Source organism: Shewanella sp. SM69 (assembly GCF_025653985.1).
Taxonomy (GTDB): domain Bacteria; phylum Pseudomonadota; class Gammaproteobacteria; order Enterobacterales; family Shewanellaceae; genus Shewanella; species Shewanella oncorhynchi.
This window is the reverse complement of the sequence record NZ_JAKKRV010000003.1, coordinates 1-115,343: the sequence shown is the minus strand read 5'-3', so window position 1 is coordinate 115,343 and position 115,343 is coordinate 1. Positions and strand designations below refer to the sequence as shown.

Annotated in this window: 100 protein-coding genes, 10 tRNA genes and 1 pseudogene (1 of these 111 running past the window's edge); 37 read left to right on the top strand and 74 right to left on the bottom strand. The window is 45.8% G+C overall.

All coding sequences use genetic code 11. The annotated features are described in order from the left end of the window. Positions 1 to 494, bottom strand: the 5' end (the start) of a protein-coding gene (gene radA, locus L5M37_RS06420) for a DNA repair protein RadA (RefSeq protein WP_006082696.1). Its footprint begins 871 nt before the window's first position; 494 of the gene's 1,365 nt are visible here — the first part of the coding sequence; it begins with the start codon at positions 492 to 494; its stop codon lies beyond the left edge, outside the window. A 100-nt stretch (positions 495 to 594) separates the two neighbouring features. On the opposite strand from radA, the gene L5M37_RS06415 reads away from it, so the two are divergent. Next, the gene (locus L5M37_RS06415) at positions 595 to 2,976 is read left to right on the top strand and encodes a PilZ domain-containing protein (RefSeq protein ID WP_263199830.1); all 2,382 of its coding nucleotides are present in this window, start codon (positions 595 to 597) and stop codon (positions 2,974 to 2,976) included. On the opposite strand, the gene L5M37_RS06410 is transcribed toward L5M37_RS06415, so the two are convergent. Beyond that, positions 2,973 to 3,959 carry an alpha/beta fold hydrolase gene (locus L5M37_RS06410; RefSeq protein WP_263199828.1) on the bottom strand — a complete coding sequence of 329 codons (987 nt, stop codon included), beginning with the start codon at positions 3,957 to 3,959 and terminating at the stop codon, positions 2,973 to 2,975. The genes L5M37_RS06415 and L5M37_RS06410 overlap by 4 nt on opposite strands. A 115-nt stretch (positions 3,960 to 4,074) precedes the next feature. Next, positions 4,075 to 5,055, bottom strand: coding sequence for a phosphoserine phosphatase SerB (serB, locus tag L5M37_RS06405; RefSeq protein WP_263199827.1), 981 nt, complete (start codon positions 5,053 to 5,055; stop codon positions 4,075 to 4,077). Positions 5,056 to 5,098: 43 nt separating this feature from the next. Between serB and L5M37_RS06400 the strand changes: the two genes are divergently transcribed. After that, entirely contained in the window at positions 5,099 to 6,169 is a 1,071-nt protein-coding gene (locus L5M37_RS06400; RefSeq protein WP_263199826.1) for a YtjB family periplasmic protein, read from the top strand. Positions 6,170 to 6,352: 183 nt separating this feature from the next. On the opposite strand, the gene deoD is transcribed toward L5M37_RS06400, so the two are convergent. The 11 genes from deoD to pnp all read right to left on the bottom strand — a co-directional run bounded on the left by deoD (position 6,353) and on the right by pnp (position 19,690). Further along, positions 6,353 to 7,063, bottom strand: coding sequence for a purine-nucleoside phosphorylase (gene deoD / locus L5M37_RS06395; RefSeq protein WP_113939310.1), 711 nt, complete (start codon positions 7,061 to 7,063; stop codon positions 6,353 to 6,355). A 91-nt stretch (positions 7,064 to 7,154) separates the two neighbouring features. Continuing rightward, positions 7,155 to 8,369 (bottom strand): phosphopentomutase, encoded by a 1,215-nt coding sequence (locus L5M37_RS06390; protein ID WP_006082702.1) that lies wholly within the window; start codon positions 8,367 to 8,369, stop codon positions 7,155 to 7,157. A 9-nt stretch (positions 8,370 to 8,378) separates the two neighbouring features. Then, positions 8,379 to 9,710: a thymidine phosphorylase gene (gene deoA, locus L5M37_RS06385; protein ID WP_173243376.1), complete on the bottom strand. Its 1,332-nt coding sequence runs from the start codon at positions 9,708 to 9,710 to the stop codon at positions 8,379 to 8,381. Positions 9,711 to 9,894: 184 nt separating this feature from the next. Next, on the bottom strand, positions 9,895 to 10,665 hold the full coding sequence (gene deoC / locus L5M37_RS06380) for a deoxyribose-phosphate aldolase (protein ID WP_173497508.1): 771 nt from the start codon (positions 10,663 to 10,665) through the stop codon (positions 9,895 to 9,897). A gap of 421 nt (positions 10,666 to 11,086) precedes the next feature. Beyond that, a complete protein-coding gene (locus L5M37_RS06375) occupies positions 11,087 to 11,926 on the bottom strand; it encodes an outer membrane protein OmpK (protein ID WP_113939307.1) in 840 nt (279 codons plus the stop codon). A gap of 347 nt (positions 11,927 to 12,273) precedes the next feature. Beyond that, entirely contained in the window at positions 12,274 to 13,569 is a 1,296-nt protein-coding gene (locus L5M37_RS06370; protein WP_105251707.1) for a NupC/NupG family nucleoside CNT transporter, read from the bottom strand. A 176-nt stretch (positions 13,570 to 13,745) separates the two neighbouring features. Next, complete coding sequence (locus tag L5M37_RS06365) at positions 13,746 to 14,510, bottom strand: TatD family hydrolase (protein ID WP_263199824.1); 765 nt, start codon at positions 14,508 to 14,510, stop codon at positions 13,746 to 13,748. Positions 14,511 to 14,520: 10 nt separating this feature from the next. Continuing rightward, positions 14,521 to 14,724 carry a hypothetical protein gene (locus L5M37_RS06360; RefSeq protein WP_173497506.1) on the bottom strand — a complete coding sequence of 68 codons (204 nt, stop codon included), beginning with the start codon at positions 14,722 to 14,724 and terminating at the stop codon, positions 14,521 to 14,523. A gap of 91 nt (positions 14,725 to 14,815) precedes the next feature. Then, positions 14,816 to 16,396, bottom strand: coding sequence for a peptide chain release factor 3 (prfC, locus tag L5M37_RS06355; protein ID WP_219234625.1), 1,581 nt, complete (start codon positions 16,394 to 16,396; stop codon positions 14,816 to 14,818). A 99-nt stretch (positions 16,397 to 16,495) separates the two neighbouring features. Then, the gene (gene nlpI, locus L5M37_RS06350; RefSeq protein ID WP_168822816.1) at positions 16,496 to 17,398 is read right to left on the bottom strand and encodes a lipoprotein NlpI; all 903 of its coding nucleotides are present in this window, start codon (positions 17,396 to 17,398) and stop codon (positions 16,496 to 16,498) included. A gap of 192 nt (positions 17,399 to 17,590) precedes the next feature. Beyond that, a complete protein-coding gene (gene pnp / locus L5M37_RS06345; RefSeq protein ID WP_105251702.1) occupies positions 17,591 to 19,690 on the bottom strand; it encodes a polyribonucleotide nucleotidyltransferase in 2,100 nt (699 codons plus the stop codon). 195 nt (positions 19,691 to 19,885) lie between these two features. On the opposite strand from pnp, the gene L5M37_RS06340 reads away from it, so the two are divergent. Next, entirely contained in the window at positions 19,886 to 21,940 is a 2,055-nt protein-coding gene (locus L5M37_RS06340) for a putative bifunctional diguanylate cyclase/phosphodiesterase (protein WP_263199822.1), read from the top strand. Between the two features lie 188 nt (positions 21,941 to 22,128). On the opposite strand, the gene rpsO is transcribed toward L5M37_RS06340, so the two are convergent. The 14 genes from rpsO to rlmE form a co-directional block, all read right to left on the bottom strand. Further along, the gene (gene rpsO, locus L5M37_RS06335; protein ID WP_028761447.1) at positions 22,129 to 22,398 is read right to left on the bottom strand and encodes a 30S ribosomal protein S15; all 270 of its coding nucleotides are present in this window, start codon (positions 22,396 to 22,398) and stop codon (positions 22,129 to 22,131) included. A gap of 148 nt (positions 22,399 to 22,546) precedes the next feature. Next, the gene (gene truB / locus L5M37_RS06330) at positions 22,547 to 23,512 is read right to left on the bottom strand and encodes a tRNA pseudouridine(55) synthase TruB (protein ID WP_113939302.1); all 966 of its coding nucleotides are present in this window, start codon (positions 23,510 to 23,512) and stop codon (positions 22,547 to 22,549) included. Next, positions 23,512 to 23,970: a 30S ribosome-binding factor RbfA gene (rbfA, locus tag L5M37_RS06325; protein ID WP_105251700.1), complete on the bottom strand. Its 459-nt coding sequence runs from the start codon at positions 23,968 to 23,970 to the stop codon at positions 23,512 to 23,514. The genes truB and rbfA overlap by 1 nt, the downstream gene beginning before the upstream one ends. 57 nt (positions 23,971 to 24,027) lie before the next feature. Beyond that, entirely contained in the window at positions 24,028 to 26,670 is a 2,643-nt protein-coding gene (gene infB / locus L5M37_RS06320; protein WP_105251699.1) for a translation initiation factor IF-2, read from the bottom strand. A 25-nt stretch (positions 26,671 to 26,695) separates the two neighbouring features. Next, the gene (nusA, locus tag L5M37_RS06315; protein ID WP_028761452.1) at positions 26,696 to 28,195 is read right to left on the bottom strand and encodes a transcription termination factor NusA; all 1,500 of its coding nucleotides are present in this window, start codon (positions 28,193 to 28,195) and stop codon (positions 26,696 to 26,698) included. A gap of 29 nt (positions 28,196 to 28,224) precedes the next feature. Beyond that, entirely contained in the window at positions 28,225 to 28,680 is a 456-nt protein-coding gene (rimP, locus tag L5M37_RS06310) for a ribosome maturation factor RimP (protein WP_006082718.1), read from the bottom strand. Between the two features lie 173 nt (positions 28,681 to 28,853). Continuing rightward, positions 28,854 to 28,930 (bottom strand) — tRNA-Met (locus tag L5M37_RS06305). A gap of 82 nt (positions 28,931 to 29,012) precedes the next feature. Next, positions 29,013 to 29,099: transfer RNA gene (locus L5M37_RS06300), tRNA-Leu, on the bottom strand. 11 nt (positions 29,100 to 29,110) lie between these two features. After that, positions 29,111 to 29,446, bottom strand: a complete 336-nt coding sequence (gene secG, locus L5M37_RS06295; protein ID WP_028761453.1) for a preprotein translocase subunit SecG — start codon at positions 29,444 to 29,446, stop codon at positions 29,111 to 29,113. Position 29,447: 1 nt separating this feature from the next. Then, entirely contained in the window at positions 29,448 to 30,230 is a 783-nt protein-coding gene (gene tpiA / locus L5M37_RS06290) for a triose-phosphate isomerase (protein WP_006082720.1), read from the bottom strand. 194 nt (positions 30,231 to 30,424) lie between these two features. Further along, on the bottom strand, positions 30,425 to 31,762 hold the full coding sequence (glmM, locus tag L5M37_RS06285; RefSeq protein WP_263199821.1) for a phosphoglucosamine mutase: 1,338 nt from the start codon (positions 31,760 to 31,762) through the stop codon (positions 30,425 to 30,427). 80 nt (positions 31,763 to 31,842) lie between these two features. Beyond that, positions 31,843 to 32,676, bottom strand: coding sequence for a dihydropteroate synthase (gene folP, locus L5M37_RS06280; protein WP_263199819.1), 834 nt, complete (start codon positions 32,674 to 32,676; stop codon positions 31,843 to 31,845). Positions 32,677 to 32,887: 211 nt separating this feature from the next. Beyond that, the gene (ftsH, locus tag L5M37_RS06275; RefSeq protein ID WP_168822810.1) at positions 32,888 to 34,858 is read right to left on the bottom strand and encodes an ATP-dependent zinc metalloprotease FtsH; all 1,971 of its coding nucleotides are present in this window, start codon (positions 34,856 to 34,858) and stop codon (positions 32,888 to 32,890) included. Between the two features lie 29 nt (positions 34,859 to 34,887). Further along, on the bottom strand, positions 34,888 to 35,517 hold the full coding sequence (rlmE, locus tag L5M37_RS06270; RefSeq protein ID WP_006082724.1) for a 23S rRNA (uridine(2552)-2'-O)-methyltransferase RlmE: 630 nt from the start codon (positions 35,515 to 35,517) through the stop codon (positions 34,888 to 34,890). Positions 35,518 to 35,607: 90 nt separating this feature from the next. On the opposite strand from rlmE, the gene yhbY reads away from it, so the two are divergent. Then, positions 35,608 to 35,907: a ribosome assembly RNA-binding protein YhbY gene (gene yhbY / locus L5M37_RS06265; RefSeq protein WP_006082725.1), complete on the top strand. Its 300-nt coding sequence runs from the start codon at positions 35,608 to 35,610 to the stop codon at positions 35,905 to 35,907. 88 nt (positions 35,908 to 35,995) lie between these two features. Here the strand turns inward: yhbY and secF are convergent, their stop codons facing one another. The 7 genes from secF to L5M37_RS06230 all read right to left on the bottom strand — a co-directional run bounded on the left by secF (position 35,996) and on the right by L5M37_RS06230 (position 42,716). Beyond that, positions 35,996 to 36,898: a protein translocase subunit SecF gene (gene secF, locus L5M37_RS06260; RefSeq protein ID WP_028761458.1), complete on the bottom strand. Its 903-nt coding sequence runs from the start codon at positions 36,896 to 36,898 to the stop codon at positions 35,996 to 35,998. Positions 36,899 to 36,900: 2 nt separating this feature from the next. Then, positions 36,901 to 38,715: a protein translocase subunit SecD gene (gene secD / locus L5M37_RS06255; RefSeq protein WP_263178960.1), complete on the bottom strand. Its 1,815-nt coding sequence runs from the start codon at positions 38,713 to 38,715 to the stop codon at positions 36,901 to 36,903. 226 nt (positions 38,716 to 38,941) lie between these two features. After that, positions 38,942 to 39,541 carry a hypothetical protein gene (locus L5M37_RS06250; protein ID WP_263199956.1) on the bottom strand — a complete coding sequence of 200 codons (600 nt, stop codon included), beginning with the start codon at positions 39,539 to 39,541 and terminating at the stop codon, positions 38,942 to 38,944. Between the two features lie 400 nt (positions 39,542 to 39,941). Next, positions 39,942 to 40,418: a transcription elongation factor GreA gene (gene greA, locus L5M37_RS06245; protein ID WP_028761461.1), complete on the bottom strand. Its 477-nt coding sequence runs from the start codon at positions 40,416 to 40,418 to the stop codon at positions 39,942 to 39,944. A 298-nt stretch (positions 40,419 to 40,716) separates the two neighbouring features. After that, complete coding sequence (locus tag L5M37_RS06240) at positions 40,717 to 41,535, bottom strand: DUF4198 domain-containing protein (protein ID WP_263199817.1); 819 nt, start codon at positions 41,533 to 41,535, stop codon at positions 40,717 to 40,719. 55 nt (positions 41,536 to 41,590) lie between these two features. After that, positions 41,591 to 42,103 (bottom strand): DUF2271 domain-containing protein, encoded by a 513-nt coding sequence (locus tag L5M37_RS06235; RefSeq protein WP_263199815.1) that lies wholly within the window; start codon positions 42,101 to 42,103, stop codon positions 41,591 to 41,593. 16 nt (positions 42,104 to 42,119) lie between these two features. Continuing rightward, positions 42,120 to 42,716 carry a PepSY-associated TM helix domain-containing protein gene (locus tag L5M37_RS06230; RefSeq protein ID WP_263172665.1) on the bottom strand — a complete coding sequence of 199 codons (597 nt, stop codon included), beginning with the start codon at positions 42,714 to 42,716 and terminating at the stop codon, positions 42,120 to 42,122. A gap of 470 nt (positions 42,717 to 43,186) precedes the next feature. Here L5M37_RS06230 and L5M37_RS06225 point away from each other — a divergent pair, with 470 nt between their 5' ends. Further along, positions 43,187 to 43,903 (top strand): hypothetical protein, encoded by a 717-nt coding sequence (locus L5M37_RS06225; protein ID WP_173248574.1) that lies wholly within the window; start codon positions 43,187 to 43,189, stop codon positions 43,901 to 43,903. Between the two features lie 206 nt (positions 43,904 to 44,109). Here L5M37_RS06225 and L5M37_RS06220 read toward each other — a convergent pair. The 10 genes from L5M37_RS06220 to L5M37_RS06175 form a co-directional block, all read right to left on the bottom strand. Beyond that, positions 44,110 to 44,184, bottom strand: a tRNA-Gln gene (locus tag L5M37_RS06220). A gap of 39 nt (positions 44,185 to 44,223) precedes the next feature. Beyond that, positions 44,224 to 44,308, bottom strand: a tRNA-Leu gene (locus L5M37_RS06215). A gap of 75 nt (positions 44,309 to 44,383) precedes the next feature. Beyond that, positions 44,384 to 44,460 (bottom strand) — tRNA-Met (locus L5M37_RS06210). A 2-nt stretch (positions 44,461 to 44,462) separates the two neighbouring features. After that, a tRNA-Gln gene (locus L5M37_RS06205) sits at positions 44,463 to 44,537 on the bottom strand. Between the two features lie 23 nt (positions 44,538 to 44,560). After that, a tRNA-Gln gene (locus L5M37_RS06200) sits at positions 44,561 to 44,635 on the bottom strand. Positions 44,636 to 44,694: 59 nt separating this feature from the next. Next, positions 44,695 to 44,779: transfer RNA gene (locus tag L5M37_RS06195), tRNA-Leu, on the bottom strand. Between the two features lie 94 nt (positions 44,780 to 44,873). Then, positions 44,874 to 44,950, bottom strand: a tRNA-Met gene (locus tag L5M37_RS06190). A 208-nt stretch (positions 44,951 to 45,158) separates the two neighbouring features. Then, on the bottom strand, positions 45,159 to 46,250 hold the full coding sequence (ychF, locus tag L5M37_RS06185; protein ID WP_028761466.1) for a redox-regulated ATPase YchF: 1,092 nt from the start codon (positions 46,248 to 46,250) through the stop codon (positions 45,159 to 45,161). 130 nt (positions 46,251 to 46,380) lie between these two features. Beyond that, positions 46,381 to 46,968 carry an aminoacyl-tRNA hydrolase gene (gene pth, locus L5M37_RS06180; RefSeq protein ID WP_113939293.1) on the bottom strand — a complete coding sequence of 196 codons (588 nt, stop codon included), beginning with the start codon at positions 46,966 to 46,968 and terminating at the stop codon, positions 46,381 to 46,383. 165 nt (positions 46,969 to 47,133) lie between these two features. Then, on the bottom strand, positions 47,134 to 48,396 hold the full coding sequence (locus tag L5M37_RS06175; RefSeq protein WP_263199813.1) for an FAD-dependent monooxygenase: 1,263 nt from the start codon (positions 48,394 to 48,396) through the stop codon (positions 47,134 to 47,136). Positions 48,397 to 48,774: 378 nt separating this feature from the next. On the opposite strand from L5M37_RS06175, the gene miaB reads away from it, so the two are divergent. The 7 genes from miaB (at position 48,775) to L5M37_RS06140 (ending at position 55,766) form a co-directional block, all read left to right on the top strand. Then, a complete protein-coding gene (miaB, locus tag L5M37_RS06170) occupies positions 48,775 to 50,199 on the top strand; it encodes a tRNA (N6-isopentenyl adenosine(37)-C2)-methylthiotransferase MiaB (protein WP_006082739.1) in 1,425 nt (474 codons plus the stop codon). A gap of 207 nt (positions 50,200 to 50,406) precedes the next feature. Then, positions 50,407 to 51,456: a PhoH family protein gene (locus tag L5M37_RS06165; RefSeq protein WP_028761469.1), complete on the top strand. Its 1,050-nt coding sequence runs from the start codon at positions 50,407 to 50,409 to the stop codon at positions 51,454 to 51,456. Then, the gene (gene ybeY, locus L5M37_RS06160) at positions 51,446 to 51,907 is read left to right on the top strand and encodes an rRNA maturation RNase YbeY (RefSeq protein ID WP_105251690.1); all 462 of its coding nucleotides are present in this window, start codon (positions 51,446 to 51,448) and stop codon (positions 51,905 to 51,907) included. Before L5M37_RS06165 ends, ybeY begins: the two co-directional genes overlap by 11 nt. Before the next feature lie 40 nt (positions 51,908 to 51,947). Continuing rightward, a complete protein-coding gene (gene corC / locus L5M37_RS06155) occupies positions 51,948 to 52,823 on the top strand; it encodes a CNNM family magnesium/cobalt transport protein CorC (RefSeq protein WP_006082742.1) in 876 nt (291 codons plus the stop codon). Positions 52,824 to 52,829: 6 nt separating this feature from the next. Further along, positions 52,830 to 54,404: an apolipoprotein N-acyltransferase gene (lnt, locus tag L5M37_RS06150; protein ID WP_263199811.1), complete on the top strand. Its 1,575-nt coding sequence runs from the start codon at positions 52,830 to 52,832 to the stop codon at positions 54,402 to 54,404. Positions 54,405 to 54,414: 10 nt separating this feature from the next. Then, complete coding sequence (locus L5M37_RS06145; protein ID WP_263199810.1) at positions 54,415 to 54,918, top strand: Tfp pilus assembly protein FimT/FimU; 504 nt, start codon at positions 54,415 to 54,417, stop codon at positions 54,916 to 54,918. Between the two features lie 188 nt (positions 54,919 to 55,106). After that, a complete protein-coding gene (locus L5M37_RS06140; protein WP_263199809.1) occupies positions 55,107 to 55,766 on the top strand; it encodes a class I SAM-dependent methyltransferase in 660 nt (219 codons plus the stop codon). Positions 55,767 to 55,870: 104 nt separating this feature from the next. Here L5M37_RS06140 and L5M37_RS06135 read toward each other — a convergent pair whose 3' ends face one another. Next, entirely contained in the window at positions 55,871 to 56,371 is a 501-nt protein-coding gene (locus tag L5M37_RS06135; RefSeq protein ID WP_028761474.1) for a zinc ribbon-containing protein, read from the bottom strand. 121 nt (positions 56,372 to 56,492) lie between these two features. Here L5M37_RS06135 and leuS point away from each other — a divergent pair, with 121 nt between their 5' ends. The 14 genes from leuS (at position 56,493) to lipA (ending at position 70,655) form a co-directional block, all read left to right on the top strand. Continuing rightward, complete coding sequence (gene leuS, locus L5M37_RS06130; protein ID WP_263199808.1) at positions 56,493 to 59,072, top strand: leucine--tRNA ligase; 2,580 nt, start codon at positions 56,493 to 56,495, stop codon at positions 59,070 to 59,072. A 100-nt stretch (positions 59,073 to 59,172) separates the two neighbouring features. After that, entirely contained in the window at positions 59,173 to 59,667 is a 495-nt protein-coding gene (gene lptE, locus L5M37_RS06125; RefSeq protein WP_263199807.1) for an LPS assembly lipoprotein LptE, read from the top strand. A gap of 17 nt (positions 59,668 to 59,684) precedes the next feature. Further along, positions 59,685 to 60,716 carry a DNA polymerase III subunit delta gene (holA, locus tag L5M37_RS06120; protein WP_263199806.1) on the top strand — a complete coding sequence of 344 codons (1,032 nt, stop codon included), beginning with the start codon at positions 59,685 to 59,687 and terminating at the stop codon, positions 60,714 to 60,716. A 24-nt stretch (positions 60,717 to 60,740) separates the two neighbouring features. After that, the gene (nadD, locus tag L5M37_RS06115) at positions 60,741 to 61,391 is read left to right on the top strand and encodes a nicotinate-nucleotide adenylyltransferase (RefSeq protein WP_263199804.1); all 651 of its coding nucleotides are present in this window, start codon (positions 60,741 to 60,743) and stop codon (positions 61,389 to 61,391) included. Positions 61,392 to 61,498: 107 nt separating this feature from the next. Further along, positions 61,499 to 61,828, top strand: a complete 330-nt coding sequence (gene rsfS / locus L5M37_RS06110; protein ID WP_006082751.1) for a ribosome silencing factor — start codon at positions 61,499 to 61,501, stop codon at positions 61,826 to 61,828. Beyond that, positions 61,828 to 62,298: a 23S rRNA (pseudouridine(1915)-N(3))-methyltransferase RlmH gene (gene rlmH, locus L5M37_RS06105; RefSeq protein WP_006082752.1), complete on the top strand. Its 471-nt coding sequence runs from the start codon at positions 61,828 to 61,830 to the stop codon at positions 62,296 to 62,298. Before rsfS ends, rlmH begins: the two co-directional genes overlap by 1 nt. A gap of 61 nt (positions 62,299 to 62,359) precedes the next feature. Beyond that, the gene (mrdA, locus tag L5M37_RS06100; RefSeq protein ID WP_131523225.1) at positions 62,360 to 64,216 is read left to right on the top strand and encodes a penicillin-binding protein 2; all 1,857 of its coding nucleotides are present in this window, start codon (positions 62,360 to 62,362) and stop codon (positions 64,214 to 64,216) included. Then, a complete protein-coding gene (gene rodA / locus L5M37_RS06095; RefSeq protein ID WP_028761480.1) occupies positions 64,213 to 65,319 on the top strand; it encodes a rod shape-determining protein RodA in 1,107 nt (368 codons plus the stop codon). The genes mrdA and rodA overlap by 4 nt, the downstream gene beginning before the upstream one ends. Before the next feature lie 16 nt (positions 65,320 to 65,335). After that, complete coding sequence (gene mltB / locus L5M37_RS06090; protein WP_263199802.1) at positions 65,336 to 66,412, top strand: lytic murein transglycosylase B; 1,077 nt, start codon at positions 65,336 to 65,338, stop codon at positions 66,410 to 66,412. Beyond that, positions 66,396 to 67,241: a septal ring lytic transglycosylase RlpA family protein gene (locus L5M37_RS06085; RefSeq protein ID WP_028761482.1), complete on the top strand. Its 846-nt coding sequence runs from the start codon at positions 66,396 to 66,398 to the stop codon at positions 67,239 to 67,241. Before mltB ends, L5M37_RS06085 begins: the two co-directional genes overlap by 17 nt. 141 nt (positions 67,242 to 67,382) lie before the next feature. After that, the gene (locus L5M37_RS06080; RefSeq protein ID WP_028761483.1) at positions 67,383 to 68,558 is read left to right on the top strand and encodes a serine hydrolase; all 1,176 of its coding nucleotides are present in this window, start codon (positions 67,383 to 67,385) and stop codon (positions 68,556 to 68,558) included. Positions 68,559 to 68,679: 121 nt separating this feature from the next. Continuing rightward, positions 68,680 to 68,946, top strand: coding sequence for a DUF493 family protein YbeD (gene ybeD, locus L5M37_RS06075; protein ID WP_006082758.1), 267 nt, complete (start codon positions 68,680 to 68,682; stop codon positions 68,944 to 68,946). Between the two features lie 93 nt (positions 68,947 to 69,039). Beyond that, positions 69,040 to 69,693: a lipoyl(octanoyl) transferase LipB gene (gene lipB, locus L5M37_RS06070; protein WP_173243224.1), complete on the top strand. Its 654-nt coding sequence runs from the start codon at positions 69,040 to 69,042 to the stop codon at positions 69,691 to 69,693. Continuing rightward, the gene (gene lipA / locus L5M37_RS06065; protein WP_028761485.1) at positions 69,690 to 70,655 is read left to right on the top strand and encodes a lipoyl synthase; all 966 of its coding nucleotides are present in this window, start codon (positions 69,690 to 69,692) and stop codon (positions 70,653 to 70,655) included. Before lipB ends, lipA begins: the two co-directional genes overlap by 4 nt. A 176-nt stretch (positions 70,656 to 70,831) precedes the next feature. Here lipA and L5M37_RS06060 read toward each other — a convergent pair whose 3' ends face one another. Together L5M37_RS06060 and L5M37_RS06055 are read right to left on the bottom strand one after the other, a co-directional pair. Then, positions 70,832 to 71,419: a GNAT family N-acetyltransferase gene (locus L5M37_RS06060; protein WP_411569065.1), complete on the bottom strand. Its 588-nt coding sequence runs from the start codon at positions 71,417 to 71,419 to the stop codon at positions 70,832 to 70,834. 47 nt (positions 71,420 to 71,466) lie between these two features. Then, on the bottom strand, positions 71,467 to 71,832 hold the full coding sequence (locus L5M37_RS06055; protein ID WP_028761487.1) for a hypothetical protein: 366 nt from the start codon (positions 71,830 to 71,832) through the stop codon (positions 71,467 to 71,469). A 243-nt stretch (positions 71,833 to 72,075) separates the two neighbouring features. On the opposite strand from L5M37_RS06055, the gene dpsA reads away from it, so the two are divergent. Next, positions 72,076 to 72,543, top strand: a complete 468-nt coding sequence (gene dpsA, locus L5M37_RS06050) for a DNA starvation/stationary phase protection protein DpsA (protein ID WP_028761488.1) — start codon at positions 72,076 to 72,078, stop codon at positions 72,541 to 72,543. Between the two features lie 94 nt (positions 72,544 to 72,637). Here the strand turns inward: dpsA and L5M37_RS06045 are convergent, their stop codons facing one another. The 9 genes from L5M37_RS06045 to L5M37_RS06005 form a co-directional block, all read right to left on the bottom strand. Then, positions 72,638 to 73,894 carry a DUF1624 domain-containing protein gene (locus tag L5M37_RS06045; protein ID WP_263199800.1) on the bottom strand — a complete coding sequence of 419 codons (1,257 nt, stop codon included), beginning with the start codon at positions 73,892 to 73,894 and terminating at the stop codon, positions 72,638 to 72,640. Then, positions 73,884 to 76,055, bottom strand: a complete 2,172-nt coding sequence (locus L5M37_RS06040) for a TonB-dependent siderophore receptor (protein ID WP_263199798.1) — start codon at positions 76,053 to 76,055, stop codon at positions 73,884 to 73,886. Before L5M37_RS06040 ends, L5M37_RS06045 begins: the two co-directional genes overlap by 11 nt. 85 nt (positions 76,056 to 76,140) lie before the next feature. Next, positions 76,141 to 76,431 (bottom strand): DUF2607 family protein, encoded by a 291-nt coding sequence (locus tag L5M37_RS06035; RefSeq protein WP_028761491.1) that lies wholly within the window; start codon positions 76,429 to 76,431, stop codon positions 76,141 to 76,143. Between the two features lie 154 nt (positions 76,432 to 76,585). After that, on the bottom strand, positions 76,586 to 77,587 hold the full coding sequence (locus L5M37_RS06030) for a siderophore ABC transporter substrate-binding protein (protein ID WP_263199797.1): 1,002 nt from the start codon (positions 77,585 to 77,587) through the stop codon (positions 76,586 to 76,588). Further along, complete coding sequence (locus tag L5M37_RS06025) at positions 77,584 to 78,366, bottom strand: ABC transporter ATP-binding protein (protein ID WP_263199795.1); 783 nt, start codon at positions 78,364 to 78,366, stop codon at positions 77,584 to 77,586. Before L5M37_RS06025 ends, L5M37_RS06030 begins: the two co-directional genes overlap by 4 nt. After that, the gene (locus tag L5M37_RS06020; RefSeq protein ID WP_263199792.1) at positions 78,363 to 79,313 is read right to left on the bottom strand and encodes an iron chelate uptake ABC transporter family permease subunit; all 951 of its coding nucleotides are present in this window, start codon (positions 79,311 to 79,313) and stop codon (positions 78,363 to 78,365) included. Before L5M37_RS06020 ends, L5M37_RS06025 begins: the two co-directional genes overlap by 4 nt. After that, positions 79,310 to 80,251, bottom strand: a complete 942-nt coding sequence (locus L5M37_RS06015) for an ABC transporter permease (RefSeq protein ID WP_115016895.1) — start codon at positions 80,249 to 80,251, stop codon at positions 79,310 to 79,312. The genes L5M37_RS06020 and L5M37_RS06015 overlap by 4 nt, the downstream gene beginning before the upstream one ends. A gap of 72 nt (positions 80,252 to 80,323) precedes the next feature. Then, positions 80,324 to 81,034: a TetR/AcrR family transcriptional regulator gene (locus L5M37_RS06010; protein ID WP_263199791.1), complete on the bottom strand. Its 711-nt coding sequence runs from the start codon at positions 81,032 to 81,034 to the stop codon at positions 80,324 to 80,326. Between the two features lie 92 nt (positions 81,035 to 81,126). Next, positions 81,127 to 83,244: a TonB-dependent receptor gene (locus tag L5M37_RS06005; RefSeq protein ID WP_263199789.1), complete on the bottom strand. Its 2,118-nt coding sequence runs from the start codon at positions 83,242 to 83,244 to the stop codon at positions 81,127 to 81,129. 319 nt (positions 83,245 to 83,563) lie between these two features. On the opposite strand from L5M37_RS06005, the gene L5M37_RS06000 reads away from it, so the two are divergent. Together L5M37_RS06000 and L5M37_RS05995 are read left to right on the top strand one after the other, a co-directional pair. Next, positions 83,564 to 85,165: an ABC transporter ATP-binding protein gene (locus tag L5M37_RS06000; protein ID WP_263199788.1), complete on the top strand. Its 1,602-nt coding sequence runs from the start codon at positions 83,564 to 83,566 to the stop codon at positions 85,163 to 85,165. Beyond that, the gene (locus L5M37_RS05995) at positions 85,162 to 86,739 is read left to right on the top strand and encodes an ATP-binding cassette domain-containing protein (RefSeq protein WP_263199787.1); all 1,578 of its coding nucleotides are present in this window, start codon (positions 85,162 to 85,164) and stop codon (positions 86,737 to 86,739) included. Before L5M37_RS06000 ends, L5M37_RS05995 begins: the two co-directional genes overlap by 4 nt. A 284-nt stretch (positions 86,740 to 87,023) precedes the next feature. On the opposite strand, the gene L5M37_RS05990 is transcribed toward L5M37_RS05995, so the two are convergent. From L5M37_RS05990 to L5M37_RS05980, 3 genes are all read right to left on the bottom strand, one after another. Further along, on the bottom strand, positions 87,024 to 88,433 hold the full coding sequence (locus L5M37_RS05990) for an ammonia-forming cytochrome c nitrite reductase subunit c552 (RefSeq protein WP_198573664.1): 1,410 nt from the start codon (positions 88,431 to 88,433) through the stop codon (positions 87,024 to 87,026). Next, positions 88,417 to 89,628, bottom strand: a complete 1,212-nt coding sequence (locus L5M37_RS05985; protein WP_198573628.1) for an NnrS family protein — start codon at positions 89,626 to 89,628, stop codon at positions 88,417 to 88,419. The genes L5M37_RS05990 and L5M37_RS05985 overlap by 17 nt, the downstream gene beginning before the upstream one ends. A 506-nt stretch (positions 89,629 to 90,134) precedes the next feature. After that, positions 90,135 to 90,211, bottom strand: a tRNA-Trp gene (locus L5M37_RS05980). 381 nt (positions 90,212 to 90,592) lie between these two features. Here L5M37_RS05980 and L5M37_RS05975 point away from each other — a divergent pair. Next, the gene (locus L5M37_RS05975) at positions 90,593 to 90,931 is read left to right on the top strand and encodes a PBPRA1643 family SWIM/SEC-C metal-binding motif protein (RefSeq protein WP_028761503.1); all 339 of its coding nucleotides are present in this window, start codon (positions 90,593 to 90,595) and stop codon (positions 90,929 to 90,931) included. A gap of 106 nt (positions 90,932 to 91,037) precedes the next feature. Here the strand turns inward: L5M37_RS05975 and L5M37_RS05970 are convergent, their stop codons facing one another. Genes L5M37_RS05970 through L5M37_RS05955 form a run of 4 tightly spaced genes read right to left on the bottom strand, consistent with a single transcriptional unit; the run spans position 91,038 to position 94,072 of the window. After that, positions 91,038 to 91,982: a hypothetical protein gene (locus tag L5M37_RS05970; protein ID WP_263199785.1), complete on the bottom strand. Its 945-nt coding sequence runs from the start codon at positions 91,980 to 91,982 to the stop codon at positions 91,038 to 91,040. A 40-nt stretch (positions 91,983 to 92,022) separates the two neighbouring features. After that, positions 92,023 to 92,181, bottom strand: a complete 159-nt coding sequence (locus L5M37_RS05965; RefSeq protein ID WP_263199783.1) for a hypothetical protein — start codon at positions 92,179 to 92,181, stop codon at positions 92,023 to 92,025. Next, a complete protein-coding gene (locus L5M37_RS05960) occupies positions 92,178 to 93,104 on the bottom strand; it encodes a 3'-5' exonuclease (protein ID WP_263199781.1) in 927 nt (308 codons plus the stop codon). The genes L5M37_RS05965 and L5M37_RS05960 overlap by 4 nt, the downstream gene beginning before the upstream one ends. Positions 93,105 to 93,139: 35 nt before the next feature. Next, on the bottom strand, positions 93,140 to 94,072 hold the full coding sequence (locus tag L5M37_RS05955; RefSeq protein ID WP_263199779.1) for a DUF808 domain-containing protein: 933 nt from the start codon (positions 94,070 to 94,072) through the stop codon (positions 93,140 to 93,142). Between the two features lie 251 nt (positions 94,073 to 94,323). On the opposite strand from L5M37_RS05955, the gene rpiA reads away from it, so the two are divergent. Continuing rightward, positions 94,324 to 94,986 carry a ribose-5-phosphate isomerase RpiA gene (gene rpiA / locus L5M37_RS05950; RefSeq protein ID WP_028761507.1) on the top strand — a complete coding sequence of 221 codons (663 nt, stop codon included), beginning with the start codon at positions 94,324 to 94,326 and terminating at the stop codon, positions 94,984 to 94,986. A 194-nt stretch (positions 94,987 to 95,180) separates the two neighbouring features. On the opposite strand, the gene L5M37_RS05945 is transcribed toward rpiA, so the two are convergent. Together L5M37_RS05945 and L5M37_RS05940 are read right to left on the bottom strand one after the other, a co-directional pair. After that, positions 95,181 to 96,371: a class I SAM-dependent rRNA methyltransferase gene (locus tag L5M37_RS05945; RefSeq protein ID WP_263199778.1), complete on the bottom strand. Its 1,191-nt coding sequence runs from the start codon at positions 96,369 to 96,371 to the stop codon at positions 95,181 to 95,183. Between the two features lie 302 nt (positions 96,372 to 96,673). Further along, a complete protein-coding gene (locus tag L5M37_RS05940) occupies positions 96,674 to 97,879 on the bottom strand; it encodes an endonuclease/exonuclease/phosphatase family protein (protein ID WP_263199777.1) in 1,206 nt (401 codons plus the stop codon). Positions 97,880 to 98,654: 775 nt separating this feature from the next. Here L5M37_RS05940 and L5M37_RS05935 point away from each other — a divergent pair. The 4 genes from L5M37_RS05935 to L5M37_RS05920 all read left to right on the top strand — a co-directional run bounded on the left by L5M37_RS05935 (position 98,655) and on the right by L5M37_RS05920 (position 103,091). After that, on the top strand, positions 98,655 to 99,362 hold the full coding sequence (locus L5M37_RS05935) for a hypothetical protein (RefSeq protein ID WP_263199776.1): 708 nt from the start codon (positions 98,655 to 98,657) through the stop codon (positions 99,360 to 99,362). Between the two features lie 19 nt (positions 99,363 to 99,381). Next, on the top strand, positions 99,382 to 100,755 hold the full coding sequence (mgtE, locus tag L5M37_RS05930; protein ID WP_105251666.1) for a magnesium transporter: 1,374 nt from the start codon (positions 99,382 to 99,384) through the stop codon (positions 100,753 to 100,755). A gap of 257 nt (positions 100,756 to 101,012) precedes the next feature. Continuing rightward, on the top strand, positions 101,013 to 102,101 hold the full coding sequence (locus L5M37_RS05925) for a methyl-accepting chemotaxis protein (protein ID WP_198571774.1): 1,089 nt from the start codon (positions 101,013 to 101,015) through the stop codon (positions 102,099 to 102,101). 216 nt (positions 102,102 to 102,317) lie between these two features. Then, the gene (locus L5M37_RS05920; protein ID WP_263182863.1) at positions 102,318 to 103,091 is read left to right on the top strand and encodes a substrate-binding periplasmic protein; all 774 of its coding nucleotides are present in this window, start codon (positions 102,318 to 102,320) and stop codon (positions 103,089 to 103,091) included. Between the two features lie 73 nt (positions 103,092 to 103,164). On the opposite strand, the gene L5M37_RS05915 is transcribed toward L5M37_RS05920, so the two are convergent. The 8 genes from L5M37_RS05915 to L5M37_RS05880 all read right to left on the bottom strand — a co-directional run bounded on the left by L5M37_RS05915 (position 103,165) and on the right by L5M37_RS05880 (position 113,378). Continuing rightward, positions 103,165 to 103,896: an RluA family pseudouridine synthase gene (locus tag L5M37_RS05915; protein ID WP_263199773.1), complete on the bottom strand. Its 732-nt coding sequence runs from the start codon at positions 103,894 to 103,896 to the stop codon at positions 103,165 to 103,167. A gap of 172 nt (positions 103,897 to 104,068) precedes the next feature. Next, positions 104,069 to 107,293 carry a carbamoyl-phosphate synthase large subunit gene (carB, locus tag L5M37_RS05910; RefSeq protein ID WP_105251663.1) on the bottom strand — a complete coding sequence of 1,075 codons (3,225 nt, stop codon included), beginning with the start codon at positions 107,291 to 107,293 and terminating at the stop codon, positions 104,069 to 104,071. Positions 107,294 to 107,320: 27 nt separating this feature from the next. Continuing rightward, complete coding sequence (carA, locus tag L5M37_RS05905) at positions 107,321 to 108,481, bottom strand: glutamine-hydrolyzing carbamoyl-phosphate synthase small subunit (RefSeq protein ID WP_263199771.1); 1,161 nt, start codon at positions 108,479 to 108,481, stop codon at positions 107,321 to 107,323. 168 nt (positions 108,482 to 108,649) lie between these two features. Further along, positions 108,650 to 109,462 (bottom strand): 4-hydroxy-tetrahydrodipicolinate reductase, encoded by an 813-nt coding sequence (dapB, locus tag L5M37_RS05900; RefSeq protein WP_105251661.1) that lies wholly within the window; start codon positions 109,460 to 109,462, stop codon positions 108,650 to 108,652. A 71-nt stretch (positions 109,463 to 109,533) separates the two neighbouring features. Continuing rightward, a complete protein-coding gene (locus L5M37_RS05895; protein ID WP_006083907.1) occupies positions 109,534 to 110,151 on the bottom strand; it encodes an FKBP-type peptidyl-prolyl cis-trans isomerase in 618 nt (205 codons plus the stop codon). Positions 110,152 to 110,368: 217 nt separating this feature from the next. Continuing rightward, positions 110,369 to 111,178 carry a M48 family metallopeptidase gene (locus L5M37_RS05890; protein WP_263199769.1) on the bottom strand — a complete coding sequence of 270 codons (810 nt, stop codon included), beginning with the start codon at positions 111,176 to 111,178 and terminating at the stop codon, positions 110,369 to 110,371. A gap of 149 nt (positions 111,179 to 111,327) precedes the next feature. Next, positions 111,328 to 111,912, bottom strand: a complete 585-nt coding sequence (locus tag L5M37_RS05885) for a GNAT family N-acetyltransferase (protein WP_263199767.1) — start codon at positions 111,910 to 111,912, stop codon at positions 111,328 to 111,330. Positions 111,913 to 112,049: 137 nt separating this feature from the next. Next, complete coding sequence (locus tag L5M37_RS05880) at positions 112,050 to 113,378, bottom strand: DEAD/DEAH box helicase (RefSeq protein WP_263199765.1); 1,329 nt, start codon at positions 113,376 to 113,378, stop codon at positions 112,050 to 112,052. Between the two features lie 544 nt (positions 113,379 to 113,922). Here L5M37_RS05880 and L5M37_RS05875 point away from each other — a divergent pair. Together L5M37_RS05875 and L5M37_RS05870 are read left to right on the top strand one after the other, a co-directional pair. After that, on the top strand, positions 113,923 to 114,201 hold the full coding sequence (locus tag L5M37_RS05875; protein WP_263177280.1) for a DNA polymerase III subunit epsilon: 279 nt from the start codon (positions 113,923 to 113,925) through the stop codon (positions 114,199 to 114,201). A gap of 1,040 nt (positions 114,202 to 115,241) precedes the next feature. Continuing rightward, positions 115,242 to 115,343: pseudogene (locus L5M37_RS05870) on the top strand (IS110 family transposase); the annotation flags it as partial.

Genomic DNA, 115,343 nt, shown 5'->3' with positions numbered 1-115,343 from the left:
TTAAGGGCAACTTCGCAAATTTGCTCGACGCTGGTTTCAGACAACATCCGCAATTTATTGGTTGGTAAACCAAGGCGATGGGCGCGCATCGCTACCTGCTGCAACGATTCTTCACCCGTGACATACAGTGCAGGCATTTGCTCGGCCAAATGACACAGAGTTTGCAATAAAAGCGTACTCTTACCTGCGCCTGGATGTCCGCCAATCAAAATGGCAGAACCAGGTACAATCCCACCACCGAGCACTCGATCTAATTCGCCAAAATGACTCAAGATCCGCGGTAAGGCATTAAGATCGATTTGATCTAATGTCTTCACTTCATTGCTGCTTGCTCCGGCATAACCGACAAACTTAGTGCTGCGCCCAGGCGACGCTGCACCGAGCCTCACCTCAGTGATCGTATTCCATTCCTGACAAGCGCTACACTGCCCTTGCCAACGGGGAAAGTCTTGTCCACACTCATTACATACGTACGCCGTTTTATTCTTTGCCATAACTCATTAAAATCTGTATAAAATCAATTTAAGTAACTGCGAATACTGCCGACATAAGACTAACAGCCCAATACAAAATAAGCATTAAAAAGAACCCTACATGAGTCTAGATAACCATAGTGCACTCATCGAACAGCTCAAGCCATTGCTCATGGAACCTAACTTCCATGAGATTTTCCAGCAGCTGACGATAGATGAAACCAATTCGACCCGTTTTCTAGTGAAAATGGAACTCAGTCGTTTGGCTTCACCATGCACGCGAATTATCGATCTCAGGGATAAATCTGAGCTTCCTTGTGTTGAAGTGATGTTAGGTCAACAGCGACATTTTTTAGATGAACCCGCCAAAAACAGTATACATGAGGCCATGTCACTGTTTCGCAACCAATATACCTTGGGAGTATACGAGTATGTGCTCAATGCTCACCAACAACGTCGGTTAAAGTTGCGCCAAAATATCACGCAAGTGGAAGCCGCTGAGTCAGAGCCTTTTATGGTGCCCGGCGTGGTATTAGGCAGTTATTTCAACCGCACAGAAGAGCGGATGAATTACAGTATTCGCATCGCAGCATCGCAAACCGGCCGCGGTGAAGTACAAGGGATAACTGCAGATTTATCCGTAGGTGGTACCCGTATTCGCCTTGCAGCCAACCATCCCTTCGATCTCGACCATCCCCTAAAAATAAAGTTACTGGAACTCAGTGAAGAGTTTTACTATCCCGATCTCCAGCTCGGTGTTGACTATGAGGTTGTCGATAGCCAAACCAATGGCGAATACATTTGGTTAAGACTCAAGCGCATTGGGGGCAGCGAAGCCTTAAGTGAAATGCTTGGCAATTTAATCCGCGGCTACAAACTGCGTTACAAAGTAGATGTGAATGATGTGATAGTCACAGCAACAGGGCTTGGATTTGAGCGTCATTATTTACCCCATCTGCCGCACTTACCTTTATATTTCAATACTCAAACGCAAGGTTTGAGCCACATGCTACTCAGCCGAGACAACCAGCAGATAGTGCATTATTTTCAAGATGAAAATGATGTGAGCCAGTTACCAGCTATGCTGACGCCAAGCCGTTTATCTGAGCTACTTAATCATCCTGAAAATCCCGACCATGGGCTGTTTTTTAGCTTTACCTATAATGCCCAAGGTTGCTTATATTTTTACTCTGCCACCTTAGCAGAGCTTAAAGCTAAGGGCATGATGCCTTTATTTTTAGGCTTTGCATCGACCAAGCCCAGCTGGCGGATCTTCAAAGTCACCCAAGACAAAATTTATCATGACAAGGGTTATCGACGTGCGACCCTCCCCGGAGATGAAGCAAAATTTAGCCCATTGGTCGAACAACAATTATCGCAATTTAGTCATTTGCTTCAGCTTATCGAAATCAGCAACGAAGATACCAGAGGCCATTACAAAGCTTGGCAAGACGATAGTAATGCCAACGCCCTAAAAACCTTTGGTCAACAACGACTGACCACCAATCAAATTAAGTTAGTTTCCATGCAGTTTAGCGAGCGACGCCAAGAAGCGCGTTTCGCCTTTAAAACCTTAGTCAATGTGACTCAAGACAAGCACAAAGCCACGGGCATTACTTTAGATATTTCAAGCCGAGGCATGCAATTAACCTTGGATAATCCTGCAGATTTTTCATCAAATAAACCACTGCTGTTAAGCTTCCCAAAGCTCCAAACCATTGCAGGCAAAACACAGCTAGATAACCTCCCCTACCGCTTAGTGCGTACCCGCAAGAATGGTGTAACCTTGCATATAACCGCTGTTATGGGTCATACACCCCATGTTGGGGTCGAATTTTTAAATAAACTTATTGCCCATAACAAAGAAAAATTAGAGCAACTCACCGAAAACAATAGTGAAATCAAAGAACTTGCCGATGGTTTAAAAAATATTTTGATGCATGATTTACATTCTGTGCCCTATTTTGTTGAAAAAACGACAAAATCTGCCCAAGTCGCTTGTTTAGGCGTTGGCACACAACAGGATGAAATCAGCGATATTTTTGCCGCGGGCACCTCAGATACTCTGCAATATAATTTAGCGCCACTGCTAAAAGACGGTTTTTTTAAGCGAGATATTCTCGAACCTATCCGTCAAATGAAACCCCAACAGGACATGGATTTTATTGAAGTGTTTATTCAGTTAATTCGCCAATCTCGCGGAAAAATCTTTTTAAAGTGCACTCTTGCAACTGAAATCGGTGATGTCGAAGCACAGATAACCTTTATCAATCAGAGCAAAGCATTAGGTAGATTCCTCGCCCTACGCATTTATCGCGGCGCGACAGAGAAGCCTGACATGAACTACCTACGCCGTGAATTGGAATACATTAATATTCATGCAAACCATAAAGCTAAACAGTTAGAAGAACAGTTATGGCGTGTGATTGGTGTCGGCGAACTGTTAGATATTACCCAAGAAGTCGAATTAAGATACCCAGTACTTCATAAAAAGCAGTCTTAATTGTTCAATACCGCCAGATCAAAACTTAAATACCAATCCCTTATCTTAGGAAAATGATCACTGGTGGCATCTAAATGCGTCAGCATATCTGCATGGCCATAGTCATGCTTAAAGCCATTCTCCTTAGAAAGAAGCGTCGATTTAACCCGTTTAAAACCACACTCTACGACCATATCCGCCACATCTTCAGGGTGCCCCAACACAGTATCGTTTTGCCCTGAGATAAACCAAGCCGGTGGCCAATGAGCGCGCTTTGCCGCTTTCGCATAATCAAATCTATCATCGTGATCGATCCAATCGCCCCGTACCCAATCGATACTTTGAACTAATGAAGCGCGACTTTCATTATCCATACCAATACGCAGCTTATCGGCGGCGAGGTAACCTTGGCCCATCGCTAAACCTGGCGCTAAACGATTCCAAAAAACATCAACCATTAACCACTTTTTGAAGGACTTAACCCGAATTGTTCGTTTGCTACCGAAAGTAAGCAGTGAACGAACGCTTTGCTGCAAATCAGGATATCTGGCCAAACTACTCGCCATCAACACACCGCCCCATGAATGGGCACACCAATGCACCTGCAAAGGCGCCACGGCTTTACGAGTCGTCTGCTCTTGGCAGACTTTTTGATGTAAATCGAGAATCGCCTGCTGCACTAAAGGTAACTGCTCGCGGATCACTTCACCCTGCCCTAAGGTAAAATCACGATCAATTTTAGGCAAGCTGAGCCCTCTTCCTGCAGTATCCAGCACATACACCACAAATCCCGCCTTCGCTAAATAACAACCAAGACCACGGCCACTCTGGCTATAAAACACTCGACCGTTAGACATAGCACCATGAAGCATGAGGATAGGCGTTTTAGAAAAATCAGGCGCAGCCGGTAATAACTGGCGTAGATGCAGTTGACCATCGCGGTACGGTAGGTAGATTGAAGACTGTGAAATGGGTGATGTTGAGCCTTGGGCGAGCTGAGTCAAAATGAGTCACTGGTAGTTTATCAATCTCCCTAAACTACCAGTTCATCGATAAAAGACAAGAGTCATTACTCTAATTCAGTCTATATCCAGACTTATATTTAAATAAATGAATAACCTAGATTTGTAGCAGGTAAGGTAGAACCCGCAGGTCGAGATGGCGAATATTGGCATCCGCCGCCGCTGCCAGCTTAGGTTTGGCATGGAATGCGATACCAAAATCCGCTGCCATCACCATAGGAATATCATTCGCGCCATCGCCGATCGCGACTCTTTGGCCTTTTGGAATTTGCCACTGCTCACTGCAACGCTCAACCACATCTGCTTTAAACTGCGCATCCACAACTTTACCTGTTACTTCACCCGCAAGTTTACCGTCAGTGATCACTAACTCATTAGCAAAGGCCGCATCTAAGTTTAAAAGCTGCCTTAAATGGCCAACAAAAGGAGTAAAGCCGCCAGATGCAACCACTAAACGCCAGCCATGGGATTTAAGCTCTAAAAGCATAAGCTCAAGCCCAGGCATCAAAGGCAAGTTGTCGCACAAGGTCGTTATAATTCTGGCATCGGCGCCCTTAAGCTGTGCAACGCGCTGACGCAGACTCTGCTCAAAATCTAGCTCACCTTGCATAGCACGTTCAGTAATCGCCGCCACGCGCTCGCCCACGCCTGCCATGGCCGCTAATTCATCAATACATTCAATCTGAATCGCAGTGGAATCCATATCCATCACTAATAAGCCGGGATGATTCAAGCGAGGCAAATCAGCATGAATGACATGCAATTCAGCTAAAGACTGAGGGAATGCCGCTAACTGCGCCTGAGAAGGCAAATTTACCAGTGCCAACTCGATACAATGTAAACCAACTTGTCGTTCGATATGGGCGATACCGATAACGTTAGACTGAGGTAATTGCGCTATCCATGCCGATATTGTCGCCTCTACCACGGCATCTTGATAAATAATTCGCACACGTGAAACACCAGCGGGGTTTGCTGACTCTCGATAACGTTCAAACACTTGCCCTTGGCGTTCAAACCTTGGGGAATGGTCAGAGACTAACCACAAAAAAAGCGCATCTTGGTTCAAGCTTTCCATCGGACTTAAATTCTCCAACTATCGGGCTCACTCAGAATCAATTATGATTAGGCAAGCGCTCTACATTTTAAGGGTCAAAGTGTTATATCTTAAAGGGCTAAAGAAAAGCCATAAAATCAGTAGACTGATCCAAATTGCCGCCGCCTTCGCCTTAATATTCGGCTTAGTGCAATTGTGGCAGACAAGCCTACTACAAGGTCAGCTGCTTCTAAAGTCCCAAACTCAAAAGATGGCCAGATTACTGGTACAGCAAACCGCTTATGGTGCAGCGCCCGCGCTACAACTGCAAAATGATGAGCAGTTGCAATGGCTCGCCAGTGCTTTAGTGGAAGATCCTAAGGTGATGTCTGCGGCTATCTTCAGCGACCAAGGCATGCGGTTATCTTTTGCCCAAAGTATCACTAAGGATGTTGTAGACCCTGACTCAGAAGAAATGAATTTGCTGCTAAGCAAATATCCTCCCTATGTAGAGCCTGTGATCCAAGAAGGGAAGAATCTAGGTTATGTCGAAGTCAGGCTCGATACCAAGTTGTTCTTCAACGAAATCAAAGAAGCCCACAACTTAAACATGGAACAACAACAAATTATGCTGCTGGTTGCAGGCTTGATTGGTATGTTGCTTTCGCGCTCTTTGTCTTTCAAACGTGCCGACTTCGACCGCCGCCGCTTTCGGGTTAAGTTGCGTCAAGCGCCGAAAAAACCTAAGAAACGATCCATAGCTGAAGAGCCATCAGAAAGTGTTAATGATGGTTTGGCGCAAGAGCTAACCGAAGATCAAACAGTGTTGACCACTGATCATCCACAAGAAAAAGCGGCTAAACCCACTAAGGCGCCAAAAGCAGTGACAGAGGCAAATACCGATAAGCTCACTCAGACCAGCGTGCAAACTAAGGCCGAAAAAACGTCAGAAAAATCATTGGAATTACAGGATAATACAACAGTTGAAAACGCGGCAAACGATGCGGAACAAGTGGTACCTGTTAAGGTTAAACCTAAAGTCAAAAGTGTCCGTCGGGTAAAACACGCGACTAAAGCAACAGCCGCTGCGGCCGAAACCTCGACGCCAAAAACACCCAGTGAACCAAGTGATCTCGACACAGATTCAACAGGTTAATCTCGATCTCAATAGATAGGAAAATCACTACACCTAGATAGCTAAGCTCTAGATAAGCCATAAACAACCAATTTCTAATAACCAAACCATTAATAACAAAGTCGAATAGAACAGCCGCTAAAAATTAGCATAAAAAAGGGCTCGCAATGCGAACCCTTTTTGCAGTAGCACACTCTTACACAGTTAGAGTGTAATCGCCGCTTCTAATGTCATGATGATCATGTCGTTGAATGTGGTTTGACGTTCTTCTGCAGAAGTCTTTTCACCGGTGCGGATGTGGTCAGATACAGTCACAACGCACAGGGCACGCGCACCAAACTCATGGGCAACACCGTACAAACCAGCCGCTTCCATTTCTACGCCTAATACGCCCATCTTCTCCATCACGTCAAACATTTGTGGATCAGGAGTGTAGAAAAGGTCCGCAGAGAAAATGTTACCTACGCGAACTTTAGTGCCACGAGCTTTCGCAGATTCGATAACCGCATTCATCAGCTCATAGTTAGCGATAGCGGCAAAATCTTGGCCTTTAAAACGTAAACGGTTAACCGCTGAGTCAGTACATGCACCCATACCGATGATCACGTCACGTACTTTAACGTCAGTGCTGATCGCACCACAAGTACCCACACGGATCAGGTTCTTAACGCCGTAATCACGAATTAATTCAGTTGCATAGATAGAGCATGAAGGAATACCCATGCCAGAACCCATTACTGAAATACGCTTACCTTTGTAAGTACCAGTAAAACCTAGCATGTTTCGAACATCAGTCACTTGCTCAACATTTTCTAAGAATGTTTCAGCAATATATTTTGCACGTAATGGATCGCCTGGAAACAGCATTGTCTCAGCGAATGCGCCCTCTACAGCATTAATGTGTGGTGTTGCCATCGAAATAACCCCTGTTTATTTTATTAAGACTTAAGTCTTTGTTTACTGGCGGCAAATGTCAGCCGCCAAATCGAAATAAATGCTAATTTGCCTAAAGGAAAGATTCACCATAGGCCATAGGTTCAAGCTTAAAGTGGCTAGCAATAGATTGACCGATATCGGCAAAGCTCTTACGACGCCCCAAAGAACCTGCTTTCAATCCAGCGCCAAAGGCTAATACTGGCACATATTCACGAGTATGATCCGTACCTTGCCATGTTGGATCGCAACCGTGATCCGCCGTTAAAATCAGCAGATCGTCTTCACCCAATAATGCGAGCATTTCAGGCAAACGGGCATCGAAATATTCCAACCCTTTAGCGTAGCCTGCCACATCACGGCGATGACCATAATGAGAGTCAAAATCCACGAAGTTAGTAAACACTATAGTGTTATCGCCCGCAGATTTCACTTCGGCTAAGGTCGCATCGAAAAGCGCTTCTAAGCCGTTCGCCTTCACTTTTTTAGTGATACCGCAGTAAGCATAAATGTCGGCAATCTTGCCCACACTCACCACTTCACCGCCCGCTTCATTCAGCTTATCTAATACGGTTTTTGCAGGTGGCGCGAGCGAATAATCCTTACGATTGCCAGTACGGGCAAAGTCACTTGGGCCAGTACCATCAAATGGACGGGCAATAACGCGACCTATATTGTAAGGTTCTAACTCTTCACGGGTTATTTCGCAAAGACGATAAAGATTGTCTAAACCGAAGGTTTCTTCATGGCAGGCGATTTGGAATACAGAATCGGCTGAGGTATAGAAAATAGGCATGCCAGAGCGCATATGCTCTTCGCCTAACTCTTCTAAAATAGTTGTGCCAGAAGCATGACAATTACCTAAAAACCCATCCAGACCCGCACGGGCTAAAATCTTATCCGTCAGTTCTTTAGGGAAAGAATTTTGGTGCTCGCTGAAATAACCCCATTCGAATAGTACGGGCACGCCCGCCATTTCCCAGTGACCGCTCGGGGTATCTTTACCCGAACTTAACTCTTGGGCATGACCATAAGCACCAATCAGCTCAACATTGTCACCAAAACCTGGGGCAAAGGCGCCAGTACTTTCCATCGCCGCATGGCCTAAACCTAAGCGCGCTAGGTTAGGTAATTTAAGTGGGCCTTCACGGCCAATATCGGCTTTGCCTTCAGCACATGCTTTAGCAATATGACCAAAGGTATCGGAACCTACATCACCAAAGCTTGCTGCATCAGCAGAAGCACCGACTCCAAAGGAGTCCAACATCATAATAATGGTACGTTTCATAATTCTTCCTTAAAGATCCGATGCACGAATATAGGCATAGATCTCAGGTGTTTTTTCTGGAGCGGTTTCACCAATGTGAATCGCTTTTTTCACCGCAAGTTCCGCTTCCGCGAAGGCGGCTTCAGATTGTGCATGGATAACGGCAATCGGAGTCGATGAATCTACTTTATCGCCTAAAGCACACACTTGAGTTAAGCCAACACTATAGTCTAGTGCATCACCGGGCTTACGGCGGCCGCCACCTAAGGTCACAACCGCTAAACCTAATTCACGGGTATCCATGCTATAGGCATAACCTTGCATATCGGCAAAAACTGGACGAATAATTTGTGATTGCGGTAGGTATTTACTGTAGTTTTCAACAAAATCGACTGGACCACCAAGACCCGACACCATCTTGCCAAAAAGTTCTGCAGCGCGACCATTATCGAGCACACGATTCAGTTTAGCGCGAGCGTCGGCTTCATTGCTTGCAAGACCGCCCAGAAGCAACATCTCAGCGCAAAGACCCATAGTGACTTCATATAAACGCGGGTTACGGTAAGCACCCGTTAAAAAGTCGATGGCTTCTTTCACTTCAACCGCGTTACCGGCACAAGATGCAAGCACTTGATTCATATCGGTAAGCAAAGCTGTCGTTTTAGTGCCCGCGCCATTAGCAACAGCTGCAATACTGCGAGCTAATTCTTCCGATGCTTCATAGGTTGGCATGAAAGCACCACTACCGACTTTCACATCCATCGCTAGTGCATCTAAATTACAGGCTAATTTCTTAGACAGAATCGACGCTGTGATGAGGGAAATGGATTCAACGGTGGCGGTATTATCGCGGATAGAATAGAAACGTTTGTCGGCAGGAACGAGATCGCCTGTTTGGCCAATAATCGCCACACCGACTTCTTTAACCACTTTACGGAACAATTCACTTGATGGCTCAGTTTGATAACCCGGAATGGCATCAAACTTATCGAGCGTGCCGCCCGTATGACCTAGGCCACGCCCAGAAATCATAGGCACATAACCACCACAAGCCGCAGCCATAGGGCCAAGCATAAGGCTAATCACATCACCCACACCGCCAGTGCTGTGTTTGTCGATAACAGGGCCATTGAGTCCCAATGACTGCCAATTAAGTACAGTGCCAGAATCACGCATCGCTGTCGTTAAAGCGATTCTTTCATCCATGTTCATGTCATTAAAGTACACAGCCATGCCTAATGCGGCAATCTGACCTTCGGACACTGCGTTAGTAGTGATACCTTGAACAAAAAACTGTATTTCTGCGGAACTTAGCGCTAAACCATTACGTTTTTTACGAATAATCTCTTGAGCTAGAAACATGATACTGCCTCCAAGATAGGCACTAACAACCTTGTAGCTAGTGCTTATCTTTGCAATGAAACATCAAAACTGTAGCAATATTACAAGTTCATACTATCGAAGTTTTGAGTTTGCCAAATAGATTTAGGTCACACTTAATTAGGCTCGCTATACGCTGATAGTATTAATCAGCGATAGTTTGCAATTAATAGCCTTGAGTCGGCTTAGGCGCATCAGCTAATTCTAGTGTGTGTAACAAGCTGTTTAGTAAACTTGAAGCACCAAATCTAAAGGTACGTGGTGAAACCCAATCAGCACCTAAAATACGCTCAGCAACACCGAGGAATTCAGCCGCTTGTGCAGCATCACGCACACCACCGGCAGGCTTGAAGCCTACTTGGGTATTCTTCTCGCTGATCACAGTTAACATGATTTCAGCTGCTTCAAGTGTGGCGTTTACAGGCACTTTACCAGTAGAGGTTTTAATAAAGTCAGCACCTGCATCGATTGAAAGCTCAGATGCACGACGGATAAGTGCAGGAGCAGCTAACACGCCAGATTCGATGATGACTTTTAACAAGACTTCACCACAGGCTTCTTTACAGGCTTTAACTAATTCAAAACCAATTGTTTCATTGCCTTCCATCAGTGCGCGGTATGGGAATACCACGTCAACTTCGTCAGCACCATAGGCAACAGCGGCGCGAGTTTCTAACACAGCAATGGCAATGTCATCATTGCCATGGGGAAAGTTAGTCACAGTGGCGATTTGGATATCTTCAGCACCGATTTCATCTAACGTCTTGCGTGCAATCGGGATGAAACGTGGGTAAATGCAGATAGCGGCAGTATTGCCCGCAGCCGTTTTCGCTTTGTGGCACAGGTCGATCACTTTTTGATCTGTGTCGTCATCATTCAAAGTCGTTAAGTCCATTAACTCAATGGCGCGTTGTGCTGCTTTTTTTAAATCAGTCATAATAGCTCTCCAAAATAAAAATTAAATGAATAGAAATCAGTCGCATAAAAGCAACGCTTGAGAGGTGGCATTATTTTGATTATTTTTATATGGCCGGGCCTTCAGGCGGTGCCGAGTAATTTGCTTGTACAAACTACCTTGTTGTAGGTATTCAATCTTGCCTAAGTCATAAAGAGCAATAGGCATCCTGACACTTAAAATAACTTATAAGTGACCACGACTTGAATCCTTGAAGACCGGAAGAGAGGATACGAATAAAATCTTGCTCCTACTTTTCCGCGAAAAATCCATTTTAGCGCGAGAAAAACACAAACCTTTATATAAACCCACTTGTTAGCCTAATAGGCTTAGATAAAGACTCATGGTAAAACTAAAGATGGAGCCGCATAATGCGGCTCCAACAAGCAATAATTACAAGAGATTAGAACTTGTAAGTTGCTGACAGGTAGTGTGACCAACCTGTTGATTCTAGAGCTAGAGCACCAGCACCATCTTCTAACAGATAAACGTCTTTGAAGCCTTTCAAGCCATAGCCCAGAGCATAACGATCTGAATGCCAGTATAGGCCGAAGAAGATGTTACCACCGTTTGACGTTTTTGGTACGAAAGCAGCTTGGTCTTCATCTGCACCGAATTGATAATCGATGTAACCTTGGAATGACAGGAAGCTCTTGTTATCAAAGAAGTAGAAAGGTTTGAACCAGTTAGCAGAGAACTGATATCCGTTCCACTCTTTAGCATTCAGGTCGTAGAAACCATATAGGTTCATACCTGTTTTGCCTAACCAAGGCACGTTTACATCAGCACCAACACCCCAGAATGAAGAGTTAACGCCTTCACCATTCAGACCATCCCAGTTGAACAGAGTAGAGAAGTAAACTTCTTGAACTGGGCCAAAAGATAAGTCTTTACCAGTCAAAGCATCGATAGACACACGTGGAGCAAACTTCATGAAAATTTTGCTTGTGCCAGAACCTGGGTTCTTGTCACCGTTGCTGCTTGATTGGTTTGCTAAGTTGAATACGTCAACATAACCGTATAGATCGAATACGCCAGAACGACCGCCGAATTCCATTTCTAAGTAGTTGTGTTGATCGCCTGTTGCTGGGTTATCTGGCTTTTCACCAATAGAGTACATAGCGTTGAACTGCATCCACTTATAATCAGTACCGTGAAGATCAGTACGATCAGCAGCAAATGCGTTGCCAGAGATTGCTGCTACTGCAGTAGCGGCTAAAGCTAAAGTTTTAACGTTTTTCATCATCAACCCCATTTATCTTGTTTGCTACCATCGAGGGTAGCGTTCTTTTTGTGGCGTTCGCATTCTACCTAGATTAAAAAAAATCTCAATAATCTAGCGTAAAATCACAAACACAAAATTCTTAATTGTGAACAAAGTCGCGACTTCTGCATTACGATTAATTAACGTAACCGTAGACTCACGACATTTAAGACAGAATGAGAGCTACACTTCAGTTGCATTCTGTGTTTTTCAATTGGAGAAACTATTCACTACAGGAATCACTACTGGAAAATGGTTGAATTAACTTAGGCCCTGCCCTGCATGGTCAGGACCCAGTTAGTGGGGTTTCCCCCTACTGTTGCTACTTAGATAGCTAAGAACAAACCAGCAAGTGTTGCGCTCATTAAGTTAGCTAAAGAGCCGGCGATAACCGCACGAATACCCATTGTAGCTAAATCATGACGACGGTTAGGAGCCATAGCACCTAAGCCACCAAGCAGAATCGCGATTGAAGACAAGTTAGCGAAACCACACAGAGCAAACGAAATAATCGCTTGTGTTCTATGAGTCATCACAGCTTGAGTTTCAGCAACGCATAACGGCAGGCCTTTAACAACTTCAGCAGCTACTGCTGTACAAGCCGTGGCAGCATCAGAGATATATGGAGCAAAGTTTAAATAAGCAACGAATTCGTTAACAATGATCTTTTGACCGATGAAAGAACCTGCTACTAATGCTTCATTCCAAGGCACACCGATAAGGAATGCTAATGGCATAAACACATAGCCAAGGATCAGTTCAAGTGTTAAACCTTCAACGCCAAACCAACCACCCACACCACCAATAATGCCGTTGACCATAGCGATCAAACCAACGAAGGCTAACAACATAGCGCCTACGTTTAAGGCTAAATGCATACCAGATGAAGCACCTGCAGCAGCGGCGTCTAATACGTTAGCTGGTTTGTCAGGATCTTCTGGTAAATCGCTCATGTCATTTTTAGCTGCTTCAGTTTCAGGGTGCATCAGTTTAGCCATTAATAGACCACCTGGTGCTGCCATGAATGAAGCGGCAACTAAGTATTCGATAGGTACACCCATCTGCGCGTAACCAGCCAATACTGAACCCGCGATTGATGCCAAACCACCCACCATGATCGCAAACAGTTCAGACTGCGTCATAGTTGGAATGAATGGGCGAACCACTAATGGGGCTTCAGTCTGACCAACGAAGATGTTAGCAGTTGCTGACATAGATTCAGTACGGCTTGTGCCCAATGCTTTTTGTAAACCACCACCGATGATACGGATGATCCACTGCATAACGCCTAAGTAATATAGAACCGCAATCAGAGAAGAGAAAAACACAATAACGGGTAACACGTTAACTGCGAAGATAAAGCCAAGTTTGAAGTTAGCTAAATCACCAAACAGGAAACCGATACCGTTTTGTGCGTAACCAATAACGCTAGAAACCGCATCAGACATTCCTTTCAGAATGTCTTTACCAACAGGAATATACAGTACAAAACCACCGAAGGCAGCTTGGATAGCTAACGCGCCGCCCACTGTACGTAAATTAATTGCTTTTTTGTTATTCGATAGGAGGAAACCTATCGCAAGTAGGGTGACCACCCCTACTAAACTCATTAATATATCCATTAACCATCACCCTATTGTTAACACTTTTTAATTATGTTGTTAATCAACCTATTTCCGAGTCAGATTATACCCGAGGCAAAGTCGAAAATCGTCGTTTTGATCATATTTTTGGAGTTTAATTTCAATCGCTTAGTGCAGAATGCTAGTGCGACCTACACCTGTTTATTTAAAAACAGCTAAAGGTCAAACAGTTGCATTGCATTCGACACCAAGTGTTCTGATATTAGAACACTTGATTTTTTTTGCAAATTGGCAATTTTGTCTATAAAAAGAACAAGGTTAGCGGGCTGGTTACGTTTTTCAGTAACATTTATCGGTGTCATTGCTGGAGAGTCAGTCTCAAGTATGAAGTGCTGAAGTGGTAATTCGCTGACAGTTTTAAGCAATTTTTTGGCATTAGGGTTCATAATCAAACCACCAATTCCCAGCTTAAAACCTAATTTGATATATTCCAGTGCAATTTCAGTACTGCCAGAAAAAGCATGTATCACACCGCCTCTAGGCAATTGATACTTTTTCAAACACCCTAAAACCTCTGAATGTGCTTTTACGCTATGAATAATAACTGGCAGATTAACGGACTTAGCTAAAGCTAATTGTGCCTCAAAAAATGCGAGCTGCTGAGACCACGTTGAGGAATAGAGCTTATCTAAGCCACATTCACCAATAGCAACAAAGCGAGGACATTCTAGTAACGCCGAAACTTGAGATGTTAATGCTAAGATCCCAGCATCAACATCCTCTGGACAAAACCAAGGATGAATACCGAGGGCAAAATAAGTTTGGTATTGTTCGGCAACGGCAAGCTGTTTGTGCCAGTGCCGCGGGGACACACCAGGAATAATCAGATTATCTACGCCAACACTGTGCATTCGCAACACCACATAGTCGCGGTCAACATCAAACTCAGCAAAATCCAAATGGGCGTGGGTATCAATCACAGCAAATTCCTCACTCTGCGGTCGATTTACCAATTGAATGAAGTTCGGGTGGCGATACCGTTGTGTCAACCACCAAAGCTTTAACGCATTTTACCGCTAATGGAGGATCTTCAAGGCGCGGCATGCAACAGCGACGATTTTCAGGTGTCAGCCCCATTCGGTCGCACCAATGAATATAAGCCTGCCATGTTTTTGTGATCCAATTCGCCATCATTTACATCCAGAACCGATTTTTAGTTTTCATTAGATACAAAAATGGCGGTGAATTCACCGCCATTTCAACAACTATTCTAAACCGAACCCTATTAGTGTTCGCGGGTTTTCGCAAACTCAATATCAGGATATCTTTCCATCGAAAGATTCAGGTTAACCATAGTTGGTGCTATATAGGTTAGGTTATCGCCACCATCGAGTGCTAAGTTTTGACTACACTTACGGCGGAACTCTTCAAGCTTACGCTCATCCTTACAATAAACCCAGCGAGCGGTAGACACGCTAATACCTTCGTAAATAGCTTCGACGTTATATTCACTCTTCAGACGACCAACAACCACTTCAAACTGCAGTACACCCACAGCGCCAACAATCAAATCGTTAGTATCAATTGGGCGGAATACTTGTACAGCACCTTCTTCAGATAACTGTACTAAGCCTTTTAAGAGTTGCTTCTGTTTAAGCGGATCACGCAGACGAATACGGCGGAACATTTCAGGGGCGAAGTTAGGTACGCCAGTGAAACGGAATTTTTCACCTTGGGTAAACGTATCGCCAATACGGATAGTGCCATGGTTATGTAAACCGATGATATCGCCTGGGTAAGCTTCTTCAGCACGCTCACGATCGCCCGCCATAAAGGTCAATGCATCGCTAACGTTAACATCTTTACCAATACGCACATGGTGCATTTTCATGCCTTGCTCGTAACGGCCAGAACACACACGCATAAAGGCGACACGGTCACGGTGTTTTGGATCCATGTTTGCTTGGATCTTGAACACGAAACCGGTGAATTTTTCTTCATCAGGCATGATAACGCGTGTATCGCTTTCGCGCGGTAATGGCTTAGGTGCCCACTCGACGATGCCGTCAAGAATATGGTCCACACCAAAGTTACCCAAAGCAGTACCAAAAAATACTGGGGTCAACTCGCCTTTCAAGAAAGCTGAATGGTCAAATTCATGCGACGCGCCGCGCACTAATTCCATCTCATTGCGCAAATCAGCGGCATAACTGCCAATCGCTTTCTCAAGATCAGGATTATTAATGCCTTTAATTACGCGACGCTCTTGGATCGTGTGTCCCATACCGCCTTGATACAACACCACTTCATCACGCAGTATGTGGTAAATACCTTTAAATTCTTTACCGCTGCCAATAGGCCAAGTAATAGGTGCACAGGCAATATTCAGCACGCTTTCGACTTCATCCATTAGATCAATAGGATCACGGATATCGCGGTCGAGTTTATTCATAAAGGTCACAATCGGCGTATCACGCAGACGTGTCACTTCCATCAACTTGATAGTACGGTCTTCAACACCCTTAGCAGAGTCGATCACCATCAAACATGAGTCAACGGCCGTCAGAGTACGATAAGTATCTTCAGAGAAGTCTTCGTGACCAGGCGTATCGAGTAAGTTAACAAGGGCGCCACCATAGGGAAATTGCATGACAGACGTAGTAATAGAAATACCACGGTCTTTCTCCATTTCCATCCAGTCAGACTTAGCATGCTGACCCGATTTTTTGCCTTTAACCGTACCCGCTTTCTGCAAAGCGTTTCCGAATAACAGCACTTTTTCGGTAATGGTTGTTTTACCCGCGTCGGGGTGCGATATGATCGCGAAGGTGCGACGTTTATCGACCTCTACTTTATTGCCTGACATGTTAACCTATGCACTTGTATCGCTAAAAAGGCGCAAATTATAGCGCCTCAGTTCGAGCTTGGCTAGGCAAAGCCCGAGATGAACTCGGGCTGAGAGAGGTTATTTTGTGGCTTCGAGCAAACCTTTGACTTTGGCGAGTTCAATACGCGCATATCTATGTTCGACAAAATCATAGATATTGGTTGCCAATGCTAAGCGAAAATAGTTTGCAGCATCTTGATATTGCTTAGTTTCTATCGCCATTTTTGCAAGGTAAAAATAAGCTTCGCATAAACGTTCAGCATATTCTTTCGGATAAGTTAAGCCTACTTTAGCCGCAGAAAACACCTCGTCACGGCTTTTTTTACCTAAATAATAATCGACGATAACGGTCGCCCAAGCATCATTTTCTAAATTCTGACGATGCTGCGCTAACTGTTTTTTAGCTTCAACGGAGTCAGCTTTCAAATCAATCAAATACAACCATAATGCCCGATAACCGTCTTTATTATCGCCTGCATAAAACGCCTGCATATCTTTAGTCGCTAAATCAATACGGTCGCCATAGTACAAAGCAATACCGCGATTCAAATAGGCATAATCATAATTAGGTGCTAACTCTAATACGCCATCGAAGGCTTCATAGGCGCTGTCGTATTCACCTTCTTGGGTGTAATAAATTCCAAGGAAATTATAGGCATCAGCAAGATCAGGCTGAAGTTTTAACGCTTGCATAAAATCAATCCGTGCGAGCAGTCTTAAGCCCACACTGTCGTAAATCACACCACGATCGTAATGAAATCTGGCTCTCTGTTCATTCGTCAGTTCGACCGTAGCCAAAATCTCGTTGAGTTTTGCCAGTGTCACTTCGACTTTATAATCAGGCATAACTGGCGCGACAACCAATTTACCTTCAACATCATTATGGTTATCTAAAGGAGACTGGGTGGTTGCGCATCCGGCTAACAACAGACTGGCACTCGCCAGCACAGCAACGACAGCGGTTCTAATTTTAAGACTCATCCATTTCTACCTTTTTAGATTCCCAACATACGCAGAAGAATCTTCATGATAGCAATCCCACCACAGGACCGCTATTAGGGAATTAAGATTAATACTGACTTTCTTAATGCTAAAACAAAAAAGGAGATCATTTGATCTCCTTTTGATGCAATCACTTAAAAAGTGTGTGCCTATAAATAAGTCAAAGACTCATTATTCAGCAGCAGCTTCTTTCGTTTGTGCTTCTTTAATTGACAGACGTACGCGGCCTTGACGATCCACTTCCATCACCTTAACGGCAACTTCTTGGTTCAGCTCAAGGTGATCAGACACGTTAGCAACACGTTCATCACTGATTTGTGAAATGTGTACTAAACCGTCTTTGCCCGGCAGAATGTTCACGAACGCGCCGAAATCAACGATACGGATAACCTTACCATTGTAGATACGACCCACTTCAACTTCTGAAGTGATTTCTTCGATACGACGGATAGCTTCTTTAGTTGCTTCGCCGTTTGAAGAAGCGATCTTCACAGTACCATCATCTTCCAGTTCAATCGTAGTGCCCGTTTCTTCGGTCAGAGCACGGATAACTGCGCCACCTTTACCGATAACGTCACGGATTTTTTCTGGGTTGATCTTGATAACTGTGATACGTGGAGCGTGATCAGAAATATCATCACGGTGTGAACCAATCGCTTGATCCATCACGTTTAGAATATGTACACGTGCACCATAGGCTTGTTGCAGTGCGATATCCATGATTTCTTTAGTGATACCTTCGATCTTGATATCCATCTGCAGTGCAGTAATACCATCACGCGTACCAGCAACTTTAAAGTCCATGTCACCTAAATGATCTTCATCACCTAAGATGTCAGAAAGAACAACGAAATCATCGCCTTCTTTCACTAGACCCATAGCGATACCCGCTACAGAAGTCTTGATAGGTACACCGGCATCCATCAGCGCGAGAGAAGTACCACATACTGACGCCATAGAGCTTGAACCGTTAGATTCAGTGATTTCAGATACAACGCGTACGCTGTATGGGAATTCAGCCGCTGAAGGCATAACAGCGTTAATACCGCGCCAAGCTAACTTACCATGACCGATTTCGCGGCGCTTAGGTGATCCCACCATGCCTGTTTCACCAACAGAGTATGGAGGGAAGTTATAGTGCAGCATAAAACGGTTAGTGCGCTCGCCCATAATGCTGTCAATCTTCTGTGCATCACGTTCAGTACCTAGAGTACAAGTGACTAACGCTTGAGTTTCGCCACGAGTGAACAATGCGCTACCGTGAGTACGTGGCAATACGCCCGCCAACACACTTAAGGCACGGATCATGTCTGGTTCACGACCATCAATACGTGGCTCGCCACGGATGATGCGACCACGAACCACTTTCTTCTCTAAGCTACCCAGTAAGTTGTCAACTTCACGTAAATCAACGCTTGGGTTGCTCGCTAACAAGGCTTCTTTTGCTGCTGCTTTAACAACAGAAACTTGAGCATAACGATCTTGTTTAACTTGGATTTTATATGCATCACCTAAACCAGCTTCAGCAAGCTCTTTGATTTGGGCAACTAAATCGGCATCTTGCGTTGGTGCAGTCCAATCCCAAGTTGGTTTACCGGCTTCTGCTTTAAATTCAGCAATCGCCTTGATAACCACTTGTTGTTGATCGTGACCGTAAACTACAGAACCTAACATCACTTCTTCTGGTAATGCTTGGGCTTCTGATTCCACCATTAATACTGCACCAGCAGTACCAGCAACCACTAAGTTCAGTTGACTGGTTGCAAGTTGTGCAACACTTGGGTTCAACACGTATTCGCCATCAATGTAACCCACACGTGCAGCACCTAAAGGACCGCTGAATGGAATACCAGAAATAGCCAGTGCCGCAGAAGTACCGATCATGGAGATGATATCTGGCTCGATTTGTGGATCGACAGATACTACGGTAATGATAACTTGAACTTCGTTTTTGAAACCATTAGGGAAAAGAGGGCGAATTGGACGATCGATCAGACGAGCGATTAATGTCTCATCTTCTGAAGGACGGCCTTCACGCTTAAAGAAACCACCAGGAATTTTACCCGCTGCGTAGGTTTTTTCTTGATAGTTAACAGTCAGAGGGAAAAAGTCACGGCCTGCATCTGCATCTTTTTTACCGACAACAGTGACTAACACTGTCGTGTCACCCATACTCGCTAAAACGGCTGCATCAGCTTGACGCGCTATAACACCTGTTTCCAGGGTGACTGTATGTTGACCATACTCAAAACTCTTTACAATAGGATTCACGTGACCCATTCCTTAATTAATGACCTTGAATTACGCGCGTAAGTATACTGCAATTCGGATCAATAGATAAAGAGCAGATAATGATGACAAATACGTAACTTTTCACTAAAGTGGTTAAATCAACAAAGAGTTGCGGTTTATATTGATACGGAAAATCTCGCCGATGGTGAATAATTATCATGAAGGATGCGCCCGATGACAGGCCGTTTTAAGTCACTGACGTGGAAACAAACTAACCTAGTCGTATTTACTGCCCTATTTTTTGCCATTGCCATTTTTATTGTTGAAATCGCTTTAGTCGTAGTATCAACCAAACAACAACTAACGACCACTCAGCAAGAACTCCTTGATTCAGTTGAACAACCTGCAGCAAATGCCGTATGGGCATTAGATGATAATTTAGCCCGTCAAACTTTAGAGGGTGCCATCAAAGTCGAACATGTTGGCTCGGCGGTGATTGAGCTGGACGATGGCTCAATGTTTGTTTCTGTCAGTAATAATAAGCAGAATAACTCACAGACTTTTATCAGTTTAAGCAATAAATTATTTGATGATCTCAAAGAAATTTCTCTCCCTTTGTATAGGCCTTTTTATTTTGAAGGTACCCAACAACAGCAACTCATTGGTACATTAACGGTTTTCTACGATACCCAAGAACTAACAAACACCCTCTTCTCGCAGTTAAGATTTAGTTTTTTTGCTACTCTCGCTCGTGCACTCTTACTCACCTTAGTACTTTCCGTGGTATTCCATCGCTTCCTGACTCAGCCTATCGCACGCATCAGTGAGGCCATCGATAAGATCGAACCCGACTCTCCGGATGAAAATCTCTTACCTATGTCCAACGCACACAAGGATGATGAACTCGGCCTAGTGACCTCGAAATTCAACCAAATTCTTATCCAATTTAGCCAAACCCAATCCAAACTGCGCAAAATGGCGACCCGAGATCCGCTAACAGGCTTACCGAACCGTACATTATTGCTTGAAACCATCGCAGTCACTATCCAACGCTCGCGAGTACACAAACGCAGCTTTGCATTGATGTTTATCGACTTAGACCGTTTTAAGAATATCAACGATTCCCTTGGCCACGCATTAGGCGATCAATTCCTCGCTCGTATCGCCCGTATTCTCGAACGCTTCGTTGGTGATAAAGGCACAGTTTCCCGCTTAGGTGGAGATGAATTCGTTATTCTGGCCGATACAGTTCACACCCCAGACCAAGCGGCAGATTTTGTAGATAAGCTACTGATCCAGCTCAATGTCCCGATTCAATTAAATGAACATGCAATTCATCCTGCGGCATCGATTGGGATTTCTATTTATCCCGAAGACGGTAACAGCGCTGAAGATTTGATCCGTCACGCTGACATTGCCATGTACAGCGCGAAAGCTGCAGGCTCGAATCAATGGGCCTTCTTCAAACAACAGATGACTGAGCGAGCAGCAGTTCGTTTACGCACTGAAGCATCTTTACATGATGCGTTAAAAAACAATGAATTTTTGCTGTATTTCCAACCGAAACTTGATCTGCAAACAGGCAAAGTCATCGCCTGTGAAGCCTTGATCCGTTGGCAAAAAGACGGACGACTCATCAGCCCCATTTCCTTTATTCCCGTCGCGGAAGAGACAGGTATCATCATTCCTATAGGTCGTTGGGTGATAGAGCAAAGCTGTAAAGTCCTTAGGGAATGGCAGAAAAAATATAACTATGCCATCCCAATTGCGATTAATGTTGCCTCACAGCAATTTGCCGATGCTAGTTTAGTTCCCGATATCAAACAGATGGCATTACGCTATCAAATCCAACCCGAGTTGCTGAAAATTGAAATCACTGAAACCTCGTTGATGAACGACATTGAACTCGCTATCGCTAAGCTTGAACAATTGAAATCAGCCGGATTTGGTATTGCAGTCGATGACTTTGGCACAGGGTATTCTTCACTCTGTTACCTGCGCCATTTGCCTATCACTACCATGAAAATCGATCGTTGTTTCGTTTCCGATCTACCAGGGGATAGCGCAATTGCATCGACCATTTTAATGTTGGGAAAGCAGCTTAATTTGACCATTGTGGCCGAAGGCATTGAAAACGAGCAGCAATTGGATTGGTTGAAAGAAAATCAGTGCCAAGTCGGCCAAGGTTTCTATTTTAGTCAACCTCTACCCCAAGCAGAATTTGAAGCGCTGTATATAGCAACACAAACAGCAACAATAAGTAGTCTTGATGGTTTACGTGGGGCTTAGGATACTTACATTGGCACTTAATCAATTCGATGCTTAATCACATTAAGCTAAGCATAACGGACCTAAACGTTAGACTGATTTTGACTGTAACTTCTTTATATTTCTCGTTTACACAATAAATATTCTGTTGAATTTTAGGCAATAAAAAAGGAGGCTAAGCCTCCTTTTTCACGTTAGTCGACGCGAAATTAACGACGTAGACCTAACTTTTGGATCAGAGCAGTGTAACGTGCTAAATCAGTACGTTTCAGGTAAGCAGTTAACTTTCGACGTGAGCTAACCATACGTAACAGACCACGACGTGAGTGGTGATCATGAATGTGCTCTTTGAAGTGATCTTGCAAATGGTTGATTTGCGCAGTTAACAAAGCAACTTGAACTTCAGTTGAACCAGTGTCGTTTTCACAACGGCCAAAATCAGCCAAAATTTTTGCTTTTGCTTCAGGACTTAGTGACATGTATATCTCCAAATAAATAATATGAATCTCTAGCCGATCACTAACTCAGCCAGAGGGCGCGCTATTTTACCCATAAACCCACCCTAGCGCAATAAAAGGCGGGGACTAATGCATCAACTAATTTAATCATTTGTCGATGGATAGCGGGCTAATGCGTTTCTGCAGGTTCGTCATGGATAACAATGAGTCGTTTCGGCGCTAATAAGCCATCTTCGTTCATTGTGCCAATCCCCACAAATCGGCGAATGTCACCTAAAGTGATACGTACCAACTCATCGGTTTTCAAATCTGCATTAACTGGTACTCGAACCGCTTGACCTTGCATTAAGTAAGGAGCTATCGCATCCGGCACATTCACCTCTGGAAAATCGGCCACGGCCGTGTCCATAGGCAATAACAGAGGGTCGAGTAATACGCTCGGATCTATCTGTTGTTCATGTGCTTGAGCAACTAGCGTTTCAAGTTGTTCTAAAGTGACCATTCTGGCATAGGGATACTGTGCAACTTGGGTGCGGCGCAGCATAATCACATGGGCGCCGCAACCGAGCATCTCACCGAGATCATCTATGATAGTGCGAATATAAGTGCCCTTAGAACAATGAATGTCTAAGGTCAGCTCATCGCCTTCAAGACCGATGAAATTTAGCTCAAATACCGTAATAGGGCGAGATTCACGCGGCACTTCTATGCCTTCACGGGCATATTTATACAGAGGCTGACCCTGATATTTCAGCGCGGAATACATAGAAGGAACTTGCTGAGTTTCACCACGGAAGAAATCAAGCGCAGTTAATAGCTGCGCCTCGGTAAAATCAATGGCGCGGGTTTGCACCACTTCACCATCGGAATCACTGGTATCTGTCCGTTCGCCAAGCTTTGCCGTGACTAAGTAGCGTTTATCGGCATCCAATAGATGCTGAGAAAACTTAGTCCCTTCGCCTAAGCATACAGGTAACATACCTGTCGCTAACGGATCAAGTGCACCCGTATGCCCAGCTTTATTCGCATTAAAAAAGCGCTTTACCCTTTGCAATGCAAAGTTAGAACTCATGCCAGTGGATTTATCCAGCAGCACTATCCCATCGATAAAACGACCTTTTGGACGACGAGCCATTAATCTTTACCTTCCGTTTCATCTGCGTCATCAGCAATATCATCACCTAAGACTTCATCTTCAACCGATGCGTCTTCGCTGCCAAATTGCTGTTGCTTCGCTTTGTCTTGGTTGATCACTTGGCTAACTAAGTTAGACATGCGCATACCTTCAACTAGCGAGCTATCGTAGATAAAACGCAGTTCAGGCATGACACGCAGCTTCATACGACCCGCCACTAAAGTGCGGATATAAGGAGCTGCGCTGATCAAAGCGTTTAGCTTTTCTTGAACGACAGCTTTGTCTTCTTCGAAAAAAGTCACAAACACTTTGGCATAGCTGAGATCGCGAGAGACGTCGACGTCATTCACAGTCACAAAGCCAATACGAGGATCTTTCATGTCGCGCTGTAGCACTTGAGCAAGTTCTTGCTGAAGCTGCTGAGCGATTCGACGAGTACGACTGAATTCTTTTGCCATAATATTTCTTACCATAGCTTAAATTGATAAGGGCGGCTAAAGCCGCCCTTAATATCGTTACAGAGTACGAGCAATCTCGACGGTTTCGAATACTTCGATTTGGTCGCCTACGCGAACATCGTTGTAGTTCTTAACGCCAATACCACATTCCATACCATTGCGAACTTCAGCAACGTCGTCTTTAAAGCGACGTAGCGATTCGAGTTCACCTTCGTAGATAACAACGTTATCACGTAGTACGCGAATTGGCGCGCTACGCTTGATGGTACCTTCGGTCACCATACAGCCAGCAATTGCACCCAGCTTAGGTGACTTGAACACATCACGAACTTCAGCCAGACCGATAATTTGTTGTTTGAACACAGGAGACAGCATACCTGTCATCGCTGCACGCACTTCATCAATCAAATTATAGATAACGCTGTAGTAACGTAAATCAACACTTTCACTTTCGATAGTCTTACGGGCTTGTGCATCGGCACGTACGTTAAAGCCAACCATGATAGCGTTAGAGGCTGCCGCTAAGGTTGCATCCGTTTCAGTCAGTGCACCCACACCGCGAGCGATGATGTTCACTTTCACTTCGTCGGTAGACAAACCTGTTAACGAATCAGTAATCGCTTCGAGTGAACCTTGTACGTCTGCTTTAAGAACGATGTTCAGTTCTTTCACTTCGCCGTCTGTCATGTTCGCAAACATGTTTTCTAGCTTAGATTTTTGCTGACGTGCCAGTTTCACATCACGGAACTTACCTTGACGATACAGGGCAACTTCGCGAGCTTTACGTTCGTCACGAACGACTGTTGCTTCATCACCTGCAGACGGAACGCCTGACAGACCTAGAATTTCAACAGGAATAGATGGACCCGCTTCAGTGATTGAACGACCGTTTTCGTCTTTCATTGCACGAATTTTACCGTACTCAAGACCACACAGAACGATATCACCTTGGCGCAGCGTACCTTCTTGAACCAGAATCGTAGCCACAGGGCCGCGACCTTTGTCCAATTGTGATTCAATGACCACACCGGCAGCCATACCATCACGTACCGCTTTCAGTTCGAGAACTTCAGCTTGCAGTAAGATACCTTCTAACAGTTCGTCAACACCTTCACCTGTCTTAGCTGAAACGAAGGCAAACATGTTGTCGCCACCCCAATCTTCAGACATAACACCGTGTTGTGACAATTCGCTCTTAACGCGATCGATATCCGCTTCCGGTTTATCCATCTTGTTCACAGCCACGATTAATGGCACGTTACCAGCTTTAGCATGTTGAATAGCTTCGATTGTTTGCGGCATTACACCGTCATCGGCAGCAACAACTAGCACAACAATATCCGTTGCCTTGGCACCACGGGCACGCATTGCGGTAAACGCGGCGTGACCAGGAGTATCAAGGAAAGTGATCATGCCATTTTCAGTTTCAACATGGTATGCACCGATATGCTGAGTAATACCACCGGCTTCGCCAGCAGCCACTTTAGCGCGGCGAATGTAGTCGAGTAACGAAGTCTTACCGTGGTCAACGTGACCCATGATAGTCACAACTGGTGCACGAGATTCTAGCTTGATGCCATCTTCATCATCACGGTCTTGTAGCACTTGGTGCTCAAGCTCGTTTTCACGGATAAGCACAACTTTGTGACCCATTTCTTCAGCAACTAGCTGGGCAGTCTCTTGATCTAACACTTGGTTGATCGTGACCATAGAACCCATTTTCATCATCTGTTTGATGATTTCAGTCGCTTTCACTGCCATTAAATGCGCAAGTTCAGAAACAGTAACAGTTTCACCGATACGCACATCACGGCTCACTGCTGCCACTGGCTTATTGAAGCCATGCGCCATAGACTCAGGTGCAGTACTGCGGTTACGCATGTGCTTTTCACGGCCGTCACGGGCATCTTTGCCGCCACGTTTTTTCGCGTTGCTCTTGTTACGAGCACGACGTCCGCGTTTTTCTTCATCCAGATCAGAAGTATCTTCAGCAGCACGAGCTACTTTAGATGTCGTGATGTGATGATCACCGTTTTTCTCGGCTTCTAAACGTTGGCGCTCTTCTTCGGCCCAGCGCTTAGAATGTTCTTCAGCGAGTAAGCGAGCAGTTTCTGCCGCTTTAGCCGCTTCTTCGTCTTGCTTACGTTTGGTTGCCGCTTCTTGCGCCGCTTTCAAACGTTCAGCTTCTAGACGAGCCGCTTCTGCTTCTGGTGACATATCTTTAACCACTTTCACTTCGGCTGCTGCTTTAGCTTTCGCCTTAGCTTCTGCTTCCACTTTTGCCTTAGCATCTGCTTCAGCTTTCACTTTTGCTGCCGCAGCAGCTTCTGCTTCGGCCTTTGCTTTTGCCAAAGCTTCTGCTTCGGCTTTCGCTTCTTCTTCAGCCTTCAGAGTAGCCTCATTAGCATCACGCTTAACGAAAGTTCGTGTTTTACGAACTTCAACTTTAACATCTTTAGATTGACCACCATTACCGGCCACACTTAGGGTCGATACGGTTTTACGCTGCAGCGTCATTTTCGTTGGCGCATTTTCGCCACCGTGCTGCTTTTTCAGATAATCCAGTAACTGCTGCTTTTCAGCTTCAGTCACTTTATCAGCTTGGCCTTTCTTAATTCCAGCCTGAGAGAATTGCTCAATCAGACGTTCAACACTTTTACCCACTTCCGTGGCCAATTTCTCTACGGTAGTATCTGCCATCAGTTAAATCCCCCTGTTGATCGACTTATGCTTCTTCGCCAAACCAACAGATATTGCGGGCTGCCATGATGAGCTCACCTGCTTTTTCTTCTGTCAATTCTTCAATTTCGATCAAATCATCAATGCCTTGTTCAGCCAAGTCTTCTAGAGTCACAATACCTTTGCTAGCGAAAACATAGGCTAAGTGTCTTTCAACACCTTCAAGTGCTAGCAACTCTTCACTTGGCTCCACACCATCCAGTGCTTCTTCAGTAGCGAGAGCTCGAGTTGAGATCGCCGCTTTTGCACGTTCACGTAAAGCTTCGACGAGATCTTCGTCAAAACCGTCAATCGCCAATAGTTCAGACACAGGCACATAGGCAACTTCTTCGAGCGACGTAAAGCCCTCATCTGCCAGTACTTGTGCAAAATCTTCATCGACATCCAGTGAGTTAACAAATAAATCAACCACCTTGGCACTTTCTGCCTGATGTTTCTTATTCATATCTTCCACTGTCATAACGTTCAGAACCCAACCAGTCAGTTGTGTTGCTAAACGTACGTTCTGGCCATTACGTCCAATGGCTTGTGCCAAACTATCGGCTTCAACAGCGATATCCATAGAATGGTTATCTTCGTCGACTATGATAGAGGCAACATCGGCTGGCGCCATGGCATTGATCACGTATTGTGCTGGATTATCATCCCACAACACGATATCAACACGTTCGCCACCCAGTTCATTCGAAACGGCTTGTACACGCGCACCGCGCATACCCACACACGCACCGATAGGATCGATACGGCGATCATTCGACTTAACGGCGATCTTAGCGCGAGCGCCTGGATCACGAGCAGCGCCCATGATTTCAATCAGTTCGTCAGCGATTTCAGGCACTTCAACACGGAAAAGCTCGATCAGCATTTCAGGTTTAGTACGGCTTAAAAATAACTGTGCACCACGAGCTTCTGGACGTACTGAGTACAATAATGCACGCACACGGTCACCAGGACGGAAAGATTCGCGTGAAATTAAGTCTTCACGGAACAATACGCCATCAGCGTTATTACCTAAGTCAACCACTACGCTCTCGCGAGTCGCTTTTTTGACCACACCAGTGATTAACTCACCTTCTTGATCTTGGAACTGCTCAACCACTTGCGCACGTTCAGCTTCACGTACTTTCTGTACGATCACTTGCTTAGCGGTTTGAGTGGTAATACGGTCAAACACCACTGACTCGATATCGTCTTCGATAAACTCGCCAGGCTGGATGTCCGGATTTTCGTAACGTGCCGCTTCTAACGTGATTTCACGATAAGGGTTTTCTAACGCTTCACCGTGATCATCAACTACCATCCAACGACGGAAAGTATCATAACCACCGGTTTTACGGTCGATAGCAACACGAACGTCAATATCACCTTCGTACTTTTTCTTGGTTGCTGTGGCCAGAGCAATCTCTAGCGCTTCAAAAATTTTCTCGCGTGGAACGGCCTTTTCATTTGAAACCGCCTCAGCGACTAGCAGAATCTCTTTATTCATCTCGTCTTGCCTCGTTCACCTTGAAACCATCAAAACTTAGCGATTAAGTTGCCTTTGCGGATATTATCCAATGCGACAACTAACTCTTTACCATTCACTTTCAGCGAGAGCATTTGCCCGTCGACCGCAGTGATGGCGCCTTTTAAATTACGACTGCCGTCAACCGGCATAGTCAATTGAAGCTTTACATCCTCGCCTACATAGCCCGCGTACTGCTCAGCAGTAAATAAGGGTCTATCTACGCCTGGCGAAGAAACCTCTAGGGTATATTCTGTAGAAATAGGATCTTCAACATCGAGTACAGCACTGACTTGGCGACTTGCATTGGCACAATCTTCGATATTGATACCATTCTCACCATCAATGAACACTCGCAGTGTGGAATGCTTACCCGCTTGAACATATTCAATGCCCCACAGCTGAAAGCCTAATGCTTCCACAGGTACTTTGAGCATTTCTGCCAGTCTGAATTCTAACGTTGCCAAGATTGACCCCCGAAAAAACAAAAAAGGGCTTAATAGCCCTAGTACAACGCCACATACGAAGCATGCGACAAATTTAAAAGTCCCAGATAACAAAAAACCCCGTAATCACGAGGTCATTAATTTCAAGAACCTGTAAACCATAACGAATTCAAACACTATTCGTTACTAGGAGCTGGTTGCGGGGGCCGGATTTGAACCGACGACCTTCGGGTTATGAGCCCGACGAGCTACCATGCTGCTCCACCCCGCGTCAACTGTGTGCAAGTATATTGACTATCGTCATTTCTTGCAATAACTAAGAGAGAACTTATCTCGTCTATCTTAGTTATATTTGGTGCCGAGAGCGGGACTTGAACCCGCACGACCGTTAGGTCACAGCCACCTCAAGGCTGCGCGTCTACCAATTTCGCCACCTCGGCGACACCTTTTACTAGTCAGGAATTTTCGTTTCTGACTTTTGGGTTCCTTGCTCAACAGGTTGGGTAACCTGTTCAGTGTCTGAACCTAAATCTTTCCATGAATCTTCATTTTTTGCGTGGTTTGCACTTAAGTTACCAATAAGCAGACTTAAAGTGAAAAACGCAATGGCAAGAATCGCCGTACTGCGTGTCAAGAAGTTACCTGAACCGCTTGAACCAAAAAGAGTACCTGATGCACCAGCGCCAAAAGAGGCCCCCATGTCAGCTCCCTTACCTTGCTGAATTAATACTAAGCCGATTAGACCTAATGCAACCAACAAGTAAATAACTACTAGAACTTCATACATATTATGCGCTCATCGCTATGGTACACAGACTTAAAAACTCGCTAGAGTTTAAGCTAGCACCGCCAATCAGTCCACCATCAACATCAGGTTGGGCAAATAAATCTGCAGCATTACTCGGTGTCACACTACCACCGTAGAGAATCCTGATATTTTCTCCGATAAACGGAGACACTTCAGAGAGGCGTTTGCGAATAAACGCATGAACTTCTTGTGCCTGCTCTGGTGTAGCACTTTTACCTGTTCCTACAGCCCAAAGCGGCTCGTAGGCGATAATAGCGTTATCAAAAGCCATAGTGCCATTTTTCTGGATCACTATATCCAACTCTTCAGCAATCACCTCAAAGGTGCGTCTTGCTTCACGTGCTGGACCTGACTCACCCACACATAAAATTGGAGTTAAGCCATGCTTTTGTGCAGCGGCGAATTTCTCCGCTACGATATTACTCGTCTCTCCGTACATACGGCGACGTTCTGAATGCCCGATAATTACATATCGACATCCTGAATCTTTGAGCATCTGACCTGAAACTTCTCCGGTATAAGCGCCAAAGTCATGTTGACTTAGGTTTTGTGCGCCCATCCTAACAAGTGAACCGTCTAACGCTTCCTTGTTTGCTTCTAGCAGTTGCCTAACGCTCTCTAGATAGATAGAAGGCGGGCATAAAACCACTTCAGCTGAATCATTTTGGAGCTTAGAGGCAAATTTTTTGAACAACTCTTGGGCTAATGCCGCACTGCCGTTCATCTTCCAATTGCCAGCTACCATAGGACGTCTGAGTGCCATCACTGTCTCCTCTGAAAGCGGCGTGAATAATAGCGAACCACTTATTAAGTTACAATAGCTAAATTCGAATTTTTTCAGATATCAGGTTGGAATGCTTGTTTTTTACACGCCAAAGCTGTTTTCTGTTCATTTGTGCAGCTAACACCTTAATTTTAAATTGGTATCAGCCGCACTCATTACAAAATTAGTAAATATTAGCTTGCCGATTTTACCGCATCCGCAATCAAATTTGCGTGCGCCAATACTGCACTATGATCGTCACCTTCAACCATGACACGGATCAAAGGTTCAGTACCTGACTTACGTAATAATACTCGGCCACGCACGCCCAGTTGAGATTCAACCTGTGCCTGCGCCGCTTTAACTTTATCTGACTTAAGAGGGTCATGCTCGCCTTCAAAGCGCACATTGACTAACACCTGCGGCAACATTTCCATCGCAGAAGTCAGTTCTTCTAGCGTGGCATTCTGACGACGCATAGCCGCTAACACTAAAATCCCCGCAACTATGCCATCACCAGTTGTGCCGTGATCAAGATTGAGGATATGCCCTGAATTTTCACCGCCAATGCGCCAATCGAGTTCTTTAAGTAGTTCCATCACATAACGGTCGCCCACTTTCGAACGCGCAAAGGGGATGTCTAATGCTTGCAAGGCGAGATCAAGCCCAAGGTTTGACATTAACGTACCAACTACACCACCGCGTAATACGCCACGGGATTTCGCATCACAGGTCAGAATATATAAAATTTGATCGCCGTCGATCACTTCGCCTTTGCTGTTGACCATCATAATACGGTCACCGTCACCGTCGAGTGCAATACCTAAATCGGCACTTTCGGCTAGAACGGTTTCACAAATTTTGCCCATGGAAGTCGCGCCCACTTTATCATTGATGTTCATCCCGTTGGGTTTATCACCAATGGCAATCACCTCGGCGCCTAACTCACGAAACACAGCTGGCGCTATGTGATAAGTTGCGCCATGGGCACAATCAACCACAATTTTTAGCCCAGTTAACGTGTGTTCTGCAGGAAAATTACCTTTGCAATACTCAATATAACGGCCACGGGCATCTTCAATACGCGATACCTTCCCCAATAGATGCGACTCAACACAAACGAGGGGCTTTTCAAGCTCGGCTTCAATTTCTAACTCTAGGTTATCGTCTAACTTACTGCCGTCGGTGGAAAAAAACTTAATACCGTTATCGTAATACGGATTGTGTGACGCGCTGATCACCACCCCAGCTTCGGCGCGAAACGTACGCGTCAAATAGGCTACAGCTGGCGTTGGCATAGGTCCCATTAACATCACATTAAGGCCTGCAGCAGAGAGGCCAGCTTCTAATGCTGACTCAAACATATAGCCCGAAATACGCGTATCTTTCCCTATAATCACCTTTTTGGTACCACTGCGGGATAACACGCGCCCCGCCGCCCAACCTAACTTAAGCGCAAGCTCAGGCGTCATTTGACCTGAACCGACTTTTCCCCGAATACCGTCAGTTCCAAAAAATTTACGTTCTTTCATATCGCTCCACAAACTCAAATGTGTCCCAATGATTTGGGATCATAATATTAATTAAATGCTTAACGAGAGCATAACGATGCTTAAAAATACGCTTGTGTCGCTTGTAACACCTTGAGCATATCCACAGTTTCAGTAACATCATGCACACGAATGATATGAGCGCCCTTTTGGGCCGCTATCATAGCGCCAGCAAGGCTCCCAGCAAGACGTTCTGAGGTCGGTTTTGCTAAGAGGTTTCCTATCATGCTCTTACGAGACAATCCTATCAATATCGGTAAATCAAACTGGGCAAAACAGTCGAGCTTCGCCAGTAATTCATAGTTATGCTCTAAGCTTTTACCAAAACCAAATCCCGGATCGAGTATTAATAATTCACGGGGGATCCCTGCTCGCAAGCAAGCTTCAATCCGCTCAGTTAAAAAGGCAGAAACTTCTTCAATAACATTATGGTAAGTCGGTGCAAATTGCATGCTTTGGGGTTCGCCTTGCATATGCATTAAGCATATGGGGACTTGCAACTCTGCAGCAGCTTCAAGCGCACCAGGCTCCATCAGGGCGCGCACATCGTTAATCAAATGTGCGCCCGCAGCAACAGCTTGACGCATGACTTCAGGTTTACTGGTATCGACCGAAATCCACACATCATGGTGCGCCGCAACATATTTCACCAACGGGATCACCCGCGCAAGTTCATCGGCTAAGCTCACTTCGGCGGCGCCAGGTCTTGTCGACTCACCGCCAATGTCTATCATTCCCGCGCCTTGAGCCACCATGTCATCGGCATGCTGACAAGCAAACTCATAGGAAGAATATTGGCCACCGTCGGAAAAAGAATCGGGAGTGACATTAAGAATACCCATCACAATGGGTGAAGATAACGCGAGGCGTTTAGTGCCAGCAATCAGTTCAAACACGCATTTACTCCTGTAATACGAACACTTACGATTTTACTCACTGGCATAACTGGCGTCATTAATTTCAAGCCTTCATTTTCTATCCGAAAAGACCAATGTCAGAAGATAAATATCAATGGTGGCAGAGAGTATCAATGACAGCGCAGTCAAATTGCTAACAAGGTAAAACAAGAAAACCCCTTTACGGGGTTTTCTTTGGTTTCACAACACATTACTTAGCTGGAGATTCATCAGGATCTTTCAGTTCTGGCTCAGCAGGTGCAGTCACACTGTCTTCAGCTTTCGCTGCTGGTTCACCATGACCATTGCCTTTATCGTTAGAACCATTGTCATCCACTTGCCAATCAGCAGGCTGACGCACTTCACGACGTTTCATTAAATCGTCAATTTGAAGTGAATCAATGGTTTCATACTTCATTAAAGCTTCTTTCATTGAGTGCAGAATATCGAGGTTATCCGTCAATATCTGTCTCGCTCTAGCGTAGTTTTTGTCGATAAAGACCTTTACTTCAGCATCGATAATGGTTGCAGTTTCATCGGACATCGCTTTGGCTTTACCCATGCTGCGACCTAAGAAGACTTCACCATCTTCTTCTGCATACAGCAATGGACCTAACTTGTCCGAGAAGCCCCACTGAGTCACCATGTTACGCGCAATAGATGTCGCGTATTTGATGTCCTGTGATGCGCCAGTCGACACTTTCTCAGTACCGTAGATAAGCTCTTCTGCTAAACGACCACCGTAGGCGACCGAAATTTGGCTTTCTAACTTACGACGGCTCTGGCTCACTGAATCAGCTTCAGGTAAGAAGAAAGTGACACCAAGCGCACGGCCGCGAGGAATGATAGTCACCTTATGCACAGGATCGTGCTCTGGTACTAAACAACCCACAATCGCATGGCCTGCTTCATGGTAAGCGGTCATTTCTTTTTCAGCTTCAGACATCACCATAGAGCGGCGCTCAGCACCCATCATGATTTTATCTTTTGCACGCTCAAATTCTTCCATGCCTACAACTCGGCGATTTCCGCGAGCCGCAAACAAGGCAGCTTCGTTCACTAAGTTAGCTAAATCAGCACCCGAGAAACCTGGCGTACCACGGGCAATCACGCTTGCTTTCACATCTTCAGAAAGCGGCACTTTACGCATATGCACTTTCAAAATCTGCTCACGACCACGAACGTCTGGTAAACCAACGACCACTTGACGGTCAAAACGACCCGGACGTAATAACGCAGAATCGAGTACGTCTGGACGGTTAGTTGCCGCGATAACAATAACGCCTTCATTACCTTCGAAGCCATCCATCTCAACCAGCATTTGGTTCAGTGTTTGCTCACGTTCATCATGACCACCACCTAAACCCGCGCCACGTTGACGACCGACCGCATCGATTTCATCGATGAAGATAATACAAGGTGCCGACTTTTTCGCTTGTTCAAACATGTCACGCACACGGGATGCACCGACACCAACAAACATTTCCACGAAATCAGAACCTGAAATAGTGAAGAAAGGGACTTTAGATTCACCCGCAATGGCTTTCGCCAGCAAAGTTTTACCTGTACCTGGAGGACCCACCATCAGTACGCCCGTTGGAATTCGGCCGCCCAATTTTTGGAATTTAGTGGGGTCACGCAGGTAATCAACCAGCTCTTTCACTTCTTCTTTTGCTTCATCACAACCGGCAACATCGGCAAAAGTAGTTTTAATCTGATCTTCGCTCATCAGCTTGGCTTTGCTCTTACCAAAGGACATAGCGCCTTTGCCACCGCCGCCTTGCATCTGGCGCATGAAGAAAATCCATACCCCGATAAGCAATAACATTGGGAACCAAGAGATGAAGATTTGGGTAAGGAACCCTGACTCTTCGGCTTCTTGGCCCTTCATAGTGATGCCTTTACGATCAAGATCATTAATTAAATCTTGGTCATATAACGGCATGATAGTAGTGAATTTTTCACCAGTTCGTTTAGCACCTTCAATAGTACGTTGGTCGCTCTTAACTTCAACAGTTGCGACCTGTCCATCACGGACATTATCTAAGAAGGTAGAATAATCCATCTTCTGCGATGACGAAGAAGAGGGGGAGTAACCCTGAAACACTGACATCAGCACAACGGCGATGACAACCCAGAGTATTAGATTTTTTGCCATGTCACTCAAATTACTAGACCTCATTAAGTCTTGCGATTATTAACGCTAGGTTACTACAACTTGTACCCAGTCGCCACAAGATAGACTTCGCGGGAACGAGCCCGTGAAGAGTCTGGTTTACGTGTTTTAACGACTTTAAATACTGCTTTTACCGCTTTCATGTATTCGTCAAAGCCCTCCCCCTGAAAGACTTTTACCGCAAAACAGCCATTAGGAGCCAATACTTGATGGCACATATCTAACGCCAATTCCACTAAATACATGGCACGGGGTTGATCAACACTATCTGAACCACTCATGTTGGGTGCCATATCAGACAACACAACGTCAACTTTAGCATCACCGACGCGAGTAAGTAATGCTTGAAGGACTTTATCTTCACGAAAATCCCCTTGCAAAAAATCGACGCCGACGATGGGATCCATAGGCAAAATGTCACAGGCGATGACTTTACCTCTATCTCCCGCTAATTTAACTGCCACTTGAGACCAACCTCCCGGAGCAGCGCCGAGATCAACCACAGTCATGCCTGGGCGAATTAGTTGATCCTTTTGCTGGATCTCCTCAAGCTTAAACGCAGCGCGAGATCGCAAGCCCATTTTTTGGGCGAGTTTGACATAGTGATCATCAAAGTGTTCTAGCATCCAGCGATTAGAGCTGGCCGTACGTTTTATACCTGACATTTAAAATCCGCAACAATTGAGAGTTACACAAAGGCTATATAAGGGTAGAATAGCCGTTTTTCAACAGTAACTCAGCAAAAGTTGGTAGAAATGAACTTAACAACCAAACAAAAACAGCATTTAAAAGGTCTAGCGCATCCGCTAAAGCCAGTGGTGCTGCTTGGTGCCAATGGATTGACTGAAGGTGTACTCGCTGAAATTGAAAGCGCACTCGCTTATCATGAACTGATTAAAGTGAAAGTAGCCTCTGCCGACAGAGAGCTAAAAAATGCCATCGTTGATGCCATAGTACGTGAAACTCAATCCGCAAAAGTGCAACTTATTGGTCATATTCTGGTGATTTATCGTCAATCACCAGAAATGAAAATTGCTTTGCCAAAGGCAAAATAATTTTCTTGATTTTATCGTGTTAACAAAATGGCCATTCAATCGAGTGGCCCTTTTGTTTTCGCTGTTAATTTAAGCGATTAGCATAGCCCTAAGGTGTTTCAGAAATCACTTGTTCCTTATAATGCTCAGGCGTTAAGCCTAATAACTCAGGCAATGAGGTACCAACTGAAATCGAAGAGAATGTGCCGGTTAATATACCGATAAACATTGCAATCGAAAATCCTTCCAGCGGCCCACCGCCCATGATCCACAGCGCACCGACCGTCATTAAGGTTGTCCCTGATGTCACCATAGTGCGAGAAAACGTCGCCACAATTGCTTGGTTGTTAATGTCTTGAATAGCAAGCTTTGGCTTAGCAATCAATAATTCACGAATACGGTCAGCGATAATGATCGAATCGTTTAAGGAATAACCTAAAATCGCCAGCACAGCCGCAAGTATCGTTAAATTAAACTCCATCTGAGTCAACGCGAAAAATGCCAACACGAACACTACGTCATGCACTAAGGCGAATAGGGCACCCGATGCGAGTCGCCATTCGAAGCGATAACTTAAATAACCTAATATCGCCAGCATAGCGACTAACAGCGCCAAACCGCCCTGCTCTGCCAATTCTTGACCAATCTGCGGCCCGACAACACTGCTGTTAAGCACTTGCACTTCAGAGTTAAGCGGCGCTAATACCTGCTGAATATCGATATTACCTTGCTCTGTATCGGCACTCTTTATATCGGAATAGCGCAACACCCAACGTCCCGGCTCACTGGCGGAGACTACACTCACTTCTTGCTGATAAGCGGCGTTGAGTAAAGGTTGCAATTCACTGCTGGTAATTTTTCTATCGATCTGCACTTCGGTGACGACACCGCCAGTAAAATCTAAGCCCCAGTTAAAACCTTTCACGCCGATGATGGTTAATGACACTAGCATCAACAAAATAGAGATAGCACTCGAAACATAACGCCATTTAGTTAGATTGATATTTTTCATGGTTATACCCTCACATGACGGCTAGCATCACGCCCATAAACTAAGTTGATCAAGGCCCTTGAAGCAAAGATACCGGTAAACATGCTGGTCAATAGACCTAGACCTAAGGTCAAGGCAAAACCTTGAATTGGACCATTACCTATGGAGTAAAGCACCACTGCAGTGATCATAGTGGTGAAGTTGGCGTCAAAAATAGTAGAAAACGCGCTATCAAAACCCGTATCAATTGCCAGCGCAAAACTGCGACCTTCCTTTAACTTGTCTTTTATTCGCTCGAAAATCAGTACGTTGGTATCGACCGCCATACCGACTGTTAACACCAAACCCGCAATCCCAGGTAAGGTCAACACAGCGCCAGGGATAAGCGCCAGTAAACCAAACAGGATCACCATATTGGAGATCAGCGCTATATTCGCCACCCAACCGAGACGGCGATACCAAAGCGCCATAAACAGCAAGGTAATCCCCATCCCTAAACCAAGGGCAGCAAAACCGTTTTCAATGTTTTCAGCACCCAGCGTCGGGCCAATAGTGCGCTCTTCAACAATAGTCACTGGCGCCGTCATAGAGCCAGCTCGCAGTAACAGAGCTAATTGTTGTGCTTCTTGATAGGAGCCTGCACCCGTAATGCGAAAACGATCTCCAAGTTGGGATTGAATAGTCGCAACACTGATAATCTCTTGTGTTTGCTTTGCCTTACCTTGCTCATCACGGCTGTATTCACTGTAAGACGTCGCCATAGGTTTGCCGATATTGGTACGGGAAAACTCAGACATTTTCTGCCCGCCCACACGGTCAAGGTTAATGTTCACCTCCGCCATGCCCATCTCGCCTAAACTCGCCCTCGCATCGACAATATGATCGCCACCCAGCACTGGTGTGCGGCTCACATAAATAGGCTTACCAGACTTGTCATTGAGTACCATAGCATTAACGGAGCCAGACTCTTTAACCTCGAAAAAGGCCAAACTCGCCGTAGCACCGATAACATTCTTGGCAGCGGCAGGATCTTGGACTCCAGGCAATTCAATCCGAATTCGATGCTCCCCTTGACGCTGCACTAAAGCTTCAGTGATACCGAGTTCTTCAATACGGCTGCGCATCACTTGTAAGTTTTGCTGCACTGTCAAATTACGCAGTTTCGTTTGCTCTTCTTGGCTCAACTTAATCAGTAAACCCGCGCCATCTGCATTGGATAGCTGCCAATTAGGATAGGACTCTTTCATCATTTGACGCACAGCAGCACGGGCGTCATTATCCGGCAACGTCATGTTTAACTGATGACTTTGGTCCAAATGCACGCTAGCACCACGAATTTTCTGCTCACGGATGAATTGACGTAGCGAATCAACAAGCGTCTCGGCCTGAGTTTGATAAACAGGATCAATATCAACATCGAGTAAGAACTGTACGCCACCGCGTAAGTCGAGCCCGAGTTTAATCGGCTGAAAGCCTAAGTTTTGTAACCAACTTGGCGCCGCACTGGCAAGGGATAAAGTCAATTCTTTTGGCTCTGCGACCATAGAAGATACTAAAGTTTTGACTAAGGTTTGTTGGTTATCCGCATCGAGGACAATTAAGGTTTCACCATTTTTTTGGTCGATACGTTTGACCGTCACGCCTTCAGCTTGTAGCTTATCTCGAAGGGCAATAGGTGTGAGCGTTAACCCCGCCTTCGCGCCCACCTGCACCGCCGCATCCTCACCGTAAAATGTCGGCAAGGCACTGAATAGCATCACTATAATAGTGACGATAAGCACTAAGTATTTCCAAGCTGAATAGTGATTTAGCAGCCGTTGATTGGGTTTTCTTTCCATGGGATTAACTCGCTATTTAACACTCAGCATTTGAATCAAATCGCTAAGCGAACATATTGATATCAGTCCGAAACACGTAATTGAGTACCAGCGGCTAAGCTCGTAAGGCTCAAATCATCACTGCTTACTTAAGCAGCTATAAAAAGTTTCGGTGAGTACAAAAAGGCAACAGCATGAAAAATCGATAAGAGTAGGCTCCTATCAACATCATGCCTAAATAGGCGAGTTAAGCGGCTTGTTGGCTAAATCGATATTGAAGATTTGAGACTTTCCAACCCGAAATTCGGGCGGGGGAAGAAACAGCAGAAAGCGTCCAATCTGATGTGATATCAAGATCGGTGGGTTCAACGACATTGGATGTCGGTTCGGCAGTAAAGTCTACAGCGAGTACATATACTGGCTTGACCTCACGCACATCGTGCTGGGCAAGACTGATAAATCGCGGCGAATTTATCGGGGCAAAATCTAAGTCATCAGAATGACTTACATAGTCAGAGCTCGGACAAGGTGCTGGCTGTGATTCTGATTCTGAGTCTGAACTGACTAGATCGGTATCATGACTATTCGGTGAGCCGCAGCTTTCAACGGTTTGCGCATCAGACTGTGCATTAGATTGGGCATTGAGCTGTGCATTGTCTTGGGCGATAACATCGGCATCGGGCAAGCTTTGAGGCTCAGCGCTTCGCTTTGTATGGGGAGTCGAGCTATCAAGACTCACAGTATGCATCTGAGCATAATGGCGAGTTGCATCACTGCGCTGTACTGAGGGTTTTGGCGAATAGCTAGCCGAGTGCGCAATCAACATGATCGCCATGCAAACTAACATCAATCCTGTACGCCAATGTTTGACCAAAGCGTGCCCTCTTATAAAACATTATCAAACTAAGGATGAACCAATTCACTGTTCGCTTTTGATGCTTAACTGTGGGTCCATAAAGTGAAACTCGCGCAAAAAACACAACATACACATTTCGCCAATGTTGATTTTGCTAGGATGGCAGCTTAGGTAAAAACCTACAAAGAGACAAATTAAACTTTGTCCATCTTACCCCGAATACAACGCTGAAGCGCGATCGATATCCTTGGCTAAAGCCCTAAATTCGAGCCCTAAACTCAAGCCGTAAACAAACTTAATTCGCGGATAACAAAAAAACCGCCCTAGGACGGTTTTAGCGATATCGCATGAGTCACGCTCACAACACTATAAGCAAAGTATTATAAGCAGATTATAAATACTGTACTGAGATGATTTCGTAATCTGTCATACCACCTGGCGTAGTAATAGATACTTCATCACCTTCATTTTTGCCGACTAAGCCACGAGCTATTGGTGAATTCACTGAAATCAGGTTTTCTTTAATATTCGCTTCGTCATCGCCGACTATGCGATAAGTCACTTCGACATCGGTATCAAGATTTAAAATAGTCACAGTGGCGCCAAAAATGATACGACCGTTATTCACCATCTTAGTGACGTCGATAATTTGCGCGTTAGATAACTTACCCTCAATATCACGGATACGTGCTTCACAAATACCTTGTTCCTCACGAGCCGCATGGTATTCCGCGTTTTCTTTCAAGTCGCCTAACTCTCTCGCTGAAGCAATTGCTTCAGTGATTTTAGGGCGACGGTCAAACTTGAGAATATCTAACTCTTTACGCAGCTGCTCTGCACCGACAACTGTCATAGGAACCTTAGTCATAACTTCTTTCGTCTCCTTTAAAACAAAAGCAACCCGTGCCAACGCTAAGGTCAACACAGTCAAATGAGGGTGGAATTGCGCTATTCTAATCGTTATGCGCTTTTGATGCACCAAGAACAATGCATTGACGCAGCTTACCCAACCTTAAGCAGAGTTACCAGTAATCAAATTCAAATCTGTATACCTAAGGAAATTTCGCACAATTTTTAGCTCGAAATGGGTACAAAAATGCCCACTCGCCATTTAGACTGTGGGCATAAAGACTCAAAGCAAAAACCTCAAATAGAGGTTAACTCATTTATTCAAGCCCAGCCTCAAAGGTCAAAAAGATTTCACTAACTGTTTTATCAGCAAGGGATTTATCTGAATTAGGGCGCTCAATTGCCGCATGTAAGAGATAACGTCCTGCTGAAGGTAAGATCATTGAAACTTTACCGTCTTTATCTGAGGTAAATTCGATTTCCTCTGGTTTGTTTCGATATAAGCTACCGTCTTTAATAATGGCTACTTTAACGCCTTCAACGGGCTTACCATCGAAAACAAATTGCAGGGTAGCAGCTTCATTCTCAACAATATCTGCAGGATGAGTCACAGGTACTAGTTCTAAATATTCCCCCTTAGGCTTTAACACTTCCTCAGTTGGCTTATTACGTGTGACATAGGTTTCAACCCGCGACACATTTAAAGAACTTTCAAGTTCATAGGCTCCCTTTGGCATAGCAGCAGTTGTGGCTTTTTTATCCATACGGCTGCGTACAACCCCTTCTTTTCCTTTAACTTTATACTGAGAAAAATAACGAGGTGAAACTTCTTTTTCAAACTTATAAGTGCCATCTTGCATCAGTTGCACATCAAACACCGACTTACGTCCGCCCGTGTAACTTGAGCTTGGAGACGTTGGTTTTCCATTTGGCTGTAATACACGCACATCACTGGCACTAAAAGGTTTATCCATCATAAACACTTGATTGCTGGCAGACACATCTGAAGTAATCCACACAATTTCTTCACTTTCAGCCGAAACGTTGAAGTGGCTAGGTAAAATCCATCTGTCGTGGCTACTTGCCAATGGGCTAATGCAAAGTGTGCCAAGTAATGCAATAAGACGTAATTTCATGCCTTTTCCTTAAGTTTAAAAATTAATATACGGGCTAAATATTTAATGGATTGACTCAACGAGCCATGCCGCTTAAGCGCAAGTCGATAACGCCAGTTTCTGTCGTGGCGGGCAACTGCACAGAGAAATCTCCCGCAGCTAAATCGATATTTTGTCGTACAAGATCGCGACCACCGTGTTCACGCACCACTTCAATAAATACAGTGTAAGTGGCAGGTTCAAGCACTTTTCCCGCCTCATCTTTTAAATCCCAATCGATTTTGTAATGACCCGCGGGACGTGTCGCAGATGCAATACCGTCAACAAAGCTCATATCTTCGCGTCCGGCTTTACGCCACCAACGACGGATGTCTTTAAGCCATTTATGACCTTCATCCCAAACCCAAAGGCTTAAGGTTTTTACCGGTTGTCCTTGGGCATCCTCAACCCATACAGCCACATAAGGTCTATGGTATTGGCCTTCGGTAATTTCCGGCAAGGTTAAATCGACTGTCATTTGTGGCGCAGCAAACGCAGCTGAACTCACAAACAAAGCACTCACCGCAATGGTACGAATAAGATGACGCATACTCGGTCTACACTCCTTATGGAACAAAATAAACATACACAAGCCCGCAACTACTGCTGACGAGTACCATGTATAACAATGACTTTTTGAGGCGCTTGGTTTGAGGCAGCAACAAATAAGCCCCAGTGAGCGAAAATAAAATGATAAGCACAGCGCTGAGATCGAGTATCCAAGCCCAAGCTGTGCCTGTGTTACGGCCCTTATGCAAATCATTCACTACGGCAACGACACCGTAATCTAAGGTTTCGACATAGGCTTGCCCGTCGAGCAAGTCCAATGTCAGGCTGCGGTAAGTGCCGGGCCCTTTGCTGACTAAACTAATTTCATCTTCATCGATATCGGCACTCGCCATATCCATAGCCCATTCACTTTTCAACCAATGACCCGCAGCCAGACGCCATTGTGAGTCTTGGGCATTAACGGGTAACAAATAGGCAGGGATTGGCACTTGTTCCCGCTTAGGTTCCTGATCAGTTTGAGAAAACCAATTAGGATGATTTAACGTTATACCTGTCACCGCAAAAAACAGCATCAGCAACAATAAAGCCATAGACACATAAACATGAATAATGCGGGCAAAGGACAAAGACGACTTACTGACTCTTAATTTCAATGATGCACTCTCAAAAACAAACCGAAGAGAAATACCTCCAGAGTCTGCTTTCCCTATGCAGCTAAAGATAGAAATGAGCTGCATTAAACTAATTTAATGCGCCGAGATTAAATGAGATCGATTATCAAACAGAACAAAGTTTACAAACTTTACATATTCAATACTGAAAAAGAAGTTAAAAAGTAAGAAGAAAAATAAGTGCTAAAAATAAAGCACTTAGGAGTGAATCTATTTTTAGCACTCAAAAACCATTACCTTCGATTAAATTAGCAGCAAATAATTTATTGTATCACCTGTAAATACCTTTCAAATTCAGGAGGATAAAATCCAACATTTGGGTTAATTTTTTTGCTTAAAATTTACTTTGCCACCCTCTCGTTTACCTTATGCCAATCAGCTACAATCCGCCGCCGGCGACTTGCTGGTACTTCCAAGGAAATATCATCTTGAGTACATCTCTGCTCAAAAAAATGCGCTGCCTGCATATTGTGTGGCTCGCATTAATGCTCAACGCCTGCGTTGCACCACTCTTATTAATGTCACCCCAAGGCCAGCTCATGTGGGCCCTGCTTAAACCCCTTGTCGGTTTAGATCCGAACGATGTCGGATTATTCGAACAACCGCTCATCAAGAACCGTATGCAGGAATTGCTGGGTAAAAATTACGATACCACCCTGTCCCTGCTCAAAACGGCCGACAAGATCCAACAGGAAGGTCCACTCATCTACTTAGTGTCAACTTACACCCCGGTCCCCGAAATGGCCGAAAAAGCGGGTCTAGTTTGGAACTCAGACACCAACCAAATGGCAGTCATGCTGATGAAAGGCGGTGCACCCTTAGTGATTTCTGAGCAACTCAGTAATCAGGTAGAAAAACGGGTCCCAAGTTGGCCGAAGGAATTAGCCGACTATACCGATCCACAGAAGTTACAACAAAAAGCCTTAGAAGCGGGCGCAAATCAAGTACAGCAACAATTAGCAATACCTGATGCTGTCAAAGCCGTTGCAACAGGTGATGTTAAAGCGGCCCAAGGTGCCGTTATTGATAGTGCGGTCACAGAGAATGCCGTCATTAAGAATGCTGCAATGCCAATCAATAGCACTGAAGCGGCTGCAAAAGTCGCCGTTCCAGCGGCTCCAGCAGAAATAAAATCGCCACCTGTTACTCCTGAAGTAAAAAAGCAATAAAACGGATCACCACAGTGCCAGCTCAAATGGCACTGTGGATTAACTTTGAAAATAGCTGAATTGCCACAACCAACGGGAATTATAGAGACAAGGGAAAGGCTGGACGGGCTAATTGAAGGGAAACTGAAAGCAAAATAACGCTAAGCTGAAAATAGTTAAAATTTAAAAAGCAAAAAGCCTGTCCGAAGACAGGCTTTTTAACTTTTTGGCTGGGGTACAAGGATTCGAACCTTGGGATGCCGAGATCAAAACCCGGTGCCTTACCACTTGGCGATACCCCAATAAACTTGTTTAATCTTCTATAGAAGATTGCATTTTGATGGTACGGGAAGAGAGACTTGAACTCTCACACCTCGCGGCACCAGAACCTAAATCTGGCGTGTCTACCAATTTCACCATTCCCGCATCAAAATGTACCAAAATTGTCTATTCAACATTTTTGGATTTTTCTCTGATAAATCACTTTAACAGAGTTAAATATGGTAGCAATGGCGGGACTTGAACCTGCGACCCCAGCATTATGAGTGCTGTGCTCTAACCAGCTGAGCTACATTGCCAATGGCTGGGGTACAAGGATTCGAACCTTGGAATGCCGAGATCAAAACCCGGTGCCTTACCACTTGGCGATACCCCAATCAACTTGGAAACTGAGAAAAATGGCTGGGGTACAAGGATTCGAACCTTGGAATGCCGAGATCAAAACCCGGTGCCTTACCACTTGGCGATACCCCAACTAACTCTGTTTCAAACATCCGCTATCGCCGATGTTTCTAAATTCATATATCTAAAAATGGTACGGGAAGAGAGACTTGAACTCTCACACCTTGCGGCACCAGAACCTAAATCTGGCGTGTCTACCAATTTCACCATTCCCGCACAGTTTCATGTTTACATCGTGAAGAGATGCTAGCAATTAATGCTAGAGTAAAATCGTGATTCATTTTATATAAGAAATTTATCTTAAATAAAATGGTAGCAATGGCGGGACTTGAACCTGCGACCCCAGCATTATGAGTGCTGTGCTCTAACCAGCTGAGCTACATTGCCACATCGATATTACGCGCCCCTCTCAGCGAGGAACGGGGCGTATTATGCTTATTCGAGGTATCTAGGTCAACAGCTTTTTTTCGCTATTTCCCTTAGGTTAAGCTGTTCGGCTATTACTTCACCAAACTGAGCAACAGATGTGCTAAATAACACCTTGTTGCTCATACTTAGCTTAATTTATCGAGACTTACAGCGTGAATAAGCTTTGTTATACGTTAAACAGGAAATGCATCACATCGCCATCTTTAACAATATAGGTTTTACCTTCCACGCGTAACTTACCGGCTTCTTTCGCGCCAGCTTCACCTTTGTGGGCAATAAAGTCGTCAAATGCCATCACTTGGGCACGGATAAAACCGCGTTCAAAATCGGTATGGATAACGCCTGCCGCTTGCGGAGCACTCGCACCCACTGGCACAGTCCAAGCACGCACTTCTTTCACGCCTGCGGTGAAATAGGTTTGCAGATTCAGTAATTCATAACCTGCGCGGATCACACGATCTAAACCTGGTTCTTCGATACCCAGATCTGCCATAAACTCATCGCGCTCTTCGATTTCCATCTCGGCCAGTTCAGATTCAATCGCCGCACATACGGCAACAACGATAGCGTTTTCAGTCGCAGCAATGGCGCGAACGGCATCTAAGTGCGGGTTATTTTCAAAACCATCTTCCGCCACGTTAGCAATATACATGGTCGGTTTTAAGGTTAAGAAGTTCAGGTAAGCCACCGCTTCCAGCTCTTCTTTCGATAAATCCATTGAACGCAACATTTTAGCTTCGTCTAAAATGGGGCGCATTTTTTCTAATACTTCCACTTCAAACTTAGCGTCTTTATCGCCACCTTTAGCACGTTTCTGCTGACGCTGAACCGCACGCTCTAAACTGTCTAAGTCAGCTAACGCTAATTCAGTGTTGATGACTTCAATATCGCCAGCTGGGTCAACCTTGTTAGCAACGTGAACAATGTTGTCATCATCAAAACAACGTACTACATGACCAATAGCATCGGTTTCACGAATGTTAGCGAGGAACTTGTTACCTAAGCCCTCGCCTTTAGATGCGCCAGCCACAAGACCCGCAATATCCACGAATTCCATGGTAGTAGGTAACACACGTTGTGGATTCACAATCGCAGCTAACGCATCCAGACGTGGATCCGGCACAGGTACAACACCAGTGTTAGGTTCAATGGTACAAAACGGGAAGTTAGCCGCTTCGATGCCAGCCTTAGTTAACGCATTAAAAAGCGTTGATTTACCTACGTTAGGAAGACCAACAATGCCGCATTTAAAACCCATATGCTTACCTTTCTCTCGATTATTGGCTGACAAGTCACACTCATCAGCGAGGTTTAGTCGTCCTGCCCTATGGCAGCACATTACTGAATAATTAAATCACTTAACACTTGAGTCTCGCCAAAGGCAAAACCTACTCCGCTTTAAAGGAGTGTAATCTGTTCATGGCTTTCACCATGTCTTGTTTAAACAAAATTTCGGTAGAACGCACAGCTTCATCTATCGCCGCCTCGATAAGTTCTTGCTCTTTAGCAGGTGCTTTTCCCAGTACGTAACCACTCACTTGGTTTTTATCACCAGGATGACCGATACCTAAGCGTAAACGGTAGAAGTTTTTATCGTTAGCCAGTTTAGCAATAATATCTTTCAGACCATTGTGGCCGCCATGACCGCCACCGAGCTTAAACTTAGCCACACCGGGCGGCAGATCGAGTTCATCGTGAGCGACCAGAATCTCTTCCGGCGTGATACGAAAAAAATTCGCCAAAGCGCCAACCGCTTTACCGCTTAAATTCATATAAGTCGTTGGGATCAATAAGCGGACATCTTTACCGTGCAATAAGGCTCTGGCAGTCAAGCCAAAATACTTACTGTCAGCCACTAAAGTCACGCCGCAAATTCTCGCTAACTCAAGTACGTACCAAGCCCCCGCATTATGGCGAGTGTGTGCATATTCAGCACCTGGATTAGCCAGACCAACTATTAATTTTATTTCGCTCATGACACTCAATATCGTTATTTCGTCGATGACAGCCGCGCAAAGCGCCGACTGAACTGACCATACCAGCTAAAAACGCGGCATTTTAGCACTCAAACCCCAAGTCAACAAATGCCACGTCATCGGACAGGAGCAGAACATAAGGTCAGAACACAGAACAACAAAGCGTTAATTAAGCCCCATAGCATATTTAAGGACAGTCTTTTTGAGCGGGGAATTGATGTTTGCTAACTTTAACGCGCCATTACGCAGCAGCTTTAGCGGCAGAATATCGTTGTTAAAACCGGCGTAAAACAAATCCATCGCCGTCATCATCAATTGATTATCGCGATAACGCTTGCGCTGATATTGGGCAAGCACCTCATTCGACCACCAGATATTATCTTGAGCTAATGCATCCTTGATGACCGCCAAAAACGCTTCGACATCCTTAAACCCAAGGTTCACCCCTTGGCCAGCGAGGGGATTAATGGTGTGGGCGGCATCGCCTAAAATCACCACGTTCTGACTATAGTAGCGCTGGGCATGCCGACGAGTGAGGCCAAAACTGCCTTTATTCTCAACGGTGAAATCGGCATCTAAGCGCGCAGGGAAATGCAAACGTATCTGCTCGGCCAACTGTTTATGATTAAGCTGCATTAACTGCTTAATTCGATTGGCATCGTCGTACCACACCAGCGAAGCGTTATTGCCTGGTAAAGGTAATAATGAACGCGGTCCTTTGGGCGTAAACTGCTGCCAAGTCACATCCTGTTGCCCCTGTGCGGTGTTGATATTGATCAACATGGCCGATTGAGCGTAATCCCAACCCGAAATGCCAATTCCCGCCCATTGGCGTACCTGCGAGTGAGCACCATCGGCGCCAACCAACAACTTAGCGGTCAGTTTACTATTTGACTGTAAGTGCACGCTCACACCGTCGCTATCGGGGGTAAATGCCACCACTTTATCGGGACAATATAAGGTGATGCCTGCCAATTGTGTCATCTGTTGCCACAGGGCAAGTTGGATTAAACGGTTTTCGACTATATGGCCTAAATGGCTGGCGCCAATTTGTGAACAGTGGAATTGGGTGATGCAGCCATCAAGCTCCCAAGTTTCTAAGCCCAAATAAGGCACATTACGCATCTTGAGCAATGAGTCCAAGGCGCCAAGACGTTCAAGCAGCGTTTCAGAAGCCACACTGATGGCCGAGACTCGCACATCTAATGGCTGTTCGGCTTGATAAGCTTCTGGCGCAAAAGATTCAATCACCGCCACTTGCAAACCCTGTTGGGCTAATCCAATTGCCGTCGCCGCACCAACCATGCCGCCGCCGACAAGAATGACATCGAATCGAGTGCCTTCTGCATGAGTGACGTCAGAATGAGTCACGTTAGAATCTGTGGTGTCGGATATCATCTGTGCATGTGTCTCTTCAATCTGGCTCATCCTACTTACCACCTTAGTTACTACCTTAGTTAGCACCTTTAAGCCCTTCTGTATTTCTGCCTAAGCGACTTTTCACAAACCCGCTCGATTATGCCTTATATCAAGATACCACGGAAATGTTGAGCGCATTTCGATTCGAAATCCGTGAAGACATAGGCATTCAAGCCCGAAATAGTTTACTGGAAATAACGAAAGCTCAGCATGTTAACAATATTAATCTTGCCCAAATGCAGCCGAACAATAAAAACCTAGCATTTGTGAGGGTATCGCCCTTGGCAAAAGCCAACAGCTAAAAGTGTGGACAAAGCTGGTCAGCAGCCGTAACAGCAGGTAAAATGTCGCGCTATTTTTATTGGTCATCTTAGGGCGACACAACTGATGAGTAAGAAACTCCATATCAAGACTTGGGGCTGTCAAATGAATGAGTATGACTCATCCAAGATGGCTGATCTGTTAGGCGAATACCAAGGTTATACCTTGACTGAAGAAGCGTCTGAGGCAGACATTCTCCTGCTCAACACTTGTTCTATCCGCGAAAAAGCGCAAGAAAAAGTGTTCCATCAGCTAGGACGCTGGAAGACGCTTAAAGATAAAAATCCCAATTTGATTATTGGCGTGGGCGGCTGCGTTGCCTCACAAGAAGGCAAAGCCATTAAAGACAGAGCCCAATGTGTCGACATTATTTTCGGACCACAAACATTGCACCGTCTGCCCGAGATGATCGAGCAAGTGCGCCGTGGCGACAAAGCGGTTATCGATATCAGCTTCCCTGAAATAGAAAAATTCGACCGTCTGCCAGAGCCACGCGCCGAAGGCCCAACCGCGTTTGTGTCTATCATGGAAGGTTGCAGCAAATACTGCTCGTTCTGCGTTGTACCTTATACTCGCGGCGAAGAAGTCAGCCGTCCATCGGACGATATAATCCTTGAAATCGCCCAATTGGCAGAGCAAGGTGTGCGCGAAGTAAACTTGCTCGGCCAAAACGTGAATGCCTATCGCGGCGCAACTCACGATGGCGCTATCTGTACCTTTGCGGAATTACTGCGTTTCGTGGCAGCCATCGACGGTATTGACCGCATCCGCTTCACGACCAGTCATCCGATTGAATTTACACAAGATATCATCGACGTTTACGAAGATACCCCTGAGCTTGTAAGCTTCTTGCACTTGCCAGTGCAATCGGGTTCTGACCGTATTCTCACGGCGATGAAACGCGGCCATATGGCGATTGAATATAAGTCAATCATCCGCCGCCTGCGTAAAGCCCGTGAAGGGATTCAAATCAGCTCGGACTTTATCATTGGCTTCCCTGGCGAAACCAAAGAAGACTTTGCCGATACCATGAAGTTGATTGAAGACATAGGTTTCGACCACAGCTTCAGCTTTATCTATAGCGCACGTCCGGGCACGCCAGCGGCGGATTTACCCGATAACGTCGATATGGAAGAGAAAAAACAACGTCTGGCGATTCTGCAAGACCGCATCACCCAGCAAGCCATGCGCTACAGCCGCCACATGATGGGCACAGTGCAACGTATTCTGGTTGAAGGGCCATCGGTGAAAAATCCTATGGAACTGCGCGGCCGTACTGAGAACAACCGAGTGGTGAACTTCGAAGGTCAACCAAAACACATTGGTACTTTCGTGGATGTCGAAATTGTCGACGTTTACACTAACTCACTGCGCGGTGTCTTTATCCGCGGCGAAGATGAAATGGATCTACGTCGTAGCCTGCGTCCTGCTGAAATTCTGGCCAAGCGCAAGCAAGATGATGAACTGGGTGTGACTCAATTTAAGCCATAAGCGCTAAATCGGCTTAACTTAAAAAATACCTATATAAAGAAGGGCGACTTAGTCGCCCTTTTGCTTTCACGCACTTTTGTTTAAGTCTACCGAGGCAATTGTTATTTTCCGTTAGCAATTATCGGCTATGGCTCGTAAACTAAAATTATCTTGCGATGGTTAACCAACCTCGTACCTTGCTTTCTTATTCGCTATTGGGAGTGCTATTTGTCCAGTAAATTAACTACCATGAATCTGTATCTCGAACCCGCAGAAACACGCCGTTTGGCTTCACTGTGCGGTCCATTCGATGACAATATCAAGCAGATAGAACGTCGCGTTGGCGTCGAAATCGTCCGTAAGAACAATCATTTCCAGATCACCGGACTGCCACGCAATTGTTTAAGCGCCAACAACTTACTCAAAGAACTCTACATCGAGACCCAAACGGTTAAAGGCAGCACGCCCGATCTTGAGCCTGAGCAAGTCCATATCGCTATTCAAGCGGCCATTGCCCTAGAGCAAGCAGACGCTAACGACGACAGCGGTATTAATATCAAAACCCGCCGCGGTGTCATTAAGCCACGCAATCCGAATCAAAGCTTGTATGTGGCCAATATTACGCGTCACGATATTACCTTCGGTATTGGTCCTGCAGGAACGGGCAAAACCTACCTTGCCGTAGCAGCGGCAGTAGATGCGTTAGAGCGCCAAGAAGTGCGCCGCATTCTGCTGACTCGCCCTGCGGTGGAAGCGGGTGAAAAACTCGGTTTCTTACCCGGTGACTTAAGTCAAAAGGTAGACCCCTATTTGCGTCCGCTCTACGATGCCCTGTTCGAAATGCTTGGCTTTGAAAAAGTGGAACGCCTCATCGAGAAAAATGTGATTGAAGTGGCGCCGCTTGCCTATATGCGCGGTCGTACCCTGAACGATGCCTTTATTATTCTCGATGAAAGCCAAAACACCACAATCGAGCAGATGAAGATGTTCCTAACCCGTATCGGTTTCAATTCCCGTGCGGTGATCACAGGCGACATCACTCAAACCGACTTACCTAAACATCAAAAGTCAGGACTACGTCACGCGATTGAAGTGTTAAGCCAAGTCGAAGAAATCAGCTTTAACTTTTTTGTCTCCCAAGATGTAGTGCGCCATCCTGTGGTTGCCCGTATCGTTGAAGCCTATGAAGCCTTCGAGTTAAAAGAGCAAACATTAAAAGCCAAAAAAGAAAGCCAGTACCAAAAGCAACAGCAGGAAGCCGCAACACATGAGTCTTGAGTTAGCCTTAGATATTCAACATGCCAGCACCAGTGAGTGGCTACCAACGGACGAACAATTCGCCCTTTGGGTCACTACCGCAATTGGCAATAGCATGGATGAAGCTGAATTAACCATACGTATCGTCGATAGCCGCGAGAGCCAAATGCTCAACAATACCTATCGCGGTAAAGACAAACCGACCAATGTACTGTCATTTCCCTTTGAAGCACCACCAGAAATTGAACTTCCTTTACTCGGAGATCTTGTCATTTGCGCGGCAGTCGTTGAAAATGAAGCCCGTGAACAACAAAAACCACTAGAAGCGCACTGGGCACACATGGTTGTACATGGTTGCTTGCATCTGCTAGGGTATGATCACATCGACGATGAAGAAGCCGAAGAGATGGAGTCATTAGAGACTCAACTCATTGAAAGCTTAGGTTTTACTGACCCATATAAGGAACAATAATTAGCTAAGATAATCCCTATCAAAAGCTAATGAGAAAACTATGAGTGACGATATCCCCCCTAGTACGAACGCCCACAAGAAAGGTTGGTTTGATAGAGTAAGTCAGCTATTTCAGGGCGAACCTCAAAATCGCGAAGATCTAGTCGATGTGATTGATGGTGCCGAGCAGCGCGATTTGATCACCCAAGACACCCGCGAGATGATAAAAGGTGTATTAGACGTTTCTGATATGCGTGTTCGGGATATCATGATCCCAAGAGCTCAAATTGTCGCCCTCCAGATAGACAACTCGGTCGAAGAGTTACTTGCGACTGTGATTGGTTCAGGTCACTCGCGCTTCCCCGTTGTTAACGAAGATAAAGACCATATCGAAGGCATATTGCTTGCCAAAGATTTGATCCCTTACGGTTTCTCCAACAGTGATGAGCCCTTCTCACTGGATCGCGTGATCCGTCCCGCCGTGGTTGTGCCCGAAAGCAAACGCGTCGATGTTCTGCTAAAAGAATTCCGCTCTCAACGCTACCATATGGCGATTGTGGTTGATGAGTACGGCGGCGTATCGGGTCTTGTGACTATCGAAGATATTCTTGAAGAAATTGTCGGCGAGATTGAAGACGAATTCGACCACGATAGCACTGAAGAAACCGAGATCCGCAAAGTCGGTAACACGGTTTATATGGTTAAAGCTTTGACGCCAATCGAAGATTTCAACGAAGAATTCAACACTGAATTCAGCGATGAAGAGTTTGATACCGTCGGTGGCTTAGTCTCACACGCCTTTGGCCATCTGCCAGAACGTAACGAGAGCATCATCATTGAAGGCATAGAATTTAAAGTCATCAATGCTGACACTAGGCGTTTAATCCAACTCAGAGTTAAACTCCCCGATCCTAATACTGGCGAAGACGTAGAATAATCACTCGTGCTAAAAAAAATCCGGGCTTTTGCCCAACAACAGTCCCAACCTAGTGCTTTGAGACTCGTACTGGCATTTGCCCTTGGCGCCAGTACGGCGCTTTCATTTGCGCCCTATTCCATTTGGATAATCTATCCGTTTGCCATGGCTATTGCCCTCTGGCACAGCCGAACGCTGAGCGCTAAGGCAAGCTTTTACTATTGGTTAAGCTTTGGATTTGGCTGTTTTTCCGTAGGGATCAGCTGGGTTCACGTGAGCATGGATACCTTTGGTGGTATGCCGCTCATTGCCTCCGTTGGGTTAATGGCCTTGTTAGCCTTGTATTTAGCCTTGTATCCCGCTCTAACTGGTTTAGCGCTGGTTTGGTTAACTAAAACGCTTAGCCATGATGGTAAAACTCGATTTGGTCTTTGGCGTAATCTCGCCCTATTCCCCGCGTTATGGACCTTGACCGAATGGGCTCGTGGCTGGGTAATGACAGGCTTCCCTTGGTTATGGGCGGGTTACTCGCAAACTCAAGGGCCGTTAAAACCCCTTGCCAGTATCATAGGCACACTGGGAATAAGTTTTGTATTGGCCATGCTCGCTGGTGCATTAGCACTTTGTTTTACTAAGCGTTATAAGAGTTTACTGCTTTTACTGCCGCTCAGTATCCTGGCCGTTTGGGCTGCGCCTAAACTTTGGGACATTCATCCTACGGGTGAAAATGTTAAAGTGGCACTGGTGCAAGGCAATATTCCCCAAAGCATGAAGTGGGAACCCGATGCCCTGTGGCCGACGCTGTTAAAATACATGGATTTATCCCGCGAACATCTGGATGCCGATATCATTATTTGGCCAGAAGCAGCAATTCCAGCGCCAGAATCTATGGTGCAGGACTTTTTAGATAACGCCAATAAAGTCGCCAATCTAAACCATACCTCAATTATCACAGGCATTATTAGCCATCAAAACAATGAGTTCTATAATTCATTGATTGTGCTTGGTAATCATAATCAGAAACAACAAGCAGGCCCAGACTATGAGGGCGATGGTAGCAATCAATTTAAGAAACACCATCTGTTGCCAATTGGCGAGTTTGTCCCCTTTGAAGCGCTGCTGCGCCCGATAGCACCTTTCTTTAATTTGCCCATGTCGTCCTTTACGCGAGGCGAATATCAACAGCCTAATCTCAGCGCACTAGGCCATAAAATCGCGCCAGCAATTTGTTATGAAATAGCCTTTCCCGAACAGTTGCGCGACAACGTTAATCAAGGGACAGATATACTATTAACTGTCTCTAACGATGCATGGTTTGGTAGCTCAAATGGGCCATTACAGCATATGGAGATCGCTCAAATGCGCGCGGTTGAATTGGGTCGACCTCTATTACGCGCAACCAACAATGGCGTGACAGCCATAGTCGATGAGCATGGCAATATCACAGCGTCATTGCCACAGTTTGAAATAGGTGTGCTAAGTGCAACCATTCCATTAGTCACAGGACAAACTTGGTTTGCAAAATTAGGCCAAATGCCCCTACTGATACTCTGTGGTTTAATCGTTCTACTCGGTCTTGCCCGACGTTTTAAAGCGCAATAGGATTGAGGCCATGCATTACCAAGTCAATAAACAAGATGTGGCAGGTTTTACCTTAATTGAACTTGTCGTTGTGATTATTGTGCTTGGGATCTTGGCTGTGATCGCCGCGCCTAGATTTATCGGTTTAAGTAATGAAGCGCGGGTACAAACCTTAAACCAAGTACAGGCCAGCGTTAAAACAGCCAATATGCTAGCTTACTCAAAAACCCAAATGCCTAGCCTACTGAGCCAAGCGGTAGCTGGGCGCGATGATATTATTGATATCGACCTCAATGGTGATGGCACGCCAGATACACGATTAAAATGGGGTTACCTCGATAATACTGATGTGGAAAAATGGATCACCTCAGATGATAAACTTATCATTCAATATCAAGGCATTGATATCACTTATATAGGCTACGATCTTAACAACAATTCCTTAGTGAATGATGACCAATGCTATTTCCGCTACACCCAAGCCAGCGATGCCAACACTGCGCCGCAATATGATATCAACACCCAAGGTTGTTAGGCTGACACTCAGTTAACCTGTGTTATCCCGCAATTGTCTGCGAATACATTAGGCTGATTGCGCGTTCCACGTTAAGGTGAACGATTAGACGTGGCCTTATACCAATCACAGTAACTGTGTCTGCATAGCCAATATGATTGGTACCATTACCTCGTTCCTTAACCAAGGTACACAGTCAAGGCAACTCTATGGCACAGCTTCGCGTGCGCTACCAAACCCACGAATTTGGGGATCTCGACATTCATGTCAGAACCCTAAGAAATAACCAAGAATTTGAAGACATAGATGGCGAAGCTGAAAAGCTCGGTATTTCCTCCGCAACTTGGCCATTATTTGGCATAGTTTGGCCGTCTAGCCAAGTGCTATCCCATCATATGGCCGATTATCAAATTGATAATAAACGCATTCTTGAAGTTGGCTGCGGTATAGGGCTGGCAAGTCTAGTGCTAAACCACAGACATGCCGACATCACAGCAACCGACTATCACCCCGAGTCGGAGAATTTCCTTAAACAGAATGTCGATTTAAATCATGGTCGTGCGATTCCGTTTGTTCGAACAGGGTGGGCAGATGCACAAACTAATTTAGGTTTATTTGACCTGATCATCGGTAGCGATCTCTTGTACGAACAAGAGCATGCCGATCTGTTGTCACAATTTATTGAGCAGCATGCTAAACCGGTTTGCGATGTGGTCTTAGTCGATCCAGGCCGTGGTAATCATGCCAAATTCAGTAAACGTATGGTCACCTTAGGTTACGAACACACGCAACATAAACCCATTCACACTGAATTTTTATTAGCGCCCTTTGGCGGTCAAATCCTCAACTACTCTCGTACCAACAATTGATACAACAGCCTAATTAATGCAGAGATGAGCCATTTAGGTCTAATAGAACTCTAAAAAAAACGACGCAGAGGCGTCGTTTTAGCTGCATAACATCATCACCTTGATTAAGGCGTTAGTGGCTCGCGGGTAAATTCTTCATGATCACACTCTGGACAATCTGGGATGGGACTTGGAAATTCAATACTCATTTCATTACCACAGTTAGTGCACACCATGATGCCCTGATTCACAATATCACCACTCTTGTAGTAGCCTTGGTGCTTAAAATCTTGCGTTAACTCATGCCATTCGACTTGGCTGCGGTCGGTGATTTCACTGAGCCAATGCCAAAGCGTATTCTCTAAAGTAATCACGGTTGGGCTATGACTCAAACTATCCGCGTTCTGCTCACGGAGAAAACTCGTAATATCACGCTTTAAGAATTGTTCGACTAAAGCGAGTTCATCTTCCCCTGCCTGTTCTTTAAGACGTAAATACTCCTTACCTTGAGTGACAGAATTAAATAAGTTCTTTACAGTCATAGTGTTATCTTCTGCAAATTGAGATTTCACTTCGGTAATTAAGGCTTGATACAGTCCTAGTAACGCGTTACTTCTATCATTCATAACCAATACTCCTTCATACGAACCTTTTTAATGCATCGCTTCTAGTTTATTCTATGTAGATCTTACTCGCGCTGATATGGCGTTAGATCCAATAATAGGCGGCACTGCCGGAAATAGAGTGATGCAAGAGCAATATAATCCCTCAGAAATTGAAGCCTTAGTGCAAAAGCACTGGCATGACAACAAAACCTTCGAAGTCACTGAAGACGCAAACAAAGAAAAGTTTTATTGCCTTTCGATGTTTCCGTACCCTTCTGGCAGACTCCACATGGGACACGTACGCAACTATACCATAGGTGACGTAGTTGCACGCTTTCAACGTCTTCAAGGCAAAAACGTGCTCCAGCCTATTGGTTGGGACTCATTTGGTTTACCCGCAGAAAATGCCGCGATTAACAACAAGACTGCGCCTGCGCCATGGACCTATGAAAATATAGAATACATGAAGAACCAGCTGAAATTGCTGGGTTTTGGTTACGATTGGAGCCGTGAAATCGCCACTTGTACCCCTGAATATTATCGCTGGGAACAATGGTTCTTCACTAAGTTGTACGAGAAAGGCCTAGTCTACAAAAAGACAGCTTCAGTCAACTGGTGTCCAAACGATGAAACCGTACTGGCGAACGAGCAAGTTCAAGACGGTTGCTGCTGGCGCTGTGATACCCCTGTGGAACAAAAAGAAATTCCACAGTGGTTTATTAAGATCACTGCCTATGCAGAAGAATTGTTAAACGATATCGATACCTTAGATGGCTGGCCTGAACAGGTTAAGACCATGCAGCGCAACTGGATTGGTCGCAGCGAAGGTGTGGAAATGACCTTCGGCGTCGCAGGTCACGATAAAAGCTTCGATATCTATACCACACGTCCAGATACCTTAATGGGCGTGACCTATGTGGCGATTGCCGCAGGTCATCCATTAGCTGAAGTCGCCGCGCAAACCAATCCAGAGCTTGCCGCCTTTATCGATGAGTGCAAAAACAGCACAACATCAGAAGCCGAACTCGCGACAATGGAAAAACGCGGTGTCGCTACAGGGCTTTTCGCAATTCATCCTATCACTGGTAAGCAAGTCCCGATTTGGGCAGCTAACTTTGTGTTGATGAACTATGGCACAGGCGCTGTGATGTCAGTTCCAGGCCACGACCAACGTGACTTTGAATTTGCAAAAAAATATGGTCTAGCAATTGAGGCTGTGATCAAGCCAGTTGATGGCGAAGTGGACATTAGCGAAGCCGCTTATACCGAAAAAGGCGTACTGTTTAACTCGGGTGAGTTCGACGGTTTAGACTTTGAAGCAGGCTTTAATGCCATCGCTAATAAGTTAGTTGCCGAAGGTAAAGGCAAGCGCCAAGTCAACTATCGTCTGCGCGATTGGGGTGTTTCACGTCAGCGTTACTGGGGCGCACCAATCCCTATGGTGACCTTAGCCGACGGCACAGTGATCCCAACGCCAGCAGATCAACTGCCAGTATTACTGCCAGAAGATGTCGTGATGGACGGTATTCAAAGCCCAATCAAGGCCGATAAAGAATGGGCAAAAACCCAAGTTAATGGCCAAGATGCGCTGCGCGAAACCGATACCTTCGATACCTTTATGGAATCCTCTTGGTATTACGCCCGTTACTGCAGCCCGCATGCAGACGAAATGTTAGATCCCGCGAAAGCCAACTACTGGCTACCTGTGGATCAATACATTGGCGGTATCGAACATGCTTGTATGCATTTGTTATATTTCCGCTTCTTCCACAAGTTGCTGCGTGATGCAGGTTTGGTTAACTCTAACGAGCCAGCCAAACAACTGCTGACCCAAGGCATGGTGTTGGCCGATGCTTTCTACTACATCAACGAAAAAGGCGCCCGTGTATGGGTTTCTCCTTTAGATGTAGCGAGCACAGAAAAAGACGACAAGGGCCGCATTACTAAGGCTATCGACAAAGACGGCAACGAGCTTGTTTATACCGGCATGTGCAAGATGTCTAAGTCGAAAAACAATGGTATCGATCCTCAAGTCATGGTCGAAAAATACGGCGCCGATACGGTTCGCCTATTTATGATGTTCGCCTCACCACCAGAATTAACTCTGGAATGGCAAGAATCTGGCGTTGAAGGCGCACACCGCTTCATTAAACGTCTGTGGAAACTTGCAAACGAGCATGTGAACCAAGATAACAGCGAAGCCTTAGATGTCAGCAAGTTAACTGCCGATCAAAAAGCGCTGCGCCGTGAAGTCCACAAGACGATCGCGAAAGTGACCGACGATATCGGCCGCCGTCAGATGTTCAACACTGCGGTTGCCGCCGTGATGGAACTGATGAACCATCTGCAAAAAGCGCCACAAATGACAGGCCAAGACAACGCCATTATCGGCGAAGCCTTATCCGCCATCGTGCGTTTGCTGTACCCTATCATTCCGCATGTGAGCTTTAACCTGTGGAACGAGTTAGGCAATGCTAGCAACATCGAAGACAGCCAATGGCCAATCGTTGATGAAGCTGCGCTAGTTGAAGACAGCAAGCTCATCGTTGTGCAAGTCAACGGTAAAGTTCGCGCAAAAATCACAGTGGCCGCCGACGCTGATAAAGAATCAGTAGAAGCCTTAGGCATGAGTGATGAACACGTGATCAAATACCTAGACGGCCTGACAGTACGTAAAGTGATCTATGTGCCGGGCAAACTGCTCAGCATAGTGGCCAATTAACGGCTGCTAATAACTCGCTATACTCAAAGCCAATGAAGTTGCAGCATAGCTGCAACTTCAAGGCAGCAGGGTATACCACGAATAGGAAACCGCGAAATCTATGCAAATCAAACGCATATGCTTCGCAATCATGGCACTAGTCATTATGACCAGCGCTGGTTGCGGTTTTAAGCTTCAACGCAGTTATCAGATCCCTGATGCCCTCAATCATTTGAGTTTGAGCAGCGTGGATGAATACAGTGAACTCACCCGTTTGGTGCGTGAACGCTTGCGCTTGAACAATATCCAAGTTGTCGACGCCGCCGATGACGTTCCAGTATTAAGGTTAATCACCGACTCCCTTGAACGTTCGACCTTATCTTTGTACCCCACAGGTAACGTCGCCGAGTATGAGTTAATTTATTTAGTCGAATTTGCTGTGGCACTGCCAGGTAAAGAAGCGCAGCCTTTCAAGGTTGAAATTCGCCGCGACTACTTAGACGATCCACGTACCGCATTGGCAAAGAGCCGTGAAATGGAATTGCTGACGAAGGAAATGCGTATCCAAGCTGCCGATCGTATTCTGCAAGCAATGGCCAGTACTGAGGTGAATTAATGCGGGGCTATCATTAAATGAGAGTCTATCCAGACCAACTCTCCCGCCACCTTAACCAGTTATTCCCTTGTTATCTGATTTTTGGGGATGATCCTTGGTTGATTGAAATCACCAAAGATCAGATCCGCCAATTCGCCAAGCGTCAGGGATTCGATGAAAAAGTCCAACTTATTCAAGAGACGGGCTTTAATTGGAACGATCTGACTCAGGAATGGCAGGCCATGAGCCTGTTTTCCAGTAAACGCTTGATTGAGCTAACCCTTCCCCAAGCTAAGCCCGGTGCCGAAGGCTCTAGCACACTGCAAGCCCTATTGCAGACGCCCAATCCCGATATGCTGTTGATTATCGAAGGGCCAAAACTCGCCACAGAGCAAACCAACAGTAAATGGTTTAAGACCTTAGATACCCATGGCATGTATCTGCCCTGCGCCACGCCAGAAGGCGAGCAGTTTATGCGCTGGCTCGATGGCCGCATCAAGCACTTTAAGCTCAATCTGCAGCCTGATGCCCGTGCTATGCTGCATTCTCTGTATGAAGGGAATTTACTGGCTGCCGATCAAGCCATGCAGTTGCTGCAACTCCTGAGCCCAACAAAACCCGTCAGTGCCGACGAACTGGGCCACTATTTTGAAGATCAGTCGCGCTTCACCGTATTCCAACTCACGGATGCATTGCTGAATAATAAACAGGATAGCGCGCAGCACATGCTAGCCCAGCTCAATGGCGAAGGCACTGCCTTACCTATCCTGCTGTGGGCCTTGTTTAAAGAACTCGGTTTGTTATTCAATTTGAAATGCGAGCAAGCCCAAGGCGTTGCGCTCAGTGCACTCTGGGGTAAACATCGAATTTGGGATAAACGTAAACCACTGTATCAAGCGGCGCTGCAACGACTCAGCCTTGAACAACTCGAACATATGCTCGCCCTCGCCTCGAAACTTGAGCTCAACTTAAAGCAACAGGGGAAAGAGGATTGGACTGGTCTGAGCCACCTGTGTCTGTTATTTGATCCTAGAGCCCATCGGCACCTGGCACATATAGCCATAGACTAATCATTGATTAACCAAAGAGTTGATATGCGTATTGGTATTTTAGGCGGCACCTTTGACCCGATACACTATGGTCATATCCGTCCTGCGATTGAAGTGAAGCAAGCATTAGCCTTGGATAAAATCCTGCTGATGCCGAACCATATTCCGCCCCATAAACAGCAGCCGAACTTAACCACAACACAGCGCCTTAAAATGGTAGCCGATGTCTGTCAGCAACTCGACGGATTTGCACTGTGCGACATCGAAGCTAAACGCGACACGTCTTCCTACACAGTTGTCACGCTTGAGCAACTGAAAAGCTTACATCCTGAAGATGAGCTGTTTTTTATCATGGGGATGGACTCTTTCATCCAATTAAAAAGCTGGTATAAGTGGCAACGCCTATTCGACTTTGCCCATCTCGTTGTCTGTCAGCGCCCGGGTTGGCAGCTCGATGCAGAACATCCTATGCAGCAGATATTGACGGCCCGCAGTCAAGCGCCCCAAGGGACAGTGGAAGGTCGTGCTAGCAGTGTCCATAAAAACTGTGGGCAGATTTTCCCTGTGACAATTACGCCACAGGATATTTCCTCAACTCAAATCCGCGAACAACTGGCAAAAGGCGAAATGCCCGCCGATTTACTCATGCCAGTCACGCTAGATTACATCAAAAATCAACGACTTTACTTATCTTAGCTCGAACCGTAAGCAGATATCGCCAACTCAACTGCCAATGACAATGTATTCCCAGCATCAACACTGGTATACTACCGCGCTATTTAAAATTAATGAGGTACGCCAGCGTGCAGAGCGCGGAATTAAAACAGTTTGTTGTCGACAAGATCGACGACTTGAAAGCCAGAGACGTTGTTGTTCTGGATGTCAGCAAGCAATCTAACATCACTGACTACATGGTCATATGTTCAGGTACATCAAAGACTCACGTTAAAGCTATCGCTGAAAACCTTGTGGTTGAAGCGAAAAAAGCCGGTATTCCACCTTTAGGTGTTGAAGGCCGCGAAAGCAGCGAATGGGTTCTTGTGGACATGGGCGATGTGATCCTGCACGTTATGCAAGATCAAACCCGTGATTTCTACCAGCTTGAAAAGCTCTGGTCAGAAAAGCAAGACTGATGAAGTTACAGCTCATCGCAGTAGGAACACGGATGCCCGATTGGGTTACCCGTGGTTTCGAAGAATACCAGCGCCGTTTTCCCCGTGATATGGCGCTGGAGCTTATCGAAATACCCGCTGGAAAGCGGGGGAAAAATGCCGACATTGTCCGGATACTTCAAAAAGAAGGCGAACAAATGTTGGCGGCCATTCCCAAAGGCAATCATATTGTTAGCTTAGATCTCCCCGGCAAAAACTGGACGACCCCCGAGCTAGCAACCGCGCTGACTAAATGGCAACTCGATGGTCGCGACGTCAGTTTACTGATTGGTGGACCTGAAGGATTAGCGCCAGCTTGCAAAGAAGCGGCAAACCAAAGTTGGTGTCTTTCGGCATTAACCTTACCTCACCCACTCGTACGGGTGGTGGTTGCCGAAAGTTTGTACCGCGCGTGGAGCGTGAACACGAATCACCCCTACCATAGAGAATAGCGGGATCTTGATGTTAACGAGTGTCAACCACCCGTCATGGGATCAGCTGGAGATAGCATAAGTGTCGCCAAAAAAGCGGATAACAATGCATGATCACGCCGCCGAGGCGTCTCTTTTTAAGCGCAGGGCGCTTTTCACTTTTTTTTGCGTTTTCGCTCTATTTTGCGTATTAGTCACCAACCTTTATCATTTACAGGTTGAATCCTATAAAGATTATGCAACTCGCTCAAATGATAATCGCATCCGTGTTGTTCCAATTGCCCCTAGTCGTGGTCTCATTTACGATCGCAACGGCATACTTTTAGCTGAAAATTTACCCTTTTATTCCCTCGATCTCGTGCCTGAAAAAATCAGTAACATGTCAGAGACCTTAGATGAACTCGGCAAGTTAATTGAGATCAGTGATGATGAGCGCGAAACCTTTACTGACGCCCTGAAATTTCATCGCCGTTTCAAACCGCTAACACTGAAAAACCAGCTCACCGAAGAACAAGTGGCCATTTTTAGTGTTAACCAACACAGATTTCCGGGTATTTCGGTCGAAGCGGGTCTTAAACGTAACTATCCCTACGGCGCGCAAATCACCCATGTGCTGGGCTATGTAGGCAAAATTAACACCCGAGATCGCGCCCAACTTGAACGCAGCGATCTGTGGAAAAACTATGCGGCGACCAAAGACATTGGTAAGCAAGGCATTGAAAAATTTTATGAATCTTTGCTGCATGGTAAACCCGGACACTTAGAAGAAGAAGTGAACAACCGCGGCCGCGCCATTCGCACCTTAAAAATTGTTCCGCCAGAGCCGGGGCAAGATATTTACCTCACCTTAGATCTCAAGCTGCAACAAAAAGCGGTGGAACTACTCACAGGTCTGCGTGGTTCTATTGTTGCCATCGATCCCCGTGACGGTGGAGTATTAGCTATGGTATCGAGCCCAAGCTATGATCCAAACCAGTTTGTACAAGGCATTAATAGCAAAGATTACAGTGCGTTACTCAATGATAAATCCCGCCCTTTGATCAACCGCGCGACTCAAGGTCAATATGCACCTGCGTCTACTATCAAGCCTCACCTCGCACTGTTAGGCCTTGATGAGAAAGCCATTAGCGAGAGTACCCGAGTGTGGGATCCCGGTTTTTGGCAAATTCCTGGTGTTGAACGTAAATACCGCGACTGGAAACGCTGGGGACATGGCTGGGTCAACGTTTATAGCGCGATTGTAGAATCCTGCGATACCTTTTTCTATGAGTTAGCCTATAAGGTCGGTGTCGATCATATCGCCCGCTTTATGGAACAATTTGGCTTTGGCCAAAATACAGGGATTGATATCTTTGAAGAATCGGCTGGCAACATGCCATCCAAGGAATGGAAACGCTTAAAGTACAATCAAGCTTGGTATATAGGCGACACTATTTCAGTCGGTATTGGCCAAGGTTATTGGACGGCAACGCCATTACAACTCGCTAATGCCGTTGGGATTATGGCCAACAAAGGCCGCCGTCTCCCGCCACATCTGCTGAGATCCATTAAAGACAATACTGCCAAAATTGACTCACCGATTAATGAGTTACCGCCAATTGAACTTAAAAATCCACGTAACTGGAACATCATCAACGAAGCTATGCGCCAAACTGCAAATAAGTCACGCTTTACCGATGCCACTTACACTGCCGCAATGAAAACCGGTACAGCACAGGTCATCGGCGTGGCGGAAAATACGAAATACGATGCCAGTAAAATTGCCGAACATTTCCGCGATAATGCCTTAGTTGTGGCCTATGCGCCCTTCGAGGATCCTAAAATTGTCCTCGCCGTCGTGATGGAAAACGCAGGTTGGGGCGGCGCAAATGCTGGCCCAGTCGCTCGAGCTATGCTCGATGAATATATGCTTAGAGATACTTGGAAACCTATACCATGAGTACCCATAGCCAATATCAAAACATCTGGCAACGCTTGCACATAGACTTGCCATTATTGCTCGGACTATTAGCTGTGATGGGCTTTGGCCTGTTTGTCATCTATTCTGCCAGCGGTGCAGATTTAGAAATGATGGAACGACAACTATTCCGTATGGTGTTGTCGCTAGGCATCATGTTTACCATGGCACAAATCAATCCTGAAGCGCTTAAACGTTGGGCATTACCCATTTATCTTGCGGGGGTTGTCTTGCTGCTTGGGGTACACTTTTTCGGTGAAATCAATAAAGGCGCGCAGCGCTGGTTGAACTTAGGCTTTATGGAGTTCCAACCATCAGAGCTTATTAAACTCGCCTTCCCCATCACTATGGCTTGGTATATCAGTAAGTTCCCTCTTCCCCCCAAGAAACGTTACCTCGCTGGCGCAGGAGTGATTTTACTCGTACCAACCCTATTGATCGCTAAACAACCCGACTTAGGCACCTCAATTTTGGTGGCCGCATCGGGGATTTTTGTGCTGTTTTTATCGGGTATGAGCTGGATCATTGTTGGCAGCTTTATCGCGGCAGTACTCGCCTTCCTGCCTATCCTTTGGTATTTCTTGATGCACGATTACCAAAGAACGCGGGTATTAACCTTGCTCGATCCAGAGCAAGACCCCCTCGGCGCGGGTTATCACATTATCCAGTCGAAAATCGCCATCGGCTCAGGTGGACTTTGGGGCAAAGGTTGGCTCGAAGGCACTCAATCACAGCTTGAGTTTATTCCCGAGCGCCATACCGATTTTATCTTTGCTGTGATAGGTGAAGAATTTGGTTTAATTGGCAGTATCTTACTGTTAATTATGTACCTTTACATCATAGGCCGTGGGTTAGTCATCGCCTCCCGCGCACAAACCAGTTTCGCTCGTCTACTGGCTGGCAGTATCACGCTGACGTTTTTCGTTTATGTTTTTGTGAATATTGGCATGGTTTCAGGTATCCTGCCCGTGGTAGGTGTACCACTGCCCCTTGTCAGTTATGGTGGAACCTCCATGCTGACATTGATGACAGGGTTTGGCATTCTTATGAGCATTCATACCCATAGACGTTTCGTAGATAGATAATTTTAGGGACTTTTTTATGCCTACTCTCCGAGCTTATTTGGCTCCACTCGGTTTACTGTGTTTAAGTTCATGCTTAGTCGCATGCACCACGGCAAATGAACCGACACCCGCGCATGCACCCGCTTCAAGCACGCCAGTGGCTCCAGCAGTGGATAAAGTATTAGTACCCGCCACTCCCTCTGAACTCAAAGAAGAGTTTATCCAAGCTCAAGTAAAACAAGGTTTTACTCGGACAGAAGTGCTCGCTTTTCTCGACAAAGCAAAATACAACCAAGGGGTTATCGATGCGATGACCCGCCCATGGGAAGCAAAACCTTGGCATGTGTATTACCCGATTTTTTTAACAGAAAAACGTCTTGATGCTGGGCTTGCTTTTTGGAAAAAACACGAGAAAACCATTGCTAAAGCGGCGGCTAAGTACCAAGTCGACCCACAGATTATCGTCGCCATTATTGGGATTGAAACCTTCTACGGGCAGTTCACAGGAAATTACCCTGTGATTGATTCCCTCTATACCTTAGGTTTTCACTATCCGCCTCGCGCCACCTTTTTCCGCAAGGAATTTGGTGAGTTGATGAAATTAGTCAAAGAAGAACACTTAGATATCAATACCCTCAAAGGCTCCTATGCAGGTGCCATGGGTTATGGGCAGTTTATTCCCTCAAGTTACCGCCATTACGCCGTCGATTTCGATAACAGTGGTAACCGCGATTTATTGCAAAGCCCAGAGGATGCGATTGGCAGTGTTGCCAATTATTTCCATGAACACGGTTGGCAAGCCAATGCTCCTGTTGCTTTACCGCTGGTCAATAGCAGCCAAACAGCGCCAAAAGCGAAAGTATGGTCAGGCGAAAAGCTCAATTATAAAGTCGCCAATATTCTAACGCCAACCTTGTCCTTGGCTGATGCGAGGGACTTGGATGTCTCGCAAAAAGCCTTACTCATTAAACTGGAACAAGCCGATCACGATGATTATTGGCTTGGCTTAAACAATTTTTATGTAATCACTCGCTATAATCGCAGTCCTTTGTATTCAATGGCCGTTTATCAATTTAGCCAACAATTAAAGGAACAGCATGCCGCTAAAAAATAATCTTTTACAGCTTGTCGCTTTGGTTGCGTGCTTCACACTTGTTGCGTGTTCTTCGAGCCCAAACCAAGCTAGCTCCAGCACAAACAAAAAAAATATGGATCCCAACAAGGGGCGCTATTCGCTAAAGAATGACAAGTTGCCACTCAATCCACCCAATGTGGACCATGTGCCAAATGCCACGCCTAAATACGAACCCTATAGTCGCCGCGGTAACAAGCCCTATACGGTTTACGGCGAGTCTTACACTGTGATGAACACAGGCCAAGGTTTTAGTGAAACGGGCCGTGCCTCATGGTACGGTGAAAAATTTCATGGCTATGAGACATCCAATGGCGAACCCTATGACATGTATTCCATGTCAGGTGCTCATAAAACGCTGCCACTGCCAAGTTATGCTCGGATCACTAACTTAGATAACAATAAGCAAGTGATCATTCGTATCAACGATCGCGGGCCATTCCACTCAGACCGTATTCTCGACGTCTCCTACGCTGCCGCCTATAAACTCGGCATGCTCGGCAAAGGAACCGCGCGGATCAAACTCGATGTGGTGTATGTCGGCAGTGTCGCGGCCACTAATTCGGCTATTGCCAGCGCGCAAGATACAGGTAATCATTACATTCAGTTAGTCGCATCGAAAGATAAAGCCAAACTCAATACCATGGCGAAAAATCTGGAGCGAAAATATCAGGTAAAGACCCGTGTACAAGCCGCAAACAATATGTTTAGACTACAGCTCGGCCCCATAGGCCAACCTGAGTTAGCAGAAAAACTGCTCAATAACGTCCAGCAAAATGGGTTTCCTGAGGGCTATATAGTCCATGAGTAATGACTGTTTGCTCGGACCAGAATTGATTTAAAAATAGAGATGAAGGAACCTTCACTAAAACCCACAGTCAGAAAGTGGTACACTGTTGGAGATCTTCTCGAATCCTTTCCATTTAATACAACCAAAAGACGTGCCAAGTTAATGATGAATTTTGTAAAAAGTCCCATTAAAACATTGCTGCTAATTTCCAGTGTGTCTCTCCCCGTTTATGCTGCGCAGCCTATTATTACACCTGATGCACCAGCAGTGGCCGCCAAGGCTTTCGTCTTGATGGATTATAATTCGGGCCAGATTATCGCTGAGAGTAACGCTTATGAAAGCCTTAACCCAGCCAGCCTAACTAAAATGATGACCAGCTATGTCATAGGTCAAGAAATCAAAGCGGGCAATGTCTCGGTCGATGATGATGTGACTATCAGTAAAAATGCCTGGTCTAAAAACTTCTCTGACTCATCGAAGATGTTCATTGAAGTTGGAACTACCGTTAAAGTCGGGGATTTAAACCGCGGTATCATCATCCAATCGGGTAACGATGCGTGTGTAGCTATGGCAGAGCATATCGCTGGCACCGAAGGCGCCTTCGTTGACATGATGAACTCATGGACAAAACAGCTGGGTATGCGTGATAGCTACTTCGAAAACTCCCATGGATTAGACTCAGAAAACCACAAAACAACTGCCTATGATATGGCATTGTTAGGTGCAGCCTTAATCCGCGACGTTCCAGAAGAATACCGCATCTATAGCGAAAAATTTTATACCTTCAACGGTATCAAACAATATAACCGTAATGGTTTGTTGTGGGATAACAGCATGAGCGTGGACGGTATCAAGACAGGCCACACCTCTGGTGCAGGTTACAACTTAGTCGCATCTGCAACCAAAGACGGCATGCGTTTGATTTCTGTGGTTCTGGGTACTCAAAGTGAATCAGCCCGTAAAGCTGAAAGTAAAAAGTTACTGACCTATGGCTTCCGTTTCTTTGAAACTGTCACGCCTTACAAAGCGGGTGATAGCTTCACAACCCAACAAATATGGTACGGTGACAAGAGCACTGTTGATTTAGGCGTCGCAACTGATACACCTATTACGATCAGCCGTGGCCGCGGTAAAGACTTGAAAGCAAACTTCGAATTGACTAAGCCATTAGATGCACCGTTGAAAAAAGGTGAAACTGTAGGCCGTCTATTCTTCCAACTAGATGGTAAAGACATTGCCCAGTTCCCACTGGTGACGTTGCAAGAAGTCAACGAAGGTAGCTGGTTTAGTAAATTAGTCGATTACTTTAAGCAGATGTTTTCTGGATGGTTTAGCTAAGCTAAGTCCCATAAATAAAGCCACCTTAGGGTGGCTTTATTTTTTTGGGGAGTGCATCGCCCTTGAATCGGGTATAATCGCCACCATATATATCCCAATATAGCCGCTAAGAGTACTGAGTATGTTAGACACTAAATTTGATGAACTGATGGATTTCCCTTGCGCATTTCCTTTTAAGGTCGTCGGTGAAGCCCACGAAACGCTAACTGACAAAGTCGTGGCTGTGGTACAAAAACATGCACCGGGTGATTATTCACCTTCGACAAAAACGTCGAGCAAAGGTAGCTATCACTCCATTACTATCCGCGTGACAGTGACCAGCAAAGACCATATCGAAATTTTGTACACTGAACTTGCCGCCATCGAAGGCGTACGCCGCGTACTATAAATATTCCTCAAGGCCATGAAATGTGATCTGTCTTACATTTATGGTCAAGAGGCGTATAATAGCGCCACTCAATTCTAAGGGGAGAGGTTGCCCTTGCAAGACACGACTTTGCACATTCGGCATCTTGGAAAACAAGATTACGAATCAGTGTGGCATGCTATGCAGCACTACACTGACACGCGTAATAGTGAGAGCCCAGATGAGCTGTGGATAGTAGAACACCCACCCGTGTTTACCCAAGGCCAAGCTGGTAAAAGCGAGCATATTTTGAATGCTGGCGATATTCCTGTGATCCAAGTGGACCGTGGTGGCCAAGTCACTTACCACGGCCCTGGACAACTAGTGGTATATCCTCTTCTCGACATAAAACGTAGTAAAGTCGGCGTGCGTCAACTCGTTACTCATATAGAGCAAAGCATTGTCGATATGCTCGCCAAGTACGAAATTAACGCTTATGCCAAGGCCGATGCGCCGGGCGTATATGTGGACGAACGTAAAATTGCCTCCCTCGGATTACGCATCCGTAAAGGCTGTTCATTCCATGGATTAGCCCTTAATGTCGATATGGATTTAGCACCATTTCGCCGCATCAACCCTTGTGGTTATGCCGGTCTTGAAATGGTGCAATGCAAAGCACTTGGCGGACCACAAACCGTGATTGAAGCGGGCGAGCAACTTACTATTACTTTTAGCCAATTACTGGGCTATCAACACCTAGTTCATCATCAAGGATTAGCAGCGTCATGAATAGGCCTGAACGTTTACAACCCGGAGTAAAACTAAGAGATGCCGATAAAGTGTCTCGTATTCCGGTCAAAATCGTCCCATCAGAGCGCGACACTATGTTGCGTAAACCCGATTGGTTACGGGTTAAACTGCCGGCATCGAATCAACGCATTTTAGACATCAAGCAAGCGCTGCGTAAAAATGGCCTGCACTCGGTCTGTGAAGAAGCCTCTTGCCCTAACCTCGCGGAATGCTTCAACCACGGCACAGCAACCTTTATGATTTTGGGTGCGATTTGTACTCGTCGTTGCCCATTCTGCGACGTGGCCCATGGTCGTCCGCTTAAGCCTGATGCTGAAGAGCCAGTTAAATTGGCGCAAACTATCCGCGATATGAAGCTGAAATATGTGGTGATTACCTCTGTAGATCGTGACGATTTACGTGATGGTGGCGCCCAGCATTTTGCCGATTGTATCCGTGAGATCCGCAAACTAAATCCGGACATCAAGATCGAAACCTTAGTGCCTGATTTCCGTGGTCGTATCGATGCTGCCTTAGATATTTTATCGACTGAGCCGCCTGATGTGTTTAACCACAACTTAGAAACGGCGCCCATGCATTATCGTAAAGCGCGCCCAGGTGCGAATTACCAATGGTCGCTCGATCTGCTAAAACGCTTTAAAGAACGTCATCCCAATGTGCCGACTAAATCAGGCCTGATGATGGGACTGGGTGAAACCAACGAAGAGATCGCTCAAGTACTGCGTGATCTGCGTGAACATAAAGTTGAAATGCTGACCTTAGGCCAATACCTACAGCCGTCTAAGTTCCATTTGCCGGTTGAACGTTATGTGCCACCAGCCGAGTTTGATGAGCTTAAAGCCTTAGCCGATGAGTTAGGTTTTACCCATGCAGCCTGTGGCCCATTAGTGCGATCAAGCTACCATGCAGACTTGCAGGCCCAAGGTAAAGAAGTGAAATAACCCTCTTGCTTAGATGCAGAGCTTAGGTGATGTAGATTTCAAGGTTATTAAAATAGAAAAACAGCGCTTAGGTGCTGTTTTTTATTGCCTGTTTTTATGACAGTTGTCTATGACTGTTATTTATGACAAATGATTCGTATAGCTGTCGTTTTTCGACATGAATGCTAATGCTCAGCTTATTCTTGGTTTATCGCTAAATCCATCAAGATAGCATCTTCTTTACCCCCCTCTATCGGGTAGTAACCTTTGCGACGTCCCGATTCAATAAAGCCAGCCTGTTGATATAAAGCACGGGCGCCGAGATTAGACTCTCGCACTTCTAACATAAGCACCACAGCGCCCGATACCTTGGCCGATATCATCACAGCCTTGAGTAATAACTTGCCGTAACCTTTGCCCTGCTGACTCGGTAATAGGCAAATATCCAATAAAGTCACTTCATCGATAATTTGCTGCACTATCGCAAACCCTAAGAGTCCTTCGACGTGATAAGTATCTGAATCCGAAACGACGTCAATATTTGCCTCAGTATTTACATCTACCTCTAAGTTAACACTCAGCTTTAAACCTAGGACACGGTACAAGTGACCAAAACAATCGGCAAGATTCCCCTCACTCATGGGATGGCTATGGGCCAAGGATTCAAGCTGCGCCATTTGGGGAACATCTTCAAGCGTGAGAGCCACAAGCTCAACAGGCAAACCTGCGGTCAATTGTGCTGCGAATGGTGTTGTGAATAGACTATCTACTGGTGGGATGTTCAACGCTGGTATTCCAAAGTATTGGTTATTAATGTATTTACGAGTAGAGCTTAAGACTTGCTTGGCGCTTGGCCGCTAACTTGGTCGCGCCATTGGTAAATCTGCTGCCAGAGCGCGCTTTTAGCCTGCCAACCCACCAATAAATCGGCCAACGGCTCAGACACTAACCATGCGGTACGTGGCCTAACTTTGTGACGTCGCAGATCCCAAACGATCTGTTTACCCGTATGGGGCTCACAGTCAAAATCACATTCGTCACGCTTTATGTCGATAAGCGTTAGCACAGCGTCAATAAGCGGCTCTGCTTCTGGTAACTCACCGTTTTCATCCCAAATCACTAAATAAGGTTTCACCTTAGTGTCGCGCACTCGCCAAGTTGTCACATTCATGGCGGTTAAATAGGCTGATTTATTCATTAAGGTCAGTTTTATTCAATTAAAGTATCGACTCACAATATGCCGCTAGGATAGCAGTTCTGCCATGGCATTGTTACTGCAGCACGGCGAAAGGAGATGATATCTGGCTTTATCGCTTACGAGATTTAACACTCGAAAGTTCAATCGAATTTATAGATTTACAAAATCTAATTTACTCATTTTACATTTAATATCAGAAGATTAGACTAAACACACTCAGTAAGACAATAGAAGGAAAACGCCATGATTAACATAGGTATCAATCAAGCTCACAGAGAAGAAATCGCCGCAGGGCTAAACCAACTATTGGCTGACAGCTACAGTCTTTACCTTAAGACCCATAGCTTTCACTGGAACGTTACTGGCCCAATGTTCACTAGCTTACACTTGCTATTTGAACAGCAGTATACCGAACTTGCCCTTGCGGTCGACCTTATCGCAGAGCGTGTACGTGCATTAGGCGCCAGAGCACTCGGCTCATATTCAGCCTATGCCGCGCTAACCGAGATAAAAGAAGATCAAGGTGTCACTCAAGCCGAAACCATGATCCGCGAACTATTAAGCGATCAGGAGCTAGTAATCCGCAATGCCAGAGCCTTGTATCCGCTGGTAAATCAAGCGAATGATGAGGCGACTGCGGACTTACTCACCCAGCGCATCCAACTGCATGAGAAAAATGCCTGGATGCTACGCAGCTTACTCGCAGAATAATTGCTAAATAGATTATTGCTCTGACCAAAGCAAAAAAGTCGCCAAGTAAACACTTGGCGACTTTTGCCTTTAAAGCTTGATCAAACAGAATAGATTAAAGGTACTTAATCCAAGCCTGAGTGCTGTGCTTTTTATATTCGCTAAATCGCTTAACGGGATAATACAATGCGATGGCTAACACGCCTGCGATCAACCAAACCCATCCTATATTGCTCACGCCAAAGTACTCACCATGGTTTGCGCCAAAGATGAATTTCGCTAAAGTATAAAGCAGTAACAGCATGTACAAATGTAAGATATAGAAGAACATAGGGACTGAGCCAAACACAGATAACCCATGGCCCACTCGCGCTAATCCCCCACCCACTTTCCCATTTGATGCAAAATACCGCTCAAAGGCCACTAAGCAAAAGAACATGCCGCCTAAGGTCACCAGTAAAAAGCTTAATGATGGCGGGTATTTCGTTAAGTTAAATGCCGACATCAAGGTTTCACCCAAATGTGCCCCCGACTGCCAAGGCAAGGTTTCGCCATAAAGGTTAAACCCGCGTAGCACTGCAAAAAGTACCCAACAGCTTATCCCTAACCTCAGCAGTGTTTGCTGGCGCTGCGAGGCTTCAAGCAGATTACTATTCAGTTTTTGGCTGAAAATAGGCCCAGCCACATAACCCAGTAAAATCACGCCCATCCAAGGCAGCGCAGGATAACTCACTTTGATCTTAAGCGCCCCTTCACTGACAAGATATCCGCGGTCGTGCAATAGGGTCCACAGACCGTAAGCCCACTCATTGGGCTGAAAACCAATTGGTGTCAACAGATTATGGCCAAAAACAATCGCAAATCCTAAAAGGGCCATCCAAGGTCTAGGCAGGTTTATCAGTGCAGCGAGCGCTAACATACTCAGACCAATCACCCAAATCACCTGTAACCAAAGGGTGTAATAGCTGAGCATCCAAGAGAGGTTAGAGACGTTAATCACTAAAATTTCCAGCGCGATTAAAAATAGCCCGCGTTTAATCAAAAACATACGTGCTGAACGTGGCTCGCCATGGCTACGATTGGCATAGAGCCATGCAGAAACCCCGGTTAAGAACACAAAGACTGGCGCACAAAAATGGGCGGCAAAGCGACTCACAAAAAGCCCCCAAGAGATCGAACTCAAATCCATAGGATCGCTCACCTGCATGTGAAAGAAAAACCGCTCCCGCACATGGTCGAGTAACATGATAAGCATCACCATGCCGCGCATCATATCGATACTATTAATCCGGGTGCGGCCAATAGAACGACCCCGTTCTTGCTCGGCAAAACCTGAAGATAACGCTGGGTTAGCACTGATATTAGAACTCATAGCTGACACTCACTTTAATGCTACGTGGCTCACCCGGCACCGCCCAAAGAGCGGAATAGCTACTCGCGATGTAATGTTCATCCAGTAAGTTATCCAGATTCACTCCAAGGCTTAAGTTGTCGCTTAAGTGGGTGTTCATAAACAACCCAAGTAACTGATAAGAAGGCAATTGAAAACTAGGATCGGCAGAATCGCCGAGGCGCGAATCCACATAACGCCAGCTAAGCCCTAGATGACCATCAATAGAAAGCCGATTCAAATCCTGTTTCAGAATCACACTCGCGGTATGCTTTGGCACATTCACCAGTGGACTACCTGCAGGAATGAGCACGCCCCAATCAGGATTCAAACTGTCATTGGCGGTACGGGTATTAAGATAGGCATAGGATAATTTTGCTTGTAAATCCTCCGTCAGTTCGGCGGCTAAATCAAGTTCAACCCCGCTACTTTTAGCTTTACCTAAGGTGGCAGAAAAACCAACATTGATAGGATCTGAGGTCAAGATATTGCTCTTTTGAGCATCGAACACGGCTAAACTACCGTTTATAGGAAGATCGTTTAACCAAGTACCATTAAACTTCATCCCCAGTTCAACCGACTGACTCTCTTCCGCTTCGAAGGGCTGACCCGCAAAGTCAGTTCCAGAAAGCGGTAAAAAGCCTTCAGAATAAGAGCTATAGAAACTTAAGACATCGGACCATAAATACACCAGACCCACCTTGGGGCTGACTCGACTATCGGTTTGTTCTGACAGAGTATCTTTCGCGACTTCACTGATATCTTGCTGATAACTATCGAACCTTAGCCCAAGGTGCAACTTCCACTTTTCAGTTAAATCCATTTGATCTTGCAGATAGGTCCCCCACGCCTTTTGAGTCTCGTTATTCTCATACAACAAACTCACCTCTGGCTGAGGCCCACCGTATTGAGGGGCATAGATATCGATGGCGTATTCACCTTTTTTGCCCCGATAACGATACAGTCCCGTCTTCAAATTGTAGTGATAGGCATCGGCACCGAGCAGCAAATTATGACGAATAAACCCCGTATCCACATGACCACTTAACTCTAGACGCAGCGAATTGTCCTCAGAGGCGTAGTCACGATATCTGTGCTGCCTAGTCAGCGTGCGACCATCATCAAATAGCGATTGCCGCCCCTTTGCTAACTCAGCATCAGACGAATAACCCTTCAAGCTAGAGTCTCGGTAGTTATAGCCAGCAGTTAATGACCAATCATCATTTAATTCATAGTCATAGGTCAGCTGATGCCCTGTGGCATTCACCTCCGTTGCGCCATCATTAGGCTCACCTAAATAACGCGAGCGGGGTACGGTATTAATATCGTTATTGAGCACAATAATGCCGCGATCGAATAGCTGTTCCTGCTTGAGATATTCCATTTCATACAGCAAGGAAGCTTTTTCGGAAATCTGCCAACGCACAGACGGCGTAACGATTTTTTTATCGCTAAACACATAATCACGAAAACTATCGTGTTCCTGCCAAGCGCCATTAATCCGAAATGCCAAGTTATCGGTTAAACCTGAGGTCACATCACCTTCTAACCGATATTGGTCGAAACTCCCAGCCGATGCTTTTAAATAACCACTGGTTTCATATTGGGGTTTCTTAGTGACGATATTAACTGTGCCACCGGGCTCCGAGCGGCCATAAAGTGCCGAACCTGGGCCTTTTAAAATCTCGACATAGGCAACGTTTGATAAATCTCTATGACCACTAAAACCTCGGCCACCATTAAAGCCATTGATTAAATACCCCGATGGCATGTTTTCGTTGCCCGGAAAGCCGCGTAGGGAAAAACTATCCCATAAACCACCGCCATTGTTTTGCCGCGCCACACTCGCGGAATAGTCCAGTACATCTTGAAACCGCGTCAGCCCCGCATCTTTTATCAATTGCTCGTCTAACACACTGATCGCTTGAGGAAGTTCAGTTGAGGACACATTGCCACGATAGGCTTGGCGATAGTGGATACTTAAACGTTCAATGTCAGTGTCAAGCACTGCGTCACTCACAGTATCAATAGCTTGTGAACTCGATTGACTGCTTTCTGCGGCCAACAACATTGAAATAGGATTGAGCACAAACAAGGCGCCCAGCAACAGCGCAGTGCGCTTAGGGACATAAAAAGAAGTCATTTTCACTCCGGAAATAAACAGCATCGGCGCCTTAGCTAAGTCAAGGCGCTCAAAGTTAATTAAGATAAATTGAATAAACAGTAACTTATGCTGTTATGGGCGGAGCACGACTATTAAAGAAACGACTAAAAGGTCGCTTAAAGGAAACGGCCTGAAACTCAACCGAAATATAACCCTGTTGAGCGAGTTGGAAATGAAAGGGGGTGCTGGTTAGCGCATGTTGCAACTGGTGCTGATGTAAGCACAGCGAGCAATTGGCCTTAGAGTCTTCACTAGCATGGGAAACACTGTGAACAGCAATGGCAACAGACAATAGCACCAATATGGCAGCAAGCCATATCGCTAGGGTGCGTCTTGTTTGTATCACACTATTCAAACCCTACTTCCTCAGATAATTTGGCAGGCGATTGTATGTTAAGCACTACTAAAGTTGCAAACCGATTTACCTAAGCCGTAGGGCTTAAATGTTACAAGAGGTAACTTATCTCATGAGTCATTAGCTATGCCGTCCATAGACTATTTGCAGTCTGCTACTTTACATAACCCTTTAACACATCATCAATCATGATATTAAGGGATGTTATGCCCGCACCTGTGATATACCAAGCCTCTGGATCCACAAAAATAATGTTCCCCGTCTTCCAAGCGTTAGTTTCACGCAAAAGAGGATTATCAATAGATTGTTTATCCAATACAGGGCTTCGCTCCATCACTGCGGTTCTGTCAACCACGTAAATGATGTCGGGATTGTTTTCAAGAATAAACTCGCTTGATACAGGTTGACCGTGCAGTCCCATCTGCTCTGATAAGCTAGCGGGCTTAACCCCTAGCGCACTGTAAATGAACCCATAGCGTGAACGAATACCTAAAAATCGAAAAGCGCCATTATTATGTAGCACCACCAAGGCTTTTTCTGGCCTGTCTTTAATTACCATTCTGGCGGCTTGGATCTTACTTTCCAGTTCATCCACTTTATGTTTTGCCAAGGTTTGCTTATCGAATAATTTCCCCAGCACCAACAAGTGCTGTTTGACTATATCAAAGTAATCACTGTTGCTGTCTTGATAATCAATATCCAAATGAATGGTTGGTGCCAAATTGGAAAGCGCTTGATAATGACTAGCTTGAACGGATGACATCAGCACCAAATCGGGTTTAAGTGCATAAATACGTTCCATATTGGGTTGAACGATAGCACCTAAATCAACGATATCACTATTGTTGCTGTAGTCTTTCAGGTAGTAAGGAACAAAATCCTTTGGCATACCGACAATGGGAATACCCAACTGTTCGAGATAGTCGACTTCATTCATATCTAGGGCCGCAACACGTACTGGCCGTTTTGTAATAACAGTAGTGCCCAGCTTATGCTCTACCTCTATCGGGGCAAACTCCAACTCAGCCGTTGAAGCACTCGTATCCGATGATGCAAGCTGTACTGATTCGGTTTTATTGTCGCAGGCCAGCAAAAAAGCCGAGCTAAATAACAAAATCGCTATCACTTTAGTACCGCTTTTACATTTCGACGTCACTTGTATTCTCCTTGTAAGTTGAAGTTGAAATAGTTACATACTGTTCCTTGACTCGTTTTCAGCACCTCAAGATCCAGTTCGTACAGTGCTTTTAGCCTTTGTGCTGTGACGACCTCTTCAACGGGTCCAGCGCAGTGCACAACGCCTTGCTTCATGCCGACAATATAGTCGGAGTAGTTCGCCGCAAAATTGATATCGTGAACCACTAACACGACCGTTCGTTTGTAATCGTCACACAGATGGCGAAGTGCCCGCATTATGCTAACGGCATGTTTCATATCCAGATTGTTGAGCGGTTCATCTAACAATAAATAATCCGTTTGCTGCGCAATCGCCATTGCCAGAAAAGCCATTTGGCGTTGTCCGCCGCTAAGTTCATCAATAAATACATTGGCTAATGACTGTAAAGCTAAAAACGACAGCGCTTCATCAATGGCGCGATGATCTTCCTTTGTGAGTGCCCCTTGGTTATAGGGAAAACGACCAAATGCCACTAACTCCCTGACCGTCAGGCGTAAATTGAGGCTGTTAAACTGACGCATAGTTGCCACTTGCTTGGCATAATCCTTCAAGGGAATATTGTGGATAGCAGTACCTTTGAGTAATACCTCGCCCTGCTGGATATTCAGTAACCGACCAATCGACATCAGTAAGGTACTTTTGCCGGCACCGTTGGGGCCGATAAGAGAAGTCATCTGATGTTCGGGAAATTGTGCTGTGACATTTTTTAGCACAGGTTTCGCGCCATAAGACTGATATAAGTTATTGACGGTTATCACACTGCGCTCCGAGGTTTAAGAATTAAGACAAAGAAATAGACGCCACAAAATAGATTAATTAACAGCCCAACACTGGTTTGATAATTAAACAGATGCTCAACGAGCATTTGCGCGATCAGAAAAACCGAGATAGCAACGGCGCATCCTGTTATCAAAGTAAATGAGTGCGACGGATGCCTTGCCAGTGCATAGGCCATGTTCGCGACAAATATCCCCATAAAAGCAGTCGGCCCCACTAAACTGGTTGATATTGCGACCAATACCGCGATAAGACCCAATAGCAGGCGCACCACTTTTTGATAATCAATACCAAGAGAGATAGCTTGCTCCCGCCCCATCAGTAATACATCAAGTACAGCACGCACTCTCCAAGCGGCAATACACACAGCACTGACAAGCACTAAAGAGATAAGCAATTGCTCTGGTTGAGCGCGGTTGAACGACGCTAGGCTATAGCTCTGGAAAATTGAAAATTCACCGGGACTGATAGAATATTGGATTAACTGAGTAAAACTGCCTAACACCACAGTGAGCACTAAGCCCACAAGCAGTAGGAAGAACACATCATGTCGATCTCCACTAAATAGCCAGCGGTGAATCGCCATTGAGTAAAGCAACATCACCACGACTGAGACAAAGAAATTGCTGTTAGCGATGATCAGAATACTGCTGCCCGTCCCTAAGATAAGGATCAACAGTGCCTGCAAAATCAAGTAAACGCCTTCATACCCCATGATAGATGGCGTTAAAATGCGATTTCCGGCTAAGGTCTGAAACAGTATCGAAGAAAACGCAATACAGACACCACCAAGGCAAATAGTGCCCAAACGCACCAATCGATTCGGTATGACATAGTCAAAATCAAAGCCTGAGCCCATCAATAAAAATGTGACTGCCAACATAATAGGCAGCCCCCAGCTCAAAAAACGCCATGCACTGTCTTTCATTTGATTTTCCAAACGATAACTAAAAATATGAGTCCACCTAAACAGCTTGCCGTTAGACCTATAGGAATTTCAAAGGGATACAAAACAAGCCGACCAAGCAAGTCACAGATAATCAGTAGTGTTGCGCCAGCAAAGGCGATAATAGGCAAGGTACGTTTTAAATTATCGCCGTAACGCATAGCGACAAGATTAGGAATAATCAAACCAATAAATGGAATGCTCCCGACTGTGATAACTGTGGTCGCTATGGTCAGGGAAACCAGCACTAACCCTAAGATAACTAGGTTGAAATAACTCAGGCCGAGTGTGGTAGCCAAGCCTTCGCCCATTCCTACAATGGTAAAGCGCTGTGCATAAAGGTAGGTCAGTATGACTACGGGAAGGATCAGATAGATGATTTCGTAGTTACCCTGCACGATTTTTGAAAAATCACCCAGCATCCATCCCTGCATACTTTGCATCATATTGTTTTGATAAGCATAAAGTTCCGCTATCGCACTGAGTACACTGCCAAACATAATCCCAATAATTGGAATGAGCACCGGACTCTTATACCGAATACCACGAATAATCAGAATAAAAGCTAAGCTCGCAAGCAGGCAAAAAACCAAAGCCCCCAACATTCTGGCGGTGACACCCATACTCGGGGCATGAATGATTGAAATTAATATGCCTAGTTTGGCGGCATCAAGCCCGCCACAAGTAGCAGGTTCAACAAACTTGTTTTGCACAATCTGCTGCAATATCACGCCACAGACAGCGAGCCCTACACCTGAGCAAATCAAGGCAAAGAGCCGCGGCAGACGACTCGCAGATAACACCAACCAGACATCATCCGAGAACGTCAGCATCTGCGCCACAGAGGCATACTTTGCGCCTAGCAGCAATGAGGCAAAACAAAGCACAAAAAAGCACGTCAGTGCATAAACCACCTTCACAAGCTGATACTTCCTATACGCAATAAATCTTGTACTAATCTGCAGCCGCTATGAGGTTTTCATATCGGCGCGCTATGTTTGAGCCTTATCGGATCCCCCTGCCTTTTGGGCATGGGTAACGGCAATACCCGCTAACACTAAGTCACGTTTTCGCTCCCACCATCTGCGTGCGCCCACCTTCATGATGTCTACCATCGCATTTATCTGCTCAGCTTTATCAGGGAGCTTGGTGGCTTCATCTTCCCAAATTGCGATAATTCGCTCTTTACGTGTCCGGCCATCTGCTTCTGGTTTAGTGGTTGACCACCATCCCAAAAAGCACTCCCCCACCATGTCAACTAAGATATCAACGGCAAGCACAGCCTCATCGAGGGAGAAGCCTTTGCGTTGCAGCTTTTCGACCGATTCAGCAAAAGAACGTCTACCCGATGACGGCGTAACACTGGCCTGATGGATAGATTCAGCGAGGCCAGGATGACGCTCATAGAGTGCCCAAATGGCATCGGTCAATATGATCAATTCGCTCCGCCAATCGGTGGCTGCTGGCGCTCGCCAGTCCAGCTCATTAATTGCAAGCTCAGCGGCAATGAAGATAACGTCATTTCGACCTGCTACGTGATGGTAGAGGGACGAATGATCGACCTTTAAATGCGCCGCTATAGCTGGGATAGTCGCTTGATCAACCCCAATCTCCAACGCAGCTCTGGCGATAGCCTCACGGGAAATACGGCTAGGTCTGCCACGCTGGCGTTTTTGAGTGGGTTGATCCGGTACTTGTGTCATATCGATAAGGTTTCCAAGGCAAAAATGCCATTCTAACCGCTCTTGCTACCCGCTGCATGGCAATACCCAATACAGCGGGTAGAAGCTAGCCGCTAAAACTTCGCCCTAACGCCTACACCTATTTCTCGAGGTTCAAGTAAATATGCATCCACGCCTCCGGTACTTCTGTCAGCCATTTTTGCCACGGGTGCACGTTCATCCAGCAAATTGCGTGCATAAACAAAGGCTTCAAAATATTGGTTGATTTGATAGGAAGAATTCAGGTTTACCGTAGTGTAAGATCCCACTCTTAACTCAGGCTCATTGGTATCCGTTGAAAAGTATCCATCCGTATGGCGCACATCACCGCTCACTTTGATAGTGTCTGTGATTGAATAGTCAAACCCTATATTGAACATATATCCCGGCGCTTTACTAAACTTGTTGCCGACAAACTCCTCACCACGGTAGTCATTAAATTCACTTATCTCAGTTTCAAGTAAACCCAGCCCACCATATAGGCTAAAACTATCGGCTACTTTAAAGTTCCAATCTAATTCAATCCCATAGCTTTGCGCTTCATCGGCATTAATAATGACAGAACCAAAGGGACGTCCATCGAGGTAGTCAGTAACTGAACGTTGTGAATCCTTAAAGCGGGTGTAGAAGAGATTGCTATTTATGATTAAGCGTTGTTCAAGCAGATCGATACGGGTAAAAAGTTCATAGTTCCATGCCGACTCGGCATCAAAGGTATAATATTCGCCGCCGCGGAAGTTAATACCTGTGCCCCCAGGAATATTGCCTTCACTGATCATCGCGCCGATTAAGACGTTATCTGTCAGATCATAGGACAGGGCAACTTTAGGTAATAAAGCCGTAAACGTCTCTTCATATTGATGGCGCACACCTGGAATGTAGCTGGCAATACCATCGTGGCTAATTTCATCAGACTGATAACGAAGAGCGCTGGTGAATGCCCACTTGGGTGAGAAGCGCCATATGACTTCACCGTAGGGGGCAAAACTGGTATGTCTCAGGTCGGCGTCGGCATTACCAAATACGTTATTCAGCTTGTTATTCGTTTTATCATCCCAGTAGAATACACCGGCAACCCCACTAAACTCTGAACTCTTGTCACCAAAGTTCAGCCTTATATCATTCGAAAAGTTTTCATTATCTCGTTTTGCGATCCCTTGATAAGGTGCTGCGAACCGATAATCAAACTGCCCTTCTGAATACTGCAGTTGGTTATGCAACTTCATCCCATTGTCGAACACATATTCAAGATCAAAAATTCCAACATGATTGCTGACTTCTTGATTATCCTGAAAAATTGAACGATTTTCTAAGTCATCATAGGGTTCTGATACCACCTCATTTCTGGGACGTTTAGCCTCAGTGGAGGAATAAGTCAGCATGGCAGAAAAGTTGCTGTATTTTTCGGGTTCCCATAGCAACTTCGCCCGTAGATTTTGGTTTTTAAACTCAAAATCCAAATCATGGGCAGTAAATTCTGGATTAACGTAATCAACAAAAGTATCTCTAGCACTGTAATCTGCGCTAATTCTTGCGGCAAAGTCATTACTGAGCGCACCGGACGCCATGACCGACAAGCGCTGCTTATTCCGACTGCCATAAAGTGCTTGCGCTGCAAATTCTGGCGTATAAGTGGGGTTATGGGTATGGATAACTACAGCGCCAGCAATACTGTTGGCTCCTTGACTGGTCGTTTGCGGACCACGGTAGACTTCAATAGACGACACATCCCACACGCCTGCGGCGCCTAAATCCAGTTCTGCGGGGCTCAGATATTTACCATCCACACTGATAGTTGCACCCGGCACAGGCTTAGATAAGTAGGCATTACCCGCTGCAACAGGCCCTTTAGTATCCGTACCGCGGATAATGGGCGCATCGGTATTTCCGGCATAAATTAAGTTTGGCGTACCGCCGAGAATTTCAGAAATCGTTGATTGGTCGGCATTTTTCCTCAACTGTTCTTCAGTGATCACTGTCACTAAGCTAGCCGTTTCCTTCAGCGTGCGCTCGATTTTCTGACCGTAAACTGTGATGACTTCAATATTTCCCGCTGCATCTTGTTGCTTGGATTGCTTATCTGGAGCAGTTCCACTGTCAGCAATAGTTGAGCCTGAAATAGCGCTAAGCCCCAGCGCAAGAGAACCGATAACCCACTTTGATTGTGGGTAAAACTTACCAAATCGGGGCATGTGTAATAACTCCTTATACGAAAGATTTGTTGCCAATGAGAATAGTTATCAATTATATTATCGCCGTTCAAAACATTTATCAACACTGTGTTGATAAATAAAAATGACCGCTTAATATGGTCGCCATCTCATGGTGGTTCAATTTTTATGAAACAAGGAATTTGGCTCGTGGATGTTCATTTGCCCATAAACTCTGGCACTCAGACTATTTTTTACTCTGCAATATCAAGACTTCATCGCTTCATTGGCCTTGTGTTAATCACACTTTCCAGACCGAAGCCCAGCCTGTTCCACTTCGATTTTTTAGGTGAACATTAAAATGCAGCGACTTTTCAGTCCCACTTCAACATTAGCCTTCGCCCTACGTCCGGCGATTCCCGCACTCACTTTCGGAATGCTGCTAGCGGCAGGTGCTGGCGTGATGGCACTAAGTGCACTCTGGTGCGTAATACAGCTTATTGCTGGCCATCACTCGCTATGGTTAGCGGGGGCGCTCATATTTGGGGTCGCATCAGCGTTGCTATCAGCTGGCGCATCTTGGGTTAACCACAATGCTGAGGCGCAATTTTCTGGAAGATTAAGACGTCATGTTGCAGCGCATCTTGTCAGGCTGCCACCAAGTACTTTGGCAAAATATAAGGGCGAAAAGTTAAAGCGATTAATGGTCGATGACATAGTGTCATTGCATCATATGATCGCGCATTTACCCTCAGAGTTAGCGACCTTTATCATTGTCCCTGCCATCACTATTGGTTTGCTGATCTTAAGTGCGGGCTTAGTGGCATTACTTGCCCTTATCCCAGGCCTAGTCGCAGCGCTTTTCTATTTGGTGGTGATCCCAAGGCTTGCTGCAAAACAGGGTGAAGCACGAGTTAATGTGATGGGAAATATCACTGCAGCAGTAGATGACTACGCCCGTGGTGCGCCTGTATTTCGCATTTATGGCGCACAAACGGGTGCTATGGCCGATTACCAAAAGGCAACGACACATTTTATTGGGGATATTCTTGAGCGGGTAAGCAAGGTATCCACTTCAGTCGCCGTGGCCACATCACTACTGCAGGCTGTCTGTACTTTTGCCATTGTCTATGCCATCGGATATGAATGGCCGCCAGAAAACCTTGCTGCGGCCTTATTCTTCAGTCTGGCCATAGTCACGCCAGCCCTAAAGCTCGGGCATGGGCTTGATTATCTTGCCACGGGCCGCGCTGCCGCTCAGCGGCTAACGGATTTTCTTGAGCAGTCGAGAGTTCCTGTTGGTAACGGCAATATTGAGCTTAATGCAAATATGCCGCTCACCCTCACGAATGTTGTGCCTTCACTGTCTACAAGCAATCAATCTGTGCCCATTAACTATCAATTTAGGTCTGGCAGAGTGACAGCAGTTACAGGGATCAGTGGTGTTGGTAAATCCACATTACTGCGCTTATTAGCTGGCATGGAGCCGCTACATGCCGGAGATATTCGACTCGCTGGTATGGTACTCAAAGAGATGGATGAAACCTCGATTAATCGCGCGATCATGCTATTGCCGCAAAGTGCGGGACTACTGGCAACCTCCATCGCCGACAATCTCGCGCTCACCGCACCTTGTGCCACGGATGACGATTACTTAGCAGCATTACACTGCGCGCAATTGGATAAATCCTTAAATACTCATGCAAGCACACTGTCTGGCGGTGAAATACAACGCGTTAATCTTGCCCGTGTGTTTCTTTCACCCGCTCGCGTGATATTGCTTGATGAACCTACATCGGCCCTAGACAGCGAAACGGCATTTAACGTGCTCACAGCACTAAGCCATCACGCAAAAACAAACCACAAAACGATTGTGATGGTCACCCATGACTTAACGCTTTCTGAGCTGGCGGATGACAAGCTCACACTCAAGCATCATCACATAGAAGGAGAAGGCCAATGATAAATCGTCCCCAAGATTACGCAGCCATAAAACACTTAATACCTGTTGCCTTCGGTTGGGCTGTGGCGGCCATATTGGAAGCGGCATGCTACATTCAACTGGCTTTAGCCATTATTGAGCAGCAATCACCACAAAAAGTGCTATCCATTGCCGCGATAACCATACTCACCACTATACTGGCTTCGCGTTCAGGTTTTTGGGCTGGCGCACGGCTAGCCAATGCGCTCTACAGTGCATTAGGCACGACCATGCAACAAGCGAAACTCTCTTGGTTTACACCGAGTGTCAGGACACTACTCATAGAAACTGTCTCTCGGAGTATTCCTGGCTTTATGAGTATTCCGGCACATCAATTTCAGGTATTTATTCATGCACCGCTTATTCCGCTCTGCATTACCTTTGGCATAGGATTGATCGGTGGCATGCCACTGGTACTGATGTTGGCTAGCTTGTTGCTCGTGTCATTTGTGATTCAGAGTATGGCGCAACGAGCCCTTGCCCGCGCAGATATGGACCGAAACAACACTGAATTGGCAGCAGATCAGTCAACCCTTGAACTGATCGACCACTTAGAGTTACTGCGTACAGCAGCAGGATATAGCGGCGCAACAACACGGTTAGAGCAAAACTGGCAAACACAAGAAATCGCATTAGAACGAACTAATCGCGCCGCTGCTATAGCAACATTACTGTCGGCTATCGCCAGCTTTTTACCTATTGCAGGCATGGCACTCTATCTGGTGCTATCCGGTATAAACAATACGCCAATGTTGCTCGCAGTCTTGATGTTGACCATGCGCGCGGCGGCGCCACTTGAGACTCTCGCCGTGGCGGCAATAGGCATTAATGATCAGTTAGCGGCTATTAAACACTATCGACAAGCGACTCATGCACCAACGCTCAAAGAGCCAAGCCAAGCGCAACAAAAGACACCGAACAATCATACAATCGAACTGAATAACGTAACATTTCCCCCTGCGGTGCAAAATATCAATGCCACTATCGAATCAGGTGAACGCGTGCTGATTTGTGGCCCGAGCGGTTCAGGTAAAACCAGCTTACTTAAGCTATTGATGCGCTTTGATGATCCCACCCTAGGCCTGATCACTTTGGGCAAGGTGCCGCTCACGTCAGTTCCCGCAACTGAACTTGCCCGCTTTTTCGCCTATGTGCCGCAGGATCCACTCATCTTTATAGGCACCATTGCCAGTAACATTCGTATTGGTAACCCTGATGCCGACGATCAAGCCGTAGATAAAGCGGCACGCCAAGTGGCTCTGGATGAAGTATTAGACAGATCAGAACTGGGCATTTACCAAGAAGTCGGCCTGCAAGGCGCAGGGTTATCGGGAGGGGAACGCCAAAGGCTTGCCTTAGCACGAGCGCTTATCAAAAATGCGCCGATTCTGATAATGGATGAGGCCACCTCGGCATTGGATGAAGAGACAGAAAAGCGTGTAGCCAAGGCTATTTGCGAACAGAGTTGTACATTGGTTTTAGTTTCGCATCGAAACCAATCACTTTGGCAGCCAACCAAGATAATAGAATTTCATCAATCAGTTGCCTCAAAGTAGGATCGGCTTTCTACGCATTAAAAAACTGAATTACAGATGTCTTACACAGATTATAGTGATTAATTTGTCGTTACTGACCACATCTCAATGAGTTATATACTGCAGCCGAAATGACATGAATCATTTCGACTGCAGTTATTATTCGTGCAAAGAAGATGAGCATTACTGTAGAACCGACCAAGCCTTGTTGGCATAACGCTCACTGAATCAAAGCATAAATACTCGAGCTTCCTCTCGCTTTTGAGCTTTAAAATCCCTCAAATTATCAGCTACCCGTTAATAAACTAGTAACCATATTTTGCGACAGGGTGCCAATTTTTATTAACATCCTCTTCAATAAACTTTTGTTTTTCTTTGATTAAATCCGATTCAACTAACCCTATCGCTTGATGGGCCTTTTCCTTAGTACTGATATCTGGATAACTAACTTGAGTCACGTTAAGTTGCTTCAATATTCCAGCGAGCAGATGACGTGCTTCGTTCGCTTGTTCGATAGCTTTATCTAAAAGCTGCTTACCTTCTTGTGGATTATGTGCATACAAACCATGTGAAGACATGGCAAAGTCCCAGCGCCACTGACTGTGTCGTATCGCCATAATGGGCTCATTCATATTCTCCCATTTAGCACCTGCATCCCATGCCGCTTTGGCTTCATAGTGGGCCTTGACGAGCAGAGCTTCAACTTCGCGGGCTTTGGTCTCAATCGTTAATTTATTAGCCGCGAGCTTGGTTTCAATTTTGGTTTTACTGCTATGGCAGCCACTGCAACTGTTATCAAAATGCGGTAAGGCTTTATCAACTTTATGGCTAGTAAATTCAACACCTTTTGCATCCTGCTGGGTAGGCATATGGCAGGTAATGCAAGTGACACCGACTTCGGCATGTTTACTGCGACTCCAGTGTTCAAACTCAGGATGACGTGCTTTGAGTATGGGGGTTTTCGAAAGAGGATGGATCCATTCGAAGAAGCGGCGAGTGTCATAATATTTTTCAATATCATCTGCGGTGCTGCCAAAAATCCAGGGAATATTAACAACATTACTTTTTTCCGGACGAAAATAGTAAGTGACATGACATTGACCACATACCTGCGCACCTTGCATATCGGTATCTTGTTTATCGAATGGCAGGTGAATTTTAGCCATAGCCTCTTGGGCATGGGGACGAGGTAAAGTTAACTTATTAGTGCCAGATTCATGGCAATCACTGCAATACACTACGCTTTGGATCTCTTTGCCCAGATCGGTAAAGTTTTTAGCGGAGTATCCTTCAAATCCCAGTTGTTCAATCAATCTAGGGGCATCCGGTGTCTTGCAGGTCCAACAACTGGCGGATAATCCTTTCTCTCCTGCTTTAGGGGGGACACCTGTACGTAAAGTATGCGTCACATCAGCAACGGCAAAATGGTGCCCACGTGGGCTATGGTACTCTTTGGCATAGGAAGATCCTGCCCAGAGTATGATGCTGGCGGGATAATTGGCGAGCATATCCTCGCGTTCAACTTGTTCAGAGGTGGCTTGCCAAGATTGATATTGGTTAGGATATTTTTGTTGATTGCTAGTATCGGAAGCCGCTACAGATGCACATGTAGTTATGACGAGCAAGCAAATCATTTTTAGCAATATAACTGTTTTTAAATAAATTTTCACTTTGTATCCTTTTGTCCTAACATCAATATTAACCTGGGCGCCCATCGATACGGGGGCGAGAAAGTATCGGCAAGTAATGCCATACAAACAGTGCAAATGCGATAAACCAGCAACTGCCAGCCAACCATAACCAGACTTGGGTGTGGGCCGGAAACCAGATGGGCATTAATGCCCTGAGCAGTGCCGCTAATGGTAGGCAGATAAATGCCAAGATCATTTTCGGGCCCTCATAAATATTTCGACTTGTGTGCCCGAGTGACACTCTGGAAATCATCGAAAGACACAGGGTAGCCATACAACCAATAGCAAATAGGTGAAGCAGACTGCGATAGGCATATTCATTATCGAGATACCAACTCATGGCTAACAGGCTGAGTGGCAACATTAAATAGGCAAGATGCAAGGACCACAGCATAGGTTCTTTCAGTGTTTTATGGGGTAACCAGCGTGCAAATCGGACCAGCTGCAAGAGCCCTGCAATGAGCAGTAAGCCTCGCTCGACTTCCAGAGGTATAAGGTGGATGAGTGATTGAATGACGAGCAAGATCATTGTCAGGATCAGCGGGTATTCAATCCAAGTTAAGGGTTCTGCTTTGGTGGCCTTAATGCGCATCGCGGTAAAGAATGGAATGACACGCCCACCGACTATGGTGATAAGTAAGGCTAACCACCATAACATCGCCTGCCAGATCTGGTTGGCAAGGATAAAATCGCGTTCAAATAAAGCGTAATAGCTGACATTGTTAATCACGAGTGCGGCAAACAACATGAGCGGAAAACCAATATTGCGCCATTGCTTCACCTTATAAATGCAGCGCCATAGAGTAAGGCTTGCCATACCAAGGAACAAGGAATCAAACAAGGCGGGCAAAATGAGCGGAACTTGCATTGGGAGTAAGAGTAATAATCGTGCCAATAGCCAGCAGCTAAAGGTCAATGCGAGTGGCCATCCCTTTAATGTGGGTTGGTTGGTCCAATTTTGAACGGCAGTCAGCAAAAATCCACACACAATTGCCATAGCGAAACCGAACAGCATTTCATGTGGATGCCACCATAGCGGCAGTATCTTGCTCCAAAAGGATGAAGGGAAAAAGCTATATTGGGGAGTAAACCAAGTTAATAGCCACAAAGGGATATATAGCGCAGCTAATATGGCTCCCCCAAGGAAAAAAGGTCTAAAGCCTAAGCGCCATAACGCGTGAGTACGTTCGGTTTGTGTAGGATCATCAATATTTAGCATAGTTGTTAGCCGAGTTGCAGAACGATGATGAACACACTTAAGATGCATTCAATATAGCCCTTATGTTGTACTGTTATGACCTTCAATTCAAACTAAATCTTAGATTTTGGAACTAAGATCCCAAAGATGAACAAAAAATAAAGTGTCGTGGAATACTCATATCTGACAGACAAAAGTTCAATGCGGACTTTTACACAGGTAACGGCACAAACAGTCACACATTGGAAAATTTTAGATGGGGTAACTCGCTTTAGCGTCGATTATCAAGCTAAAAACTGGCGGATTAGTGACTTAGCCAACAACCTATTTGATGAACAAGCATTGACAGTAAATAGCCTACAAGCCGCAGTTATGTGGAGGGTTACAACAAAAAAATGGAAATAGTACCGGCAATTTGTAGCGTTAAAAAATGGCGAGTTATTCAATCCAAGCAAAATCATTTTTTACGTTTTATTCGACACAAAATAAAACGGCTCGCATATTTCTATGCAAGCCGTTGTTTTATTTGGCAGGGGTGGCAGGACTCGAACCCGCAACCATCGGTTTTGGAGACCGCTGTTCTACCAATTGGAACTACACCCCTGTTGACGTGGGGCATTATGCTAAAAGCACTTCCAAAGGTAAAGTACTTTTTATGGCAAAACTCATTAACTGAAGGTTTTTCAAACAAGTTAGGCTATTGCTGTTGATTTAACTGCCACTGAGATTAAAAAGCCATCGCATATTAGCTTAATGACGTAGTAGATACTTAGTTTAGAGCCCATAGGTTAATAGTAACTCGACTAAATGATCCCACAACAAATCAGTTTGATGACGTCGAATAAGTGTGCCGTTTCGGCCATTTTGAGGTGCTTAAGGGTTAAAGACGCGCATTTATCGAAAAAAGATCTGAGTTCGATTTATAAAATCGGCGTTTTATAGTATAAGCATCGTCAATTTCATACACTGCTCGACGGAACCACTCATGTCTGACAAATTTTTCTTCAAGGGTCGTAAAACCCCTAAGCCAAAGCACGAAAGCTATGGCTACAACACTAAGCGTGCCGCTAAACCGGGTACAGAAGCATTACCATTACAATTAATTGTTGCCGACGAAGCGCGTAAACTCGAAGTTGCCGCGATTGTTGCCGAACACCAGCTGTTCGCCAATATCGAAGTCAATGCCGACGTCGCTGAAGATATTGTTGAATTAGAAGGTTTATTAAATAAGCCTAAGACCACGACTTTCGAGAAAAAACCGAATCGTAACGAGCCTTGCGTTTGTGGTAGCGGTCAAAAATTCAAGAAGTGCTGCGGCAAGTAAACGCTTTCATCAGCGTGATATAGATAGGGACTTTTGCTGTAACGCTTTTTTGCGTCGGGAATAGCCCCTTTTCTCCCCTCTTTTTAGTTTCTCTCACCAAAGCCAATTAATCTTCCAACTTTGAGATAAAAATCCGCTGCAAATCGTTATTCCATAGCTGAATAATTTTGCGGGTCTTTTCTTTATTCCAAAAACATTTACCAAATAAAATCAAACCAGCGCCTTCAAAGCAGCGTTTATCTTCTATTTCAAATTGCACTAATAATGGTTGCTTTATCCCATCGATAGGAATGCCGATATCTTTGCTGTCGGCGGGGTTAAGCCAACTCATCGTCGGGTCAGTGTGGGATATCGTGCCCCAATACATGTGGGGTTTATTGTCGCTTGGGTCCGCATCGGCAAAATTGACAAACAGGTTCTTCGCCCGCCAACGGTATTTTCGCTCAGCGTCTGTGTATACCCAGAGATCCGATTTTGCTAAATCTGTACCGCGCAATAAACTGTGGAGTAACTTTTCGAGCCCTTGGCTAGGCACTCGTTTTTCAGTGGTATGTTCAGCGGTGTTAACTTGGTAGCCTGTTTTCGACTCTTGTATTCGATCATCCACTGAGGATGCAATAGACACTTTAGATGACTCAGGCATAGAGGACAATTTAGGCGTTGGCTCAGTCTTGCTACTTAATACCTGTGCAGTCGAAACTTTGTTTGCAGGCGTATGGCGACGAGGTTTACGGCTAAAGTCGATCATTAAGGCATCGGCGTCCACCAGCTGTTGCTGCACTTCAATGGCATCTTGCTCCTCACGGGACTTTTGTGCCGAAGGTTTAAATTCAATACAATCGGCTTGGTGATATCGCGAGCCAAAACAAGCGGCTTTACCGTCCTTTGAGGCTTTACGGAAATATGCTTTACCACCGCAGGCGGGGCAAATTAACCATTGCCGCAAACGCTCGATATCCTCATCGGGTAATTGTTGAAACTTAAAAACACTATAAGTCGTTCTCGCAATTAAATGATCCTCTGTTTCGAGTTCACAAATAGCATCTAACATAGTGTTCTCCTTTATTTTCGACTGCTGGCAATACCGCTATCTATGCCCAAGCATTAATCCAAAAAGTGATAACACTTAACAGAAGCAAGATGCCAAGTACGCGATAAATCAAACCTAAAGTACTGGTGCCTTGTGAGCTCGCATCCGAATGTAATGACATGATTTTAACTTTTGCGGCATCTTGGGTTTTGTGTTTCATTCTGCATCCTTAAAATATTTCGCCAATGGCACTATCAAACTTGAAGGAATTAATAATGCGGCTTTTGCGGCACTCGATGCATGATAAAAGGGTGTCAGTTGAGTGATTAACGCGTTGAAGCATTTGAGTGCGGCCAAGGCATCGGCGGCGGCATAATGAATTTGCGCACTGGATAACGGCACGTGCTGCCAATTCGATAAGGTGACTTTTTTAGGTTTGTCGATACGAACACCCAAAAGCGCCGCAACTAACTGGCGCGTCCCCATTTCCTTCTCCGCTCCAAGTTGAGCCAGTGCCCAATTTAAATCTAATGTTGAAGCGACATTAATGCCCCATTGTCGCCTGAGAGCATGTGCATCACTGCGTAAACCAACCCCGACTTTGAGTATGGTTTCATCTTCTAATAAGGCTTTTAACTGGGTGAATTGCTCACCCAAAATGGCATGCTGAAATAAATAACAGGTATCCACTGTCGCGATTTGAATAAGACTCAAGGGATGTTGCACGCCGCGCTCAAAGCTTGCACGGGTTTCAGTATCAAAACCTAAGACTTGCTCAGCCTGTAATAGTGCTAATACTGTATTAAACTCCGACGGCTCAACTACCTCGATGCGGACATGTTGAAATTCAAAAGCTGCTAACGCTGCAAGTTCAATATCATCAATACGTGTAGTCAAAGCGATACGTTGCTGCAGCCACAAATATGCCCACTGACGCTGCGCTTGAAGTTGAGTTTTAATCGCATTTTCAGCCTCGGCCGATACCCGCTCACTTTTCAGCGGCTCAGTCGAGGCATTGAGGTTATCAAGATAAGCTGTGCCAGCAGCATCCATTACCGCCATTAACCCATCGGCATCTTTGCCAAACTCTTTACGTAACCAAGCCAGCTTACTCGGGGAGACACAGTACTTCATTAACTTCATCGTGCTCATCCTTGATGGTTGATGCGCGCAGCTAGTTAACTACGCAATTTCTGTATTCCTTTCATCGCAATAAGTGCAACAGCGCCAGCAACGACACCAAATAAGCCATTAAGAATACTTGGCGTCAGCACAGCAAATACAGGTCCAACAACACCAATGGCAGCAACCGCTTGTTCAGCATGGTGGATTTGCTCGCCGACTAGGTGTAGGCCATGAGTTAAAATCCCACCGCCCACCATAAACATGGCTGCCGTGCCAATAATCGTTAAACTTTTCATTAATACGGGAGCTGCGCTCAATAAACCAAAACCTAATTTACGGTTCATTTGAGTTAATACAGAAGCGCCTTCACGTTGGCTCAAGTACAAACCCGCATCATCCATTTTCACAATTGCCGCCACTAAGCCATACACGCCTATGGTCATGACTATCCCAATGACAGCTAACGTAAAAAACTGTGTCGATAGGGATTTGTCCGCAACGATACCAAGGGTAATGGCAATAATTTCCGCCGATAACACAAAGTCGGTACGAATCGCCCCTTTGACTTTTTCGGCCTCGTAGGCGGCGAAATCTTTAATCTCAGGTAACTCATTCTCTACTTGGGTTTCGTGTTGTTGCTGGCCTTTTCTATGGCTATAGCTGTGATGCAGTTTTTCAAACCCTTCGTAACATAAAAACAGTCCACCAAACATTAATAAAGGGGTGACAGCCCAGGGAATAAAAGCGCTGATAAGCATTGCTGCTGGCACTAAAATCAACTTATTACGGAATGATCCCTTGGCCACCGCCCACACTACGGGTAATTCACGATCGGCGCTTACGCCCGTCACTTGCTGGGCATTGAGGGCTAAATCATCCCCCAGTACACCCGCGGTTTTCTTTGCCGCTACTTTACTCATTACCGCTACGTCATCCAAAATCGATGCGATATCGTCGAGTAAGGTTAATAAACTCGCGCCTGCCATGCTAAATCCCTCTACAAATCATCTATAAACCATTCTGCTTTTGCCATAGTAGCTTAGTTAGATTAGTTGCGTATAGCGAAATGCTTTCCAACTTAACTGCTTAAGTTACTTACGTTATTGGGACTGGTTGCTAATGTGAAAATGCCAGCAATCTAGATCACACCCACGGTGGAATTGCGCCACATTATTTATCGGAAAAGAGTATACTAAGCCCAGAATTTTTTACTCATTTGCCGTTACAGGATGTCAACATGACTCAAGATGAAATGAAAAAAGCTGCCGGTTGGGCCGCACTTAAGTACGTTGAAAAAGACAGCATTGTTGGTGTTGGTACGGGTTCGACTGTGAATCACTTTATCGATGCACTGGCGACCATGAAAGCCGATATCGAAGGCGCAGTCTCTAGCTCTGAGGCATCAACTCAGAAAATGAAAGCGCTGGGTATTCCCGTTTATGACTTAAACAGCGTCGATCGTTTATCTGTCTATGTGGACGGTGCCGATGAAATCAACGACCGCATGGATATGATTAAAGGCGGCGGCGCGGCATTAACTCGCGAGAAAATTGTCGCGGCAGTGGCTGAGAAGTTTATCTGTATCGTGGATAACACTAAGCAAGTCGACATACTAGGCGAATTTCCACTACCCGTAGAAGTCATTCCGATGGCACGCTCTTATGTGGCGCGTCAACTTGTTAAACTTGGCGGCGATCCTGTGTACCGTGAAGGCGTTGTGACCGATAACGGCAATGTGATCCTCGATGTGTACAATCTTAAGATCCTTAATCCAAAAGAATTAGAAAGTCAGATCAATGAAATAGTCGGTGTAGTGACTAACGGTCTGTTTGCCAAACGCGGTGCGGATGTGTTACTCGTTGGCACCCCTGATGGCGTAAAAACCTTTACCGCCAAATAAGTTAAGCGTAAAAATCCTATCACAGTCACAAGGCTGCTGATTGTAAAAATGCACAATAAAAAATACGCTGTAAAAATGCCAGCCACTTTTTCAAAGGGCTGGCATTTTTTATGGTTCTTTTTATAGCTCTTTTTTATAGTTCAATGTTATCTGACTCAGCTGCCCATCGCAGACAGCTTATATCAAACGCTGGCTTACCAAGCTCTGGCAACTAGACCTTTTAAGTAGAATCCTTCTGGGAAGGCGCTACCGATAGGGTGATCGCTCGCTTGGCTTAAGCGTTCAATAAACTGGATTTCACGTTTCGCATCGAGCGCGGCATCGGCCACGATTTTTTGGAACAGATCCGCAGGCATTAATCCTGAGCAAGAGAAGGTCAATAACACGCCGCCCGGATTCAACAACTGCAATGCAATCATATTGATGTCTTTATAACCACGGCAAGCCCCGTTTAACTGTGCCTTGTTATCGGCAAACTTAGGCGGGTCGAGCACAATCACATCAAAGGTTTTGCCTTCATCACGATATTGGCGCAACAACTTGAACACATCGGCTTCGTTGTAATGCACATTGCCATCACTCAAACCGTTCACTTGCATATTGAGGCGCGCTGTCGCCAAGGCGAGAGAAGACACATCGACGTTTTCAATACTGGCAGCACCTGCTTTCGCGGCGTACAAACCAAAGGTGCCTGTGTAGCAGAAACAGTTCAATACCGATTTATCTTTCACGAAACGGGCGGCAATGGCGCGGTTATCACGTTGATCGAGATAGAAACCTGTTTTATGGCCTTTAATCACATCGACAGCGATCTTAATGCCGTTCTCTTCGATAATCACTGGCATTTCAGGCAGAGTGCCGTGCAGTAAACCGGTAACTGGCAGCAGGCCTTCTTTCTTACGGGAATCCACATCGGAACGCTCATAAATAGCGCAATCAGGATATTGCTCAGCCAATAGCTCGACTAAGGTATCGCGCCATAAATCAGCACCTGTGCTCAGTAACTGACACACCAACACATTGGCATATCTGTCGATGGTGATCCCAGGTAAACCATCGGACTCAGCAGCCACTAAACGGTAACCCGTTAAGCCTTGCTCGCGAATTAGATCGTTACGGCCGATTTGCGCCCGCTGTAAACGTCTGGCAAAAAACGCGCGATCAATTTCTTCTTCGCGATCGAAAGTCCAAATCCGCACTTGAATTTGCGACTCAGGCGACCAAGCACCACGACCTAACCAATGACCATCATGCGCGACCACATCGACTGTCTCACCCGCTTCAGGTTTTCCCTTAATGTTATGAATAGCATTGGAAAATACCCAAGGATGGCGACGCTCGAGTGACTTCTCGCGGCCGGGTTTAAGTTTGATTCTGATAGCCATAGTTGCCTTTAAAAATAGGGCCGCCACTAAAAAAGGGCTGCTGTCTAAAAATGGGAAACGGATGATATACCCAATGCCACCTAAGTGCGAGTACCGAACACGCCGAAGCGCTTATTTACCATCATCCACGGGTGGCCGATCATACCTTATTTTAACGGTTAATTCTGAATGATATTCATGCGAAATGATGTTGGAATGGTTAATGAAATAACGTTAACAAAACCGTAGCGAGAAGATGCCTGCGCGATAAAGACAACTGACATGATTTGAAATAAGACGAATTAATCAGTGAACACGAGAACTTAGCTACGTAGCGCTAACTCAACAATGACGGGCGCATGGTCAGTACTGTAGGCGTCGCGTTCATATTCAGGTCTGATTAAGTGTCTATCGCAGGTCTGATAATCTACGACTTGCGCTAAACTGCGGCCATGGCTCGCATCAAACTCACTCGAAAGCAAAATATAATCCAGCACTGAACCTTTAGGGCCATAGTAATGGGTCGCCGCTCTGTGTTCCCTATGGTAAGCGGTATTACCCGTCAAACTGTCCCTCAAGTTCGCTTCAATAAATAACTCATAGGCATCCTTAAGTTGATACTGAGCAAACACCGCCGCTAACGCCGCATCGGATAAATGCCCAAGGCCAGCGGCTTTAATGTCATTACTGTGGATACTCTCGCCCTGTATCGTTAACGCATCTAAGGCGCCCATTGTCAGACTGTCATTAAAGTCCCCCATCACGATAACGGGATGTTTAGATTCTTGCCTGCGTACCAATATGCCATTGAATAATAATGCTGCTTCTGCGCCGCGCTGCATGGTAGATGCCCAGCGGCCTAAGGCTTGCTCTGTGAGTAATTGGGTTTCTGAATGCAGTTTCATGCTCGCTGCGGGCGCTAAATTATCTAAACTAAGTGGCTGATGTCCGAGAGGTTGATGTTCAAGGGACTGATGTTCAAATAGCTTAGGCTCGAGCGCTAATCCGGCACGTTTTGACTTAAAGTGCACCACATAATAGTCACACTTGCCGATATGTGGCACTTCAACGGTTGCGCGCAGCACCTTACGGCTAAAGGCAAATTCACTCGATAATCCCATGGCTGCCACTAAACGCGTATCAGGTTCGACACTGCTGATTTCCACTATGGGATACCGGGAGGCAAGCGCGACCACAGGGCTGCGATAAATGTAATCACTGATAAGAGTTGGCTCATCAACGACCGCAAAATACCCTAGACCTTGCTCACTGGCGATTCGTTTGAGCGGTTCAGGGCTAAACACTTCTTGAAATCCCACAATATCGGGCTGGCGATGTGCGAGAAACTCACTCAACCACTGACACTTTTTCTGCCATTGCCCATGGCTATAGATATTTTCAAAATCATAGTAAGCCAAAGGCGGCTCAATAAAGTTAAACAGATTGATACTGGCGATCTTGATATTCGCGGTGCATTTATGATCGATAGGTGCAGCCATTGATTCCAACTCATCGATATTATGTGCCACAGCTTAATACCCCCAAAATCTGAATACAGCAAACTCTCTTAATCTGACTTAATCTGACTTAATCTGAGTGAGCACAATGACTCACCGCAGGCACGACAAGGGTATACCCGAAGTGCACTAATGCCAAATTCCCCATTATGGATAAAGTGTTAACTCATCTCTGGCGACTCAAATACAGCTTACTGAGATAAGTCATACCGTTAAAAACCACAACTCAATATCACAGTTAAATCCGACAACAAAAATCAACCGCTATCAGCCAAAAAATAAACAATCAAACAACAATGATTAGCACGCAAAACCACCAGCACTCCCAACAAAATCACGCAAGCCCAAGAATGATCATAAAATTAACTTTTACTTAAAGTGTAAATTCAAACAAAAACATATGTAATAACATGTGCGGTTGACTTTACATTTCAGTCCCTTAGAATGTGGCGACTTTAATCATTGCGGAGACCCACTGTGGGCACACACATAAGCGACAGTAGATGCCCTGTCCAAAAGACAGGATTTAACGCCTAGCACTAGCCCGCAATATTTGCTGCTACCTGCTAAGCAGGGTAGTAGTGTGAACCATTCTTCACTCAGCCTCCCCCAAAATATCAATCACAGACAATAAGCCTGAGCCTATGGCTGCGCTTTAGCAATTCCAGCATTTTGCTGGGGTTCAGTTATGTGTATTTATTGCATCTCAAAGCAAGTTTTTTGCCTCAGTGGACTTCGTTTTCCCTATGGATTTACACCTATGGGTTTACATCTGAGGAGCCTAAATATGGCTTACATAAACAACACATCAATTTTGCGATCTTTATCCTGTGCAAGTATCAGCTTGTACTACAGCATGAGTGCGGCGGCATCCCATCTCGAAGTGGATGATCCTGCCCTCGCGGAGCGCTGTGAATTAGAAATGGGCTGGCAACAACCTAGGTCGGATCATGCTCGCCCACAATTAAACGCGGCCACGACTTGCAGCCGCAATCAATGGGAATGGCATTTAGGATTAGCGTCCAATGCCAATGACGATATTCGTGAGGAGCAAGCAGAGGTCGGCATTAAGCTACCACTCAACGTAAACTCCCACTCAGATCCAGAGCAGCAACAGGATGATTGGCACAGCGCACTGGTGATTAACTTGCAGAAAAACCTCGATGCCAGTAACGAATTAGCCACCGAAGTCTTCGGCATTTTTGGCAAAACCTTAGGCGATTCTGATGTCAGTCTCTATGCCAATTTAGGTTTTACCCATGAGTTTAATCAATCAACCCAATTGCTTGTGGGTATCGCGGCGGCGTATGAACTCAGTAGTCACCATCGCGTGATAGCTGAGATTTATCAAAAAGAATTGAGCGAGACTGCCTATCAATTCGCCTATCAACACACACCACAACAACAGCTACAGCTGGAATTGAGCTTAGGCAATGCCCTTAGTGGCAACGCGCTGCAACTTGGCGCAGACATCACCTTTTACTTTGGTCACTAGATCGTTGAGAGAATGAACTATGAACATGAATAACAGCACAAACAACACTAAAAAAATCATCCATAACCTGCAAATGATTATCGAGCAACGCAGTGCCAGCGCCATGGCTGAATTAGCCGAAAAACGCCACCCTGCCGATATTGCAGCCGTATTTAACGTCTTTAATCAAGCTCAACAAGTCCTATTATTGCAACTGGCCTCACCTAAGGTTTGCGCCAATTTGTTTCGCTATCTGACCGATGAATTGCAAGCCAGCTTAGTACAGCAATTAGATAAAACTACGCTATCTGCGCTGCTGGTTCACATGGCAGCAGATGAACGTGCCGACCTCTATAATCTGCTCGATGAAACCCAACAAGCGGCGATTTTACCTGCGCTAGCATTGGCCAAACGGGAAGATATGCGCACCCTCGCCGCCTATGATAAAGCGAAGGTTGGCGCGGTCATGACTTCGGATTACACCTTGCTCAATAGCCGCCATACTGCGGCAGAAGCCATTGATACCCTACGCACTGAGGCCGCTGATAAGGAAACCATTTATCAAACCTATGTGGTGGACATGTTAGGTCGCTTGATTGGTACTGTGTCTTTAAGACAGCTATTGCTGGCGCAACCGCACGAGCGAGTGGTCGATTTTATGAAACCCGATCCCGTCGCGCTCGATGCCAATGCCTTTCGCGAAGAAGCGGTGCAGATGATCGCCCATTACGACTTAATGGCGCTGCCTGTAGTCAATGGCAAAGGCCAGCTTGTCGGTATTGTCACCTATGATGATGCTATGGATATTGCCAGCTCACAGGCGGATCTTGAGTTCACGAAAACCGCGGCCATCGGCAATATTGACCATAACCTTAAGACCGCCAGCATAGGCTTACTCTACCGCAAGCGCGTGGTTTGGCTGGTGATTTTGGTCTTTGGTAATATCTTCTCAGGGGCCGGTATCGCCTTCTTCGAAGACACGATTGCCAGTTATGTCTCTTTAGTCTTCTTCCTGCCGCTACTGATCGATAGCGGCGGTAATGCGGGATCACAATCGGCGACCTTAATGGTACGTGGCTTAGCCACAGGGGAAGTGGTTCTCAAGGATTGGTTATCTATGCTAGGGCGCGAGTTATTTGTCGCCGGATTATTAGGTGCCAGCATGGCGGCGGCAGTGTCCTTGCTCGGATTTTGGCGTGGCGGACCTGAAATCGCGCTGGTTGTGGCACTCACAATGCAAATTGTTGTGATTATTGGCAGCTTGATTGGTATGTCATTACCCTTCTTGCTGAGCAAGTTAAAGATGGACCCTGCGGCCGCTAGTGCGCCACTCATCACCTCCATCGCCGATATCATAGGTGTGCTCGTGTATTTCAGCATAGCCACTGTGGTGCTCGACTTACCTATGCCATAGGCCTAAGACCTCAAAGTGAACCAAGCTAAGTTAACCTTAGCGTGGTTCACTTATCATTCGATAGTGCTAACCCATTTATGACAAAGCATAAAAGCTTCAATAACCTTAAAAAATTAAGAATAAAGCTTAAAGATCAGTTAATATTTCCATACCTGAATCATTTTACTTTTTATTAACATTGCAGTATTTACCGCTGAGCCCAGTCACTGTAAGTCGATAAGCAATAGTGATAGTCCTAGCGACTTGAGAGGTTTTATATGTGGTTTAATTCCCAGCTCAAAGCTGAAAACCAGGCGCTTAAAGAGCGACTCATCCAACTAGAACGCCAACACCAAAATGAAATAGATGAACTGCGTGGCATGATCCGTGAAAATGAGACCATGCAGCAACAGTCGCGCCAAAATGCAGACCACTACACTGAAGTGATCGCCTGCCAAAACCAAGGCGGAGATATGCTTAATGCCGTGCGCGAAGGCTTAGCCAGCAGTGCCGAATTACTCTCTGCGGAAAAAGAATCACTGTCTGAACTCAATCACGTTTTTGATCAAACCCGTGTGGCCATTGCCAATTTAGGCACTAGAGCGACTTATATTAATGATCAAGCATCAAACAGCATGAAAGCTGTCACAGAACTCGATGCTACAACCTCTTCAATCAATCAATTTGTCGCGGCTATTCAAGGAATTTCAGAACAAACAAACTTGCTGGCATTGAACGCCGCCATTGAAGCCGCCCGTGCAGGCGAAGCAGGACGGGGGTTTGCCGTGGTGGCCGATGAAGTGCGCCAACTTGCAAGCAAAGCCCATGAAGCCAGTAGCCATATTGAAAAGCTCGTGAAACAAATCGTCGCGCAAGCGGCTGAGATTAAAGAAATTGTTCATAATAATCAAAGTAGTGCCGTCGATGTAGCCACCTCATCAACCCAAATTGGCCAAGTCGTTGAAGATGTCCTGCAACGCTCAAAACAAATGCAGCACGTTATCCATAACGCAGCCACAGCGTCATTCTTGAATACCACTAAGCTCGACCACGCAGTCTGGAAAAGTAGCGTTTATCAATTAATTGAAAAACCACAGCATAACCACAATGTGAACTCACACACTGAGTGCCGCCTAGGGCAATGGTATTTCAAAGGATTTGGTGCCGAGAATTATCAGCATTTAAGTAACTTCAAAGCATTAGATGCACCACATAAAGCGGTACACGAGGCAGGAAAAGCGGCGCTCAATGCGAGACAAAAAGGTAATTTGCCTGAGATGGTCAAACAACTGCACTCAATGGAAGACGCCAGTATGCGTGTTGTGCATTGCATTGATAACCTTATGCGAGATGTATATCGAGCGTGATATATAGGCACAGAAAGATAAGCTATCACCCATAAATAAGCCTACCTAAGAGCGCCATACTCGCGCTCTTTTTTTATCGTTCAAAACGGTATAGTAAATTTAATCTTAGAAAATGAACCCCTAGCTATACTTGATTTGAGCACAGCCTTCATCTTTAATCGTGTCAAGAGCAAGCAGTGAGACTCAATTATAACATTCTAATTTTTAGGGTTATTAATGAAATTAGTCACAAGTTTATTGTTATCACTCACCCTTAGCAGCGCAGTTTCTCTTCGCGCGCAGCCGCTCAACATCTATACCGAGGAATGGTCACCAATCAGCTTTTCTGTCGATGGCAAACCCGATGGTTTAGCTGTACAGGTAGTACAAGAAATTCAAAAGCGCATAAAGAACCCAGATCCAATCAAGGTCGTACCTTGGGCTCGCGGCTGGAAAATGCTGACCGAGCAACCTAATACTGTGTTGTTTACTATGACGCGCACAGCAGAAAGGGAGCAAATGTTTACTATGATTGGGCCTGTTGCTGTCGGCACGACTAATTTTTATGCCTTAAAAAATAGCGGCATAAAAATAACCACTATAAATGATGCAAAGACGGCTAAGGCAATTGGTGTCTATCGTGCCTCGGTGGAAGAACGCCTATTGCTCGAACTGGGATTTACGAATGTTGCGGCCTCATCCGAGCCCTTATTGAGTGCCAAACAATTGATGAAGCAACGTGTCGATCTTTGGTGTAATGCCAATCTCACCGCGCCGAGTATTCTGTCGGATGCGGGCGCGAGCATTGATGATGTAGAGTCGCTCTTCACGATTAGTGCTAATCATCTTTACATTGCCTTCTCACAAGGCACGCCCAATGATGTGATCGAACAGTGGAAAAACAGCCTAGAAGCGATAAAAGCAGATGGCACCTTCGCAACGATTTACCGTACTTGGCTCCCCAACGATGCGCCGCCCATGCAAACCGAACGTATCGGGTTTAGCAACTAAACCCATTGCTCTAAATTCTACGTGCTAAGTGATGAATGCTGAGAGCTAAACTCTATTGCTCTTTTAAAAGCGCTTAAAAAGGACACTCACAAACCCAGTCGATACGCTCACCCGTGATAGGATGATTAAACGCTAAGCGGGTCGCATGCAGCATTAATCTGCTGCTCGTCGTATTAGTGATATCAGCTTCATCTGCATCAGCCTTATCAGTCACGCCCTCACCCACGCCGCCGTAGAGATCGCACCCTAAAATTGAGTGACCCAATTGCTGACTGTGGATCCGCAGCTGATGAGTGCGACCAGAAACCGGAGTAAATTCGACCCGCATGGCGAAAGGTTCGGTTAATCGTTCCAGCACCTGATATTCACTGATCGCAACTTTGCCTGTGCTATGGCAAATCTTTTGTAGCGGGAAATGGTCACTATCTTTAGCAATCGGCAGATTAATCACACCGCTGTCAGCGGCTAAATGCCCGTGGAGCAAGGCAATATAGCGCTTCTCAACCGTGCGCGCCTGAAACTGCTTTGTCAGCAAGCCATTCACGCTTTTATTCAACGCCACCAGCATGATGCCCGAAGTGCCAAAATCGAGTCTGTGCAGCAAAGTAGCCGTCGGAAAATCCTGCACTAAACGATAATGCACTGAGTCGAGGTTCAGCGGATTCTTCCCCGACAGACTCAATAATCCGCTCGGCTTATCAATCAGTAGAATATCGCTATCTTGATAGAGCACGCGTATTTGCCCGAGGCAAGGCGGCGCAATAAAAGTATCGACTTTGGCAAGGCTATCGGCTGGCACAGGCATAGTTTTCTCAGGCAACATAAGTAGGTGAAAAGTAGATCAATGGGCGATCACAACAAGCTAAACCATTCAGTAAAACAGACTCATAAACTTAGCAAAACAGATATAGCCTAAATAATAAGGCCGCATAACCTAAGTTATGCGGCCCTCTAATTCACGGCATTAACGCTGTGGCTTATTTAGCCAATACGCGCAGATGCAGTTCTTGTACTGACGTCACGTTAGTACGGTCATCCGCAGCATGGGCCATACAAGTAGCGAATGCAGCATTCATGGTCGTCGTGTAGTTAACTTTGTAACGCAGAGCACCGCGGCGCAATTGACGAGAATCTTCAATCGCTTGGCGACCTTCGGTAGTGTTCACGATATAAGTGTATTCACCATTCTTGATGCGATCGAGAATGTGTGGACGCCCTTCGTGCACCTTGTTCACTAAACGTGGGTTGATACCCGCTTCGCCTAGGATAACCGCAGTACCATGAGTCGCATCGATTTGATAACCGAGCTCAATTAACTTAGCCGCTAAATCGGCAACGCGTTTCTTATCGCTGTTACGCACAGACAATAATGCACGGCCTGACTTAGGCACCTCAGAAGTCGCACCTAACTGCGCCTTAGCATAGGCTTCGGCGAACGTATCGCCCACACCCATAACTTCACCGGTAGAGCGCATTTCTGGGCCTAACAGTGGGTCAACACCCGGGAACTTATTAAAGGGCAACACCACTTCTTTCACTGAGTAGAAAGGTGGGATCACTTCTTTAGTGAAGTTTTGCGACGTTAAACTTTGGCCCGCCATCACACGCGCGGCGATCTTAGCTAAAGGCACACCGGTCGCTTTGGACACGAATGGCACAGTACGGGCAGCACGTGGGTTAACTTCAATCATATAGATTTCGTTATCTTTCACGGCGAACTGTACGTTCATCAGGCCGACAACGCCGAGTTCCATCGCCAACTTGCCGACTTGAACGCGCATACGATCTTGGATTTCTTGGCTTAGCGTGTATGGCGGTAGAGAACAACCTGAGTCACCTGAGTGAACACCCGCTTGTTCGATATGCTCCATAATCGCGCCTATCACCACGATTTCACCGTCACATACTGCATCAATATCCACTTCAATCGCATCATCTAAGAAGCGATCGAGCAGTACTGGCGATGCATTCGATACGCTCACAGCTTCGTTAAAGTAACGTAGCAAATCTTGCTTGTCGTAGACGATTTCCATCGCGCGGCCGCCCAGTACATAGGATGGGCGCACAACTAACGGATAACCGATACGCTCAGCGGCAATCACAGCACCTTCAACCGTAGTCACAGTATCGTTTTCAGGCTGTTTCATCTCTAAGCGTTGAATCGCTTGCTGGAAACGCTCACGGTCTTCGGCGCGGTCGATGGCATCTGGGCTAGTACCAATTACAGGTACGCCAGCAGCTTCTAAGGCACGGGCCAATTTCAATGGCGTTTGACCACCGTACTGCACGATAACGCCCTTTGGCTTCTCGATACGGACGATTTCTAATACGTCTTCCAGTGTGACGGGTTCGAAGTACAGACGGTCTGAAGTGTCGTAGTCGGTTGAAACGGTTTCAGGGTTACAGTTCACCATGATGGTTTCATAGCCGTCTTCACGTAGCGCTAACGCCGCGTGCACACAGCAATAATCGAACTCAATACCTTGACCGATACGGTTTGGCCCGCCACCTAACACCATGATTTTGTCACGGGTCGATGGGTTAGCTTCACATTCTTCTTCATACGTTGAGTACATGTAAGCTGTGTCTGTCGCAAACTCTGCCGCACAGGTATCCACACGCTTATAGACTGGGTGCAGGTCGAACTTATCACGCAGCTTACGCACTTCGGCTTCGTTCACGCCTAATACATCGGCCAGACGCGCATCGGCAAAGCCTTTACGTTTCAGCTTACGCAGTAAGTCGATATCCAAACCCGCCAGACCCGCTTCAGCGACAACACCTTCGAGCTGAACCAGCTCTTCGATTTGCACGAGGAACCAAGGGTCGATATTGGTCAGTTTAAAGATTTCATCTAAGCTCAACCCCGCACGCATCGCATCGGCTATGTACCAAATACGGTCGCAACCAGGCTCTTTCAGCTCGTGGCGGATTCGCGACATCGCCTCAGGTTTAGACATGTCTGTGACAGGATCGAGACCGTTACGGCTAACTTCTAAACCACGTAATGCTTTTTGCAGTGACTCTTGGAAAGTACGGCCAATCGCCATCACTTCACCCACAGACTTCATCTGTGTGGTTAAGCGATCATTGGCGCCGGCAAACTTTTCAAAGTTAAAGCGTGGCACTTTAGTCACAACGTAATCGATAGCAGGCTCGAATGATGCTGGCGTGCGACCGCCAGTGATGTCGTTCATCAGCTCATCAAGGGTGAAACCAACCGCTAACTTAGCGGCGATTTTCGCAATCGGGAAACCCGTTGCCTTTGATGCTAATGCTGAAGAGCGCGATACCCGTGGGTTCATCTCGATGATAACCATACGGCCATCTTTCGGGTTGATGCCAAACTGTACGTTCGAACCGCCTGTCTCAACACCAATCTCACGCAGTACGGCCATAGAGGCGTTACGCATGATTTGGTATTCTTTATCAGTCAGGGTTTGCGCGGGTGCAACTGTAATAGAGTCGCCCGTGTGCACGCCCATAGGATCGAAGTTTTCGATGGCGCAGACGATAATGCAGTTATCGTTGCGGTCACGGACCACTTCCATCTCGTATTCTTTCCAACCGATCAGTGATTCGTCGATCAGCAGTTCACTCGTTGGCGATAACTCTAAGCCCTGTGAACAGATCTCTTCGAACTCTTCCCTGTTGTAAGCGATACCGCCGCCTGAGCCACCCATAGTAAAGGATGGGCGGATAATGCAAGGGAAACCCACTTGATCAAGTACGCCATAAGCTTCGTCCATATTGTGGGCAATGCCCGCGCGCGGACAATCAAGACCAATACTTTTCATCGCTTTATCAAAGCGGCTACGGTCTTCAGCTTTATCGATGGCATCGGCAGTCGCGCCAATCATCTCGACGTTAAATTCTTTCAGTACGCCTTTGGCTTCAAGTTCTAATGCGCAGTTCAGTGCGGTTTGGCCGCCCATGGTTGGCAGAATCGCATCTGGGCGTTCTTTAGCAATAATGTTACGGACCACTTCCCAGTGAATCGGCTCGATATAAGTGGCATCGGCCATTTCTGGATCAGTCATAATGGTGGCAGGGTTAGAGTTCACCAGAATGACACGGTAGCCTTCTTCACGCAGCGCTTTACACGCTTGTGCGCCAGAATAGTCAAATTCACATGCCTGACCAATCACGATTGGGCCGGCGCCTAGGATAAGAATACTCTTTATATCTGTACGTTTTGGCATTGCTTCTCTCTTCTCCTAGCTAGCGTACTACTTGGCGTTCTGACGGTATATGTCGATTAGCTCGATAAAGTGATCGAACAGCGGGGCGGCATCGTTCGGGCCAGGGCTCGCTTCAGGGTGACCTTGGAAGCTGAACGCGGGCTTGTCCGTGAGATGGATACCTTGGAGTGAACCATCAAACAGCGACTTATGCGTCACTTTAATGTTGGCGGGTAAGGTCGTTTCATCGGCAGCAAAACCGTGGTTTTGGCTGGTGATCATCACGTTACCTTTCTCGATATTGCTCACTGGGTGGTTTGCACCGTGGTGACCAAACTTCATCTTCAAGGTTTTTGCACCTGAGGCCAGCGCGAGTAGCTGATGACCTAAACAAATACCGAAAATCGGCGTGTCGGTTTTCAGAATTTGTTGAATCGCTTCAATCGCGTAATCGCATGGCTCTGGATCGCCAGGGCCGTTCGAAAGGAACACACCATCGGGATTCATCGCTAACACTTCGGCAGCTGAAGTTTTAGCAGGCACTACGGTGACGTCACAACCGCGGTCCACTAACATGCGCAGAATGTTTTGCTTAACGCCGTAGTCGTAGGCTACTACTTTGTATTTAAGCTCATTTGCTGGCGTATCTTCTGGTAAGCCGCCCACTAAACGCCAGCTACCTTTACGCCATGGATAGGCAGTTTTGGTCGTGACTTCTTTAGCGAGATCCATGCCTTTTAAACCGGGGAAAGCTTTGGCAGCGGCGAGCGCTTTTGCTTCGTCTAAGTCTGCACCTGCCATAATACAACCGGCTTGAGCACCTTTTTCACGGAGAATACGAGTTAACTTGCGGGTATCGATATCTGCTATGCCAACGACATTGTTCGCTTTGAGATAATCACTTAAGCTTTGTTGATTACGGAAACTACTTGCGATGAGCGGAAGATCACGAATGATAAGACCACAAGCGTGAACCCCATCGGATTCAATATCTTCATCATTGGTACCAGTGTTGCCTATGTGTGGGTAGGTTAATGTTACAATCTGGCGTGAGTAGGATGGATCAGTTAAAATTTCTTGGTATCCTGTCATGGAAGTGTTAAAAACAACTTCACCAACAGCGAGACCATCGGCACCAATTGCTGTGCCAGAGAATACAGTTCCATCTTCGAGTACGAGTAAGGCAGACTTTGTCAACGCGACCTCCATAAAGAGCCAAGCCACTGAAATATAATGTTTTTATGTTATGTTAAGATACCAATTTCCGCTAATTTACGAAATTTTGACAAATTCCAGCGAGTTTACAGTAAAAACGCGAAACCGTCCACCCACTGGTAACTGGGTGCAAAAAAAAACGCCATATCGGCGTTTTTAATATTAATGCAAACCTAAAACCTGCTGCATATCATACAAGCCCGGCTTTTGCTCCACGAGCCAATGAGCGGCACGCATAGCACCATTAGCAAAGGTCATACGACTCGAAGCTTTATGGGTGATCTCTAAACGCTCACCGATATCGGCAAACATGGCCGTATGTTCACCAACTAAATCACCGGCACGAATAGTCGCAAAACCGATAGTTTCACGGTCACGTTCACCCGTGATCCCTTCGCGGCCATATACGGCACATTTCTCAAGATCGCGACCTAAGGTCTTAGCAATCACTTCACCCATTTTCAGGGCAGTGCCCGACGGCGCATCTTTTTTGTGTCTGTGATGGCCTTCGATAATTTCGATATCCGTGTAATCACCCATGACTTCGGCAGCCAGTTCGAGTAATTTCCACATCAAATTGACACCCACAGACATATTTGGCGCCATTACGACCGGCGTTTGCTCGGCAAAGGCATTGATCTGTTCTTTTTGGGCATGATTGAAACCCGTTGTGCCAATCACCATGGCTTTCTTATGGCGAACACACCAATCTAAATGGACAATACTGGCGTCTGGCGCTGTGAAATCGATCAACACATCAAAATCATCGGTCGCATAATCGAGCGAATCCATGATCATGACGTTTAATTTACCCACACCAGCTAACTCACCTGCATCCACACCCACTAAACTTGAGCCTGCACGCTCAATGGCGGCACCCAGTAAAATATGGTCGTGATTGTAGGCCGCTTCAATAAGAGTGCGTCCCATACGACCACCGGCACCGACGATTGCCACTCTCACTTGTCCACTCATTTCAATCTCCTCAATCTTTCTTTGTATTCCATAAGAAAACGCCTAAGACAGGCTTAGGCGTTTTTTCAATATTAGATGATATCTAATAATTCAACTTCGAATACCAAAGTTGAATAAGGAGGAATCGATGCCCCCGCGCCGCGCTCACCGTAAGCTAAGTGATGTGGCACAAATAATTTCAACTTAGTGCCTACTGGCATCAGTTGCAGTGCTTCAGTCCAGCCAGCGATAACGCCAGAAACTGGGAACTCAGCAGGTTGGCCACGAACTACAGAGCTGTCGAACACATCACCATTGATGAAAGAACCATGGTAGTGAGTACGAACAGTATCTTCGTAAGTTGGAGTAGCACCGTCACCTTGGACTAATACTTCGAACTGCAGACCAGAGTCAGTCACAGTCACGCCATCACGCTTAGCATTTTCAGCTAAGAAGGCATCGCCTTCAGCAGACGCAGCAGCAGCAGCTTGCTCTTGAGCAGCTTGAATACGACCGCTAATTTCAGTGAAAGCAACTTGCAGATCTTGCATAGACACAGCACTTTCTAAACCGGCAAACGCATCGGCTAAACCCGCTTGAACGGCTGGAATATCCACGCCATCAAAAGAATTGGCGGCCAGTTGCTCACCCATTTGACGGCCTACACCGTAGCTTGCTTGCTGTTCAACAGTACTGAATTTATCAGACATAATTAACGACTCTCAATTTATCAGTGGAATTTTGCGCGCCAGTTTACCATAGTTCCGCCATCTATGCTGATAAACTGACTGCTTATTTAACTAAGGCGGCTTTTTTACACACTTATTGCGTATTTATCCAAAAGCGTAAATAGGCTAAGGACGCATATCGGCCAGAAAACAACCGCTAACACTCAGCTAAGTGGCACTTCGCTATGCAGCGTGCAGCTTATTTCGGCGCCACACATTGGTTCTTCACTTGGGTTTTAGCACTGGCATAGAGTGGCTGCATCTGCCCTTGCAGTTGTTGCAACTGAGCGATGCGATTACTGTTCGATGGATGAGTCGATAATAATTCTGGCCCTTGACTGCCGCCCACCTTCGACATGTTCTGCCATAAGGTCACACTTTGCGCCGGATTGAAACCCGCTCGAGCCATTAGCTCTACGCCCATAATATCGGCTTCGCTCTCTTGGGCGCGACCAAAAGGCAGAATAACCCCCACCTGAGCACCGAGTCCCAATGCCGACATATATAAGTCGCGATTCGACACACCACTCGCCCCTAGCGCTGCATCGGCAATCTGCATTCCAACGCCCGTTAACTGTCCACGGGAAACCTGCTCGTTACCATGTTGCGCCAACACATGCGCGACTTCGTGACCGAGCACAGTAGCAAGCTGATCAGGTCCCTTAGCGACCTTAAGCAATCCGGTATAAACCCCAATATGCCCACCCGGCAGAGCAAAAGCGTTGACTTGTTCTGAGTCAAACAAAACCACATCCCAGCGCTGGGTTTGGTCCGGCAGCACTGCGGTAATACGATTAGCGACACAATTGACGTATTGCGTCAGCTTTTTATCACTACTCACTTTTTGCTGTTTTTTCATTTCCTCGAAGGAGGAATCGCCCATCTGCTGCATTTGCGCCGCTGAATACAACAAGGTCTGCCCTCGCCCCGTTGGCGATTGCGTGGTCGCACAGGCCGATAATCCGAGCGCAACCGCCATCCCCACTAAGCCTAAACGCATTGATTTCATGTGGCACTCCTTAAATCCCATGACGGGCGTGAAGATCTTTGAGCCAACAGGGACTCAACTAATGGAAAGATTTTACTGAGATAGACAAGATAAGCCAAATAGAGAAACACTGGCGGCGCGCGTTAGCGATACTTTGCACCTAAAAGGAATTAATACTCTTCCTTTAACAAGGCATAGAGGAACTCATCGCCCCACGTACCTTTAAAAAAGATGTTTTTCACATAATGGGCCTCGCGCCTAAAGCGGAGTTTTTCGAGTAAGCGACAGCAGGCAAGATTTTGTGCATCGGTGATGGCAATAACTCTATGGTTATGCAATTCAATAAAGAGGTAATCCAGCAATGCGCTGACGGCTTCAAAAGCGACCTGTTTACCTTGATGTTCAGGCGCAATCGTAAAGCCAATTTCCACCTGCTGCTCATCAATAAAGTGCAGCGCCAGATCGCCAACTAATTGGGTTGGTGTAGTTCCCGACGCGCCACTGATAATCGCAAGCTGAAACCAAGTATCAACCGCACCAAATTGTGCATAATCCATCTTCTCGAACAACGCGAGTGCATCGCTATAGCGGTAATCCGTCCAGCTTTGATATTTGGCGACCTTAGGGTCGGCTCGATAGGCGGTAAAAGCCTCAAGATCCGCTCGCTGGAATGGCCTAAGTACAAAGTGCTCGGTCGTTAAACCGTTATTCACCACTTTATGAAGTGCTTTGCTTAACGCCAATGTCGATCCCATGACTTAGCTCCTTAATGTAAATAAGTCACTAAGTTACACCCAGAGCGAAAGTGATAACAGCGGCCAATGCGCTTTATTCTGTTATCTGTTTCGTGATTGAGGCACGCCAAGCTCGAACGCTATGAATAGCTTCAAGCTCAGCGCTTACCTTTAAACTCTTTAGCGCTGTGCTTATTGATGCTACGGCGATTCGCCTGTTTATCACGCGGTGGTCGCTTACGCTCAACTTTGCCCTCAGTGGCGTCATCAGTGATTTTTTCACTCGGCTTATCCGTTACCGGAAAGTCAGCCAATAATGCCAGCGGTAACTCCCGCGTGGTTAAACTGCGGATCGCCGTTAAAGTTGCCATTTCACCGTGGCACACAAGGGAAATCGCCAGCCCATTTTCGCCAGCGCGCGCGGTGCGGCCAATGCGGTGCACGTACACAGGCGCACTCATGGGCAAATCGAGATTGATGACCACAGGCAAGGCATCAACATGAATGCCGCGCGCCATCAAATCTGTCGCCACTAATACTTCGATACGATTGGCTTTAAAGTCGGCCAAGGTTTGGCTGCGAACGGTTTGCTCTTTTTCACCGTGCAGCGCGGCAACTTTCATCCCCGCTTTAGCGAGCCGTTTAGCGACGGCATCGGCATCATCACGGGCGCTGATAAACACCAACACCTGCGGCCATTGATACTGTTTTAACAGCGCAATCAATGCCTGTGCTTTGCTGCCCTTGTTGACTAAATAGAGCTGCTCTTCGATTTCACCAGCCACTGAATTCACCTTGTGGGCTTCGACCCGCAGCGGCTTATTCACCAGCAGCTTGCCCGCCAATGTATCCAAAGCCTCGGGCAAGGTGGCAGAAAACAACGAGGTTTGCTTAAGCTTGGGCATAAACGCCATCAGCTTTTGCACATCAGGCCAAAACCCCATTTCCAGCAGGCGGTCAGCCTCATCCAGCACAAGATGTTTTATCGAATCGAGGCTGATGTGGGGCTGTTTGCATAAGTCCAGTAAACGTCCTGGGGTTGCCACTAACACCTGCGGCTTGGCTGCAAGTTCGGCTAATTGGTCTTCCAGCGCGACCCCACCACACAGAAGCTGAATGTTCAACGAAGTCGATAACTGACTCGCCACTGTTTGCAGCGCCTCAGTCACTTGCAGCGCTAATTCCCGTGTAGGCACCAGCACTAACGCCAGTGCATTTGGAGGCTGTACAGACTTTGTGCCCTGCAACTGTGTTTGCCGTTGCAACAGTTGTTGTAGGAGTGGCAAACCAAAGGCTAAGGTTTTCCCGCTACCAGTTTGTGCTAAGGCTAACAAATCCCGTCCTGCAAGAATGGCCGGAATCGCCAATTGCTGCACCTTTGTCGGATGTTTAAGACTTGCAGGCAAGGCCTTTAGTAACGCCGAATTTATGCCAAGCTCAGCAAAAGTTAACGACTCGGGGGAAGAAGAAAGCTCGGGAAAGGTCATCACAGCACCGGATCAAAACATGGGAGCGAAAGTTTACTGAGAGTTGCCTTTGAATACCAATGTTGTTTCGGCTTTTACCCAAGCCTTGGCACAGTTTGCAACGATACTCATTACAACGGTACGGTTTGCAACGATACAGTTACGGCATTTGCGTTACGCTGCTAAGAAAGTCTAAATTTTAAACTTCGTTTGAATTTCTAAACCAAAGGTCAAATCAATAGCCGACCTAAAGAGAATCAACTGCAATCTCCTCTTGGATCTCCCCTGCCGACAAGGTTCATGTCTAACGGCCAGTTCGCAGGAATGGATGAATTTCTGTCGCTTCGGTGTTCGTGGTTTATCTTAAAAGAGACTCCAGCCGCATCTTTCTTATGTGCGCAAAGTTAACGCAGGTGATGGGATGGTAGATTTTAATCACACAGCTTTGGTGAGCGCTTATGGTAGAATCCCGCCCAATCAGCTTTATGAATGTGCAACACAACTCATTTGTTTAACTGAACGTAGTGGAACACTACCGTGATTAATTAAATGAGGAGAACAGATTATGAGTAAGTTAAATGCCGAAGAACGTAAAGCCCGCGATAACGCCCGTTTTTCACAACGCGTCGATGAACGCCGCACAAAGGGCGAAGACGTAGTCGCCTACGTGCTGGGCAACAAGCTCGCGTTTAAGTTTCTGACTAAACCAGAGAGACACGAATTTAAACAAAGAGAAGCTGCACTTGAAGAAGAAGCCAAGCTTAAAAAGCAACAAGCGTTTCAACTGAAAACCGAGCAAGAGTTAGAAAAAGCCGAAGCCGCATTTACTGATACTAAAGAGTAACCTCTCAAAAGAGCCATTGATCATCATTGATGGCTCACGCATACCCCATTTCCAAACTTCGTTTGGATTTTTAAATCCAAATCAAAATCAACGTCGTGGGGCATCACCCACGATATTATTCGATAGCCAATAAAAATGTCTTCGGCTCATAAGATATAAGATTTCTTCTATTTCCCACCATAGGGTATGCTTATCGATATATCAGATATTTTGTCATATTAGGTCAAATAGATGAATAATGTGCTAACAACACTATTAACCATAGTAGGCCCATTAATTACACTTATCTGGATAATTTTTCACTACTCCTCAAAGTCCAATTGTATCTGTGCAAGATGTAATACATTTATCAACTATCAATCAGAAAAATTTAAAGTTGACCTTCTAGGACACTCAGGTTTTGTATGCAACTCTTGTCAGTCAATACTTAATGAAATCGGGTTAGTCGTCTCACCACTAGGTGAATTTTCACACCAATGTCAACACTGCAAGAGGTCATTTTCCTCTTACGATAGAAAGAACTTTATTGTAATTCGGCAGGATTTATTTCTTATATGTAACCCCTGCATTAATCAAATTCGTCTCGACAAAGATAAGCCTATGAGTTGTATGCTCTCAAATATCCTTACTTCAGAATTCCTTAAAGGTTGTTCTAACTTCTTAACATTTGAAGAGCTAGTAATTGCAGCGAAAATCCCAAACTTTAACGCTGACGATCTAAAGTCTACAGAGTGGAATAACCACATCAAACTAAACACTATATATGAAAATTGGGATGCCTTATTTAGTGCCGCCTCAATTTACTACAGAGATTCATTACTGATTGAGAAGCTAACCTCATCATTAAATTCAACAAGCCATCGTTAAATAACACCAAGATCCAAGGAATACACCATCCCCTCGGAGTTGCCGCAGGGCGAATAGACAAATTGCGTGAGTCTCGCCATGGATAATGGAATGGACCCATCCACTTTAAATCGGCCTCGCAATGGGCCACGATGTAGTCGCTAAAACTCATCAGAAAGAGGACGGGTCCACCTATGAAGATTACTACAATCGGTTTAGATATCGCAAAGTCTGTTTTTCATGCTGTTGGCGTCGATAAAGCGGGCAAGTTAATCAAAAAGAAAATGCTTAGACGC

What these genes read in the sequence shown, in the direction of transcription:
- L5M37_RS06415 (WP_263199830.1), top strand. Translation starts at nt 595, where the DNA reads ATGAGTCTAGATAACCATAGTGCACTCATCGAACAGCTCAAGCCATTG.
- serB (WP_263199827.1), bottom strand. Translation starts at nt 5,055, where the DNA reads ATGGAAAGCTTGAACCAAGATGCGCTTTTTTTGTGGTTAGTCTCTGAC.
- L5M37_RS06400 (WP_263199826.1), top strand. Translation starts at nt 5,099, where the DNA reads ATGATTAGGCAAGCGCTCTACATTTTAAGGGTCAAAGTGTTATATCTT.
- deoD (WP_113939310.1), bottom strand. Translation starts at nt 7,063, where the DNA reads ATGGCAACACCACACATTAATGCTGTAGAGGGCGCATTCGCTGAGACA.
- L5M37_RS06390 (WP_006082702.1), bottom strand. Translation starts at nt 8,369, where the DNA reads ATGAAACGTACCATTATTATGATGTTGGACTCCTTTGGAGTCGGTGCT.
- deoA (WP_173243376.1), bottom strand. Translation starts at nt 9,710, where the DNA reads ATGTTTCTAGCTCAAGAGATTATTCGTAAAAAACGTAATGGTTTAGCG.
- deoC (WP_173497508.1), bottom strand. Translation starts at nt 10,665, where the DNA reads ATGACTGATTTAAAAAAAGCAGCACAACGCGCCATTGAGTTAATGGAC.
- L5M37_RS06375 (WP_113939307.1), bottom strand. Translation starts at nt 11,926, where the DNA reads ATGAAAAACGTTAAAACTTTAGCTTTAGCCGCTACTGCAGTAGCAGCA.
- L5M37_RS06370 (WP_105251707.1), bottom strand. Translation starts at nt 13,569, where the DNA reads ATGGATATATTAATGAGTTTAGTAGGGGTGGTCACCCTACTTGCGATA.
- L5M37_RS06360 (WP_173497506.1), bottom strand. Translation starts at nt 14,724, where the DNA reads ATGATGGCGAATTGGATCACAAAAACATGGCAGGCTTATATTCATTGG.
- prfC (WP_219234625.1), bottom strand. Translation starts at nt 16,396, where the DNA reads ATGTCAGGCAATAAAGTAGAGGTCGATAAACGTCGCACCTTCGCGATC.
- nlpI (WP_168822816.1), bottom strand. Translation starts at nt 17,398, where the DNA reads ATGAGTCTTAAAATTAGAACCGCTGTCGTTGCTGTGCTGGCGAGTGCC.
- L5M37_RS06340 (WP_263199822.1), top strand. Translation starts at nt 19,886, where the DNA reads ATGACAGGCCGTTTTAAGTCACTGACGTGGAAACAAACTAACCTAGTC.
- rpsO (WP_028761447.1), bottom strand. Translation starts at nt 22,398, where the DNA reads ATGTCACTAAGTCCTGAAGCAAAAGCAAAAATTTTGGCTGATTTTGGC.
- truB (WP_113939302.1), bottom strand. Translation starts at nt 23,512, where the DNA reads ATGGCTCGTCGTCCAAAAGGTCGTTTTATCGATGGGATAGTGCTGCTG.
- rbfA (WP_105251700.1), bottom strand. Translation starts at nt 23,970, where the DNA reads ATGGCAAAAGAATTCAGTCGTACTCGTCGAATCGCTCAGCAGCTTCAG.
- infB (WP_105251699.1), bottom strand. Translation starts at nt 26,670, where the DNA reads ATGGCAGATACTACCGTAGAGAAATTGGCCACGGAAGTGGGTAAAAGT.
- nusA (WP_028761452.1), bottom strand. Translation starts at nt 28,195, where the DNA reads ATGAATAAAGAGATTCTGCTAGTCGCTGAGGCGGTTTCAAATGAAAAG.
- secG (WP_028761453.1), bottom strand. Translation starts at nt 29,446, where the DNA reads ATGTATGAAGTTCTAGTAGTTATTTACTTGTTGGTTGCATTAGGTCTA.
- tpiA (WP_006082720.1), bottom strand. Translation starts at nt 30,230, where the DNA reads ATGGCACTCAGACGTCCTATGGTAGCTGGCAATTGGAAGATGAACGGC.
- glmM (WP_263199821.1), bottom strand. Translation starts at nt 31,762, where the DNA reads ATGAAAGAACGTAAATTTTTTGGAACTGACGGTATTCGGGGAAAAGTC.
- ftsH (WP_168822810.1), bottom strand. Translation starts at nt 34,858, where the DNA reads ATGAGGTCTAGTAATTTGAGTGACATGGCAAAAAATCTAATACTCTGG.
- rlmE (WP_006082724.1), bottom strand. Translation starts at nt 35,517, where the DNA reads ATGTCAGGTATAAAACGTACGGCCAGCTCTAATCGCTGGATGCTAGAA.
- yhbY (WP_006082725.1), top strand. Translation starts at nt 35,608, where the DNA reads ATGAACTTAACAACCAAACAAAAACAGCATTTAAAAGGTCTAGCGCAT.
- secF (WP_028761458.1), bottom strand. Translation starts at nt 36,898, where the DNA reads ATGAAAAATATCAATCTAACTAAATGGCGTTATGTTTCGAGTGCTATC.
- secD (WP_263178960.1), bottom strand. Translation starts at nt 38,715, where the DNA reads ATGGAAAGAAAACCCAATCAACGGCTGCTAAATCACTATTCAGCTTGG.
- L5M37_RS06250 (WP_263199956.1), bottom strand. Translation starts at nt 39,541, where the DNA reads ATGTTAGTTTGCATGGCGATCATGTTGATTGCGCACTCGGCTAGCTAT.
- greA (WP_028761461.1), bottom strand. Translation starts at nt 40,418, where the DNA reads ATGACTAAGGTTCCTATGACAGTTGTCGGTGCAGAGCAGCTGCGTAAA.
- L5M37_RS06240 (WP_263199817.1), bottom strand. Translation starts at nt 41,535, where the DNA reads ATGAAATTACGTCTTATTGCATTACTTGGCACACTTTGCATTAGCCCA.
- L5M37_RS06235 (WP_263199815.1), bottom strand. Translation starts at nt 42,103, where the DNA reads ATGCGTCATCTTATTCGTACCATTGCGGTGAGTGCTTTGTTTGTGAGT.
- L5M37_RS06225 (WP_173248574.1), top strand. Translation starts at nt 43,187, where the DNA reads ATGCGCTGCCTGCATATTGTGTGGCTCGCATTAATGCTCAACGCCTGC.
- ychF (WP_028761466.1), bottom strand. Translation starts at nt 46,250, where the DNA reads ATGGGTTTTAAATGCGGCATTGTTGGTCTTCCTAACGTAGGTAAATCA.
- pth (WP_113939293.1), bottom strand. Translation starts at nt 46,968, where the DNA reads ATGAGCGAAATAAAATTAATAGTTGGTCTGGCTAATCCAGGTGCTGAA.
- L5M37_RS06175 (WP_263199813.1), bottom strand. Translation starts at nt 48,396, where the DNA reads ATGAGCCAGATTGAAGAGACACATGCACAGATGATATCCGACACCACA.
- miaB (WP_006082739.1), top strand. Translation starts at nt 48,775, where the DNA reads ATGAGTAAGAAACTCCATATCAAGACTTGGGGCTGTCAAATGAATGAG.
- ybeY (WP_105251690.1), top strand. Translation starts at nt 51,446, where the DNA reads ATGAGTCTTGAGTTAGCCTTAGATATTCAACATGCCAGCACCAGTGAG.
- corC (WP_006082742.1), top strand. Translation starts at nt 51,948, where the DNA reads ATGAGTGACGATATCCCCCCTAGTACGAACGCCCACAAGAAAGGTTGG.
- L5M37_RS06145 (WP_263199810.1), top strand. Translation starts at nt 54,415, where the DNA reads ATGCATTACCAAGTCAATAAACAAGATGTGGCAGGTTTTACCTTAATT.
- L5M37_RS06140 (WP_263199809.1), top strand. Translation starts at nt 55,107, where the DNA reads ATGGCACAGCTTCGCGTGCGCTACCAAACCCACGAATTTGGGGATCTC.
- L5M37_RS06135 (WP_028761474.1), bottom strand. Translation starts at nt 56,371, where the DNA reads ATGAATGATAGAAGTAACGCGTTACTAGGACTGTATCAAGCCTTAATT.
- leuS (WP_263199808.1), top strand. Translation starts at nt 56,493, where the DNA reads ATGCAAGAGCAATATAATCCCTCAGAAATTGAAGCCTTAGTGCAAAAG.
- lptE (WP_263199807.1), top strand. Translation starts at nt 59,173, where the DNA reads ATGCAAATCAAACGCATATGCTTCGCAATCATGGCACTAGTCATTATG.
- holA (WP_263199806.1), top strand. Translation starts at nt 59,685, where the DNA reads ATGAGAGTCTATCCAGACCAACTCTCCCGCCACCTTAACCAGTTATTC.
- nadD (WP_263199804.1), top strand. Translation starts at nt 60,741, where the DNA reads ATGCGTATTGGTATTTTAGGCGGCACCTTTGACCCGATACACTATGGT.
- rlmH (WP_006082752.1), top strand. Translation starts at nt 61,828, where the DNA reads ATGAAGTTACAGCTCATCGCAGTAGGAACACGGATGCCCGATTGGGTT.
- rodA (WP_028761480.1), top strand. Translation starts at nt 64,213, where the DNA reads ATGAGTACCCATAGCCAATATCAAAACATCTGGCAACGCTTGCACATA.
- mltB (WP_263199802.1), top strand. Translation starts at nt 65,336, where the DNA reads ATGCCTACTCTCCGAGCTTATTTGGCTCCACTCGGTTTACTGTGTTTA.
- L5M37_RS06085 (WP_028761482.1), top strand. Translation starts at nt 66,396, where the DNA reads ATGCCGCTAAAAAATAATCTTTTACAGCTTGTCGCTTTGGTTGCGTGC.
- L5M37_RS06080 (WP_028761483.1), top strand. Translation starts at nt 67,383, where the DNA reads ATGATGAATTTTGTAAAAAGTCCCATTAAAACATTGCTGCTAATTTCC.
- ybeD (WP_006082758.1), top strand. Translation starts at nt 68,680, where the DNA reads ATGTTAGACACTAAATTTGATGAACTGATGGATTTCCCTTGCGCATTT.
- lipA (WP_028761485.1), top strand. Translation starts at nt 69,690, where the DNA reads ATGAATAGGCCTGAACGTTTACAACCCGGAGTAAAACTAAGAGATGCC.
- L5M37_RS06055 (WP_028761487.1), bottom strand. Translation starts at nt 71,832, where the DNA reads ATGAATAAATCAGCCTATTTAACCGCCATGAATGTGACAACTTGGCGA.
- dpsA (WP_028761488.1), top strand. Translation starts at nt 72,076, where the DNA reads ATGATTAACATAGGTATCAATCAAGCTCACAGAGAAGAAATCGCCGCA.
- L5M37_RS06045 (WP_263199800.1), bottom strand. Translation starts at nt 73,894, where the DNA reads ATGAGTTCTAATATCAGTGCTAACCCAGCGTTATCTTCAGGTTTTGCC.
- L5M37_RS06040 (WP_263199798.1), bottom strand. Translation starts at nt 76,055, where the DNA reads ATGACTTCTTTTTATGTCCCTAAGCGCACTGCGCTGTTGCTGGGCGCC.
- L5M37_RS06020 (WP_263199792.1), bottom strand. Translation starts at nt 79,313, where the DNA reads ATGAAAGACAGTGCATGGCGTTTTTTGAGCTGGGGGCTGCCTATTATG.
- L5M37_RS06010 (WP_263199791.1), bottom strand. Translation starts at nt 81,034, where the DNA reads ATGACACAAGTACCGGATCAACCCACTCAAAAACGCCAGCGTGGCAGA.
- L5M37_RS06005 (WP_263199789.1), bottom strand. Translation starts at nt 83,244, where the DNA reads ATGCCCCGATTTGGTAAGTTTTACCCACAATCAAAGTGGGTTATCGGT.
- L5M37_RS06000 (WP_263199788.1), top strand. Translation starts at nt 83,564, where the DNA reads ATGCAGCGACTTTTCAGTCCCACTTCAACATTAGCCTTCGCCCTACGT.
- L5M37_RS05995 (WP_263199787.1), top strand. Translation starts at nt 85,162, where the DNA reads ATGATAAATCGTCCCCAAGATTACGCAGCCATAAAACACTTAATACCT.
- L5M37_RS05990 (WP_198573664.1), bottom strand. Translation starts at nt 88,433, where the DNA reads ATGGGCGCCCAGGTTAATATTGATGTTAGGACAAAAGGATACAAAGTG.
- L5M37_RS05985 (WP_198573628.1), bottom strand. Translation starts at nt 89,628, where the DNA reads ATGCTAAATATTGATGATCCTACACAAACCGAACGTACTCACGCGTTA.
- L5M37_RS05975 (WP_028761503.1), top strand. Translation starts at nt 90,593, where the DNA reads ATGTCTGACAAATTTTTCTTCAAGGGTCGTAAAACCCCTAAGCCAAAG.
- L5M37_RS05970 (WP_263199785.1), bottom strand. Translation starts at nt 91,982, where the DNA reads ATGTTAGATGCTATTTGTGAACTCGAAACAGAGGATCATTTAATTGCG.
- L5M37_RS05965 (WP_263199783.1), bottom strand. Translation starts at nt 92,181, where the DNA reads ATGAAACACAAAACCCAAGATGCCGCAAAAGTTAAAATCATGTCATTA.
- L5M37_RS05960 (WP_263199781.1), bottom strand. Translation starts at nt 93,104, where the DNA reads ATGAAGTTAATGAAGTACTGTGTCTCCCCGAGTAAGCTGGCTTGGTTA.
- L5M37_RS05955 (WP_263199779.1), bottom strand. Translation starts at nt 94,072, where the DNA reads ATGGCAGGCGCGAGTTTATTAACCTTACTCGACGATATCGCATCGATT.
- rpiA (WP_028761507.1), top strand. Translation starts at nt 94,324, where the DNA reads ATGACTCAAGATGAAATGAAAAAAGCTGCCGGTTGGGCCGCACTTAAG.
- L5M37_RS05945 (WP_263199778.1), bottom strand. Translation starts at nt 96,371, where the DNA reads ATGGCTATCAGAATCAAACTTAAACCCGGCCGCGAGAAGTCACTCGAG.
- L5M37_RS05935 (WP_263199776.1), top strand. Translation starts at nt 98,655, where the DNA reads ATGGCTTACATAAACAACACATCAATTTTGCGATCTTTATCCTGTGCA.
- mgtE (WP_105251666.1), top strand. Translation starts at nt 99,382, where the DNA reads ATGAACATGAATAACAGCACAAACAACACTAAAAAAATCATCCATAAC.
- L5M37_RS05925 (WP_198571774.1), top strand. Translation starts at nt 101,013, where the DNA reads ATGTGGTTTAATTCCCAGCTCAAAGCTGAAAACCAGGCGCTTAAAGAG.
- L5M37_RS05920 (WP_263182863.1), top strand. Translation starts at nt 102,318, where the DNA reads ATGAAATTAGTCACAAGTTTATTGTTATCACTCACCCTTAGCAGCGCA.
- L5M37_RS05915 (WP_263199773.1), bottom strand. Translation starts at nt 103,896, where the DNA reads ATGCCTGTGCCAGCCGATAGCCTTGCCAAAGTCGATACTTTTATTGCG.
- carB (WP_105251663.1), bottom strand. Translation starts at nt 107,293, where the DNA reads ATGCCAAAACGTACAGATATAAAGAGTATTCTTATCCTAGGCGCCGGC.
- carA (WP_263199771.1), bottom strand. Translation starts at nt 108,481, where the DNA reads ATGGAGGTCGCGTTGACAAAGTCTGCCTTACTCGTACTCGAAGATGGA.
- dapB (WP_105251661.1), bottom strand. Translation starts at nt 109,462, where the DNA reads ATGAGTGGACAAGTGAGAGTGGCAATCGTCGGTGCCGGTGGTCGTATG.
- L5M37_RS05895 (WP_006083907.1), bottom strand. Translation starts at nt 110,151, where the DNA reads ATGTCTGATAAATTCAGTACTGTTGAACAGCAAGCAAGCTACGGTGTA.
- L5M37_RS05890 (WP_263199769.1), bottom strand. Translation starts at nt 111,178, where the DNA reads ATGAAATCAATGCGTTTAGGCTTAGTGGGGATGGCGGTTGCGCTCGGA.
- L5M37_RS05885 (WP_263199767.1), bottom strand. Translation starts at nt 111,912, where the DNA reads ATGGGATCGACATTGGCGTTAAGCAAAGCACTTCATAAAGTGGTGAAT.
- L5M37_RS05880 (WP_263199765.1), bottom strand. Translation starts at nt 113,378, where the DNA reads ATGACCTTTCCCGAGCTTTCTTCTTCCCCCGAGTCGTTAACTTTTGCT.
- L5M37_RS05875 (WP_263177280.1), top strand. Translation starts at nt 113,923, where the DNA reads ATGAGTAAGTTAAATGCCGAAGAACGTAAAGCCCGCGATAACGCCCGT.